This is a genomic window from Variovorax sp. 01T432, from assembly GCF_056398605.1.
In genome coordinates this window covers 1-107,599 of record NZ_JBFTPS010000021.1, presented here as the reverse complement: position 1 = coordinate 107,599, position 107,599 = coordinate 1, and the positions used below count along the sequence as shown (strand labels likewise).

Annotated in this window: 106 protein-coding genes, 5 tRNA genes and 1 pseudogene; 50 read left to right on the top strand and 62 right to left on the bottom strand. The window is 66.1% G+C overall.

Going from position 1 to position 107,599, the window contains the following annotated elements; genetic code table 11:
* Positions 1 to 719 (top strand): transposase (locus AC1DNF_RS17605; RefSeq protein WP_478149893.1); only part of this gene is annotated, 719 nt, incomplete at its 5' end.
* 335 nt (positions 720 to 1,054) lie between these two features.
* Here the strand turns inward: AC1DNF_RS17605 and AC1DNF_RS17600 are convergent.
* The 9 genes from AC1DNF_RS17600 to folC all read right to left on the bottom strand — a co-directional run bounded on the left by AC1DNF_RS17600 (position 1,055) and on the right by folC (position 8,379).
* A tRNA-Asp gene (locus tag AC1DNF_RS17600) sits at positions 1,055 to 1,131 on the bottom strand.
* Between the two features lie 71 nt (positions 1,132 to 1,202).
* Positions 1,203 to 1,278 (bottom strand) — tRNA-Glu (locus AC1DNF_RS17595).
* Between the two features lie 60 nt (positions 1,279 to 1,338).
* Positions 1,339 to 1,414: transfer RNA gene (locus tag AC1DNF_RS17590), tRNA-Ala, on the bottom strand.
* Positions 1,415 to 1,447: 33 nt separating this feature from the next.
* Positions 1,448 to 2,836 carry a glutamate--tRNA ligase gene (gene gltX / locus AC1DNF_RS17585; protein WP_478149892.1) on the bottom strand — a complete coding sequence of 463 codons (1,389 nt, stop codon included), beginning with the start codon at positions 2,834 to 2,836 and terminating at the stop codon, positions 1,448 to 1,450.
* Positions 2,833 to 4,047, bottom strand: a complete 1,215-nt coding sequence (locus AC1DNF_RS17580; RefSeq protein WP_478149898.1) for an O-succinylhomoserine sulfhydrylase — start codon at positions 4,045 to 4,047, stop codon at positions 2,833 to 2,835. Before AC1DNF_RS17580 ends, gltX begins: the two co-directional genes overlap by 4 nt.
* Positions 4,048 to 4,068: 21 nt before the next feature.
* Entirely contained in the window at positions 4,069 to 5,571 is a 1,503-nt protein-coding gene (gene purF, locus AC1DNF_RS17575) for an amidophosphoribosyltransferase (protein ID WP_478149891.1), read from the bottom strand.
* 12 nt (positions 5,572 to 5,583) lie between these two features.
* Entirely contained in the window at positions 5,584 to 6,069 is a 486-nt protein-coding gene (locus tag AC1DNF_RS17570) for a CvpA family protein (RefSeq protein ID WP_478149890.1), read from the bottom strand.
* A gap of 14 nt (positions 6,070 to 6,083) precedes the next feature.
* On the bottom strand, positions 6,084 to 7,022 hold the full coding sequence (locus AC1DNF_RS17565) for an SPOR domain-containing protein (protein WP_478149889.1): 939 nt from the start codon (positions 7,020 to 7,022) through the stop codon (positions 6,084 to 6,086).
* Between the two features lie 61 nt (positions 7,023 to 7,083).
* Positions 7,084 to 8,379 carry a bifunctional tetrahydrofolate synthase/dihydrofolate synthase gene (gene folC / locus AC1DNF_RS17560; RefSeq protein ID WP_478149888.1) on the bottom strand — a complete coding sequence of 432 codons (1,296 nt, stop codon included), beginning with the start codon at positions 8,377 to 8,379 and terminating at the stop codon, positions 7,084 to 7,086.
* 46 nt (positions 8,380 to 8,425) lie between these two features.
* On the opposite strand from folC, the gene AC1DNF_RS17555 reads away from it, so the two are divergent.
* The 4 genes from AC1DNF_RS17555 to argG all read left to right on the top strand — a co-directional run bounded on the left by AC1DNF_RS17555 (position 8,426) and on the right by argG (position 11,217).
* On the top strand, positions 8,426 to 8,779 hold the full coding sequence (locus tag AC1DNF_RS17555) for an ArsC family reductase (RefSeq protein WP_478149887.1): 354 nt from the start codon (positions 8,426 to 8,428) through the stop codon (positions 8,777 to 8,779).
* Between the two features lie 86 nt (positions 8,780 to 8,865).
* Entirely contained in the window at positions 8,866 to 9,402 is a 537-nt protein-coding gene (locus AC1DNF_RS17550) for a hypothetical protein (protein WP_478149886.1), read from the top strand.
* 140 nt (positions 9,403 to 9,542) lie between these two features.
* Positions 9,543 to 9,866, top strand: coding sequence for a pyrimidine/purine nucleoside phosphorylase (ppnP, locus tag AC1DNF_RS17545; protein WP_478149885.1), 324 nt, complete (start codon positions 9,543 to 9,545; stop codon positions 9,864 to 9,866).
* A gap of 16 nt (positions 9,867 to 9,882) precedes the next feature.
* Complete coding sequence (gene argG / locus AC1DNF_RS17540) at positions 9,883 to 11,217, top strand: argininosuccinate synthase (RefSeq protein WP_478149884.1); 1,335 nt, start codon at positions 9,883 to 9,885, stop codon at positions 11,215 to 11,217.
* Positions 11,218 to 11,358: 141 nt separating this feature from the next.
* On the opposite strand, the gene murB is transcribed toward argG, so the two are convergent.
* Complete coding sequence (gene murB / locus AC1DNF_RS17535; RefSeq protein WP_478149883.1) at positions 11,359 to 12,411, bottom strand: UDP-N-acetylmuramate dehydrogenase; 1,053 nt, start codon at positions 12,409 to 12,411, stop codon at positions 11,359 to 11,361.
* A 72-nt stretch (positions 12,412 to 12,483) separates the two neighbouring features.
* Here murB and AC1DNF_RS17530 point away from each other — a divergent pair, with 72 nt between their 5' ends.
* Together AC1DNF_RS17530 and AC1DNF_RS17525 are read left to right on the top strand one after the other, a co-directional pair.
* A complete protein-coding gene (locus AC1DNF_RS17530) occupies positions 12,484 to 12,969 on the top strand; it encodes a YajQ family cyclic di-GMP-binding protein (protein ID WP_478149882.1) in 486 nt (161 codons plus the stop codon).
* Between the two features lie 15 nt (positions 12,970 to 12,984).
* Positions 12,985 to 13,620 (top strand): retropepsin-like aspartic protease family protein, encoded by a 636-nt coding sequence (locus tag AC1DNF_RS17525; RefSeq protein ID WP_478149881.1) that lies wholly within the window; start codon positions 12,985 to 12,987, stop codon positions 13,618 to 13,620.
* Between the two features lie 40 nt (positions 13,621 to 13,660).
* Here the strand turns inward: AC1DNF_RS17525 and AC1DNF_RS17520 are convergent, their stop codons facing one another.
* From AC1DNF_RS17520 to AC1DNF_RS17505, 4 genes are read right to left on the bottom strand one after another with little or no spacing between them, the layout of a single operon-like run.
* Positions 13,661 to 14,014 carry a RidA family protein gene (locus AC1DNF_RS17520; protein WP_478149880.1) on the bottom strand — a complete coding sequence of 118 codons (354 nt, stop codon included), beginning with the start codon at positions 14,012 to 14,014 and terminating at the stop codon, positions 13,661 to 13,663.
* 2 nt (positions 14,015 to 14,016) lie between these two features.
* The gene (plsY, locus tag AC1DNF_RS17515) at positions 14,017 to 14,652 is read right to left on the bottom strand and encodes a glycerol-3-phosphate 1-O-acyltransferase PlsY (RefSeq protein WP_478149879.1); all 636 of its coding nucleotides are present in this window, start codon (positions 14,650 to 14,652) and stop codon (positions 14,017 to 14,019) included.
* 52 nt (positions 14,653 to 14,704) lie between these two features.
* Positions 14,705 to 15,196 carry an aminoacyl-tRNA deacylase gene (locus AC1DNF_RS17510; RefSeq protein ID WP_478149878.1) on the bottom strand — a complete coding sequence of 164 codons (492 nt, stop codon included), beginning with the start codon at positions 15,194 to 15,196 and terminating at the stop codon, positions 14,705 to 14,707.
* 10 nt (positions 15,197 to 15,206) lie between these two features.
* Positions 15,207 to 16,268: an aldo/keto reductase gene (locus AC1DNF_RS17505; protein ID WP_478149877.1), complete on the bottom strand. Its 1,062-nt coding sequence runs from the start codon at positions 16,266 to 16,268 to the stop codon at positions 15,207 to 15,209.
* A gap of 78 nt (positions 16,269 to 16,346) precedes the next feature.
* Between AC1DNF_RS17505 and AC1DNF_RS17500 the strand changes: the two genes are divergently transcribed.
* The 7 genes from AC1DNF_RS17500 to AC1DNF_RS17470 all read left to right on the top strand — a co-directional run bounded on the left by AC1DNF_RS17500 (position 16,347) and on the right by AC1DNF_RS17470 (position 23,491).
* Positions 16,347 to 17,264 carry an alpha/beta fold hydrolase gene (locus tag AC1DNF_RS17500; protein ID WP_478149876.1) on the top strand — a complete coding sequence of 306 codons (918 nt, stop codon included), beginning with the start codon at positions 16,347 to 16,349 and terminating at the stop codon, positions 17,262 to 17,264.
* 52 nt (positions 17,265 to 17,316) lie between these two features.
* Positions 17,317 to 17,832 carry an ABC transporter ATP-binding protein gene (locus tag AC1DNF_RS17495; protein WP_478149875.1) on the top strand — a complete coding sequence of 172 codons (516 nt, stop codon included), beginning with the start codon at positions 17,317 to 17,319 and terminating at the stop codon, positions 17,830 to 17,832.
* Between the two features lie 82 nt (positions 17,833 to 17,914).
* Positions 17,915 to 19,019, top strand: a protein-coding gene (gene prfB / locus AC1DNF_RS17490) for a peptide chain release factor 2 (RefSeq protein WP_478149874.1) whose coding sequence is annotated in 2 segments (ribosomal slippage) — positions 17,915 to 17,995 and positions 17,997 to 19,019 — 1,104 coding nt in all. Because the reading frame shifts where the segments join, the coding sequence is not laid out codon by codon here.
* Complete coding sequence (locus tag AC1DNF_RS17485; protein WP_478149873.1) at positions 19,019 to 19,690, top strand: HAD family hydrolase; 672 nt, start codon at positions 19,019 to 19,021, stop codon at positions 19,688 to 19,690. Before prfB ends, AC1DNF_RS17485 begins: the two co-directional genes overlap by 1 nt.
* Entirely contained in the window at positions 19,677 to 22,373 is a 2,697-nt protein-coding gene (gene pepN / locus AC1DNF_RS17480) for an aminopeptidase N (protein WP_478149872.1), read from the top strand. Before AC1DNF_RS17485 ends, pepN begins: the two co-directional genes overlap by 14 nt.
* 20 nt (positions 22,374 to 22,393) lie before the next feature.
* Positions 22,394 to 23,404 carry a class 1 fructose-bisphosphatase gene (locus tag AC1DNF_RS17475; RefSeq protein ID WP_478149871.1) on the top strand — a complete coding sequence of 337 codons (1,011 nt, stop codon included), beginning with the start codon at positions 22,394 to 22,396 and terminating at the stop codon, positions 23,402 to 23,404.
* An 11-nt stretch (positions 23,405 to 23,415) separates the two neighbouring features.
* Positions 23,416 to 23,491, top strand: a tRNA-Thr gene (locus AC1DNF_RS17470).
* Between the two features lie 137 nt (positions 23,492 to 23,628).
* On the opposite strand, the gene AC1DNF_RS17465 is transcribed toward AC1DNF_RS17470, so the two are convergent.
* From AC1DNF_RS17465 to AC1DNF_RS17430, 8 genes are all read right to left on the bottom strand, one after another.
* Positions 23,629 to 23,934, bottom strand: coding sequence for a hypothetical protein (locus tag AC1DNF_RS17465; protein ID WP_478149870.1), 306 nt, complete (start codon positions 23,932 to 23,934; stop codon positions 23,629 to 23,631).
* Between the two features lie 193 nt (positions 23,935 to 24,127).
* Positions 24,128 to 24,676: a hypothetical protein gene (locus tag AC1DNF_RS17460; RefSeq protein WP_478149869.1), complete on the bottom strand. Its 549-nt coding sequence runs from the start codon at positions 24,674 to 24,676 to the stop codon at positions 24,128 to 24,130.
* Positions 24,677 to 24,880: 204 nt separating this feature from the next.
* The gene (locus tag AC1DNF_RS17455) at positions 24,881 to 25,555 is read right to left on the bottom strand and encodes a hypothetical protein (RefSeq protein ID WP_478149868.1); all 675 of its coding nucleotides are present in this window, start codon (positions 25,553 to 25,555) and stop codon (positions 24,881 to 24,883) included.
* Positions 25,556 to 25,691: 136 nt separating this feature from the next.
* Positions 25,692 to 27,686, bottom strand: coding sequence for an AAA family ATPase (locus AC1DNF_RS17450; RefSeq protein ID WP_478149867.1), 1,995 nt, complete (start codon positions 27,684 to 27,686; stop codon positions 25,692 to 25,694).
* On the bottom strand, positions 27,679 to 28,059 hold the full coding sequence (locus AC1DNF_RS17445; protein WP_478149866.1) for a hypothetical protein: 381 nt from the start codon (positions 28,057 to 28,059) through the stop codon (positions 27,679 to 27,681). The genes AC1DNF_RS17450 and AC1DNF_RS17445 overlap by 8 nt, the downstream gene beginning before the upstream one ends.
* A gap of 82 nt (positions 28,060 to 28,141) precedes the next feature.
* Complete coding sequence (locus AC1DNF_RS17440) at positions 28,142 to 28,360, bottom strand: hypothetical protein (RefSeq protein WP_478149897.1); 219 nt, start codon at positions 28,358 to 28,360, stop codon at positions 28,142 to 28,144.
* A gap of 147 nt (positions 28,361 to 28,507) precedes the next feature.
* Positions 28,508 to 30,016 carry a hypothetical protein gene (locus tag AC1DNF_RS17435; RefSeq protein WP_478149865.1) on the bottom strand — a complete coding sequence of 503 codons (1,509 nt, stop codon included), beginning with the start codon at positions 30,014 to 30,016 and terminating at the stop codon, positions 28,508 to 28,510.
* Between the two features lie 255 nt (positions 30,017 to 30,271).
* Positions 30,272 to 31,585: a tyrosine-type recombinase/integrase gene (locus AC1DNF_RS17430; RefSeq protein ID WP_478149864.1), complete on the bottom strand. Its 1,314-nt coding sequence runs from the start codon at positions 31,583 to 31,585 to the stop codon at positions 30,272 to 30,274.
* Positions 31,586 to 31,682: 97 nt separating this feature from the next.
* Here AC1DNF_RS17430 and AC1DNF_RS17425 point away from each other — a divergent pair.
* Both AC1DNF_RS17425 and AC1DNF_RS17420 read left to right on the top strand, forming a co-directional pair.
* Positions 31,683 to 31,797: transfer RNA gene (locus tag AC1DNF_RS17425), tRNA-Thr, on the top strand.
* Positions 31,798 to 32,403: 606 nt separating this feature from the next.
* The gene (locus AC1DNF_RS17420; protein WP_478149863.1) at positions 32,404 to 32,682 is read left to right on the top strand and encodes a hypothetical protein; all 279 of its coding nucleotides are present in this window, start codon (positions 32,404 to 32,406) and stop codon (positions 32,680 to 32,682) included.
* On the opposite strand, the gene AC1DNF_RS17415 is transcribed toward AC1DNF_RS17420, so the two are convergent.
* The 28 genes from AC1DNF_RS17415 to fliE form a co-directional block, all read right to left on the bottom strand.
* Positions 32,643 to 33,215, bottom strand: coding sequence for a cysteine hydrolase family protein (locus AC1DNF_RS17415; RefSeq protein WP_478149862.1), 573 nt, complete (start codon positions 33,213 to 33,215; stop codon positions 32,643 to 32,645). The two genes, AC1DNF_RS17420 and AC1DNF_RS17415, sit on opposite strands and share 40 nt — an antisense overlap.
* A 14-nt stretch (positions 33,216 to 33,229) precedes the next feature.
* Positions 33,230 to 35,068, bottom strand: coding sequence for an FAD-binding oxidoreductase (locus AC1DNF_RS17410; RefSeq protein WP_478149861.1), 1,839 nt, complete (start codon positions 35,066 to 35,068; stop codon positions 33,230 to 33,232).
* 34 nt (positions 35,069 to 35,102) lie between these two features.
* Positions 35,103 to 36,575 carry an amidase gene (locus tag AC1DNF_RS17405; protein WP_478149860.1) on the bottom strand — a complete coding sequence of 491 codons (1,473 nt, stop codon included), beginning with the start codon at positions 36,573 to 36,575 and terminating at the stop codon, positions 35,103 to 35,105.
* A gap of 70 nt (positions 36,576 to 36,645) precedes the next feature.
* Entirely contained in the window at positions 36,646 to 36,954 is a 309-nt protein-coding gene (locus tag AC1DNF_RS17400; RefSeq protein ID WP_478149859.1) for a hypothetical protein, read from the bottom strand.
* Positions 36,951 to 37,685: an RNA polymerase sigma factor FliA gene (locus AC1DNF_RS17395; RefSeq protein WP_478149858.1), complete on the bottom strand. Its 735-nt coding sequence runs from the start codon at positions 37,683 to 37,685 to the stop codon at positions 36,951 to 36,953. The genes AC1DNF_RS17400 and AC1DNF_RS17395 overlap by 4 nt, the downstream gene beginning before the upstream one ends.
* A gap of 32 nt (positions 37,686 to 37,717) precedes the next feature.
* On the bottom strand, positions 37,718 to 38,572 hold the full coding sequence (locus AC1DNF_RS17390) for a MinD/ParA family ATP-binding protein (protein ID WP_478149857.1): 855 nt from the start codon (positions 38,570 to 38,572) through the stop codon (positions 37,718 to 37,720).
* 21 nt (positions 38,573 to 38,593) lie between these two features.
* Positions 38,594 to 41,158, bottom strand: coding sequence for a flagellar biosynthesis protein FlhF (gene flhF, locus AC1DNF_RS17385; protein ID WP_478149856.1), 2,565 nt, complete (start codon positions 41,156 to 41,158; stop codon positions 38,594 to 38,596).
* Positions 41,155 to 43,260, bottom strand: a complete 2,106-nt coding sequence (flhA, locus tag AC1DNF_RS17380) for a flagellar biosynthesis protein FlhA (RefSeq protein WP_478149855.1) — start codon at positions 43,258 to 43,260, stop codon at positions 41,155 to 41,157. The genes flhF and flhA overlap by 4 nt, the downstream gene beginning before the upstream one ends.
* Positions 43,257 to 44,399 (bottom strand): flagellar biosynthesis protein FlhB, encoded by a 1,143-nt coding sequence (flhB, locus tag AC1DNF_RS17375; protein WP_478149854.1) that lies wholly within the window; start codon positions 44,397 to 44,399, stop codon positions 43,257 to 43,259. The genes flhA and flhB overlap by 4 nt, the downstream gene beginning before the upstream one ends.
* A 428-nt stretch (positions 44,400 to 44,827) precedes the next feature.
* The gene (gene cheZ / locus AC1DNF_RS17370) at positions 44,828 to 45,475 is read right to left on the bottom strand and encodes a protein phosphatase CheZ (protein ID WP_478149853.1); all 648 of its coding nucleotides are present in this window, start codon (positions 45,473 to 45,475) and stop codon (positions 44,828 to 44,830) included.
* A gap of 2 nt (positions 45,476 to 45,477) precedes the next feature.
* On the bottom strand, positions 45,478 to 45,873 hold the full coding sequence (gene cheY / locus AC1DNF_RS17365; RefSeq protein ID WP_478149896.1) for a chemotaxis response regulator CheY: 396 nt from the start codon (positions 45,871 to 45,873) through the stop codon (positions 45,478 to 45,480).
* A gap of 28 nt (positions 45,874 to 45,901) precedes the next feature.
* Positions 45,902 to 46,990 (bottom strand): protein-glutamate methylesterase/protein-glutamine glutaminase, encoded by a 1,089-nt coding sequence (locus AC1DNF_RS17360; RefSeq protein WP_478149852.1) that lies wholly within the window; start codon positions 46,988 to 46,990, stop codon positions 45,902 to 45,904.
* The gene (gene cheD, locus AC1DNF_RS17355; RefSeq protein WP_478149851.1) at positions 46,987 to 47,649 is read right to left on the bottom strand and encodes a chemoreceptor glutamine deamidase CheD; all 663 of its coding nucleotides are present in this window, start codon (positions 47,647 to 47,649) and stop codon (positions 46,987 to 46,989) included. The genes AC1DNF_RS17360 and cheD overlap by 4 nt, the downstream gene beginning before the upstream one ends.
* Positions 47,646 to 48,479, bottom strand: a complete 834-nt coding sequence (locus tag AC1DNF_RS17350; RefSeq protein ID WP_478149850.1) for a CheR family methyltransferase — start codon at positions 48,477 to 48,479, stop codon at positions 47,646 to 47,648. The genes cheD and AC1DNF_RS17350 overlap by 4 nt, the downstream gene beginning before the upstream one ends.
* 103 nt (positions 48,480 to 48,582) lie before the next feature.
* Entirely contained in the window at positions 48,583 to 49,941 is a 1,359-nt protein-coding gene (locus AC1DNF_RS17345) for an EAL and HDOD domain-containing protein (protein ID WP_478149849.1), read from the bottom strand.
* A 39-nt stretch (positions 49,942 to 49,980) separates the two neighbouring features.
* A complete protein-coding gene (gene cheA, locus AC1DNF_RS17340; protein ID WP_478149848.1) occupies positions 49,981 to 52,059 on the bottom strand; it encodes a chemotaxis protein CheA in 2,079 nt (692 codons plus the stop codon).
* Between the two features lie 44 nt (positions 52,060 to 52,103).
* Positions 52,104 to 53,066: a flagellar motor protein MotB gene (gene motB, locus AC1DNF_RS17335; protein ID WP_478149847.1), complete on the bottom strand. Its 963-nt coding sequence runs from the start codon at positions 53,064 to 53,066 to the stop codon at positions 52,104 to 52,106.
* Between the two features lie 18 nt (positions 53,067 to 53,084).
* On the bottom strand, positions 53,085 to 53,945 hold the full coding sequence (motA, locus tag AC1DNF_RS17330; RefSeq protein ID WP_478149846.1) for a flagellar motor stator protein MotA: 861 nt from the start codon (positions 53,943 to 53,945) through the stop codon (positions 53,085 to 53,087).
* 72 nt (positions 53,946 to 54,017) lie between these two features.
* A complete protein-coding gene (gene flhC / locus AC1DNF_RS17325; protein ID WP_478149845.1) occupies positions 54,018 to 54,662 on the bottom strand; it encodes a flagellar transcriptional regulator FlhC in 645 nt (214 codons plus the stop codon).
* A gap of 7 nt (positions 54,663 to 54,669) precedes the next feature.
* Positions 54,670 to 55,032 (bottom strand): flagellar transcriptional regulator FlhD, encoded by a 363-nt coding sequence (flhD, locus tag AC1DNF_RS17320; protein WP_478149844.1) that lies wholly within the window; start codon positions 55,030 to 55,032, stop codon positions 54,670 to 54,672.
* A gap of 306 nt (positions 55,033 to 55,338) precedes the next feature.
* Complete coding sequence (locus AC1DNF_RS17315) at positions 55,339 to 55,635, bottom strand: EscU/YscU/HrcU family type III secretion system export apparatus switch protein (protein ID WP_478149843.1); 297 nt, start codon at positions 55,633 to 55,635, stop codon at positions 55,339 to 55,341.
* On the bottom strand, positions 55,632 to 56,975 hold the full coding sequence (gene fliK / locus AC1DNF_RS17310; protein WP_478149842.1) for a flagellar hook-length control protein FliK: 1,344 nt from the start codon (positions 56,973 to 56,975) through the stop codon (positions 55,632 to 55,634). The genes AC1DNF_RS17315 and fliK overlap by 4 nt, the downstream gene beginning before the upstream one ends.
* Positions 56,976 to 56,991: 16 nt before the next feature.
* Positions 56,992 to 57,354, bottom strand: coding sequence for a flagellar protein FliT (locus AC1DNF_RS17305; protein ID WP_478149895.1), 363 nt, complete (start codon positions 57,352 to 57,354; stop codon positions 56,992 to 56,994).
* Positions 57,354 to 57,773 carry a flagellar export chaperone FliS gene (gene fliS / locus AC1DNF_RS17300; RefSeq protein WP_478149841.1) on the bottom strand — a complete coding sequence of 140 codons (420 nt, stop codon included), beginning with the start codon at positions 57,771 to 57,773 and terminating at the stop codon, positions 57,354 to 57,356. The genes AC1DNF_RS17305 and fliS overlap by 1 nt, the downstream gene beginning before the upstream one ends.
* 20 nt (positions 57,774 to 57,793) lie before the next feature.
* Positions 57,794 to 59,245, bottom strand: a complete 1,452-nt coding sequence (fliD, locus tag AC1DNF_RS17295) for a flagellar filament capping protein FliD (protein ID WP_478149840.1) — start codon at positions 59,243 to 59,245, stop codon at positions 57,794 to 57,796.
* Between the two features lie 49 nt (positions 59,246 to 59,294).
* Complete coding sequence (locus AC1DNF_RS17290) at positions 59,295 to 59,645, bottom strand: flagellar protein FlaG (protein WP_478149839.1); 351 nt, start codon at positions 59,643 to 59,645, stop codon at positions 59,295 to 59,297.
* A gap of 153 nt (positions 59,646 to 59,798) precedes the next feature.
* Positions 59,799 to 61,508, bottom strand: a complete 1,710-nt coding sequence (locus AC1DNF_RS17285; RefSeq protein ID WP_478149838.1) for a flagellin N-terminal helical domain-containing protein — start codon at positions 61,506 to 61,508, stop codon at positions 59,799 to 59,801.
* Positions 61,509 to 61,669: 161 nt separating this feature from the next.
* A complete protein-coding gene (gene fliE, locus AC1DNF_RS17280) occupies positions 61,670 to 61,987 on the bottom strand; it encodes a flagellar hook-basal body complex protein FliE (RefSeq protein ID WP_478149837.1) in 318 nt (105 codons plus the stop codon).
* Between the two features lie 291 nt (positions 61,988 to 62,278).
* Between fliE and fliF the strand changes: the two genes are divergently transcribed.
* The 13 genes from fliF to fliR all read left to right on the top strand — a co-directional run bounded on the left by fliF (position 62,279) and on the right by fliR (position 73,523).
* Positions 62,279 to 63,994 (top strand): flagellar basal-body MS-ring/collar protein FliF, encoded by a 1,716-nt coding sequence (fliF, locus tag AC1DNF_RS17275; RefSeq protein WP_478149836.1) that lies wholly within the window; start codon positions 62,279 to 62,281, stop codon positions 63,992 to 63,994.
* Positions 63,984 to 64,982: a flagellar motor switch protein FliG gene (gene fliG / locus AC1DNF_RS17270; RefSeq protein ID WP_478149835.1), complete on the top strand. Its 999-nt coding sequence runs from the start codon at positions 63,984 to 63,986 to the stop codon at positions 64,980 to 64,982. The genes fliF and fliG overlap by 11 nt, the downstream gene beginning before the upstream one ends.
* Positions 64,969 to 65,751, top strand: a complete 783-nt coding sequence (fliH, locus tag AC1DNF_RS17265) for a flagellar assembly protein FliH (RefSeq protein ID WP_478149834.1) — start codon at positions 64,969 to 64,971, stop codon at positions 65,749 to 65,751. The genes fliG and fliH overlap by 14 nt, the downstream gene beginning before the upstream one ends.
* Positions 65,752 to 65,755: 4 nt before the next feature.
* Entirely contained in the window at positions 65,756 to 67,198 is a 1,443-nt protein-coding gene (gene fliI / locus AC1DNF_RS17260; protein WP_478149833.1) for a flagellar protein export ATPase FliI, read from the top strand.
* A 17-nt stretch (positions 67,199 to 67,215) separates the two neighbouring features.
* A complete protein-coding gene (gene fliJ / locus AC1DNF_RS17255; RefSeq protein ID WP_478149832.1) occupies positions 67,216 to 67,671 on the top strand; it encodes a flagellar export protein FliJ in 456 nt (151 codons plus the stop codon).
* Positions 67,672 to 67,688: 17 nt separating this feature from the next.
* On the top strand, positions 67,689 to 69,107 hold the full coding sequence (locus AC1DNF_RS17250; protein ID WP_478149831.1) for a flagellar hook-length control protein FliK: 1,419 nt from the start codon (positions 67,689 to 67,691) through the stop codon (positions 69,105 to 69,107).
* 136 nt (positions 69,108 to 69,243) lie between these two features.
* The gene (gene fliL, locus AC1DNF_RS17245) at positions 69,244 to 69,741 is read left to right on the top strand and encodes a flagellar basal body-associated protein FliL (RefSeq protein WP_478149830.1); all 498 of its coding nucleotides are present in this window, start codon (positions 69,244 to 69,246) and stop codon (positions 69,739 to 69,741) included.
* A 21-nt stretch (positions 69,742 to 69,762) separates the two neighbouring features.
* Positions 69,763 to 70,764 (top strand): flagellar motor switch protein FliM, encoded by a 1,002-nt coding sequence (gene fliM / locus AC1DNF_RS17240; protein ID WP_478149829.1) that lies wholly within the window; start codon positions 69,763 to 69,765, stop codon positions 70,762 to 70,764.
* The gene (gene fliN / locus AC1DNF_RS17235; RefSeq protein WP_478149828.1) at positions 70,757 to 71,188 is read left to right on the top strand and encodes a flagellar motor switch protein FliN; all 432 of its coding nucleotides are present in this window, start codon (positions 70,757 to 70,759) and stop codon (positions 71,186 to 71,188) included. Before fliM ends, fliN begins: the two co-directional genes overlap by 8 nt.
* Entirely contained in the window at positions 71,185 to 71,688 is a 504-nt protein-coding gene (gene fliO, locus AC1DNF_RS17230) for a flagellar biosynthetic protein FliO (protein WP_478149827.1), read from the top strand. Before fliN ends, fliO begins: the two co-directional genes overlap by 4 nt.
* On the top strand, positions 71,685 to 72,443 hold the full coding sequence (gene fliP, locus AC1DNF_RS17225; protein ID WP_478149826.1) for a flagellar type III secretion system pore protein FliP: 759 nt from the start codon (positions 71,685 to 71,687) through the stop codon (positions 72,441 to 72,443). Before fliO ends, fliP begins: the two co-directional genes overlap by 4 nt.
* A 16-nt stretch (positions 72,444 to 72,459) precedes the next feature.
* The gene (gene fliQ, locus AC1DNF_RS17220; RefSeq protein WP_478149825.1) at positions 72,460 to 72,729 is read left to right on the top strand and encodes a flagellar biosynthesis protein FliQ; all 270 of its coding nucleotides are present in this window, start codon (positions 72,460 to 72,462) and stop codon (positions 72,727 to 72,729) included.
* An 8-nt stretch (positions 72,730 to 72,737) separates the two neighbouring features.
* The gene (gene fliR / locus AC1DNF_RS17215; RefSeq protein WP_478149894.1) at positions 72,738 to 73,523 is read left to right on the top strand and encodes a flagellar biosynthetic protein FliR; all 786 of its coding nucleotides are present in this window, start codon (positions 72,738 to 72,740) and stop codon (positions 73,521 to 73,523) included.
* A gap of 4 nt (positions 73,524 to 73,527) precedes the next feature.
* Here the strand turns inward: fliR and AC1DNF_RS17210 are convergent, their stop codons facing one another.
* Complete coding sequence (locus AC1DNF_RS17210; protein WP_478149824.1) at positions 73,528 to 74,421, bottom strand: LysR family transcriptional regulator; 894 nt, start codon at positions 74,419 to 74,421, stop codon at positions 73,528 to 73,530.
* Between the two features lie 142 nt (positions 74,422 to 74,563).
* On the opposite strand from AC1DNF_RS17210, the gene wrbA reads away from it, so the two are divergent.
* Positions 74,564 to 75,163: an NAD(P)H:quinone oxidoreductase gene (wrbA, locus tag AC1DNF_RS17205; protein WP_478149823.1), complete on the top strand. Its 600-nt coding sequence runs from the start codon at positions 74,564 to 74,566 to the stop codon at positions 75,161 to 75,163.
* Between the two features lie 38 nt (positions 75,164 to 75,201).
* On the opposite strand, the gene AC1DNF_RS17200 is transcribed toward wrbA, so the two are convergent.
* On the bottom strand, positions 75,202 to 75,678 hold the full coding sequence (locus AC1DNF_RS17200; RefSeq protein WP_478149822.1) for a MarR family winged helix-turn-helix transcriptional regulator: 477 nt from the start codon (positions 75,676 to 75,678) through the stop codon (positions 75,202 to 75,204).
* A gap of 122 nt (positions 75,679 to 75,800) precedes the next feature.
* Here AC1DNF_RS17200 and AC1DNF_RS17195 point away from each other — a divergent pair, with 122 nt between their 5' ends.
* The 8 genes from AC1DNF_RS17195 to AC1DNF_RS17160 all read left to right on the top strand — a co-directional run bounded on the left by AC1DNF_RS17195 (position 75,801) and on the right by AC1DNF_RS17160 (position 84,125).
* Positions 75,801 to 76,937, top strand: a complete 1,137-nt coding sequence (locus tag AC1DNF_RS17195) for a substrate-binding domain-containing protein (protein WP_478149821.1) — start codon at positions 75,801 to 75,803, stop codon at positions 76,935 to 76,937.
* Positions 76,938 to 77,115: 178 nt separating this feature from the next.
* Positions 77,116 to 78,633, top strand: coding sequence for an amidase (locus AC1DNF_RS17190; RefSeq protein WP_478149820.1), 1,518 nt, complete (start codon positions 77,116 to 77,118; stop codon positions 78,631 to 78,633).
* 51 nt (positions 78,634 to 78,684) lie between these two features.
* Positions 78,685 to 79,911, top strand: coding sequence for an urea ABC transporter substrate-binding protein (locus AC1DNF_RS17185; protein WP_478149819.1), 1,227 nt, complete (start codon positions 78,685 to 78,687; stop codon positions 79,909 to 79,911).
* A gap of 23 nt (positions 79,912 to 79,934) precedes the next feature.
* On the top strand, positions 79,935 to 80,801 hold the full coding sequence (locus AC1DNF_RS17180) for a branched-chain amino acid ABC transporter permease (RefSeq protein WP_478149818.1): 867 nt from the start codon (positions 79,935 to 79,937) through the stop codon (positions 80,799 to 80,801).
* A complete protein-coding gene (locus tag AC1DNF_RS17175; RefSeq protein ID WP_478149817.1) occupies positions 80,798 to 81,880 on the top strand; it encodes a branched-chain amino acid ABC transporter permease in 1,083 nt (360 codons plus the stop codon). The genes AC1DNF_RS17180 and AC1DNF_RS17175 overlap by 4 nt, the downstream gene beginning before the upstream one ends.
* Positions 81,877 to 82,596 carry an ATP-binding cassette domain-containing protein gene (locus AC1DNF_RS17170; RefSeq protein WP_478149816.1) on the top strand — a complete coding sequence of 240 codons (720 nt, stop codon included), beginning with the start codon at positions 81,877 to 81,879 and terminating at the stop codon, positions 82,594 to 82,596. Before AC1DNF_RS17175 ends, AC1DNF_RS17170 begins: the two co-directional genes overlap by 4 nt.
* Before the next feature lie 16 nt (positions 82,597 to 82,612).
* Complete coding sequence (locus tag AC1DNF_RS17165) at positions 82,613 to 83,317, top strand: ABC transporter ATP-binding protein (protein WP_478149815.1); 705 nt, start codon at positions 82,613 to 82,615, stop codon at positions 83,315 to 83,317.
* Positions 83,318 to 83,360: 43 nt separating this feature from the next.
* Positions 83,361 to 84,125: an SDR family NAD(P)-dependent oxidoreductase gene (locus tag AC1DNF_RS17160; protein ID WP_478149814.1), complete on the top strand. Its 765-nt coding sequence runs from the start codon at positions 83,361 to 83,363 to the stop codon at positions 84,123 to 84,125.
* 22 nt (positions 84,126 to 84,147) lie between these two features.
* Here the strand turns inward: AC1DNF_RS17160 and AC1DNF_RS17155 are convergent, their stop codons facing one another.
* Entirely contained in the window at positions 84,148 to 85,485 is a 1,338-nt protein-coding gene (locus tag AC1DNF_RS17155) for an MFS transporter (protein WP_478149813.1), read from the bottom strand.
* Positions 85,486 to 85,655: 170 nt separating this feature from the next.
* Here AC1DNF_RS17155 and cyoA point away from each other — a divergent pair, with 170 nt between their 5' ends.
* From cyoA to AC1DNF_RS17110, 9 genes and pseudogenes are all read left to right on the top strand, one after another.
* Positions 85,656 to 86,723, top strand: a complete 1,068-nt coding sequence (gene cyoA / locus AC1DNF_RS17150; protein WP_478149812.1) for a ubiquinol oxidase subunit II — start codon at positions 85,656 to 85,658, stop codon at positions 86,721 to 86,723.
* 8 nt (positions 86,724 to 86,731) lie between these two features.
* The gene (gene cyoB / locus AC1DNF_RS17145; RefSeq protein ID WP_478149811.1) at positions 86,732 to 88,735 is read left to right on the top strand and encodes a cytochrome o ubiquinol oxidase subunit I; all 2,004 of its coding nucleotides are present in this window, start codon (positions 86,732 to 86,734) and stop codon (positions 88,733 to 88,735) included.
* Positions 88,728 to 89,372, top strand: coding sequence for a cytochrome o ubiquinol oxidase subunit III (gene cyoC, locus AC1DNF_RS17140; protein ID WP_478149810.1), 645 nt, complete (start codon positions 88,728 to 88,730; stop codon positions 89,370 to 89,372). The genes cyoB and cyoC overlap by 8 nt, the downstream gene beginning before the upstream one ends.
* Positions 89,369 to 89,773 (top strand): cytochrome o ubiquinol oxidase subunit IV, encoded by a 405-nt coding sequence (cyoD, locus tag AC1DNF_RS17135; protein ID WP_478149809.1) that lies wholly within the window; start codon positions 89,369 to 89,371, stop codon positions 89,771 to 89,773. Before cyoC ends, cyoD begins: the two co-directional genes overlap by 4 nt.
* A complete protein-coding gene (locus AC1DNF_RS17130) occupies positions 89,770 to 90,492 on the top strand; it encodes an SURF1 family protein (RefSeq protein WP_478149808.1) in 723 nt (240 codons plus the stop codon). The genes cyoD and AC1DNF_RS17130 overlap by 4 nt, the downstream gene beginning before the upstream one ends.
* Positions 90,461 to 91,786, top strand: coding sequence for an ATP-binding protein (locus AC1DNF_RS17125; protein WP_478149807.1), 1,326 nt, complete (start codon positions 90,461 to 90,463; stop codon positions 91,784 to 91,786). Before AC1DNF_RS17130 ends, AC1DNF_RS17125 begins: the two co-directional genes overlap by 32 nt.
* A complete protein-coding gene (locus tag AC1DNF_RS17120) occupies positions 91,776 to 92,312 on the top strand; it encodes a response regulator transcription factor (protein ID WP_478149806.1) in 537 nt (178 codons plus the stop codon). The genes AC1DNF_RS17125 and AC1DNF_RS17120 overlap by 11 nt, the downstream gene beginning before the upstream one ends.
* A 191-nt stretch (positions 92,313 to 92,503) precedes the next feature.
* Positions 92,504 to 94,246, top strand: coding sequence for a ShlB/FhaC/HecB family hemolysin secretion/activation protein (locus tag AC1DNF_RS17115; protein WP_478149805.1), 1,743 nt, complete (start codon positions 92,504 to 92,506; stop codon positions 94,244 to 94,246).
* 20 nt (positions 94,247 to 94,266) lie between these two features.
* A pseudogene (locus tag AC1DNF_RS17110) lies at positions 94,267 to 94,785 on the top strand (two-partner secretion domain-containing protein); the annotation flags it as partial.
* A 530-nt stretch (positions 94,786 to 95,315) separates the two neighbouring features.
* Here AC1DNF_RS17110 and AC1DNF_RS17105 read toward each other — a convergent pair.
* From AC1DNF_RS17105 to AC1DNF_RS17065, 9 genes are read right to left on the bottom strand one after another with little or no spacing between them, the layout of a single operon-like run.
* Positions 95,316 to 96,341, bottom strand: coding sequence for a uroporphyrinogen decarboxylase family protein (locus AC1DNF_RS17105; protein WP_478149804.1), 1,026 nt, complete (start codon positions 96,339 to 96,341; stop codon positions 95,316 to 95,318).
* Between the two features lie 46 nt (positions 96,342 to 96,387).
* Positions 96,388 to 97,092, bottom strand: coding sequence for an ABC transporter ATP-binding protein (locus AC1DNF_RS17100; protein WP_478149803.1), 705 nt, complete (start codon positions 97,090 to 97,092; stop codon positions 96,388 to 96,390).
* Positions 97,085 to 98,836 carry a branched-chain amino acid ABC transporter ATP-binding protein/permease gene (locus AC1DNF_RS17095; RefSeq protein ID WP_478149802.1) on the bottom strand — a complete coding sequence of 584 codons (1,752 nt, stop codon included), beginning with the start codon at positions 98,834 to 98,836 and terminating at the stop codon, positions 97,085 to 97,087. Before AC1DNF_RS17095 ends, AC1DNF_RS17100 begins: the two co-directional genes overlap by 8 nt.
* 2 nt (positions 98,837 to 98,838) lie before the next feature.
* Positions 98,839 to 99,705 carry a branched-chain amino acid ABC transporter permease gene (locus AC1DNF_RS17090; protein WP_478149801.1) on the bottom strand — a complete coding sequence of 289 codons (867 nt, stop codon included), beginning with the start codon at positions 99,703 to 99,705 and terminating at the stop codon, positions 98,839 to 98,841.
* A gap of 1 nt (position 99,706) precedes the next feature.
* Entirely contained in the window at positions 99,707 to 100,924 is a 1,218-nt protein-coding gene (locus AC1DNF_RS17085; protein ID WP_478149800.1) for an amino acid ABC transporter substrate-binding protein, read from the bottom strand.
* A gap of 50 nt (positions 100,925 to 100,974) precedes the next feature.
* The gene (locus tag AC1DNF_RS17080; RefSeq protein WP_478149799.1) at positions 100,975 to 101,964 is read right to left on the bottom strand and encodes a Bug family tripartite tricarboxylate transporter substrate binding protein; all 990 of its coding nucleotides are present in this window, start codon (positions 101,962 to 101,964) and stop codon (positions 100,975 to 100,977) included.
* 31 nt (positions 101,965 to 101,995) lie between these two features.
* Complete coding sequence (locus tag AC1DNF_RS17075) at positions 101,996 to 103,138, bottom strand: CaiB/BaiF CoA transferase family protein (RefSeq protein WP_478149798.1); 1,143 nt, start codon at positions 103,136 to 103,138, stop codon at positions 101,996 to 101,998.
* Positions 103,135 to 103,944, bottom strand: coding sequence for a citryl-CoA lyase (locus AC1DNF_RS17070; RefSeq protein ID WP_478149797.1), 810 nt, complete (start codon positions 103,942 to 103,944; stop codon positions 103,135 to 103,137). Before AC1DNF_RS17070 ends, AC1DNF_RS17075 begins: the two co-directional genes overlap by 4 nt.
* Before the next feature lie 31 nt (positions 103,945 to 103,975).
* Complete coding sequence (locus tag AC1DNF_RS17065; protein WP_478149796.1) at positions 103,976 to 104,863, bottom strand: dioxygenase family protein; 888 nt, start codon at positions 104,861 to 104,863, stop codon at positions 103,976 to 103,978.
* A gap of 136 nt (positions 104,864 to 104,999) precedes the next feature.
* Here AC1DNF_RS17065 and AC1DNF_RS17060 point away from each other — a divergent pair, with 136 nt between their 5' ends.
* The 3 genes from AC1DNF_RS17060 to AC1DNF_RS17050 all read left to right on the top strand — a co-directional run bounded on the left by AC1DNF_RS17060 (position 105,000) and on the right by AC1DNF_RS17050 (position 107,448).
* Positions 105,000 to 105,908, top strand: coding sequence for a LysR substrate-binding domain-containing protein (locus AC1DNF_RS17060; protein WP_478149795.1), 909 nt, complete (start codon positions 105,000 to 105,002; stop codon positions 105,906 to 105,908).
* Between the two features lie 401 nt (positions 105,909 to 106,309).
* A complete protein-coding gene (locus AC1DNF_RS17055; protein ID WP_477925125.1) occupies positions 106,310 to 106,609 on the top strand; it encodes a hypothetical protein in 300 nt (99 codons plus the stop codon).
* A 188-nt stretch (positions 106,610 to 106,797) separates the two neighbouring features.
* The gene (locus AC1DNF_RS17050) at positions 106,798 to 107,448 is read left to right on the top strand and encodes a BON domain-containing protein (RefSeq protein ID WP_478149794.1); all 651 of its coding nucleotides are present in this window, start codon (positions 106,798 to 106,800) and stop codon (positions 107,446 to 107,448) included.
* Positions 107,449 to 107,599 lie beyond the last annotated feature (151 nt).

Below are 107,599 nucleotides of genomic sequence, written 5' to 3'. Positions count from 1 at the left end.
CGCGCGAAGACGCAGTCCACAGCCGCATGCAAGCCCGCCATCAGCTCAAGGGCTTCCTGCTGCGCCACGACGTGCGCTACAAGGGCAAGACCTCGTGGTGCGGTGCTTACTACCGCTGGCTGGCGACGCTGAACTTCGGCGCTGGCGCCGCCCAGACGGCGTTCACCGAATACTGGCAAGCCGTAACGGCGGCAGATGATCGCGTCGATCGGCTGACAAAGGCGTTGCAGGCCTCGATCACTGGCTGGCGCTTCGAGCCGGTGGTCGGTGCGTTGCAGGCACTGCGTGGTGTCGCCGCGATCACGGCGATTGGCCTGGTGGCCGAGATCGGCGATCTCGGGCGCTTTGCACATCCGCGCAAGCTCATGGGCTATCTGGGACTGGTTCCATCCGAGCATTCCAGCGGCGAGCGCACGAGCCGAGGCAGCATCACCAAGACAGGCAACGCGCATGCACGCCGACTGTTGACCGAGGCCGCCTGGAATTACCGCTTCAAGGCGCGCATAGGACAAAGGGCGCAGGTTCGACAGCAAGAGTTGTCCGAGCCGATACGAAGGATGGCCTGGACGGCGCAGCTGCGGCTGACGCAGCGGTTTGCAGCCCTGAATGCGCGTGGCCTGCAAGCCAACAAGGCCTGCGTCGCGGTCGCGAGGGAATTGGCCGGCTTTGTCTGGGCCATCGGTATGCAGGCGCAGCGCGAGAAAGTCGAGCCAATCTGATAGCGAAGGAAGCCCTCGGGATCGATCTGGTGATGCGGCACGAGCAACGAAAGGGCAACCCTCGAGCCTGTTACCAGGGCACCGCAAGGATGATCCCCGGCCTTAGAGCGAGGCAGGCCCACGACGAATCGATGAAGTGCAGGTAACCAATCCGCGGATATGAGCTTGATTCATCGTCGCTGCAACGCTCGAGTCGCATCACCCGATCAATCCCAAATACACCTACACCCCCCAAAACCTGCAGTAGCTATTGACAGTGGCGACCATATGAGCAGGTAGCCAGAAATGGAAAAAGCCGTTGCATGTCAAAGACATGCAACGGCTTTTCTCTTTCTTGGCGGAGYGGACGGGACTCGAACCCGCGACCYCCGGCGTGACAGGCCGGTATTCTAACCAACTGAACTACCACTCCTGGTAGACAACGTTCGCTCCAAGTGGAGCCAAGTGCTGCGACTTGTGCCCGCTTCACCAAGCGGTGAAAACTGGCGACCCTACGGGGATTCGAACCCCGGTAGCCACCGTGAAAGGGTGGTGTCCTAGGCCTCTAGACGATAGGGTCAAAACCTTAGGAACTGCGTTGCGATCAACGCTTGTTCTTCTCTCTCTCTCGACGCCCTGATGGTGGAGGTAAGCGGGATCGAACCGCTGACCTCTTGCATGCCATGCAAGCGCTCTCCCAGCTGAGCTATACCCCCTTGGGTGTCGAGCCTCAAATTATAGCCTGATTCTCAAGCCGCTTTCAATCGCTGGAGCACAGTTTCGCGAGAAAACAGCGCGAGCACCGCGTCGAGGGACGGCGTCTGTGCAGTTCCCATCACAAGCACGCGCACCGCCATTGCGAGCGCGGGCATTTTAAGACCGTGCGCAGTCAACACTTCCTTGATGACAGCGGAGATCGAAGCCTTGTCCCAGGCAGCAGTCGCCAGCTTGTCGGCCAGCGTTTCGAGCGCGGGTCGCACCGCATCGGTCACATGCTGCGCCCGGTCGGCTTGGCTGGCAGAGACATCGGCGTAGAACGCCGCGGCCCATCCGGCCAATGCGACAGTCGTGTCGCAGCGGTCCTTGAACAGTCCGCAGATCGCCGCGAGACGCTCGTCGGCGACGATGTCGCGCTTGCGCAGTTGCTCGGCGACGAGCAGCGCCAACGCATCGTCGGCCATGGCCTTGAGATGCTGCGCGTTGACCCAGCGCAACTTGGCCTCGTCGAACTGCGCGGCACTGCGACCCAGGTGATCGAGGTTGAACCACTGGATGAACTGCGCGCGCGTGAAGATCTCGTCATCGCCATGGCTCCAGCCGAGCCGCGCGAGATAGTTGACCATGGCATCGGGCAGGAAGCCCTCGTCGCGAAACTGAGTGACAGGCTTCGCGCCCGTTCGCTTGCTCAACTTCTCGCCCTGTTCGTTGAGGACGGTGGGCAAGTGCGCATAGACCGGCGGTTCCTTGCCGAGCGCGCGAAAGATGTTGATCTGGCGCGGCGTGTTGTTGACATGGTCATCACCGCGGATCACATGCGTGATGTTCATGTCGATGTCGTCGACGACGACGCAGAAGTTGTAGGTGGGCGTGCCGTCCGGCCTCGCGATCACGAGGTCGTCGAGTTCATCGTTGCCGATCTCGATGCGCCCCTTGACCTTGTCGTCCCACGCCACGACGCCGCCTTGCGGATTGCGAAAGCGCAGAACAGGCTGAACACCTTCGGGCACCGGCGGCAGGATCTTGCCAGGCTCCGGACGCCAGGTGCCGTCGTAGCGCGGCTTTTCCTTGGCCGCCATCTGCTTCTCGCGCAGGGCATCGAGTTCGGCCACACTCATGTAGCAGGCATAGACCCGCTCCGAGGCCTGCAATTCGGCCAGCACCGCCTTGTAGCGGTCCATGCGCTGCATCTGGTAGTAGGGGCCTTCGTCATGGTCGAGGCCGAGCCACTCCATGCCTTCGAGAATCACGTCGACGGCCTCCTGCGACGAACGCTCGACGTCGGTGTCCTCGATGCGCAGGATGAAGTCGCCCCCGGTCGAGCGTGCGAACGCCCATGGGTAAAGCGCGGAGCGAATATTGCCGAGATGGATGAATCCGGTCGGCGAAGGAGCGAAGCGGGTACGTGTCTTTTGCGTCATGCGAGGGTGCCGAGACCGCGAAGCAGGTCGGTCTTGATGTCTTCGATATGGTCCAGCCCGACTGCAATGCGGATCAGGCCCTGCCCGATGCCGGCCGCCTGCCTTTGCGCTTCGCTCAGGCGTCCATGCGAAGTCGTGGCCGGATGGGTGATGGTTGTCTTGGTGTCGCCGAGATTGGCCGTGATGCTGAGCACGCGCGTGCTGTCGATCACATGGAATGCGTTGGCGCGCGCCGCCTCAGGGCCGTCGCCGCGCACGTCGAAGGACAGCACCGCGCCGCCCAGCCCCGATTGCTGCCGCATCGCGAGCTCATGCTGCGGATGCGATGCGAGGCCGGGGTAGTAGACGCGCGTGATGCCCGGCTGGGCTTCAAGCCACTGCGCGAGCGCCAGCGCGTTGGCACATTGCGCCTGCATGCGAATGCCCAGCGTTTCGAGCCCCTTGAGAACCACCCAGGCGTTGAACGGCGACAGGGCCATACCCGCTGTGCGCACCACCGTGCCGAACACGTCGTCGATCAGGCGCGAGGGTCCGCAGATGGCGCCGGCCAAGACGCGGCCTTGACCGTCGAGGTACTTCGTGCCCGAGTGGATCACCAGATCGGCGCCGAATTCGGTCGGGCGCTGCAGCGCGGGCGAGCAGAAGCAGTTGTCGACCGCCAAGAGCGCGCCGGCGTCGTGCGCCAGGTCGGCCAGCGCGCGGATGTCGCACACATCGGTCAACGGATTGGTCGGCGTCTCAGCGAACAGGAGTTTGGTGGTCGGCCGGATGGCCGCTTTCCACTCCGCGACATCGGTCTGGGAGACGAAGCTCGTCTCAACGCCGAACTTGCCGAAATCACGGCCGATCAGGTTGAGCGTCGATCCGAACACCGAACGCGAACAAACGACGTGGTCGCCCGCCTTCAACAGGCCCATGCACATCATGAGGATGGCGCCCATTCCGCTGGAAGCGCCGATGGCGGCTTCGGTGCCTTCGAGCGCCGCCAGTCGGCGCTCGAAACTGGTCACCGTGGGATTCGAAGTGCGGGTGTAGGTGTAGCCTTCTTCGGTCCCGGCAAAGCGGCGGGCGGAAGTCTCGGCGTCGGGCTGCACGAAGCTGCTCGTGAGAAAAAGCGCTTCGGAGTTCTCGCCATATTGGCTGCGCTCGAGCGCGGTGCGCACCGCGAGCGTGTCGCGGTGCAGGCCGGGGGGCAGGGATCGATCGGTCACGTCGTCTTTCAGCTCAGTCAACTATTCGCTCATGTTGGGTAGCGCGAGGCGCGAAGAATCTTCTTCTGTTTCCTCGATGCGGGGACGGGCGCCATTCATGCGCGATATGGCCTCGGTGTCGATGTCGCCGGTCACGTAGATGCCATCGAAGCACGAGGCGTCGAAGCCGTCGAGCTTCGGATTGAGAGAACCAATCGCGCGCTTCATCGCATCGACGTCCTGGTAGATCAGGGCATCGCAGCCGATCAGTTGACGGATCTCTTCGATGGTGCGGTTGTGCGCGACCAACTCGTCCTTGGTCGGCATGTCGATGCCGTAGACGTTCGGGTAGCGCACCGGCGGCGCGGCGCTGGCGAGGTACACCTTGCGGGCACCCGCGTCGCGCGCCATCTGGACGATCTCGCGGCTCGTGGTTCCGCGCACGATCGAGTCGTCGACCAGGAGCACATTGCGGCCCTTGAACTCGCTGGCGATCACGTTGAGCTTCTGGCGCACCGACTTCTTGCGCACGCCCTGCCCCGGCATGATGAAGGTGCGGCCCACATAGCGGTTCTTCACGAAGCCTTCGCGGTAGGGAATGCCCAGCAGATGCGCCAGCTGCGTCGCGCTGGGCCGGCTCGACTCGGGAATGGGAATGATGACGTCGATGTCGCTCGGCGGCACGGTCGACACCACGCGCTTGGCCAATGTCTCGCCCAGGTTCATGCGCGCCTGGTAGACAGAGATGCCGTCGAGCACCGAGTCGGGCCGCGCGAGGTAGACGAACTCGAAGATGCAGGGATTGAGCGTCGCCGATTCTGCGCATTGCTCGATATTCACCTCTCCCTGCAGGTCGACGAACACCGCTTCGCCCGGGCCGACATAGCGCTCGAAGACATGCCCGGAACCTTCGAGCGCAACCGTTTCGCTGGCAACCATGACGGTGCCGTCGGCGCCACGCCCCATCGCGAGCGGCCGGATGCCGAAAGGATCGCGGAACGCAAGCAGGCCATGACCCGCGATGAGCGCCACCACGGCATAGGAGCCACGCAGCCGGCGATGCACGTTGCGCACCGCTTCGAACACGGTCGCGGAGTTCAGCATGCCACCGCGCGTCGAACGCTCGAGTTCGTGCGCGAGCACGTTGAGCAGCACTTCCGAGTCGCTCTCCGTGTTGGTATGACGGTGGTCGGTGGAAAACAACTCGGCCCGCAATGCGTGCGCGTTGGTGAGGTTGCCGTTGTGCACCAGCACGATGCCGAAGGGCGCGTTTACGTAGAAGGGCTGCGCTTCTTCCTCGCTGTAGGCATTGCCGGCGGTCGGATAGCGCACCTGGCCCAGCCCGACGTTGCCGGGTAGCGCCCGCATGTTGCGCGTGCGAAACACGTCGCGCACCATACCCTTGGCCTTGTGCATGAAGAATTTGCGCTCGAGCAGCGTGACGATGCCTGCCGCGTCTTGGCCGCGATGCTGCAGCAGCAGCAAGGCGTCATAGAGCAGTTGATTGACGGGAGCGCTGCTGACAACGCCGACGATTCCACACATGAAACGATCCTCTCAGGGCAGGTAGCTTGCCAACTTTTCAGGCAGCGCGGGTTTCAGGCCCTGCAATGCCGCATCGAGAACAATGGCGCTTCGCGATTCGTGCCACCAGGCACTGTCGCTCAACGCCAGCAAATGAACAACAACTGCCAGGGCGAGCAGCGCGACCGCGCCGCGCGCCACACCGAAGGCCCCGCCGAGGATGCGGTCCACGGGGCGCAGACCGACCACGGTGATCAGCTTGCGAATGAGTGCCGCCACCAACCCTACACCGAAAGCCACCCCAACGAATACCAGGACGAAACCCGCCGCATAACGCCAAGTGGCGCCGGGTTCGCCGAACGGCAGCCACGCGCCGACGTCGTCGGCAAACCACTGCGCGCAAATGAAGGCCGCAACCCAGCCCCCCAGCGATACCACTTCAAATACAAGTCCACGCACCAGGCCGATCAGTGCCGAGAGCAGCAGCAACGCGACAGCGACCCAGTCGAGCAGGTTCACTTCGGCCGGCCAGCCTACAAACTGAGGACAGAGGCCGGCAAAGACAAGCCCTTGACCTTGCCGGCCGCACGGTCGGCCTCGGCCCGCGATGCGAAGGGGCCGATGCGCACGCGCGTGCGTTCACCGTCGGCCGTCTTCGCGACATGCGTGTATGTCTTCAGACCTGCCTTCTCCAACTTCTGGCGCACTTCCTTCGCCTTGTCCGGATCCGCGAACGCGCCGACCTGGACGACGAAGCGGCCGCTCTCCTCGGCCGCAGTCGCAGGCTTGGCGGCGACCGCCGCGGCCATCTTTCCCTCGAGCAATGCGCGCGCGCGGCCACCGTCGTCGGCGGGCGCCGGCTTGGCAGGGGTCGGCTTGGGTTCGGGCTTCGGTTCAGGCTTCGCCTCGACCCGGGCTTCCGGCTTGTGCCTGGGCTCGGGCTTGACCTCGGGCTTCGGCTCCGGCTTGGGCTGCGCCTTCGCCTCGCGCACAGGTTCGGGCTTGGCTTCGACCGCCGGCGCGGCTGGGACGGGCTTGCCGGATGGAATCTCGCTGCCGTCCGCTGCCTCGGTGATCATGCCGCCACTCGACGCCGCGTTCGTTCCGCCATTGGCACTGGCTGCGGACGGGCGCGGCGGAGTCGGCTGGGTCGGCGGGGTCGGCGGGGTCGGCGGGGTCGGCGTTCCTGGAGAATTTTGCGACGCCGGGGGTGCCGCAGGCAATGTCAGCGGCTTGGCCTTGGTGCGGTCCGGAATCTCGATCGGGATGTCGACCGCGACGGGACGGGGCTGGGTATCGAACAGCAAGGGGAAGCCGATCACGCCGACCAGCACCAGCACAGCAGCTCCGATGAGCCGGTGACGAGCGCGCCGGCGCATCGCCTCGACACTCTCCGCCGGCGCTGCGGCGACGCTGGTGTTGCGTCCTTCGTTGCCCTGCGAACCACGTGTGCGGAACTTGAAGAACGCCATGAAATTCGTTTTCCCTGATGGAGTGCAGCGTGAGTTGATAAGGCGCCGGAAATCAGGCTTCTCAGGAGCCGGGCGTCAGATGCCTGGCATGCAGGCGGGGTGTTCCGTGTTCGAGCACGCCACCCACCGTGAAGAACGATCCGAAGACGACGATTCTATCAGCGGGGGCCGCCCGATCGATGGCCGCCTGGAGCGCCTCCATCGGCGCCGCATGCACGCTGCCCGATGCGTCGGCGCGCGTGTTCTGCGCCTGCCAGCGGGCCAGGAGCTCGTCGGCCCGCGCAGCGCGCGCAGTCGGAAGATCGGTGAAGTACCAGCGATCGATGAGCGGCCCGATGCGCGCGAACATGGGGGCGAGGTCCTTGTCGGCCATCACACCGAACACCGCGTGGGTGGTCGGGTAGAAGCCCATCGCATCGAGGTTCTCGGCCAGCGCGGCGACTGCGTGTGGATTGTGTGCCACGTCCAGCACCAGCGCGGGCTCGCCCGGAATGATCTGGAACCGGCCGGGCAGTTCGACCATGGCCAGTCCGGTGCGCACAGCCTGGGCGGTGATCGGCAGTTTCTGCCGCAGCGATTCGAGCGCAGCCAGCACACCCGCCGCGTTGATCAACTGGTTGGCGCCGCGCAGCGCCGGGTAGGCCAGCCCGCTGTAGCGACGGCCCCGGCCGCTCCAGCCCCATTGCTGCTTGTCTCCCGACACGTTGAAATCGCGTCCGACGCGCCAGAGATCCGCGCCGATGGCGTTCGCATGGTCGATCACGCTTTGCGGGGGCACGGGGTCGCTGACGATCGCGGGCCGGCCGGCGCGCATGATGCCGGCCTTTTCGAAGCCGATGCTCTCGCGATCGGGCCCGAGGAACTCCATGTGGTCGAGGTCGATGCTGGTGATCACTGCGCAATCGGCGTCGATGAGGTTGACCGCGTCCAGCCGGCCGCCCAGGCCGACCTCGAGGATCGCGACGTCCGGCTTGTTCGCCACCATGCACAGCAGGATGGCGAGGGTGGTGAACTCGAAATAGGTCAGCGCCACATCGCCGCGGCCGCGCTCCACCGCTTCGAAGTACGCCGCCAGGTCGGCCCCGTCCACGGCCTCTCCCGACAGCCGCAGCCGCTCCTCGAAGCGCACGAGATGGGGCGAGGTGAACACGGCGGTGCGGTAGCCGGCGTGCGAGAGGATCGCTTCGAGCATCGCGCAGGTCGAGCCCTTGCCGTTGGTGCCGGCGACCGTGATCACGGGGCAGTCGAAGGCGAGACCGAGTCGAGCGGCGACCGCGCGGACGCGGTCGAGACCGAGCTCGATGTTCTTGGGATGCAGCCGCTCGGCGTGCGCGAGCCAGTCGTCAAGGGTTTTCATGGAGCGCCGAATTGTCGCCGACGCGCGCCCCGGGCATCATCGCGCCATGACAATCCTCTACGGCATCCCCAATTGCGACACGGTCAAACGGGCCAGGACATGGCTCGACGAGCATGGCGTCGCCTACCGGTTCCATGATTTCAAAAAGGAAGGCGTTCCAGAAGCCGAACTTGACCAATGGCTGCGCGCGCCGGGCTGGGAAGCACTGGTCAACCGTCGGGGCACCACATGGCGGCGCCTGGACGATGCGACCCGCGCGGCCGTCGTCGATGCGCCCTCGGCCCGAGCCGCCCTGCTGGCCAACCCGAGCCTGATCAAGCGGCCCGTCGTCAACTGGGGTCCCGGTTCGGCCGTTACCGCCGGGTTCGACGCGGCCGAATGGAAAGGCCGGTTTACGTAAACCATTGAACCAGCGCGGCCCCGGGACATCCAATCGAGTTCCACGGGCAGCGCCCTTTCCCGCCTTGCCCCCTCAGGAGCTTTGACATGAATACCAAGTTCGTTCGCAAAATCACCGCCCTCTCGGTGCTGGCGGGACTCGCCGGCGGCGTCACGATGGCCCAGGCCGAGCAGGTGCAAGCCCGCGTCATTTCGGCCACCCCCGTGACCGAACCGGGAGGCCGGACCAGCTACAACGTGACCTACGAATACAACGGGCAGCGCTATTCCACGCGCACCGACTCCCGCCCCGGGTCGACGATCTTCGTGGATGTAGGCGCATACGGCGTCGCAACCTCGCCCGTCGCGCCGCAAGCTCAGCTCCATCCCGGCCCCGCCGACGGCCAGCCCGACTGGAACAATGTCATCCCCGAGCCGGGCGTCGTGGTCGGGACCGGCGCGCCCGCGCCGGCCCCCGTCTACGCTCCCCAGTACGTCCAGCCGGCGCCCGTCTACTACCCGGCGCCGGTCTATGTGCAGCCGGCATATGGCTACGCTTATCCGGCGCCGTACGTGTACCCGCCGGTCGGTCTGTCGCTGAACTTCGGCTACTCGCGGGGCTGGCACGGCGGTCGTTGGCGCTGATGCGCTGAGTCCGTGGCCGCCCGGTTCGCGGCCAGCCTAAAATCACGGGCTTTCCCCAACCCGTGCACGGAAGCGCCTCGAAAGCCTGGCAAGAGCGCGCTTGCGAAGCCGAACGCGTGGGTGCCAGGCGCCCGCTTCAAATGACCACAACCGAATTCCTCTCCAGCGCCGCGGTCTCGACCAAGGCCAACGTCTATTTCGACGGCAAGTGCGTAAGCCACAGCCTGACGCTCGCCGATGGTACGAAGAAGTCGGTCGGCGTGATCCTGCCGTCCACCCTCAGCTTCAATACCGGCGCGCCGGAAATCATGGAAGGCACCGCGGGCCGCTGCGAATACCTGCTTGCGGGCGGCACCGAATGGGTGAGCGCCGGCCCGGGCGAGAAATTCAGCGTGCCGGGCAACTCCAGCTTCCAGATCCGCGTGAGCGGCGAGCCTTACAGCTACATCTGCCACTTCGGCTGAACCGGGATTCCAAGCCATGTCCACCATTCTCCAGAACGTTCCCGCCGGCCAGAAGGTCGGCATCGCCTTCTCGGGCGGCCTCGACACCAGCGCCGCGTTGCACTGGATGCGCAACAAGGGCGCCATCCCCTACGCCTATACCGCCAACCTGGGCCAGCCGGACGAACCCGACTACGACGAGATCCCGCGCAAGGCGATGCTCTACGGCGCCGAGAAGGCCCGCCTGATCGACTGCCGCACACAACTCGCGGCCGAAGGTCTCGCCGCATTGCAGGCAGGCGCCTTCCACGTCACCACGGCCGGCGTGACCTACTTCAACACGACGCCCCTCGGGCGCGCGGTCACCGGCACCATGCTGGTTTCGGCGATGAAGGAGGACGACGTCCACATCTGGGGCGACGGCAGCACCTACAAGGGCAACGACATCGAGCGCTTCTACCGCTACGGGCTGCTCACCAACCCCGCGCTGAAGATCTACAAGCCCTGGCTCGACCAGACCTTCATCGATGAGTTGGGCGGCCGGGCTGAAATGTCCGAATTCATGCAGAAGGCCGGCTTCGCCTACAAGATGTCATCGGAAAAGGCCTACTCGACGGACTCCAACATGCTGGGCGCCACCCATGAGGCGAAGGACCTGGAGCACCTCGACAGCGGCATGAAGATCGTCCAGCCCATCATGGGCGTGGCGTTCTGGAAGGACGAGGTCCAGGTCAAGCGCGAAGAGGTAACGGTGCGCTTCCTCGAAGGCCGGCCCGTCGCCATCAATGGCGTCGAGTACGCGAGCCTCGTGGACCTGCTGCTCGAGGCCAACCGCATCGGCGGCCGCCACGGCCTCGGCATGAGCGACCAGATCGAGAACCGCATCATCGAAGCCAAGAGCCGCGGCATCTATGAAGCCCCAGGCCTGGCACTGCTCTTCATCGCCTACGAGCGGCTGGTTACCGGCATCCATAACGAGGACACGATCGAGCAATACCGCGACAGCGGCCGCCGCCTTGGCCGCCTGCTGTACCAGGGCCGCTGGTTCGATCCCCAGGCCATCATGCTGCGAGAGACGGCGCAGCGCTGGGTCGCCCGCGCCATCACCGGGGAGGTGACGATGGAACTGCGCCGCGGCAACGACTATTCGATCCTGAACACCGTCTCGCCGAACCTCACCTACAAGCCCGAGCGGCTGACGATGGAAAAAGGCGAATCGAGCTTCTCGCCGGCCGACCGCATCGGCCAACTCACGATGCGCAACCTGGACATCATCGACACGCGAGACAAGCTGGCGATCTACACGCAGACGGGTCTGCTGTCGTCGACGCAGGGCGCCTCGCTGCCCCAGTTGAAGAACGACGAGAAGTAGGCTCACCCCCAGGCTGCGCGCACTTCGTGTCGTTTCGCCTTCCCCCTTTCAGGGGGCAACACCGGCGGCCCGGCGGAGCCGGTTCCGCGGTGTTTCTGGGCTTACGCCCAGGCTCGACCCCAGGGGTCGGGGCGCTTCTCGTCAGACGACGACAGGTTCGGGTTCGAGGCGGATGCCGAAACGCTCGTACACGCTGGTCTGGATGGCCCCGGCAAGGGTCATGACCTCGCCGCCGGTCACCGGATGGGCCACCCCACCCCGGTTCACCAGCACCAGCGCCTGCCTCTCATAGACACCCGCATTGCCGACCGACTTGCCCTTCCAGCCGCAGGCGTCGATCAGCCAGCCGGCCGCCAGCTTGATGCTGCCGTCAGCCATCGGGTAATGCACGATCTTCGGATCGCGCGCGATGATGTCCGCGCACTGTTCCGCCGTCACCGTGGGATTCTTGAAGAAGCTGCCGGCATTGCCCAGCACGCGCCAATCGGGCAGCTTGGCGCGGCGAATGGCACAGATCCAATCGAAGATGTCGGTCGCGCTCGGCGTGAAATTGCCGGTTTCGGCCATCTTCCGCTCCAGATCCACGTAGCCGAGCACCGGCTTCCAGGGCTTGGGCAACCGAAACCGCACCCGCGTGATCAAGGCCCGGCCCGCCAGCCCGAAATCGTTGCCGCCGCTGGCCAGATGCTTGAACACCGAATCGCGATACCCGAATGCGCATTGCGCGGCGTCGAGCGAGAAAGTACGGCCGGTTTCAAGGTCGATGGCGTCCAGCCCCTCGAAACGGTCCTGCAATTCGACGCCGTAAGCGCCGATGTTCTGCACCGGCGAGCCACCCACCGTCCCGGGAATCAGCGCCAGGTTCTCCAGACCGGGAAAGCCCTGCTCCAGCGTCCAGCGCACGGTGTCGTGCCAGATTTCACCGGCGCCGGCCTCCACGATCCAGGCGCGAGGCGTCTCGTCCAGGCGCCTGAGGCCCTTGATCTCGACCTTCAGCACCAGTGGCTTGACGTCGCCCGTCAGCACGATGTTGCTGCCGCCGCCAAGCACGAACTTGGGCGCGGCGCGCCACTGCGCGTCGGCCAGCAACTCGGTCACGTCGGCCTCTTCGGTGATGCGCGCCAGATGCTGCGCGCGCGCGACGATGCCAAAGCTGTTGTGCTGCTGCAGCGGTACGTTGTGCTCCACGATCATGGGAGAATTGTCGCATTCGCCCGTGGCGCAGCACAGCGCGCAGGCCTTCCAATTTGTTGCGCCGGAGCTCTCATGCCGTCTTTCGACACCGTTTGTGAACCCAACCTGCCCGAGGTCAAGAACGCGGTCGAAAACACCGCCAAGGAAATCGGCACGCGCTTCGACTTCAAGGGCACCGCGGCCGCCGTCGAGCTCAAGGACAAGGAAATCACCATGATCGGTGACGCCGAGTTCCAGCTGGTGCAGGTCGAGGACATCCTGCGCGCCAAGCTCACCAAGCGCGGCGTCGACGTGCGCTTCCTCGACAAGGGCGACGTGCAGAAGATCGGCGGCGACAAGGTCAAGCAGGTCATCAAGGTCAAGAGCGGCATCGAAACCGAGACCTCCAAGAAGATCCAGCGCCTGATCAAGGACAGCAAGCTCAAGGTGCAGGCGGCCATCCAGGGCGACGCGGTACGCGTGACCGGCGCCAAGCGGGACGACCTGCAGGCTGCCATGGCCCTCATCAAGAAGGACGTGCCGGACATGCCGCTCACCTTCAACAACTTCCGCGACTAAAGCCGAGGCCTCGGCATGAAGGCCCTTCTTCCGCTGCTGCTGGCCGCAAGCTGCGCTTTCGCGCACGCCCAGTCGGTCATGCTGACCGGCACCATCGGCAGCCGCGCCATCCTGATCGTGAACGGCAGCGCGCCGAAGACGGTGACGGTCGGCGAAAGCTTCCAGGGCGTCAGGCTGGTCTCGCTTCAGGGCGAGCAGGCCACCGTCGAGGCGGGGGGCAAACGCATCGCACTGCGCATGGACACGCCGGTGAGCATCGGTGGCGGCGGGCCGGGCGGCGGCGGCACCCGCATCGTGCTGCCGGTTTCGAGCGGCGGCCACTTCATGACGCAAGGTGCCATCAACGGCCGCACGGTCAGCTTCATGCTCGACACGGGCGCCACCAGCGTTGCGATGTCCGCAGCCGATGCGCAGCGCATCGGACTCGATTTCAGCAAGGGGCAGCCGGTGCGCATGAGCACGGCCAACGGCGTCGCCATGGGCTATCGCGTCAACCTCAACTCCGTGCGCGTCGGCGATGTCGAGGTCTATGACGTCGAGGCCATCGTCTCGCAGCAGGCCATGCCCTACGTCCTGCTCGGCAACAGCTTCATCAATCGCTTCTCGATGCGGCGCGACTCGGACCAGATGGTTCTCGAGAAGCGCTACTAGAAACAGCAACGCCACCGGCCCGGCCGGCGCCGGCCGCCACTCAGGCCACGGCGGCGGTCACGACGATCTCGATCTTGTAACTCTGCTTGGCCATCGCGGCCTGCACTGTCGCGCGCGGGGGCGTGTGGCCGGCGGGAATCCACGCGTCCCAGACCTCGTTCATCATGACGATGTCCGTGATGTCGGACAGGAAGATCTGCGTCATCAGGATGCGCGACTTGTCGCTGCCGGCTTCCGCCAGCAGGCGGTCGACCATGGCCAGCACCTGCGCCGTCTGGCCGCGGATGTCCTGCGAGGTGTCGTCGGGCACCTGGCCCGCGAGGTAGACAGTGCCGTTGTGGACGGCCGTTTCGCTCAGGCGCGGGCCCACATGAAAGCGTTGGATGGTTGCCATGGTCATTCCTTCCTCTTCGAGCCAAGTTTCGATTCCGTGCCGGCCGCGAGCCGGCGGATGTTTTCGCGGTGTCGCCAGATCAGCAGCAGGCTGATCGTGATCAGCGCCAGCAGCACCGTGCGATGCAGCGGCCAGGCGATGCCCCCGCCGAGCAGGTAATAGGCGGGCGCGAAGAAGGCCGCCACGATCGAGGCGAGCGAGGAGTAGCGGAAGAAGAGGGCAATGATCAGCCAGGTGGTGCCGGTGGCAAGACCCAGGAGCAGATCGATGCCCAGCAGCGCGCCGGCCGCCGTTGCGACCCCCTTGCCACCCTGAAAACCGAAGAACACCGGATAGAGGTGACCGAGAAAGGCAGCCAGCCCCGTGAGCGCCGCGACCCCCGGCCCCATGTCGAAGCGCTCGCCCAACTGCCGGATCAGGAACACCGGCAAAAAGCCCTTGAGCGCGTCGAGCAGCAGCGTCGCTAGCGCGGCCCCCTTGTTGCCCGAGCGCAGCACGTTGGTGGCGCCCGGATTCTTGCTGCCGTAGCTGCGGGGGTCGGCCATGCCGAGCGACCTGCTGACGATCACCGCGAAGGACAGCGACCCGAGCAGGTAGGACAGAACGATCGCGATGAACGAGGGAAGATGAAAACTCACGGTGTCTCCGGGCCGGCAAACCCGGCGGCATGCCTCCGGTCGAGGCAGCCGGCTATTCTGCCAGCGCGCAATGCACGGGCCTGGCGCCGAGCAGGCGCACGCAGACCTGCGGGTCGATGCCCACCAGGAAGCCCTTGCGGCCGCCGTTGATTGCGATTCTCGGCAATTCGAGAATGGTCGCCTCCACATAGACGGGCATCGCCCGCCGCGTCCCGAAGGGGGAGGTGCCGCCGACCAGGTAGCCGCTGTGCCGGTTGGCGACCTCCGGCTTGCAGGGCTCGACCGACTTGGCGCCGATCTGCCGCGCGAGGTTCTTGGTCGACACCGTGCGGTTGCCGTGCATCAGCACGATCAGCGGCTTGGCATCCTGGTCCTGCATCACGAGCGTCTTGACCACCGTGTAGGGGTCCATGCCCAGCATCTCGGCGCCGCGTTGCGCGCCACCGTGCTCCTGGTACTCGTAGGGGTGCTCGGTGAAGGCGACGCCATTGGCCCGCAACAACTGGGTTGCGGGCGTTTCGCTGATGTGCGTCTTCTTCGCCATGCGCCCTTGCTCAGGCGGCGGGGTCGCGGATTTCCCAGCGGATCTGGTCGATTTCCGCCAGCACTTCAGGCGACAGCGTGGTACCCCAGGCGTCGAGATCCTCATCCAGCTGCGCGACCGAAGTCACGCCGATGATGGTGCTCGCCACCTGCCACTTCGTGTAGCAGAACGCGAGCGCGAGCCTGACCGGCGTCATGCCGTTGTCACGCGCGAGCTGGTTGTAGCGGCGCGCGGCCTTCAGCGCATCGGGGCGGCCCCAGCGCTGCTTGCGCACCGACTCGTAGCTCGAGATGCGCGCCCCCTTGGGCGCATCGGGGCCCTCGGTGCCGCCAAGGTCGTATTTGCCGGTGAGCAGGCCGAAGGCGAGCGGCGAATAGGCCAGCAGCGAGACGCCCAGGCGGTGCATCGTCTCGTCCAGGCCGTTCTCCAGCGCGCGGCTCACCAGGCAATAGACGTTCTGCACCGTCGCCACGCGCGGCAGGCCATGCTGCTCGGCCAGGCGCACGAACTCGTGCACTCCGTAGGGCGTTTCGTTCGAAAGACCGATGGCGCGCACCTTGCCCGCCTTCACGAGCTTGCCCAGGGCCTCGAGCTGGTCGTGGATGGGCGTGGTCGACGTTTCCCTGGCCGGGTTGTAATAGATCTGGCCGAATGCCGGCGTATGGCGCTCTGGCCAGTGGATCTGGTAGAGGTCGATCACATCCGTGCGCAGACGCTTCAGGCTGGCCTCGCAGGAAGCAATGATGTCGGCGGCGGTCATGCCCGTGCCTTCGCGCACCCAGGGCGTGGCCCGTGTCGGTCCGGCCACCTTGGTCGCCAGCACGATCTTCTGCCGCATCCCCGGGTTCTTGCTGAACCAGTTGCCAATGATGCTTTCGGTGGCGCCGTAGGTTTCCTTGCGGGTCGGCACCGCGTACATCTCGGCGGTGTCGATGAAGTCGACGCCCCGCTCGAGCGAGCGCTCGAGGATGGCGTGGGCGGTGGGCTCATTCACCTGCTCACCGAAGGTCATGGTGCCGAGACAGATCGGTGTGACGTGGAGGTCGCTTTGACCGAGTTGAACTTTTTTCATATGCGAAATGCTACCGCGCCCTTGCGTGTCCTGCAGCGGACTGCGTCGCGCCGGGCAGCCTCCGTATCATCGCGATCGATGTACCAAGCCCTCCGCCCTTCCCGCAGCGAATTCGTGCCCGTTCGCAATCTCAGCTATCACGTCCGCCTCTGGGGCGAGCCCTCGCCTGCACGAGCGCCGCTGGTCCTGCTGCACGGCTGGATGGACGTCGCCGCGTCCTGGCAATTCGTGGTCGATGCCCTGGCCGACGCGCGCTGGGTCGTCGCGCCCGACTGGCGCGGCTTTGGCCTGACCGAAGGCGGCGCCGTCGACAACTACTGGATGCCCGACTACCTGGCCGACCTCGAATGGCTGCTGGACCACTATGCCGGCGATACACCGGTCGACCTCGTGGGCCACAGCATGGGCGGCAACGTCGCGATGCAATACGCGGGCGTGCGGCCGCAGCGCATCCGCCGGCTGGTGAACCTCGAAGGCTTCGGCATGCCGCCGATTCCGGCGGAGGAGGCCCCCAGGCGCTTCGGCAAATGGATCGACGAACTCAAGCGCCTGCATCGCGGCGAGATGGGACTGGCCAGCTACCCGGGACCCGACGGCGTCGCCCGCCGCCTCATGAAGACCAATCCGCGCCTCACGCAGGACAAGGCCGACTGGCTCGCCAGCCACTGGTCCGCCGCGAGGCCCCAGCCCGATGGCACCGAGCGCTGGGACATCCTTGGCGATCCGGCACACAAGATCATCAATGCCAACATCTTCCGCGTCGACGAGATGCTCGCGCTCTACGCCCGCATCGCCGCGCCGCTGCTGGCCGTCGAGGCGTCGGACGACAGCTTCGGCCGATGGTGGAAGGACCGCTACACGCTGGACGACTACCACGAGCGCCTCAAGTCCGTGCCCGATGTCCGCATCGCGCGCGTCGAGGATGCCGGCCATATGCTGCACCACGACCAGCCAGAGCGGGTGGCCGGGCTGATCGAGGGCTTTCTCGCCACCTGAAGGGTGGGGTCCTTGATAATCCGGGCACAAATAACAGTGTCAGGGAATTCCAATGCCGAAACTACGTGCCCTCTTGCGCGGCGCGGCGCTCATGGTTGGCGCCCACTGCGGGTTTGCTTCATCGCTGTGCCACGCGCATGGCGCCGTCGAGACGACCACCGCAGCGGAGCCCTCGTGGCAGCTCGTGGCCTCGCCTTACACCTACCACCGCGGACACAGCGCAGAACATCGCGATGTCGTGCTGCTGGGCATCGAGCGCGTCCAGCCCGACGACTCCCTGTGGGGCGCGGCGATCTTCAGGAACTCGTTCGGACAGCCCTCGGGCTACGCCTACTTCGGCCAGCAATGGGATGACCTGTTCGGCGTGCCCTCGCTCTACGGCAAGGTCACCTTCGGCATCATCTATGGCTACAAGGGCAAGTTCAAGGACAAGGTGCCCTTCAACCATGGCGGCTTTGCCCCCGTCATCATTCCCGGAATCGGCTACCGCCTGACACCGAAGGACTCGCTCCAGGTCGTCGCCCTCGGCATCAATGGCCTGCTCTTTGCATACATCCGCAAGCTCTGAGCGCCGGCAATCCGCTCGCGTGAGAAAATCGCGGATTGCCACCCGGCTGGTTCCGGGCCCACACCACATCGCAGGACTCCCCATGGACGCAGAACAAATCAACCAAATCGGCGCATCGCTCGCGGACCTGAGCGCGCGCACAGTCGATTTACGGAGGTATCTTTGACTACGATGCCAAAGCCGAACGTCTGAGGACGGTCAACGCATCGCTCGAAGATCCCAAGGTCTGGAACGACCCCAAGAAGGCTCAGGAACTCGGCCGCGAGAAGAAGTCGCTCGACGACGTGGTCGTCACGCTCGACCGCCTCACCAGCGGGCTCTCCGACAACACCGAGCTCTTCGAGATGTCGAAGGAAGACGGCGACATGGACGGTCTCCAGTCCATCGCCGATGACGCCGCCAAGCTTGAAGCCGACATCAAGCAGCTCGAGTTCCGCCGGATGTTCAACAACCCGGCCGACCCGCTGAACGCCTTCGTCGACATCCAGGCCGGCGCCGGCGGCACCGAGGCCTGCGACTGGGCCAGCATGCTGCTGCGCCAGTACCTGAAGTACGCCGAACGCAAGGGCTTCAAGACGCAGATCGAGGACGAGACGCCGGGCGATACCGCCGGCATCAAGGGCGCGACCATCAAGGTCGAGGGCGACTACGCCTTCGGACTGCTGCGCACCGAGACCGGTGTGCACCGGCTCGTGCGCAAGTCGCCTTTCGACTCCTCGGGCGGGCGCCACACCAGCTTCGCCAGCATCTTCGTGTATCCGGAGATCGATGACTCGATCGAGATCGACATCAACCCCTCCGACGTGCGCGTCGACACCTTCCGCGCCAGCGGCGCCGGCGGCCAGCACATCAACAAGACCGACTCGGCCGTGCGGCTCACGCACATCCCGACCGGCATCGTCGTGCAGTGCCAGGACGGCCGAAGCCAGCACAGCAACCGCGACGTCGCCTGGAAGCGCCTGCGCTCGCGCCTGTACGACCACGAAATGCGCAAGCGCCAGGAAGAGCAGCAGAAGCTGGAAGACAGCAAGACCGACGTCGGCTGGGGCCACCAGATCCGCAGCTACGTGCTGGACAACAGCCGCATCAAGGACCTGCGCACCAACGTCGAAGTCTCCGCCACCCAGAAGGTGCTGGACGGCGACCTCGACGTCTTCATTGAAGCTTCTTTGAAGCAAGGCGTCTGATGGGGGTGGACGCGCTGATCTTCGACATGGACGGCACCATGGTCGAATCCATGCCCTGGCACGCCAAGGCATGGGTCGAATACGCGCGCCGCCGCGGCATGACTGTCGACGTGCCCGATCTCATGCGCCGCACCACCGGCCGTACCGCCTACGAATGCGCCTGCGAGCTGATGGGCCGCGAGGTGAGCGAGGCCGAGAGCGCCGAGATCACGCACGAGAAGGAATCCATCTACCGCGAGCTCTTCGGTGCCGAGTTCCGCGAGGTCGCGGGCTTTCGCGGCTTTGCCAGGGCGGCGGTCGCGCGCGGCCTGAAGATCGCGATCGGAACGGCCGGCGACCGGCACAACATCGCGTTCACTCTGTCGCTGCTCCGGCTCGACCCGGCGCCGCTCGCCATCGTCGGCGGCGACGAAGGCCTGCCGGGCAAGCCGCAGCCGGCCATCTTTCTCGAAGCCGCCCGCCGCATCGGCGTGTCACCCGCGCGCTGTATCGTCTTCGAAGACGCGCCTTTCGGCATCGAGGCCGCCCGTCGAGGCGGCATGCGCGCCGTGGCCGTCTGCAGCAGCCATAGCGCGACCGAACTCGCAGGGCCGCACGTGATCGCGGCCGTGCGCGACTACGAAGAACTCACAAGATCAAACTTTCTGGAGACCCTCGATGCTGTTGCGTGATGCCCAAGGCCAACCCATCGCGATCCGTCGCGAGGACTACAGTGCGCCCGCCTACTGGATCGACACCGTCGACCTGACTTTCGACCTCGACCCCGCCAAGACGCGCGTGCTCAACCGCATGCGCCTGCGCCGCAATCCCGACACCGCCGTCGAGCCCCTGCGCCTGGACGGCGACGAACTCAACCTCGCGCGCGTGCTGGTCGACGGCCAGGGCGCGTCCTTCCGCATGGAAGGCGACCAGCTCGTGATCGACAACCTGCCCGACGCCTTCGAGCTGGAAATCTTCACCACCTGCTGCCCCGTGAAGAACACCAAGCTCATGGGCCTGTTCGTGAGCGAGGACACCTTCTTCACGCAGTGCGAAGCCGAAGGCTTCCGCCGCATCACCTACTTCCTCGACCGACCCGACGTGATGGCCAGCTACACGGTCACGCTGCGCGCCGACAAGGCCGCCTACCCCGTGCTGCTGTCGAACGGCAACCTCGTCGAGCAGGGCGCGCTGCCCGAGGGGCGTCACTTCGCGAAATGGGTCGACCCCTTCAAGAAGCCCTGCTATCTCTTCGCGCTGGTCGCCGGCAAGCTGGTGGCGCGCGAACAGCACATCAAGGCGCGCAACGGCAAGGAGCATCTGCTGCAGGTCTTTGTGCGCGCCGGCGACCTCGACAAGACCGAGCACGCCATGAACTCGCTCGTGTACTCCGTGCTGTGGGACGAGGCGCGCTTCGGCCTGCCGCTGGACCTCGACCGCTTCATGATCGTCGCCACCAGCGACTTCAACATGGGCGCCATGGAGAACAAGGGCCTGAACATCTTCAACACGAAGTACGTTCTGGCCAACCAGGCAACCGCCACCGACGCCGACTACAGCAACATCGAAAGCGTGGTCGGCCACGAGTACTTCCACAACTGGAGCGGCGACCGCGTCACCTGCCGCGACTGGTTCCAGCTCTCGCTGAAGGAAGGCCTCACCGTCTTCCGCGACCAGGAGTTCAGCCAGGACCTGTGCGCCGACGCCTCGGCGCGCGCCGTCAAGCGCATCGAGGACGTGCGCGTGCTGCGCACCGCCCAGTTCCCCGAGGACGCTGGCCCGATGGCGCATCCGGTGCGGCCCGACAGCTACATCGAGATCAGCAACTTCTACACCGTCACCATCTACGAGAAGGGTGCCGAGGTCGTGCGCATGATGCAGACGCTGGTCGGTCGCAAGGGCTTCGAGCGCGGCATCTCGCTGTACTTCGAGCGCCACGACGGCCAGGCCGTGACCTGCGACGACTTCGCGCAAGCCATTGCCGACGCCAACCCCGATTCGGACCTCGCGCGGCTGCTGCCGCAGTTCAAGCGCTGGTACTCGCAGGCCGGTACGCCCCGCCTCGCGGCCCAGGGCGCGTACGACGCGGCCTCGCGCAGCTACACGCTGAGCTTCGTGCAGAGCTGCCCGCCGACGCCGGGCCAGCCGATGAAAGAGCCCTTCGTGATTCCGGTCAACATCGGACTGCTGAGCGCCGACGGCCGCGAACTGCCGCTGCAGCTCGAAGGCGAAGGCGGCGAGATGCTGGGCACGCGGACGATCGTCCTTACTCGCGCGGACGAACATGTCACCTTCGTCAACCTGGACGCCGAGCCGGTACCCTCGATCCTGCGCGGCTTCAGCGCGCCCGTGATCCTCGACTACGAGTACAGCGACGCCCAGTTGCTCACCCTGCTGGCGAACGACCCCGACCCCTTCAATCGCTGGGAAGCCGGCCAGCGCCTGGCGTTGCGCGCAGCAACCCATGCCATCGACACAACGGCCGTGGGCGCGAGCGAGGCACCGCTGAACGATGCCTACCTCGACGCGATGCGCAGCGTGCTGCGCGACCCGAAGCTCGATGCCGCGTTCAAGGAGCTGGTGCTCACGCTCCCTTCGGAGACCTACATCTCCGAGCAGCTGGATATCGTCGACCCGCAACGCGTGCACCTCGTGCGTGAAGCCATGCGCGCGCAACTGGCCACCACCCTCTTCGCCGACTGGGAACGCGCCTACGAGGAGAACCAGGAAACCGGCGCCTACAAGCCCGACCCCGTCTCCTCGGGCCGCCGCGCGCTGTCGGGCATCGCCCTCACCCACTTGTGCATCGCCGCGCGTGCCAGCGGCGACACCGTGTGGCCCGGCAAGACGCTGCAGCGCTTCAAGGACGCGGGCAACATGACCGACCGCTTCAACGCCCTCAACGCGTTGGTCTCCTCCGGCCACGCGCTGGCGGCGCAGGCGCTGGCGCGCTTCCACGCGCTCTTCAAGGACGAGGCCCTGGTCATCGACAAGTGGTTCTCCCTCCAGGCCGGCGCGCCCGACCGCGGCGGCGACATCCTGCCGCTGGTCAAGCAGTTGATGAAGCACCCGGACTTCTCTATCAAGAATCCGAACCGCGCGCGCAGCGTGATCTTCAGTTACTGCAACGCCAACCCCGGCGCCTTCCACCGCCCCGACGCGGCGGGCTACGTGTTCTGGAGCGACCGCGTGATCGAACTCGACGCCATCAACCCGCAGGTCGCCGCCCGCCTCGCGCGCGCGCTCGACCGCTGGAGCAAGCTGGCCGAGCCCTACCGCAGCGCAGCGCGCGAGGCCATTGCGCGCGTGGCGGCCAGGCCCGACCTCAGCAAGGACACGCAGGAGGTCGTGAACCGCGCCCTCGCCGGCAACTGACGACCAAACCCAGGAAGCCCATGGCTCAACACAAGATTTCCCTGACCCGCTATCTCGTCGAGCAACAGCGCGCCGACGGCCTCATTCCCGGCCAGCTGCGCCTCTTGCTCGAAGTGGTCGCCCGCGCGTGCAAAACCATCAGCCAGGCCGTCAACAAGGGCGCGCTGGGTGGCGTGCTCGGCACGGCCGAGAGCGAGAACGTGCAGGGTGAGATCCAGAAGAAGCTGGACATCATTGCCAACGAAGTGCTGATCGAGGCCAACGAATGGGGCGGCCACCTGGCGGCCATGGCCAGCGAGGAGATGGACAGCATCCACGTGGTGCCCAACCGCTACCCGCAGGGCGAGTACCTGCTGCTGTTCGACCCGCTGGACGGCTCGAGCAACATCGACGTGAACGTGAGCATCGGCACCATCTTCAGCGTGCTGAAGAAACCCGACGGCGCGCCCGGCGTGCAGGAGGCGGATTTTCTGCAGCCGGGCACGAAGCAGGTGGCAGCGGGCTACTGCATCTACGGCCCGCAGACCACGCTGGTGCTGACCGTGGGCAACGGCGTCGCGATGTTCACGCTCGACCGCGAGCAGGGCTCCTTCATGCTGACGCAGGAGGACATCCAGATCCCGGCGGACACCAAGGAGTTCGCGGTGAACATGAGCAACATGCGCCACTGGGATGACCCGGTGAAGCGCTACATCGACGAGTGCCTGGCCGGCAAGGACGGCCCGCGCGGCAAGGACTTCAACATGCGCTGGATTGCCAGCATGGTGGCCGACGTGCACCGCATCCTGATGCGCGGCGGCGTCTTCATGTACCCGTGGGACAAGCGCGAGCCCGAGAAGGCCGGCAAGCTGCGGCTGATGTACGAGGCCAATCCGATGAGCTGGCTGGTCGAACAGGCCGGCGGTGCGGCGACCAACGGGCGAAAACGCATCCTGGACCTGCCACCGAGCAAGCTGCATGAACGCGTGGCTGTTGTGTTGGGGTCAAAGAATGAGGTCGAGCGGCTGACGGGGTATCACGAGGCGCTATAATCGCGGGCTTAGCCGGTGTAGCTCAGTCGGTAGAGCAGCTCATTCGTAATGAGAAGGTCGGGTGTTCGATTCATCTCTCCGGCACCAATCGCAGTAAGGGAAGCCTGCTATCGAAAAGATAGCGGGCTTTTCTCTTTCTGGCGGCCTGTAGGCAATCTGTAGGCAACTTGCCCGAATTGCTCGGGGATGCGAGCGGCTGCGGTGGGCACAGCTCGGCACGGGCGCTAGCGTTCGTCGGATGTGTATCCTTTGCGCTCTCGGTCTCGTGCCACACTTCGTTTGGCTCGTTCGGCCAGCGTCCAATCTCTCGGGAAAATCACGGCAGCACCAATGGCAACGACTGCCAGGGCATACAGGGCGAGGACGAGCCCCAACTCATACTTCAGACCAGCGGCCAACCCAGCAAGTAGCAACGCGAAGACTACCCAGCGTCGGGCAGCCCATCCAGCCAAAATCAGCAATCCAACGGACCAGATTGCAAGCACCAAACCGAAGGCCCAGAGAACGACCGTCACGACGAATTCAGTCATTGCCCATCCCACATAGTTCACGGCCCATGAAGGTACAGGGGTTCGGCTCGTGGCGCTACTTCAACAACAAACCCGGCGCTGTGGCCTGGGCTCGTTTGGTGATTTGATTCTCACGCGGGATTTTTTCTCTGCGTGAGATACCGTGCGGTGTCCTGCGGCCGGGCGTTGCAGGCATTTAGCCCCCCCCCCGGGTCTACCACGCTGTGGCGAGTGGCCTCGCTGCCTCGTGCACCGCCGTCGCGTTTCGCTGCTCAATGAGCGCGGCGATTGACTTCCGGGCAGTCTTCGCCTCGCCCGGGTAGCGGCCCGTCAACAGCAGGCATGCAAAGGAGAAGCCTACGCTCCCAAGCCAGAAGAAGACAGAGACGGCGAGCACTGACCACATATACACCGCGTTCTCAGCGCCGCTCGCGTACATCGACCACCCCACCCCTACGACTATCCCGACTTGCAGCAGAGTGCTCAACCACCCCCACGCAGTCCGCAGGGCTCCGCACAGGTCGGAGAATCTGTTTCGTAGTAGCTCGCCGCTGAAACGCTGCGACGCGTATTGAAGGAATCTTGGAATCAGGTTGTCGTCGTTCTCCAGAGAAGCAAGGGGAACGCCTAATGCAATGGACGCGTCTTGTAGGCGGCGCTTCTGGACACGTCCTTGTTCCCAGCCTCCTATGAACAGGACCAGAATCCCGAAGGCGAAGGAGGCAACGAGTGCTCCGACGACATGAATGATTGCGACTGCCATGCACCACCCTCCGCCGCTGTCCTGCGGCTGAGCCATCATAAGTTGTAGAGAACGGGACAGAACTGGCGGCCCCCTGTTATTTGCTGTTCTCAAACTAAAGCCTCCACGGTCTCACGTTGCTCTCGAAGCGCGCGGGACAGCTCGCGCAATATCACGCGATGCCCGCCCGTCCAACCATTGCGGGACGCGGTCGCTTTGCCTTCTTCAGTGCGCGGCCCTGTGGCGTGCTTCCACGGGCTCCAACGCGCTATAAGCTCTCCCTGTCGTTGTCGTTGCTCCGGGGTCCAGTTGCGTGCGGCCATCAGTTGCATCCTCTAAAAGTTCGGTCGGCGTGATTTGCTTTTCTCGTGCGGGCGCGCGCGCCTGCGCGGAGCGTTCCCCATCGCTAGACGGCATACCGTTGTTCACTTGCTGCGGCCCGTTGCTGATGTTGGCCTGTCGAGCGAACACCACGGGAGGGCTTTTCATCTCTGCCAATGTCTCGATGGTGGAGCGGCATTGGCTCTGCGCCTTCATCGCCAGTCGAAGATAAGTTTCTGTCGCCCCAAGATGCTCGCCCATGTTCAACATAGCGCGGCGGGCAAGCTCGGTATAGATGGCATTCAGCGATGCAACGTGTGCGGCTAGCAGCGCCTCGGCCTCGCGCATGTCGCCTCGATTCACAGCCTCGCCCTTGCCCTTCAGCACCGCCATGCAGTCGGTGAGCGAAAGCTCGCCTATGCCCACACGACTGAAGTTCACCAGCGTCAACGCATTGCCAGCCAGCCCATGCGCGGCAAGTTCTGCACACTGCCTATCTGCTGTCTTGCCCGGCTCAGTCGCCACCTCTAGGCGGCGGGTCTTGTCCGCAATGGGTGCATTCGGGGCTTTCTTTGTCATGGTGTCGGACCTCTCTCGATGCAGTAAACCAGCGCCCCGGAAACACAACCCCGAAAACCTCCCCCCTTATAGGGGGGGCGGGGAATTTCGGGCCTGGGAATCTCCGAGAACGGTGAAAACGGGGAATTTCGGGGCGTCACACTTGCCATAGCCAGCCCTCGGCGCAGCCCAGCACACCACGGGCCACTAGCCCCGTAATGGCATCTCGGGCGCGTTCGGTCTTCCTATCTGGTGCCACCAGCAGCGCGGATGCCGCGAACAACACGGCGGCCTCAATCTCGACGCAAGGGGCAAGCGGCGGGGCTCCCGGCTTGCTCGTCTCGCCTTCTTTCTTGAACATGGCACGCAGCGCAGTAAGCACAATCTTTTGATTGCCTCCCTGGGGCAACTTCACGGCACGCACATCTTGGGCGGCGGTGTCGCGCTCCACCACACAGGATGTCAACGCGTCGCCGTGAGCATCAATGCCGAGCGTTTCAATCCGCAGCTTGAACGGGTGCGCGTCGCCGTCTTGCCCGTCTTTGGACTTCGCAACCTTCCATTCCCTGCGGTCGCCATCGCGTGACACCTCCACGGCGGCATCCATTGCAGCAAATAGGGAACTGTGCCCACGAAGTCCTCGCGTCGAGTCCTTACCCGTGTGATGCACGAGCACCACCAGCCCCCCGGTCATCGATTGCAGGCGCTTCGCGGCCTCCAGAATCTCGCCCATGTCGCGAGAACTGTTTTCGTCTGCGGTCGGTGCGGCGCGGTTCAACGTGTCCACGAACACCGCAGCACCAGCGGGCACCACAGCGGCCAGGTCATGCACGTCTTGAGGTTCGGTCAGCTTGAACGGTTGCAGCATCATTCGCAGGTCAGCAGGCAACGCACGGCCCCGGCTCGCCTCCCATGCCTGGGCGCGCAGCTTGAACCCCGCTTCACCCTCCAGCGCGGCATAGACCACGGACGCGCCTTCCACGCGGCAGTCAAACCAGCGGGAGCCCTCGGCAATCGCGCAGGCCATGTCGAAGCCGAGGAATGATTTACCCGATGCGCTCGGGCCATACAGCGCGGCGAGCCCCACCGCAGGCAGGACACCACGCACCCGCCATGCGAGCGGAGGCAAGTCGTGCAGGTCGTCGCCGGTCAGTAGCTTGTATCGGGGCTCGGGCGGCGCGGGCGCTCGCGCACGCTCCAGCAGGTCGGCCAGCATGTCGCCTCCTTCGCGCAGCGCGTAGTCGCTCACGTCGCTGTTATGCGGCCAGCCGTCGGGCATGTTCACCACAGCCGCGCGCACTTCGCGGGCGATGGTTTCGGCTTCCTGCTCCTTCCCCACATCCGGCAGCAACACCAGCCGGGCGGATGTGTCGCGTTGACGAAGCTCGGTAGCGACGGCACGCACGCGGCCCCAGCCGAAGCACACCACAGCGGCACAGCCTGTCGCCTTCCATGCCGCCCACGCTTGCCCGATGCCCTCGCAAACGAACACCACGCCACCGGGCACAAGCTCGCCCACGGTGAAGGAGCCTTCAACACTGGCACCCGGTAGATTCAACTTTCCCGGCTTGCCTTGGGCCTTCAATCGTTCGGCCACTGCGGGCGGCGCGATGAATTGCAGGCTCGATGCCGTGCCATCGGCGCGGAGTACCGGCACCACCAGCGCACCGGCCATTGACTCGCCAGCGATGCGCAGAGCGTCGCCATCGGGCAGCACTCGCAAGCAATGGAGCGGAACTCCTGCGGCGTGCTTCTGCTCGATGTAGGGATGCGCGATGGTCGCGGGCGTACAGCGGTTCCACACTTCGCCAGGGCTCATGCCTAGGGCTGGCTTGCGCGGCGGCTCTGCGGCCTTTCTGGGGGGCTGCGGTGGCCTTTGCTGGTCAGAAATGCCCCAGCCTCCAAGCTCTGCGGCCATCTTGAACAAGGTTCCGGCGCCAATACCTTTGCCCGGCTTGAAACTGCGCCAAGTGTCGCGGACGTCGCGTTCGTTGTAGCTGTCCCCCTGCGCGCTCCAGTCGTTGAACGTGTCGAAGTCGAGCCCGGCAGCATTGGCGGCCATGCCAGCGCGCACCCATTCATCACGGGGCAGGTCGGGCGGGATAGCGTGCAGCGCATCGCGTGCGCGGTCGGAAGTGTGCCCGTTAAGCATCCAAGCCCCGCTGTCCTGCGTTGGCACGTCGCGCCAGCCAGCGGCGAATCTTTCGGCGGTCGGCAGCGGTGAAGTGATAAATGCCGCGCTTGACCTCGAACCCGTCGCGGTCGATGCACGGCGCCTTGTCGCACGGGGCATCCAGCCCACGGCGGCGCAGTTCGGCCACAAGCTCCGGCCCGTTGCTGCACCCGGCGATATGGTCGAGGCTTTCGCGGGTCCGAGGACTGACGCGCAGCGCATGGATAGCGCGAAGATGGCGTGGATTGTCAGTGCCTAAAAATTCAGCAGGTCGTTTAGAATCGCGATGTCGTTCGTGATTTCCAAAAGCCCCTTGCGCCTCGATGAAGACTGGTGCGGGGGCTTTCCTCATTTCACACCCCTCCAGCGTTGCAACCACTGGGAGGGCATGGTGCACCAAAGGCGCAGCAACAGGCGATTGACTGCGGCCGACATCACGCCACCCCCAAAACGCGGCGCAGTTCGGCGACGGGCCACGCAAGGCGGCCATTGATGCGGATAGGACGGAGGGGGCCATTCTCGAGGCAGGCCCAGCCGCGCATAGTCTGCGGTCGGCGGTTTAGGTAGTAGGCAGCGGCGGCTGTTTCCACCGCTGGGCGGGTGACAGATTCCAGTGACGGGAACGGTTGTTGCGGGGCATGTGCCTCGCGCATCGCTTGGATGCCTGAAATGGTTGGTGGTTGCATACTGAAAAACCTTCTGCCTCGCGGCGTATTGCTGAAGGTTTCTCAGTATTCGGACGTTGCTAAAAAGTGGAACGTTCGCGGGCCATAGCGGGCCTTGTCGGTACTTGGCGGGCCTTACCGGGCCAGTCGCTGACCCAATGATTTTCTTTTGAAGATGTCAGCGCTCCCCTTGTTCAGGTACTGCAAACCGTCCTCCGTTGTCCCGATTAATGGGGGGTGCTTCCTTTCAGCTAGCACCAGCAAAGCGCCCCAGACCTCGGCAGTGTCTTGCGGGTTGCGGCATTGCTTTTGTGCAAACTCAATAACGGGCGTTAAGGTGTCGCGACGTTCTTTGGTCGAGTGAATGACACGGGACACGCTCTCAGCGACCACGGGCGCGGCCTGGCGCCCGGGCGGTTTATCGTCAGAAAGCAATTGCTGACCGGTTGACGTGCCACTATCGCCGGGCACCCGCATCGCATCAAGCTCCTTCGATTTCTTCCGGTCATGCTCCGCTTTCGCGGCCAACGCCATGGGGTCCACGAGCGCTCGCATTGCGCCGGGTATTTGCCACCCGCAGTCGAGGGCGAATTTCGCCACATCGGAAAGACGGACTTTTGCGCGTGCGTCTTCTCGAACACCGGTGTAAAGCTCCAGCGGTTCTATCGGCCCTTTGGTGCTGACGTTTGCTTGCGCCACTCTTAGCCGTTCTGCAAAGTCCGCTGGAAACCCATACGGTGCGCCCCGCTTAGATTGGAGCCAGAGCGCCATGTCGTGCCGCTCGTCGTCCGGCTCAATGTCATACGTTAGGCAAACAGCTTCCCATAGCGCGCATGAAGGGATGTTCTTCCATACCTGCCACTCGGCCAGTTGAGCCGAGCGCGAAGGGGGATGTTGAATGCCACGGACTGAACCAATCGGCTCGGGCGCATTGCTCGCCGTCGGCAAGTGTGGGGCAGCCTGCACCACCCATCGATGTCGCTCGTCCTCCCTCTCACGCTGCCATTTGTTGAAATCAGCAGGGCAAAGATGCCAATTGATGTGATGCACGGTGCCAGGGTGTGGAATCTTGTTGCCGTACTTGTCGCGCACTCGCAGCACGTCTTGGCGGATTGCCACAGCAAGGCTATCAATGAACGCGTGCAACTGCTCCCGGCTCCATCCTCCTTCCTGCTCCCCTATCTGCCATGCAGCAGTGCAGTACGGAACGCAATCAAGCTCGTTTTGCGGCCGGGTATTGTTGGCGCTCTCAGCCACCATGCGCGCGGGAGTTGCTGTGTTCTGTTGCCGTGCTGGCTCCGGGTTCGGGGCGAGGGTTTCGAAGGGAAAGCGCAGCCTATCAATACCGGCTTTGCACTCGCTGTAGAGGTGCGTGGCTATCTCGCTGCATTTCCAGGCCATGCCACGGGCGGCCACAAATCTATCGGCATCGACTATTGACAAGCCCCAATCCCAGCCTTCGGGCACGTTGTGCAAAGCAAGCAAGGTGAAGGGGTCGCGGGCTTGAATTTCACCGGCAGCGGCGGCATTGCGAAGTTCTGCGGCCCATCCTTCGGCAAGGCCGCATTCCTGTTCGCTGGAAGGTGAATCGCTCCAATCATCCAAGGCAAAGAAAATGATTGAAACGCAATCCAGCGCAGTCATTACGCCTCGTTCGGTTACGCGCTCAATCCAGCGTTCCGGCCCAGTGCTGGAGGCCTCTACGGCTCTTATTCCATCGGCTGTATGCCATTCCTGTGACCGACACTCGCTGCCCTCCAGATGGTGCAGCACTCGCTCAAATAATTCGGACATAGCACCCTTCAAAGTGCGACCTCATAAGGGGCCCCAGCCTGTCGGTGAAGGTGTCCGACTTTTCGCCAGCGGTAATTAAGCGCGGGCTAGGCTGGGGCAAAAATATCAGTTCACGGCACGCAGCTTACCGGGCTCCGCTTCGGCCACGAACTGCACACCGGCCAACCCCAAGATGTGGGCTTCTATCTGCTCCAGATACGGGCGCAGCGCGTCAATGCTTCGTGGACGGTAGCCCTCTGCGGTCGCACTTGGCTTGTGCCCCATCACTTGGGCAATGGCTCCGGCAGGCGCCCCAGCAGCCTCCCCAAGCAGCGAAAACGAACGGCGGAGACCGTGGATAGTCAGGCCCTCGACTGCAGCGCTTCGCAGGGCGTTGGCGTGGCTTGCGCGGGTGTCGGAAATGCGTCCTGCTTTCCCCGTGCTGGCGAAAACAAAACCGTTGGTGCGCGGCAGGGTCGCCAGCAGTTGCGCCAAGTACGGAGTGAGGGGAATGGTCCGGGTCGCGTCTACCTTGTCGGCGATGGTGAGCTTGCGCCATTGAAAATCCACGTTCGCCCATCTGAGCGCGGCCAATTCCTCGCGGCGGGCACCGGTCAATAGCAGGGCGCGCAGGTAAGCCGATGCAGTGCGGTTGCTCAGTTGCTCAACACCGCCCCACCAACCCAGCACCTGCGCAGCCTCCAACGCGTCAGTGCGGCGCGTATTGCTCGGCAGGTTCTCCAAGATGGCGGCGGCCTTGCCCGCGTCGCGGTCAGTCTGCCCTCGATATTCGGGCCGGGCAGCGCACCAGCGAAGGAACCCTCGGAACATCATCAACGCGCGGGCGGCTTGGTGCTTGCCTGCAATGGCTTCACGGTCGTACCAAATCTTTAGGCTGTCCTCGTTCACTGCGGCCAGCGGCAGCGCCAGCAACGGATAGAGCGGCCCCGGTCGAGTCAGCCCCTCCCCTCGTTTCTTCTTCACGCCACCAGCGGCGGACATCGCCTTCAGGTCTAACAAGTAGCGCGGCTTCCACGCGTCGCGGCGCTTGGGCCTGCCCTGCTCCAGATACAGCGGCCACACTTCCTCAACCGTCAGGGACTTAGCTGCGGCGGAGGCGGCAAGGGCGGCCTTGTCGGTTGCTCTTTGGCGTTCCACCTCGCGGGGGTCGGTGCCACTGTCCACCAGCATTTTTAGGCGCTTCGCCTCGCCTCGCGCCTTTTCGATGGGCCAGTCTGCGGCGGTGCCGATGTTGATGCGGACGGTTGCCCGGTGAAGGCGAGATTCAAAGACGTAAGTCTTCCGCCCTGTTGGCGTTACGCGCAGCGCCAGCGCGGGGGCCTCACTGTCCCAAAGGAAGGCCTGGGACTTGTCGCGGGGGCAGGTAAACGACTCAGCCCGGCCAGCGGTCAGGCGAACCCTGCTTTTCTGTACATTCATGGCGCAACCCCGAATCTGTAGGCAATCTGTAGGCAAATAAGGCGAATCCCGCCCTGCTTCAATCAACGCTTAGCCTGTTTGCCCATCCAGCATAACCGCCGTAAGTTGTTGATTTTTATCGATTGTATCTACAGCACTCAACACATGGGAATATATCTATCCCATCATTCGTAATGAGAAGGTCGGGTGTTCGATTCATCTCTCCGGCACCAATTGCAGTAGAAAAAGCCCGTCATCCAAAAGATGACGGGCTTTTTGCTTTTGCGGGCCGTGTAGCGAATGTAGTCGGTCCGGGGCCCCAACGGGCTAGCGAACTGTGCGAGCAGTCCAGCGCCGCAGTCCGGCTGTGGTCGGATCCGCGCCCCGAGGCGCGGCGCTATTCGGTGGTGGGCTCTTTCGCTTCGACAATGCGCTCGCGCACCCATCGCGGGCCGCCGAGCCGACGCAGCTTTTCCCTCTGCGGCGCACTCATCTTGATCGTCACTGGAACTGTGATCTCGCCGGCCTCCAGGCGCTTCCTGCCCGCACCAGGCCGGGCGCCTCCCATTCGTTTTTTTGCTTCCATAAGCAAAATCCTAGGGCGCATTTCTCCAGGGCCAAAGCCCTCAATTGTCGCGAATTCTCGCTATGCAGCGAGAATGCAACGAGCCGGGCGGATGCATTCGGAAGCATTCCAAAGACGTGCTAATCACCGGTCGAGGTTTGGCGTGCAGCTGACATCGGCGAGCGAAACCGGGCGCGACCCGTACTTAGAATGCCGAACGGAACAGATGCGTCGACTCACGGCGCGTTGAATACGGAACGCATTCATTCGGCATATGAGCACTGTTGTCTATCGAGGAACGAAATACAACTACGGCCAATCCGCTCTCATGAGTGAGGGCGATGGCCCGTTTCCCTACGTCGTCGTCATGCCCTACGTGGGCTTGAAGGAACTCAAGCGCGACCTGAAGCGATGGGCCGGGCCATGGAGCGTGCACAGCGCCTGGGCCCTGGACAAGGCCGACCTCGATGCCTACCTGATGGTCAGCTTCCAGGACAAAGCCGATCAGGTCCGCTACGAGCGCGAACTCGCGGGGACCGAGACGCCGACCTGAACGAAGCGCACCTCGTCGGCGGCGATGGCGCGGACCCTCGGGCCGAAGCTGCCGATGTTCGTGAGCGTTTCGTTGTGATGCCGAATCACCTGGATCGGCGACAGATGCCGATTGCCTTCGGTGGTGTGCGCATCTTCCACCAGCACCACGGGGTATCCGAGCGCCAGCGCCCTGCGGGTGGTGGTGTCCACGCAGAACTCCGTGTGCATCCCGCAGATCACGAGATCCGTCACACGATGCGACTTCAAGATCTGCTCCAGCTCCGTGCGATGGAAAGCGTCGGCGGTGGTCTTGCGCAGGCGCAAGTCAGCGTCCTCCACATGAAGACCTCGGGCCAGCTGCCATGCATCGGTCCCGAACTCCAGAAAGTCGGAACTCGACTCGTGCTGGATGAAGATCACCGGAGTGCCCGCCCCGCGCGCCTGGGCTGAGACCTGGTTGATGCGGGCAATGACCCCTGCCAGGTCGAAGGGATGGTGCTCGCCTTCGCACAGGCCCTGCTGGACGTCGATGACGAGAAGTGCTGTCTTCATGATGCTTTCCAGCCTCAAGCGGGCCTTGTGAATCCGTCGGCGCTCCAGTGCTCGCTGCCCACGCCGTGATGAACGAAGAACAGGCCCTCAGGGTCGTACTGCTCTTTCACTGCGAGCAGCCTCGCATAGTTGGAGCCCCAGAAGGATCGCTGCCAGTCGGCCTCGAAGAAATTGCTTTCAGACACGTAGGAGCCTGCGTCCGGAATCAGCTTGCGCAGCGCGTCCATGGCGCTGCCGACGGCTCGCGCATGCTGGCGAGCCAACGGCGCATCGGGCTCGTGGCCGGGAACGCCCGGATAGGCCGGCGGCCCCTCCGCGCCGCTGATGGCCAGCGCGAAGGCGTCCAGCACCGCGGGGTTCGTGGCTGTGTCCTTGGCCGCCGCGATCGCTTCGTCCGAAGCCCCCGCCAGGCCCTTGTTGACGTGCAGGGACAGGCCCCAATGGCGGCTCGCCGCGAACAAGGCATCGCAGAGAGCCTCCCGCCGGTCCTGGCGCAGCAGCGCAGCGGGAAGCCAGGTCGACTGGTAGCCGTGCAGGACCTGCCCCGCCTGGCCCTGGTCGCCGGCCCAGAACACATTGCCCTCGGCCGCGCCCGGCCGGTCGTCGGCCTGCATGATGCCCAGCAGCTTCTTGAGAAAGGAAGGTGCCCAGAAGCGCCGGGCTGAGAGCGCCACGATGCCCCATGGCGCCAGTTCGAGCTTGTAGTCCTGCGGGGCGTCGGCAATGGCATCCAGGAAGGGTTGCCAGACCATGCGCGCCTGGCGCCGGCCGAGCCCCTGGAACACCATGTTGACCCTGACGACGTTGTCCGGCCGAAAGCGGATCAGTTCGCCCCAGTGCGGATTCAGCAGCTTCTCACTGTAGAAGCCGACGATCTGGCCGATCAGCCGGCGAAACGCCGCTGCCGACGAGGCCTGGATGCTCATCGTGACCGCGCCGAATTCATCAGGGAGATCGTGAACCCGCAAGGTGAGCCGGGTGACGATGCCCAGGCTTCCGCCGCCGCCGCCCTTGAGGCCCCAGAACAGCTCCGGATTCGTGCAGGCATTGGCGATTCTGGCGACCCCGTCGGCAGTGACGACCTCGGCCTGCAGCAGGCTCGCCGCGGCCAATCCGTAGGCCTTGGAGAAGCTCCCGAAGCCCCCGCTCTGGATGAGGCCCGCGACCCCGACCGTCATGCAGCCGCCGCCCTGGACGTAGCCTCCCGCCTGGGTGGTGACGGCGTCGTAGACCTGTGACCAGATCGCGCCGGCTTCGACGGTCACCGCGCGCTGCGGCTCGGCGCGTCCCTCGCACCCTTGCGCGACGAATGCATCGTGCAGCGTGATGGCGGTCATCTTTCGCGTCCAGACCAGCAGCGAATCCGGCGCGTTGGATGTGCCCTGGTAGCTGTGCCCTCCCCCTTTGATCACCAGGCGCAGCCGGTGCTCGCGCGCGAAGTCGACGGCCGCGATCACGTCCTCGGTGCTGCGCGCGGCGACCGCATAGACGCTCGGCATCGAGGTCCATGCGTCGACCCAGCCCAGCGTCTGCGTCAGAGCGACCTCGTCGCCCAGGAAGTAGGGATTCTTGAGCGCCTTGAACAAGGCCGTGCAAGCCGGGCCGCCCGGCGCATCCTGGCACCGGGTCAACGGCGATTCCACCTTGATCAGCTGCCCCTTGAGGCTGTCGCCCAGCGCCTTCCATTGCGCCTCGGACGGCCACGAGGCGTCGCCCGGACGCACGCGCGGCTGGGGGCCAGGCGCCGCCAGGGCGCGCGAAGGCACGAGCAACCATGACAAGAGGCCGGACAGGAGCGGAGTGGCCGCGGCCATGCGCAGCAGGCGTCTTCTGTTCTCTTTGATGCTCTTCATGGATGGCAGCCGGACAGAAGAACGACCCTCGCGCTCAATCGAGCGGTGGCGGCTCGAAGCCCCCGAACTCGCGCTCGACGAGCTCGGCGAAACGGAGGGTGGTGCGGTCCTCGTACATCGCGCCCACGGCCTGCACGCCGATCGGCAGGCCCTCATCGGACCGGCCGATGGGCATGGCGGTGGCAGGCAGGCCCGGGGCCGTCGCCATGCCCGGCCACACCAGCTGATCGCCGTAGCCGTGCGGCGTGCCGTCGATCAGGATGCGGCGGGCGCCGAGGTCAGGGTCATGGTCGTGCGGGAAGGCCGGCGTGGGCATCACCGGAGCCACGACCACGTCGAAGCTGGCGAACAGTTGCCGCCAGCGGTCCCGCAGCCGCACCCGGGCCGTGTCCGCCGCCAGCCAATCGCGGTGGCTCAGCACGGCGCCGCGCGCGCGTTCGGCCTCGAGGCTCAGGTCGCCAGCCTCGAAGCCCGCCGCGCGGGCGCGGGCGGCCTCGAACATGGCCGGCGGCCAGGTGGCCGAGAGAAAGGAGAAGAGCAGGCGGGCGAAGAGCCGCGCGCCGTCTCCGAGGTCCGGCAGCAGCGGACTCGCGCGCGAGACCTTGGCGCCGGCCTTGATGAGCCGGTTCGCGAAGCGATCGATGGCGGCGCGCACGCGGGTGTCGCTCGGCATCAGCGGATGCGTATCGAGCACGAGCACGCGAAAGCTCGGCAGGTCCTCATGGCGCGGCTTGGGCAGCGCGAGCCGGTAGGCGGCGCCCAGCGTGCGCGGGTCCGGGTCGGCCAGCAGGTCGAGCATGAGCGCCAGGTCGGTCGCGCTGCGCGCCATGGGCCCGATCACCGCCAGGTCGCGCTCCATCGGCAGGGCCGGCGCCGGCGGCGGCGTGTGGCCGCGAGACGGCAGCAGCCCGAAGGTCGGCTTGTGCGCAAGGACGCCGCAAAAGTGCGCAGGCGCCCGCAGCGAACCGCCGAGGTCGGACCCGATCGAGAGCGGGCCATACCCTGCCGCGAGCGCGGCGGCCGAGCCGCCGGACGAGCCTCCCGGCGTGCGCCCGAGATCCCAGGGATTGCGGGTCGTGCCGTAGATCTCGTTGTAGCTCTGGAGGTCGCCCAGCGCGAAGGGCACGTTGGTCTTGCCGAGGACCACGGCGCCGGCGGCCTTCAGGCGGGCGACTGCGACGGCATCCTCGGCGGGCATGAAGTCCCTGTAGTGCGGCATGCCCCAGGTCGTCGGCAGGCCAGCCACGTTGAACGACTCCTTGACGGTGATCGGGATGCCGAGCAGCGGCCGGACTTCGCCGCGCGCGCGGGCCGCGTCGGCCGCGCGCGCCGCGACCATGGCCCGTTCGAAATCCCGCACGCAGACGGCGTTGATCTTCGCGTCGTGGCGCTCGATGCGCGCAATCGCGGACTGCGCGAGCTCGACGGCGGAGAACTTGCGGGCGGCCAATGCGTCCGCGAGTTCGCTCGCCGTCATGTAGGCCGGGTCAACGGGCTTCGAGGTCATGGCTGCGGAATCTATCCTACTCAGTGACTCCCAGTGTCCATGATGCGCTCGGGCGCCCGGCCGTGGAGCCTCAGCAGCCGCCGTAGTCTCTTTGACCGCTGGCCGTGATCGTGTAGGTATCTCCGCCCGGGGCGACGTGGCAGAGAGGCGGGCTCTGCCGCGGCATGAAGCGCCGGGGCGCCGCCGGCGGGTGCGCGGAAGGGGCTGCCGGAACGCCCTGCGCCGAAGGCAGGTCATTCGCGGCGCGCAGGCATTGCAGGCGCCTGGAGGAAGGCTCCATCGCACTGCAGGCCTCCAGGAGGACGGGCGGCAGCTGGGCCGCCGCCGAGGCGCAAAAGGCACACAGCATCGCCGGCGCCAAGAGCGGCAGCGGCCTCACGCCAGCAGATCCTTCAGGCTCGCGCGCAGCCGGCTGATCGCCTGGCTATGCAGCTGGCACACGCGCGACTGGCTGACCTCCAGGATCGCGCCGATCTCGCGCAGGTTCAGCTCTTCCTCGTAGTAGAGATTGAGCAACAGCTGGTCGCGCTCCGGCAGCGCCGAGATCGCATCGATGAGCTCGTGGCGAAAGCCGCTTTCCAGCAGTTGGGCCAGGGGGTCGTCGCTGCTGCGGTCCTTGCGCGCGCCCTGCGCGTGCAGGTCGAGAAAGGGATTCTCCGCCTCGCCCTTCGAGAAGTCCTCGACGTAGAGAAGCTGGCAGCCCTGGATCTCCTGCAGCAGAGACTGGTAGGCCTCCAGCTCCATCTTCAGTTCCTTGGCGATCTCCCCCTCCGTCGGCGGCCGCCCGAGCCGGTGCTCGAGCGCCTGGATGGCTTTCTCGACGCCGCGCGCCGACTGGCGCAATCCCCTGGAGCCCCAGTCGCTGGCGCGCAGCTCGTCGAGCATGGCGCCGCGGATGCGCTGGCTGACGAAGGTCTCGAACTGCGCGCCGCGGTTGTCCTGGTAGCGGTTGGAGGCGTCGAGCAGGCCGAGCATGCCGGCCTGGATCAGGTCGTCGAGCTCGACGCTCGCCGGCAGCTTGGCGATCATCTGGAGCGCGATGCGGCGCACCATGGGTTGGTGCTGCGCGAGCAGATGGGACTTTTCAATGGTTCCCTGTGCGGTGTACACGGCCGTCCTTTTCCGTTGAATCGATGCCGCGCTCAGGCGGCGGCTGTGCTCAGCCCCTGCGCCGTGCGGGCAGAGGGCTGGGCCAGAGTGTTCGGGGTGGCGCGCGCGCCGGGCGGCTGCGCGCGCCATGGCCACTTGCCGATGTCGGCGGCAATGCGGCGGAAATCCACCGCGGCGGGGCTTGCCGGGAACGCCTCGACCATCGTCTGGCGCAAACGCCGCGCGTCTTCCATGTGCGCGTCGTAGCGCACCCAGCCCGCGGGCTCCAGCGACACCGCCAGGTAGCGGCTGCCGGTGTTGGCGAGGTTGGTCATGATCTGGTGGGCGGCCTCGGGGCTGGCCACGCCGTTGACGAGAAAGCGAAGCTGCCTCAGCGCATGCGCGTAGTGCAGCCGCTTGATGCCCGCGTAGGCCGAGGTGATGGATGACGGATGCGGCTGCAGCACGAGCACCAGTTCGTCGGCCAGCCGGGCGAGCGGCGACAAGCGGCCCTCGCTGTCGAAGACGGTGTCGATCAGGACCACGCCGCCTTGCAGCAGCGCGCGCGGGTCCGCGTCCTTCTGTTCCCCAGGCGGCGCCGACAGCACGCCGACGCCGCAGCCGGTCTGCGCGGCGGCTTGCCGGCAGCTCAGGCGGCCGCCGGCGACATCGCCCAGCGTGCCGGCCGGATCGATGGCCCATGCCCCGCAGATGGACTCCGACGTCGGGCAGTGCTCGTCCAGCAGCAGCACGTCCTTGCCCTGTTGCACCAGGGCGGCGCCCAGGTTCATGGTTGCCGTGGTCGCACCCATGCCACGCCCCATGCCCGCGATGGCGATGACGCGCGTCGGCGTATGGGCCAGCAGCCGCCGCAGTCCATCGGCTTGATCGGTAACCAGCTTGCTCATTCGTGTGCCCTCCTCAAGTCCTCAACCCTGCGGTTCCAGCAGCGCGGGCGCCCGGGTGGGCGCGGTGGACTCGGTGCCCAGCGCTTCGAGAAGCAGGAAGAGCTTGCTCACGCCAACGAACAGCGCATTGCCGGTCAGCGGCCGGCTGGAACGCACAGGGCGCCCGGTGAGCTGGTTGAGCAGCGCGCGCGTGCGGTCGGCCCACTCGCCCTTCGCGTGCAGCAGCCGCCAGACGGTGGTGGTCACCTGGCCGGCGATCAGCAGGCGCTTCATCATGTTCGGGTCGCCCAGCTCGCCCAGGCCGCCGACGAGCTGCAGGCCCTGGCGCATCAGGCGGAAGCAGGGGTCCGCCTCGCCGGCCCAGGCCAGCCACTGCGCCAGTTGGCGCGCCGTGACTTCCATGCCGACATTGGAGAGCGAATAGCTCTGCGCCACGATCTTCTGGCTGCGCGCATCGAGCACGCGCGTCACGACGCAACGCAGCGGGGGGACTTCGCCCGGCTCGGCTCCGGCGGCCGCCCCGGCGCGCAGCGTCACATGCGCATGCGCGTCGCACTGCATCGCCAGCTTGCCGCGGAAATTCATCGGCCGAGCTTCCGTGAAGTCGAGTTCCAGGCGCGCCAGCGTGGTGGCGGCGCCGGAGCGGACGTCGAACACGGCGGTGGAACCCGCCGCACGCGCCAGCCACTTCTGGCCCTGGGCCTGCCACTGCGCCATGAAGTCGGCGCCCGGCAGCTTCGTCATCACATGCACCAGCGGCTTGTCGAAATCCTGCTGCCGCAGCCACTGGACCTGCCGCATGCCGGGCTTGCGCCGGGCCGTGGGCATGCCGTGGGTAGCGGCGGTGGAAAGCCACTGGTTGGGCGCGGCCAGCGGCAGGCCGCTGCGGTCGGACAGCAGCAGGCTGCTCTGGCATTCGTAGGCGTCCCCGCCCTCGGCCGAGCGAATGCCGACCTGCCCGCTCAGGGCGAGCACGTGGGTATCGCAGGCGGCGGCGATTTCGCCCTGGGCGTGGACCATCAGGTCCTGCAGCACGGCCTTCTGGCCGATCTCGTCGTCGGCGGCGCCGCGCCACAGCTGGCGCGAGCGATCGAAGCCGATCCCCGCGCCGGCGAGCGCGCCGGCGGCGGTGGCCAGCTCCTGCGCGTCGTGCGCCATCGCGCGGATCAGGTTGCTGTATTGCACGCGCAGGCGGTCCGCCTCGGCTTGCGCCTGAACGACCTGCGCGGAGGGAGCGCCGCCCGCGGGCTCGTCCTGCATCTCGACCTCGGAGGGCACGAACAGGGGGTTGTGGCGGCGCGGCTGGAAGACGCTGTCGACCAGTTGCGCGCGGTCGGCCGGCATCAGGTTCTCGGGCACCTTCTGGCCGCTGGACACGTAGTGCACCGGCAGGCGATGGCGGATCACGGTGTCGATGAGCGCGCCGGGATGCGTGGCTTCGTCGACCTTGGTGAAGATGCAGCCCGCGAGTTCGCTGCCGCCGTTGCCGTTGCGGTAGGCATGCACGACTTCATTGAGCGTGTCGCCGTGGCTGCTTGCATTGAGCAGCAGCAGCCGCTTGACGGGGCGATGGCTGCTGCACAGCATCGCGATCTGGTCGGAGACGGCGCGGTCGCGCTGGCTCATGCCCACGGTATCGATGAGCACCATGTGCTTGTCGCGCAGGTCCTGCAGCACCAGGTGCAGGTCGGCCGCATCCTTCACGGCGTAGACCGGCACGTTGAGGATCTGGCCGTAGATGCGCAGCTGTTCGTAGGCACCGATGCGGTAGCTGTCGGTGGTGACCAGCGCCAGCTTGTCGGCGCCGAAGCGCATCACGCAGCGCGCGGCCAGCTTGGCGGTGGTGGTGGTCTTGCCGACGCCGGTCGGGCCCATCAGCGCATAGACGCCGCCTTGCGTGAGCAGCGCGTCCTCGTCCTCATGCACGGGCACCGCGCGAATCAGTTCGGCGCGGGCAAAGGCCATGCCCTGCGCGTAGCTCTGGCCGGTGGGCAGCTTCTCCAGCATCGCCTTGGACAGGCGAGCGCTGAAGCCGGCCCCCAGCAGCGTGCGCAGCAGGCGCCCGCGCACCGGGTCCTGGCGCTGCTTGTCGTTCCACACCACGCTGGCGAGCTGCTCTTCGAGCATGCCGCGCATGGAGTGGAGTTCGTTGAGCACGGTGTCGGCAGGCGCGGCCGGCGCCGCCGGCGCGGCGGGCACGGCCGGGCTGCTCGGCGCCGGCGTGGCTTGCGGCTCCCGCATCACGACCGGCGCGACGACGGGCGCGGCAACCACCACGGGTGCCATCGCCGGTGCAATCACGGGTGCGATCACGGGTGCGAACGCGGAGATGGGCGCGGTGGGCGCCGTGGGCGCGGGGGCAGGCCGTGCCACGGAAGCCACGGGCGCTGCGGGCGCCGCGTGCTCCAGCGCCTCGTGCACATCGCCTTCGGCCATGGCGACGATCTCCACGCCTTCGGGGCAGGCGCGGTTGGTCAGCACGATGGCCTCCGCGCCCAATGCCTCGCGAACGAGGCGAAGTGCTTCGCGGCTGGTGGCCGCGACGAATCTGCGCGCGGCGCTGCGCATGCTGGTGGGGGTGTTCAAACTCTTCCTCCGATGGTGGCGGTGATCTTGATGTGACGGGAGTCAGGGATCTCCGCATGGGAGAGCACCTTGAGTTGCGGCAGGCTGCGGCGCAGGAAGCGCGAAAGCAGCACACGCAGCGCATGCTGGACGACCAGCACGGGCGCCAGGCCCAGCTGCTCCTGGCGGGCGATGGCGGCCTGCGCCTGGCGCAGCAGGTTGTCGGCGATGCCCGGCTCGATGCCGCTGCTGTTGTTGAGGGCCTGCTGCAGCACGCCGTCGAGCGAGCCGTCCAGGCCGATGACCTGCAGTTCGGTGTCGCCCGGGAACAGCTGCTGGACGATGGCGCGGCCGAGGGCCAGGCGCGTCAGGGTGGTCAGTTCCGTCGGGTCCTTGACGGTCGGCGCGTTCTCGGCCATCACGTCGAGGATGGTGCGCATGTCGCGGATCGGCACCTCTTCCTCCAGCAGGTTCTGCAGCACCTTGTGAAGCGTGCTGAGGGTGATGATCTTCGGTACCAGGTCCTCCGTCAGCTTCGGCGCGGTCTTGGCGATCTGGTCGAGGAGGTGCTGCACCTCCTGGCGGCCGAGCAGTTCGGCGGAGTGGGTCTGGATCAGGTGGTTCAGGTGCGTCGCCATCACGGTGCAGGCATCGACCACCGTGTAGCCGTAGATCTGCGCCTGTTGCCGCAGGCTGCTGTCGATCCAGATCGCGGGCAGGCCGAAGGCCGGATCGCGCGTCTCGGTGCCGGGCAGCGTGCCCGTGACCTGGCCGGGATTGATCGCCATCCACTGGTTCGGGAAGGCCTCTCCGCGGCCGATCTCCACGCCTTTCAGGCTGATGATGTAGGTGTTGGGCTTGATCTCCAGGTTGTCCCGGATATGCACCACCGGCACCAGGAACCCGATGTCCTGCGCGATCTTCTTGCGGATGCTCTTGATGCGGCCGAGCAGTTCGCCCTGCTGCGCCTGGTCCACCAGCGGAATCAACCGGTAGCCGACTTCCATGCCCAGCGGATCGACCAGCGCGATGTCGTCCCAGGTGGCCTCGGCAGCGTCGCTCTGCGGCGTCGCACCCGCCTGCGCCGCGGCCGCGGCGGCGGCGGCCTGCTCGGCGGCGACCCTCGGCTTGCCCATGACCAGGCGGCGCCCGAACCAGACCAGGGCCCCGGCGATCAGCAGGAACGCCAGATTGGGCATGCCGGGGATCATGCCCATCAGGCCGATGATGCCGGCCGTCAGGAAGAGCACCTGCGGGTTGGAGAAGAGCTGGCCCGTCAACTGGCTGCCGACGTCCTCGTCGGTGGTCACGCGCGAGACGATCACGCCCGCGGCGGTCGAGATGACCAGCGCCGGGATCTGCGCCACCAGGCCGTCGCCGATGGCCAGCAGCGTGTAGGTCGTCGCGGCGGTGGAGAAGTCCAGCCCGTGCTGGGCCATGCCGACCACCAGGCCGCCGATGATGTTGATGACCATGATCAGCAGGCCCGCGACCGCATCGCCGCGCACGAACTTGCTGGCACCGTCCATGGAGCCGTAGAAGTCGGCTTCCTGCGCGACTTCGGTGCGGCGCTTGCGCGCGATGTCCTCGCCGATGAGCCCCGCGTTCAGGTCGGCGTCGATCGCCATCTGCTTGCCGGGCATGGCGTCGAGCATGAAGCGCGCGCCGACCTCGGCGATGCGGCCCGCGCCCTTGGTGATGACCATGAAGTTGATCAGGACCAGGATGATGAACACCATCACGCCGACGGCGAAGTTGCCGCCGACCAGGAAGTGGCCGAAGGCCTCGATCACCTTGCCCGCGGCATCCGGGCCGGTGTGGCCGTTCATCAGCACCACGCGGGTGGAGGCCACGTTGAGCGACAGGCGCAGCAGCGTGGAGAACAGCAGCACCGCCGGGAAGGCCGCGAAATCCAGCGCCTTCATCGTGTACATGCTGACCAGCAGCACCATCACGGAGATGGCGATGTTGAAGGTGAAGAGCAGGTCCAGCAGGAAGGGCGGCAGCGGCAGCACCATCATGCCCAGGATCAGCACGATCAGGATCGGACCCGCCAGGCCCTTGAACTGGGTGCCGGAGAACAGTTGCGTCGGCAGACGCAGCAAGCTTGCCATCGGGTTCATGCGGCCTTCACGGAATATTCGAGTTCTTGGGGAATGGGGAGATCGCTCGGCGTGCGCGGCGCCTCGCCGCCTTCGCTCTTCCAGCGCTTGAGCTGGTAGACCCAGGCCAGCACTTCGGCCACCGCCGTGTAGAGGCCGGCGGGAATTTCACTGCCGAGCCGGGTGTGCTTGAAAAGCGCGCGGGTGAGCGGTGGCGCCTCGAGAATGGGCACGCCGTTCTGTTCGGCGAGTTCGCGGATGCGCTGGGCGATCAGGTCGCTGCCCTTGGCCACGACGCGCGGCGCGCGCATGTCGCTGTCGATGTATTTCAGCGCGACCGCGAAGTGGGTCGGGTTGGTGACCACGATGTCGGCCTTGGGAACGTCGGCCATCATGCGGCGGCGCGCCATCTGCTGCTGCTGGCGGCGGATCTTGGCCTTGATGTGCGGGTCGCCCTCGCTCTCCTTGTGCTCCTGGCGCAGGTCCTCGCGCGACATGCGCAGCTTGCGGTAGTAGGCCCAGAGCTGGTAAGGCACGTCGATGAGGGCCACCAGCAGTAGCGCGACGGCGATCAGCACGCACCAGCGCGCCACCAGCATGACGGTCTGCGGCAGCGCCGAGCTCGGAGGCTGTGCCATCAGCGAGACGACCTGCTCGATGTTGCCCATGATCACCATGTAGGCCACGCCGCCGATCAGCAGGGACTTGGCCAGCGCCTTGGTCAGCTCGACCAGGGACTGCGTCGAGAACATGCGGGCGATGCCGGTCAGGGGATTGAGCTTGCCGAAATTGGGCGCGATGGATTTCGCGGAGAAGAGCCAGCCACCCAGAATGAGGGGCGCGGCCACCGCTGCCACGATCATCATTGCGAAGAAGGGTGCGAGGGAGACAAGCGTGTCCATCGCCATCATGGCGGTCTGGGCCAGCATGTGGTGCGGGTCGAAGGCCGAGGCCCGGTCGAAGCGCAGGCCGCGGCGCAGCATCGCATTGGCGCTGTTGCCGAGCGAGCCGCCCGTCAGCCACAGGCCGGTGGCGGCCGTGCCCAGCATGACGAAGGTGGTCAGTTCGCGTGACCGGACGACGTTGCCTTCCTCGCGCGCCTTTTCCAGGCGCCGCGGGGAGGCAGGTTCCGTTTTTTCGAGATCGCTTTCCTCAGCCATTCATGCTCCGGAGAACAGCGGCGAAGGTCGCTGCTCGTGGCTGATTATTGGATTCAGTCCTCCGGAACAATCCCTGGATCAGGGGCGCTAAACCACTCCTGATCGGGCATTTGCACTCCCCCGGTCTTCGCGCAGGAAGCGCTACCTCGGCATGGCGTGCGGCGCCTGCGGCGTTGGCGTTGGAGGCATCACCGGCCCTGTGGGCGGGGTGAGCACGGGCTTCGGGATGGCAGGCGCAGGATTCGTCACGCGCGCTACGATCTGGCCCGCGAGATGGCGGCTAACTTCCGCACCTGCGAATGCGGCGCCGCCTCAGCGAGCAGCGGCCTCGCCTCGGGTGAAGACAGATAGGCAGGCATGGGGTCAGCGTCGCGCGGTTTCGCGGCGTCCCTGCAGGACGCCGCGGCGCGCTGGCCGACTTGACAGGGCTAGAAGCCCAGGCTGGCCAGCAGGTCGTCCACTTGCGATTGGTCGGTCACCGCGTCAGGATTGCCGGGGGTGATCTGCGGACCGTTCTGCAGGCTGGAGACCGGAGCGATCTCCGGGCGCCTTTCGACGGGCGAGTTGTCGATGAGAACCTGGAGCAGTTGCGTCTCCACGTCATTGACCACTTCCATCATCTTCTTGATCACCTGACCCGTCAGATCCTGGAAGTCCTGCGCCATCAGGATCTCCATCAACTGCGCGTTGATGTCGCTCGCCTTGCGCGGCACGTCCTGCAGGTAGCCGCGCGTATCGCGCACGAGTTCGCGCGCGTCGTTCAGCTCGATCGGGCTGTCGAACCACTCGTCCCAACGCTTGTTGAGCGCCTTGGCGTCCGACGCCAGCCCTTCCTGCAGCGGCTGCGCGAGATCGATCGCGTTGAGCGCGCGGTGCGCGGCCCGCTCCGTCATGGTGGCGACATAGCTCAGACGGTCACGCGCATCGGGGATGGACTGCGCGGCCTTCTCCAGTTGCTTGTCCAGACCCAGTTCGCGCAATCCTTCGCGCAACTGGCGCGTCAGCTGCCCGATGCGCCCTAGCAGTTGCTCGGCGGTGTTCCCTTGCTCAAGGGCTTCTAACGCTGGTTTGGACATTTTCAGGCCGCCTCTTTGTTGAGCTTCTCGAAAATCTTGGTGATCTTTTCCTCCAGCGTCGCTGCGGTGAAGGGCTTGACCACGTAACCGTTCGCCCCGGCCTGCGCCGCGGCGACGATGTTCTCCTTCTTCGCCTCCGCGGTGACCATCAGCACCGGCAGCTTGCACAGCTCGGGGTCGGCGCGGATGGTCTGCAGCATGGTGAGGCCGTCCATGTTGGGCATGTTCCAGTCCGACACCACGAAGCCGAAGTTGCCGCCCTTGAGTTTCTCGATGCCGGCGGCGCCGTCCTCGGCCTCGTCCACGTTGAGGAACTCGAGCTCCTTCAACAGGTTGCGCACGATTCGGCGCATGGTCGGGAAGTCATCCACAACCAAAATTCTGATGCTCTTGTCGATCACGATTACGTCACTCCACTAGTTCGTTTCAAACCCGATTTGCCCGCTCGCCGAAGGTGCGCAGATGCGCGAGTACCCGACGGCTCATCTCTCCCAGGGGCGCGACCTCGTCGGCGGCGCCCAGTGCGATCGCTTCCTTCGGCATGCCGAAGACCACGCAGCTGGCCTCGTCCTGCGCCAGCGTGTGGGCGCCCGCCTGCTTCATGCGAAGCAGGCCCTCGGCCCCGTCCTTGCCCATGCCGGTAAGGATGACGCCGATGGCGTTCTTGCCCGCATGCCTGGCCACCGAATCGAAGAGGACGTCGATGGAAGGACGATGCCGGTTCACCGGCGGCTCCTGGTCGAGATGGGCCACGTAGTTGGCGCCGCTGCGGCCGAGCGACAGATGGAACCCGCCCGGCGCGATGTAGGCATAGCCCGGCAGCACGCGCTCGCCATGCTCGGCCTCCTTGACGTTGATGCGGCACAGGCCGTCCAGCCGCTGCGCGAAGGAGCGGGTGAAGCCGCTGGGCATATGCTGCGTGATCAGGACCGCCGGGCTGTCCGGCGGCAGCGGCGTGATCACCTCGCGGATGGCCTCGGTTCCGCCGGTGGAGGCGCCGATGATGATCAGCTTCTCGGTACTCAGCAGCGGGCTGCGCAGCAGGGCCTCCTGCGGGGCGTCCGGCGCCGAGCGAGCCGCGCCGCCGTGGCGCGATGGCTGAAGCCGGGCGCAGGCGGCCGCGCGGATCTTGCCGGCGATCAGCTCGGTGTAGTTGAGCAGGCCGTCGCGCACGCCGAGCCGCGGCTTGGTGACGAAGTCGATGGCGCCGAGCTCCAGCGCGCGCAGCGCGATCTCGGAGCCCCGCTCGGTCAGCGACGACACCATGACCACGGGCATCGGCCGCAGGCGCATGAGCTTCTCGAGGAACTCCAGACCGTCCATGCGCGGCATTTCCACGTCCAGCGTCAGGACGTCCGGGTTCGTCACCTTGATGAGGTCGCGCGCCACCAACGGATCGGCGGCGGTGCCGACGACCATCATGTCGGGCTGGCTGTTGATGATTTCGGTCATCACGCTGCGTATCAACGCCGAGTCGTCGACGCAGAGCACCTTGATTTTCTTTTGCGAGCTCACCAGATTCCTTTGTTTCTTGCCGCCGACGCCGTTTCGAGGGCGAGAGCGTTGCCTCTTTCCTGGTCGAGGGGTGCACGCCGGCCCGAGAGCCTGCGCAGCAGCTCACCCTCCTCGCGCTGGATCAGCTGGACGTCGGTCTGGCCGCGCAGCTTGCGCACCACGGCCTTGCCGGTGGAGGGCATGAAGCACACGCGCCGCGCATGCTGGCCACGCAGATCCTGCGCGGCGACCTCGATGCGTTCGGCGCGCAGATAGCGCAGGACGAAGTCGGCGTTGCGGTCGCCGATATTGAGCGTGGTCATGTTGGCCAGCACCGCGCCGCCGCCGAAGACCTTGGCCTGCAGCTTCTCGCGGCGCGCGCCCGAGCGGATGAGTTCGCGGATCAGAACATCCATGGCATAGGCTCCGTAGCGCATGGATTCGGTCGGGTCGCGCGCGCTGGTGCCGTCTTCCGGCAGCATGAAATGATTCATGCCCGCCACGCCGTTCTCGACGTCGAGGATGCAGGCCGACACGCATGAGCCGAGCACCGTGCTCAGCACGATGTCGGTGGTGGTGACGTAATACTCCGAGGGCAGCAGCTTGACCGCCATCGCGCCGACGTCGCGGTCGTAGTAGTGGTGGGTGGCGACCGAACCCGGCTCGGCGGCGGATTTCATGAGGCACCCGTGCCGCGCACGCGCGACACTTCATACACCGTGTGACCGAGCGGCTTGAAGATCGGGTTGACGAGCGAGGCGTTCTCGGAATGACCGGCGAACAGCAGGCCCTTCGGCTTGAGCAGCAGCGCAAAGCGGTCGAGGATCTTCTTCTGCGTCGGCTTGTCGAAGTAGATCATCACATTGCGGCAGAAGATCGCGTCCACCGGCTCCTTCACCGACCAGGAGAGGTCGAGCAGGTTGAGCCTGGAGAACTTCACCAGCGCGGCGACCTCAGGGCGGATGCGCACCTTGCCCGCATTCGAGCCCGTGCCCTTGCTGAAGAAGCGCTTGAGCCGTTCGCCCGAAAGGCGCGCCACCTGCTCGTTCGTGAACACGCCGGCCGACGCCTTCGCCAGCACGGCGGTGTCGATGTCGGTGGCGATGATGCGCGCCGAGCTTGCGCGATCTCCCAGCGCCTCGAAGAGCGTGATGGCCAGCGAGTACGGTTCCTCGCCGGTCGAGGCCGCCGCGCACCAGATGGTGATCGGCTGCGGGAACTTGCGCACATGCTCGGCCAGCACCGGAAAATGGTGGGCCTCGCGGAAGAAGGAGGTCAGGTTGGTCGTCAGCGAATTGATGAAGGCCTGCCACTCGTCTCCGTCCTGGGTGGACTCCAGCATCGCCAGGTAGGTCGAGAACTCGGGCAGTCCCAGTTCGCGCAGCCGGCGCGACAGACGGCTGTACACCATCTGGCGCTTCTGCTCACCCAGCGAGATGCCGGCGCGTCGATGGATCAGGGTGCGGACTTTCGAGAAGTCGCTGTCGGTGAAGGTGAACTCGGTACTCACGGCCGGTGTCGTTGGATGGCTTTCAATGTACATAGCAAGCTCCCGGCGCAATGCCCCGATCAGGGCGATTAAAGTCTTCTAGCTTGCGAGACATGGTCAATACTCAATACGCCACTTCGGCGGGACTCACGTCCTGCGCCCATGCGAGGGCCGACAGGTGCGCGGCATTGACCTGCGCCGCGTTCATGAACAGGGATTCGCAAAGGCGCGCCGCGGCGACACCGTCGACTTCGCAGGCTTCGGCCAGCGCGAGGAAGGGCCCGTAGACGCCACCGCGCGACAGGATCGCCTGCTGCACCGATTCGGCCAGCTGCACCTTGCCCAGCACTTCTTCCATGCTGACGCCCAGCAACTGGTCGATCAGCGAGAACATGCCGACGACGAACAGGTTGTCGGCATCGCTGTGCGGCAGCATGCCCAGCCCCATCAGCTCGACGAAGCGGCCGCGCAGGATCGCCTTCTTGGTCATGAAGGGCGAGATGGCCTTGTTGCTCGTGGCCAGCAGCAGCGAGAGCCAGCGGAACAGCGGCGCGTAGCCGAGCATCGAGACGGCGTGCCGCAGCGAGTGGATCTCGACCCCCGCGCCGATGGTGGGCGAATTGATATGGTGCAGCAGCCGGTACGTGAGGGCCGCGTCATGCTTCAGGGCAGCCTCGATCGAGCGCACGTCCTCGTTGCGCTGGATCATCTGCATCAGGCGGACGATCAGCATGGATTCCGGCTGCAGGGTGGCCGCGGCGGTCTTGACCGGGACGCCGGTAAGCTTGCCGTCGAAGAAGACATCGACGCGGCGCGCGGCGCAGGCGTCGAAGTCCTTCCAGCTGTCCATGCGCGTGGCGATGGGCTGGATGGCGGGCGCGCCCGGCGGCTGCTGGCGACGGATGCCGGCGACGAACTCCGGCTTGCCGACGCCGACATCGACGTGGGTGATGATGGCGCTGATCTCCGGGTCTTCCGGCAGCGATTCGGCGCCGCACAGCATGAAGCCGAAGCCCTGCTCGCGCAGGAACAGCAGCATCGGACGCGTGTCCTCGGCCATGAAGGCATCCAGCCCCATGCACAGGACCACGTTGCGCGGCGGCAGGGATTGCAGCTCGGGGAGGAACAGGGATTCGACGGTCACGTCGAAGAACAGGACCAGGCCGCCAAGACGCCAACCCTTGGGCGGGTTGAGATGCTTGGCAACGCAGTTGACGAGGGCGTGAACCCGGGCGCTCGCATCGGCTGGCGCGGCGGTATCGCCCGCGGCGGCCGCGTGCCACGCCATCCTGTATCCCTTGACGCGCTTCTGCGCGTCGAGCTGCAAGGCATAGGTCACGAAGCCGCCCGGGTCTTCGCGCACCCCGGGCGCGGCGTGCAGTTCCGGCGCCGCCGCCGCGTGAGGCGGGGCGCCCGGTTCGACGGGCTTGTCCTTGTCTGTGGCGCCTTTCGAGTCGGCGCGCCGGAAGAAATCAAACCGCATTGCTATGTCTCCGTCGGGGATCTTCCATGTCTTCTCGGCTCAGGCGGCGACGGCATCCATCCTCGAGGCGCCGGCCAGCGCCACGGCGCTCGCGGCCTGGGCCCGCTGGATCCGCGGCATCGCGCCGACGTCGATGATGAAGGCGACACTGCCGTCGCCAAGGATCGTCGCGGCCGAAATGCCGGGGACCTTGCGATAGTTGGTCTCGAGGTTCTTCACGACCACCTGGTGCTGGCCGAGGAGTTCGTCGACCATGAGCGCGAAGCGCGTGTCGTCGGCCTGGACGATGACCAGGATGCCCTGCGTGGGGTCGGTCTGGGCCCCGGCCACGTCGAAGACGCGGTGCAGTTCGATCAGGGGCAGGTATTCGCCGCGCACCTTGATCACATGCCCGTCGCTGGTGATCGAATGCAGATGTTCGGACAGCGGCTGCAAGGACTCGATCACGTAGCTCAACGGCAGGATGTAGGCCTCGTTGCCGACCTTGACGGACATGCCGTTGAGGATGGCGAGCGTCAGAGGCAGCACGATGCGCGTGGTCGTTCCCTGGCCGCCGCGCGAGCTGATCTCGACGTGGCCGCCCATTTCCTGGATGTTGCGCTTGACCACGTCCATGCCGACGCCGCGGCCGGAGATGTCGGTGATCTGCTCGGCGGTGGAGAAGCCCGGCGCGAAGATCAACTGCCAGACTTCGTCGTCGGGCATGCTCTCGTTCACGGGCAGGCCCTGCTGCATGGCCTTGGCGAGGATCTTCTCGCGGTTGAGGCCGGCGCCGTCGTCGCTGACTTCGATGACGATGTTGCCGCCATGGTGCTGCGCCGACAGCAGAAGCTGGCCGCAGGCGTCCTTGCCTTTGGCCACGCGCACGTCGGCCGTCTCGATGCCGTGGTCGAGGCTGTTGCGCACCAGGTGCGTGAGCGGGTCCACGATGCGCTCGATCAGGCCCTTGTCGAGTTCGGTCTCCTTGCCGAAGGTGTCGAGGCGGACCTGCTTGCCGAGCTTCGCGCTGACGTCGCGGATCACGCGCGGGAAGCGGCTGAACACGTAGTCCATGGGCATCATGCGGATGGACATCACCGATTCCTGCATGTCGCGGGCATTGCGCTCCAGGTGGCCGAGGCCGCTGAGGAATCGTTCATAGACCACCGGGTCCAGCATCGTCGCCGCCTGCGTGAGCATCGACTGGGTGATGACCAGTTCGCCCACCAGGTTGATCAGCTGGTCGACCTTCTCGACGTCGACGCGGATCGAGCTCGATTCCTTCGCGGCGGGCGCGCCGGCCGCGGCAGACGCAGGGGCCGCGGCAGCGGCAGCGGCTGGCGCCGCCGGCTGCGGCTTCGCGACGGCTTCGGCCGGCGCGGGCGCGGCCACGACGACCGCGGGAGCGGGCTGCGGTTGCGCGCCGGCCGCAGGCTCGCGCGAGATGTCGATCTGCGACTCGTCGATCACGAAGCAGCACACGGCGATGATGTCGTCGGGATCGCAGGTCGTCTCCAGCATCACGGTGAGCTGGTCGCTGGTGCGGGTCCTGGAGAGCAGCTTGCCGAGGTTGCCGAGTTCGCCGGCAAGCAGTTCGCACTCGCTGTCCGACAGGCGCGCGAAGCGGATCCGCAGCACACCGTCGCCCGATGGCGCGGCGACGGCGGGCGCGCTTGCCGCCGTCGCCACGACGGCGGGTGCCGGTGCCGGTGCCGGTGCGAGTGCAGGCGCGGCTGCCGCCGGGCCCGCCTCGTCGTTCTCGAGCGCCAGTTGTTGGAGTACCGCGCAGATGTGCGCGACCATCTCAGGCTCGGGTTCGTTGCCAGCCTGGTAAGCAGTGATTTGTTCTTGCAAGGCGTCCTTCGTTTCTAGAAAGGCATCGATCATCGGACCGCTCAATTGCAGTTGGCCGTGGCGGGCCCGATCCAAAAGGGTTTCAAGAAGATGGGTGGTGCTCGTCAGGCCGGTGAAGCCGAAAGTCGCGGCGCCGCCCTTGATCGAATGCGCGGCACGAAAAATGGCATTGAGCTGCTCGCTGTCCGGCGAGTCGACATTGAGCTCGAGGAGCAATTGCTCCATTTCCGCGAGAAGCTCTATGGCTTCGACAAAGAATGCTTGTGTAAATTGACTCAGATCCATCTCGTTGCTCCGGTGCCGGCGGTTTTCTTGTCGCTGGTAATTGGTTATCGGCTCGGCGCCGGCGCTTTGAAGTCCGTGAGCTTCACACTGTTGTAACTTGTCGATTCGGCGGGATTGGCGGCGCTCCCCGCCGTGGCCGCCTTCAGGTCGCCCGTCTTCATCGATGCGACGTCGCCCTCGTTCTCGCGCTCGATGCTGTCCTGGGTGCGGCGGTTGAGCACGATGATGCTGATGCGGCGATTGATCGGATTGCGCGGGTGGGCCTTGTCCAGGTGCATGCTGTCGGCCAGGCCGACGATGCGAAGCACCTTGTTTTCCGCCATCCCGCCCGTGACCAGCTCGCGTCGCGATGCGTTCGCGCGGTCGGCCGACAGCTCCCAGTTGCCATAGGACTTGTCGCCGCTCGTGTAGACGATCGCATCGGTGTGCCCCGACAGCGTGATCTTGTTGGGCAGGTCGTTGAGCGCCGGCCCCAGTTCGCGCAGGATGGCGCGCATGTGCGGCACCACCCTCGCGCTGGCGAGGTCGAACATCGGCCGGTTCTCGCTGTCGACGATCTGCAGGCGCAAGCCTTCGCTCGTGATGTCGATGAGGATCTGCGAGCGGAACTGCCTGAAGGCCGGGCTGTTCTCGATGATCGCGTCGAGCCTCTTCTTCATCGTGGCGAGGCGGGTGGCGTCCAGTTCATCCTCGCTCGGCGCCGGCGGGGCCGACTGGACCTCGCCGTCGGTGTGCGTGGGGTCGTCGCCGCCGCCCGGAATCACGCTGCTGCTCGTGCTGGACTTCTCGCCGCCGGCCAGCGCCACCTTCAGCGGCATGCGGAAGTGCTCGGCGATCCCCTCGCGCTGCTTGGGCGTGGAAATCGACAGCAGCCACATGACGAGAAAGAACGCCATCATGGCGGTCATGAAGTCGGCGTAGGCGATCTTCCAGCCCCCGCCGTGATGGCCCCCGCCGCCCGCGGCCGCGACCCGCTTGACGATGATCTGCTGCTTGTCTGCGCTCATGATCGGCTCGCGTCGAGATCAGCGTGCCTTGACTTCCCGAACGTGGTTGTCCAGTTCGGTGAAGGAAGGCCGCTCGGTCGAGAACAGCACCTTGCGGCCGAATTCCACGGCCAGCTGAGGTGCGTATCCGTTCAGGCTCGCGAGCAGCGTCACCTTCGCGCACTGGTAGACCTTCATGGCCTCCTCCACCTTCTGCTCAACCAGCGTGGCGAGCGGCGACACGAAGCCGTAAGCCAGCAGCACGCCGAGGAAGGTGCCGACCATGGCGTGTGCGATCAGCGCGCCCATTTCGGAAGGCGGCAGGTCGGCCGAAGCGAGCGCATGGACCACGCCCATCACGGCGGCCACGATGCCCAGCGCGGGCAGCGCGTCGGCGACCCGCGAGAGGCTGTGCGCGGGCACTTCCGCTTCGTGGCGGATGGTTTCGATCTCGTGGTCCATCAGGGCCTCGATCTCGAAGGCATCGGTATTGCCGCTGATGACGAGCCGGAGGTAGTCGCAGAGAAACTCCATCAGCTCGTGGTCGGACATGATGCCGGGGTAGCGGTTGAAGATCTCGCTTTGCGACGGGTCTTCGACGTCGCTTTCGAGCTTCATCATGCCGTCCTTGCGGGCCTTGGCCAGCAGTTCATAGAGCAGCGCGAGCAGGTCCATGTAGAGCTGGCGGTTGTGCTTGGAGGAGCGCAGCAGCAGCGGCAGCTCCTTCATGGTCGCCTTGATCGTCTTGCCGTTGTTGCCCGCGACGAAGGCACCCAGCGCGGAGCCCCCGATCATCAACAATTCAACCGGCTGAAAGAGCACACCGAAATGCCCGCCCATGAGTGCATAGCCGCCGAAGACAGCGCCGATGACCACCAGATAACCAACCAGAACAAGCACGACCGTCCCCTTTTGCCCTCAGGCGTGAAATCAAAACCCTTGTCCTTCTATCGGCAGGCAAGGGGCGTTTCTTTAGGGGGTCGAATCAGAATTCAATGTCGGCTGCGCGGGAAGAGCCGCGCTTTCGAGCGGCAGAGCGATGTCCTGGCGCGCTGGGGCGCCCTGCGGCACGCGCTCTTCGACGCGCTCATCGGTGCGCTTGGCGCCGCGCGCCTTGCCGGCCCGCGACGGCGGACGGCACAGCACGCATACATAGCCGCTCTTGTTGTCGTGCGCGTGGGCGACGAACTGGCCACGGCAACGGCTGCAGGTGCTGAGTTGCAGCATGTCGCTGTCGAAGAAGCGCACCATCGTGTAGGCGCGCGTGAAGTCCAGAATGACTTCGCCGCCGTGGGCCTCGATCTGCTCGACGTACAGGCGGTAACTCTTGATCAATGCCTGGAGTTGGCCTTCGTTGGCCTGGTCCAGCATGAATCGATATATGTTGTAGAACATCGACGAATGGATATTCGCCAGCCATGTCATGTACCAATCCGTTGAAAACGGCAATAAACCCTTCGGCGGTGAAACGCCCTTGAGTTCCTTGTACAGCCGAATCAGACGTTCCCGGCTCAATTCGACTTCTGCCTCGAGGAATTGAAGACGCGCCCCCAGATCAATCAGTTCGATAGCCAATTGGACCTGGCGAACTTCGCCAAGAACGCTTTTCTGGCTCATGTCCGGCTCACGCGGCGGCGCTCGGGCGCATCTGCATCTGGCGAGCGGCCATCAGAATCGACATGTGGGCCTGCTGCAGCGAGGAATCCTTTCCCGCATCCTTTCCATCTCCGACCACCGCGAACATGGGATGATCGTCGAGCCTGAAGCTGCACAGCAGGAGGTTCGATGCCGCCAGCTTCACGATCTGCGTGAGAGACATGTTCGCGAGCAGGTCGGCCAATTCCCGTCCCACGCCCAGCCGGAACATGGCCGCCGCCCGGTCCTGTTTGACAAGCTTTTGCGCAAGCAGCATATAGGCGAGGTTGATGTCGCCGATTTCCTTGGAAATCTCGCCATTAGCTGCGACTTTTTCATTGTCCTGGTCCACTCTGCACTCCAATCAATCGAAGGCTCAGTTTAAACACAAAATTTAACATCTTTAACATTCACTCTCTGGCTATTGCCGAAAGTGAGACTTATCTGACAGGGCCGACAGCAAAAACCTGACATCGAACGGTCGTAATCAGAGGAGATGTAGGTAGAATTCATTCACCTGCAACTCGCGCTCCAGCCGGTTAAATCTTGATAAGAAAGTACTACTTTTTTCAAGCTAGCTAGAAAGCATTAACAACAATTACACGGATTGAAAAAGTGGAATTATTTCCACGAAACAAAAAGTATCAATTAATTTCAATTAGCCATTCGAATCGATTCGAATGGCTTCGGCCTCTTCTTCCAACCGGTGAATCCACGACATCACTTCGGCCACGGCGAGGTAGAGCTGCGGCGGGATTTGCTGATCGAGGTCCACCTGCATCAGGAGCTTGACGAGATCCGCCGAGGCGTGGACGTAAAGGCCGTTCGCGCGTGCTTCCCGCATGATCGATTCGGCGACGACGCCGTAGCCCTTGGCCACGATCACGGGCGCCTTGCTCTTGTCGGCATAGGAAAGGGCGACCGCGCTGTTGCGCTCCTCCAGCGGACTGCTCATGTCGCAGCCCTCGCGCTGACCTGCAGTTCCTGCAGGCGCAGTCCGGCGGCCTCGAGGCGGTGCGAAAGCGCGCCGCCGTCCGCCCGCAAGCGTGCGACGGTGCTGGCTTCGCTGGCCGAGAGATGGGCCTGAACCACGGGGCCGGTGAGGTTCAGCCGCAAGTCGACGTTGCCCAGGAGGGGCAGGCTCAAAGAGACGGTTGTCGACCAGCGCCTGGGAGTGTCTTCATCCGGCGCACCACCGTGTCCGCGGTCCTCGCGCTCCTCTTCGATGGACCAATCCATCGGCACACCGGGCCAGGCCTGCCCGCTCCAGCGAAACTGGGAGGTCGCCAGCAGATCGAGTTGCTGGTGTACCAGCGCGACGGCTTGCGGATGGATCACGTCCGCCGCGGCAGCAGCCGGCTGCGCACTCGATGCTGCGACAGCGCCGACGTGTCGGGCTTCGTCCGCGCGATGGACCGGCAGCGAATCCGCGGCGCTTTTGGACGAGGCGGCATCGGTCGCGTGATAGACCGCATTCAGGCGCGCCGCGTCGACGCGTGGATCGGAACCTGCGGCGGGCGTCCCGACTTGCGGCGACGGTGCTGACGCAGCCTTGTCGGCGGCATCCGCGCCGGCACCCGCGAGGTGCGCGCCAGGCGGCGGGCTCAACGGCGGCGACGCCGGCTCGTCGAGCGCGCTCTCCGCCTGGAGCGGCGCCGCATTCTGCATCGCGAGGACGGGAAGCACTTCCTTCAAGGCGACGGGCGCGAAAGTGCCGGTCGGCCCGACCTGGACCTGGCCTGTCTGCACGGCTTGCGCGACTTCGGCCACCGAAGCGCCACGGGGGATCTGGCTCTGCGCCGCGGCAGGCGGCGACCAGCGCGCCTGCGGCTCCTGGCTCAGTTGCGCCAGGGTGCGCGAACCGGTGGCGAAGGCGAGAAGATGCGACTCGTAGAACAGCCCGCTGTCGGACACGGTTTGCGCCAGCGTGTTGGCAAGCGCCGCGCTCGATGCAGCCTCGCGCGTGGGCCACACGGGCGCGGCACCCTGCACGGGACCGGGATCGGCACCGAGATCGGCCAGCACCGCGCCGATGACGCGCGCAGCGATGGACAGCTGGATGCCGGACGACGCAAGCGCGCCACCCGAGAGCTGCGGCGCGGCCGGAGTCGCCACCGGAATCTCGCGGTCGAGCGCGGCATTGGAGGGCAGCCGGACGTCGTTGCTGACGCCCTCGATGCCGATCACCGGCCCGGGCGCGCCGATCGCGGCTTCGCCCTTGATACCAAGTACGTCGAGCCGCGGCGCCAGCCTGGCGGCCAGCAGTGCATCGATCAGTCCGGTGAGTCCGCTCATCGCTTGCGCGTCTTTCTCAGTGCGGTCGCCCGTAGGCCTTGCGCAGGCTGACGTGCTGGTGCAGCGAGCCCATCTTGCCCAGCAATTCCTCGAGCTGCGGCTTGATCAGCCCGGACACTTCAGCCTGGTCGATGCGGATGCGCTCGATCAGGCGCAGCGCCTCGGTGAGTTGCGCCGGATCCAACAACGCCAGCGGCTCGATCGTCTTCAATCTCTGGACGACAGCCGAACACTGGGCTTCCAGCGCGGGCAGTTGCCCCCACTCCTTGGCCCGGGCCAGCTCCACCATCCGCGAAACGCTGGAGGCAAGCTGCCCATAGCAATGAACCACTTCACTCCTGGCGGCCATGTCGTCCTGCTCTTCTTTCTTGTCGCTCATCACTTGCGACCACGGTCATCGATCTCGCGCCACGCCGAAGCCACGTTCTCCAGCAGCCTGTCGACTTCGTCCAGCGCCAGCGGGTCGTTGTGCAGGTTGGCGTAGAGAAGCCGCCGCATCATGTAGTCGTACAGCCCCGCCAGGTTGCCCACCAATTCGGCGCCGGCCGGGCCGGCCGCTTCGGCATCGAGACTCGCCTTCAGACCGTTGTCGACAATGTCGATGGCCCTGGATATCGCATTCCCCTTGGCCACGATGTCGCCCGCGACCATGTGATGCCGGGCCATGCCGATGGCCATCTTCGCGCCGTCGAACAACATGGTGATGAGCTGGTGCGGCGACGCGCTCATGGCGCCGCTTTCGACGCCGACGCGCGCATAGGCACTGGCGCCTGTCCGAAGGGTGTGCGGTGTGTACATCAGATGCTCCGGGCCGATGCCTATTTGCTGGTGCCGTTCATGGCACTGAACTGCTGCGTGAGATAGGTCATCGTCGAGTTCATGTTGTTGATCAGCAAGTCCAGTTGCGTGAACTGGGCCTTGTAGCGCGCGACGGTGGAATCCACGTGGGCCTGCATCGCGGTGTACTGGTCGCTGAGATCCTTGAGGGTGGTGTTGACGCCGTCCTGCGCCGCCTTCAAGGCGCCGCCGTCGCCGGTGGCGTTGGTGACCAGCGCACTCAACTGCTTGCCGTAGCCCGTGGTGCTGCCGGCCGCGCTGGCGAACAGGTTGGCAACACCGCCCAGATTGTTGCCAAGCGCAGCTTGCAGCTTGGTCGAGTCGATGGCCAGGGTGCCATCGGTCTGGAAGGAAACGCCGATGTCCGACAGCATCGTGAAGCCACCGGGAGCGGCAGCCGTCTGCGGGGTGGTGAGCGTCTGCCGGATGCCGTTCTGCAGGTTGCGCAGCGTCGCATCGCCAAGCAGCGGTCCGCCGACCTTGGAGGCCGCGTCGTAGGCGGTCAGGCCTTTGGCGGTGGACTGAAGGCTGTTGTACGCCTTCACGAAAGCACTGATTGCCGAACTCGCGGCCGAACTGTCGATGGTCGTCGTCACGGTGGTCGCACCGGTGCCGGCGAGTGTCAGCGTCGTCCCCTGGATCGCCTCCTTGACGGTGTTGCTGGTGCTCTTGACCGCAATGCCGTTGACGGTGAGCTTGGCGTCCTGCGCCACCACGGTCTGCTGCAGGTTCTGCGTGCCGGCCGGATCGTTGCCCAGGAGGTTCTGCAGCGCGGCATCGCCGGTCACGGCGATGCGCATGCTCGACACCTCACCGGTCTGCGTGGACGTCAGCACGAGGCGGCTGGGCGTTCCGCTGCCGTCGTTGACGATGGTCGCGGATACGCCCGCGTTGGCCGCATTGATGGCGTCGCGGATACCCCCCAGCGAGTTGTTGCCGGAGTTGATGGTGATGGGAACGGCGGTGCGGGTGGTGTCCGCCGCAAAGCTGGCGCCGGTGTATTGACCGGTGGCGGGGTCCAGCGTGCCGCCGGAGACCGTGCCGAAGTCGATGGTGACGACGCCGCTGCCGATCGACGAGGTCGTATCGACCTGGCCTTTCGTCACGAGCGACTGCGACTGGGCAAGCTGGCTGACGTTGATCGCGAAGGTGCCCGCGGTCGAGGTCGTGCTGGCTGTGGCGGACAGCACGCTCGACGCACTCGTCGAGGCGCTCACCGTCTTGAACAGCGCGGGGTCGGACAACTTGTTCGCTGCCGTCTGAAGGTTGCTGAGCGAGCTCTGGATCTGGCCATAGGCCGACAACTTGGTCGAGAAGCTCTGCTGGCGGTTCTGCAGATCCGCAAGCGGCTGGCTCTCGGCGGTCTGGAGTTGGGTAAGCAAGGTCGACAGATCAAGGTTGGAGCCGACGCCCAAGCTGCTAATCCCGGTCATGGTGATGCTTTCTATTCAATTCAAAATCAATTCAACGAAGGACGCGGGCTCAAGCCCCGTGGCTGACCAGGAGCCCGGGCAGCTTGCCCTCCAGCACCTTGGCGATCCGGACGACCTCCTCGGACGGAATCTGGCGAATGACCTCCCCGCTGCTCTTGTCGACCACCTTGACGATGACCTTGTCGATGTCCTTGTCGATCTCGAAGCGCACGTCGACGGAGCGCAGCGCCATGGAAGCATTCGCTTCGTGCACTGCCTTCTCGAGCTGCGCCGGCGTCGTGTCCGGAGCACCGGCTTCCCCGGCGGCTGCGGCGGCAGCGGCACTGCCGGCCGGCGTGCCGGCGAGCAGTTGCATCCATGGACTATCGGCTGCGGAAGCGAGGGGCAGTTGGATTGACATGATTTCCGTTTTCCTGGGGGGGCCGCTTTCCTCTGCGGCCTTGCCATCGATAGCAAAGCCGCAGGGAAAAGCGCAGGCGTCTGTGGCTTTCGCCCCGGCGCCCGCGCACCTTCTTGCCCCTCCCTTTCACGAGGGGCTTGATGCATCTACCGATTAACGCAGGAGCGAGAGCACGCCTTGCGTGGTTTGGTTGGCCTGGGCCAGCACCGAGTTGCCAGCCTGTTGCAGGATCTGCGCGCGGGTCATGTTCGACACTTCCGTTGCGTAGTCAGCGTCCTGAATGCGCGAACGCGAGGAGGACAGGTTGGTGATGGTGGTGCCGAGGTTGGCGATGGTCGAGTCGAAACGGTTCTGCACGGCGCCGAGCGAAGAGCGCAGCTTGTCGACCATCGACAGGGCCGCGTCCAGGGTCTTCAGCGGGTCGGCGGTAGCCGTTGCATTGCTGTGATCCTTCATCGTGAACTTGCCGGGGTTGGCCGAATCGTTGTAGACCTGATTGGCCGAGCCGTCCGTCACGGTGCCGTTCGCATGCACGAAGAGGTTTTCTTGCGTGCTGGTGGTGAGAGCGCCGTTCATGTCGACGTTCACTTGCGTAGCGCCTTGCGTCACGACGCCGGTGGTGGCTGCGACGTCGTATTGAGCAGCACCGCCCGCGCCGTCCACGTCCACGGTGATCGCATTGCCGCCAGCATTGCTGGTGGCGACTTGCGTTGCCAGTGCGGCAGCCGAGATGTGCAGGTTCGTTGCGCTGGCCGTTGCCGTGCCGGCGACGTACGTGTAGGTCGGAGCCGATGCGCCCGAACCGACGCTGATCGTGCCGCCAGCGCCGCCGGCCGCACCCAGGCTTGCCAGCAAGTCGCCAGCGCCGCCGGCGCCCTTCACGTCCGCCTGCGTCAGCGTGCCGGCGTTGTCGTTCTCGGTCAGGTTGCCCGTCGTGTCGAGGAAGAGCTTGTTGCCCGTGGTCGCCGAGGTCAGCATGCCGTTGCTGTCGATCTTTGCGGAGACAGCCTGGTTGTTGCCGATCTTGATCGTCACCGCGGTCGAACCGCCGGCGGCCGGCACCAGGTCGGTCGAAACCTTGGCGGCAGTGCGCGCGGTGTCGGCGAAGGTGTAGTCGGTGCCGGTGCTGGTGTATGCAGCGACGGTCGCGGTGCCCGCATCGACCACCGTGCCGCCCGTGGCAACCTTGCCCAGCACGCCGGCGAGCGATGCATTGTCCGCCGCGCCGTAGGCCTTTGCGTATGCCGTGGTGCCGTTGGTGGTCGCGCCAGCAACGTAGCCGCCTGCCAACAGGTCGTTGGTGCTGGCGGCGGTGTTTGCCGTGCCAGTGCCGTCGACGTTGAAGCCGGCCAGGCTGAGCGTCTTGGAGCTGATTTCCGAGAGGTTGATCGAGATGGTTTCGCCGTCGTTCGCACCGACTTGCACCGTCAGGGGCTTGGCGCCGGAGGCGAGCACCTTCACGCCGTTGAAGTCGGTCTGTCCGGAGATGCGGTCGATTTCAGCCAGGCGCTGCGTGATTTCGTCCTGGATCGAGGTCAGGTCGTCCTTGGAGTTGGAGCCGTTGGCCGCTTGCACCGTCAGTTCACGCACGCGCTGCAGGTTGTTCGTCACTTCGGTCAACGCGCCTTCCGTCGTTTGCGCGAGGGAGATGCCGTCGTTGGCGTTGCGCTGGGCTTGCGTCAGGCCGTTGATGTTGGCCGTGAAGCGGTTGGCAATCGCCTGACCGGCGGCGTCGTCCTTGGCGCTGTTGATGCGCAGGCCGGAAGACAACCGTTGAATCGCGGTGTTCAGGGATGCTTGCGACTTGTTCAGGTTGTTCTGCGTGAGCAGAGAGAGGCTGTTTGTATTGATGACCGATGTCATTTCGACTCCTGTTGAGAAAGGTTGTGGACTTCCGGCCTCAGGCCGTAACGCTGGACCTGGGGATCAAGCCATCGTTGGATTAGTTATCGGCGGTACTTTCCAAAGCTTTAGGGCGGCCTCTGAAAAAGTTACGCCTCCGATACCCCACAACCCCCGAACGCTCACGCAGGCAAATTCATTACTTCCTGATAGGCGCTGACCAGGCGATTGCGCACCTGCAGGCCGGTCTGGAAGGCGACGTTGGCCTTCTGCAGATCGACCATGACGTCATTGAGCGCCACGCCGGGCTTGCCCAGTTCGAAGGACTCCGCCTGGGCGTAGGCGCCCTGCTGCGCCCCGCTGATGCTGTTGAGCGAGCGCTTGAGCTCGGCCGCGAAGCCGCCGCTCTCGACGGGCTCGCTGGACGCCGGGGAAATGCCGGTATTCAATGCGGTGACACGCATCTGCTGCAAAACGGATTCGATGGCGGCAATAGACATGACTGTCTCTTCCTATGTGTGAACTTTCAGCTTGATATGGAAGCGCCCAGGCACTTCCGCGTCCTTTCAGCGTAGCCGAGGACCGCAAGAACACATGCGGCCAACTGACGGCAAAAACCCCGGCTGTTCGACCAATCGAATTCGGGACGGCTGCTGACAATCCATTTCGAAACGTAACGCCCGCTGACGACATCACCGGCAATCCGGCATGACACCTCAACATCGACGACTCCCTTTCCTCACCATGACCCTGGACCGCTGCGGCCCGACGGCCGTGACCGGGGCTCTCGCATGAGTGCGGCCGCATCCGCGGGCACTCTGCCGACGCCGCCCGGTCTTCCACCGCTCCTGGAACGCATGCGTGCCCAGCCGAAGCTGCCGATGATCATCGGCGCGGCAGCGCTGGTGGCCGCGGCCGCCGCTTTCATGCTCTGGAGCCGCGCTCCCGACTACAAGGTGCTCTACACCAATGTGTCGGACCGCGACGGCGGGGCGATCATCGCGTCGCTCCAGCAGATGAACGTGCCCTACAAGTTCGCCGAAGGTGGCGGCTCCATCCTGGTCGCCGGCGACAAGGTTCCGGAGATCCGCCTCAAGCTGGCGGCGCAGGGCCTGCCCAAGGCCGGCGGCGTGGGCTTCGAACTGATGGATAACCAGAAGTTCGGCACCAGCCAGTTCGCCGAACAGGTGAACTACCAGCGCGCGCTCGAAGGCGAGCTGGCGCGCTCGATCGAGTCGATCGGCACGGTCGAATCGGCGCGCGTCCATCTGGCGCTGCCGAAGCAGACGCTCTTCGTGCGGGACCAGAAGAAGCCCTCTGCCTCGGTGGTGCTGACGCTGCAGCGCGGCCGCAGCATCGACGAAGGCCAGGTCAGCGCGATCGTGCACATGATCTCCAGCAGCGTGCCGGACCTGGAAGCCAACAGCGTGACGGTGGTCGACCAGCGCGGCAATCTGCTGTCGGCGGCCAAGACCTCCGCGCGCGGGCTGGACGTGAGCCAACTCAAGTACGCGCAGGAGATCGAGCAGGGCTACATCCGGCGCATCGAGGCAATCCTGCAGCCGATCGTCGGCGCCAGCAATGTGCGGGCGCAGGTGGTGGCCGACATCGACTTCTCCGTGGTCGAGAACACCGACGAGCGCTATCAGCCCAACCAGAATCCCGGCAGCGCCGCGATCCGCAGCCAGCAGTCGAGCGAGTCGACGCAGCATGGCGGCACGCCGGCGGGCGGCATCCCGGGCGCGTTGTCGAATCAGCCGCCGATCAACCCGACCGCGCCCATCACGGCGCCCCGCGCGCCAGGTGCGCCGGGAGCACCGGCGGCCCCGGCGGCCCCGGGGGCTGCCGCCACGACGGCGACCACGGCGCCGACCGGTCCCGGCAGCGCACGCAAGGACACGACCACCAACTACGAACTCGACCGCACGATCCGTCACGTGCAGCAGAGCGCCGGCGGCATCAAGCGCCTGTCCGTCGCGGTGGTGGTGAACAATCGCGACGTCACCGACGGCGCAGGCAAGACGAGCACCCGCGCGCTGACGCCGGCCGAGCTCGAACAGATCCGCAACCTGTCGAAGGAAGCCATGGGCTTCAGCCAGGAGCGCGGCGACTCGCTCAACGTGGTCAACAGCGAGTTCGCCCGTGAAAGCGACGGTCCGGCGCCCGAAGTACCCTACTGGCGCGACCCGCAGAACATCGACCTCGCCAAGACCATCGGCCAGTACCTGCTGATCGCGGCGCTCGCACTCTTCGCCTGGTTCGCCGTGCTTCGGCCCGTGTTGCGCAAGCACCTGGCCCCGCCCGCCCCGCCGGCACCTCCGGTGAGCGAGGAACCGGTGGTGTCCAGCGCGCCGCCGGCGGAGACGATCTCGCCCGAAGAAGCCCTGCGCCAGCGCGAGGCGAACCGCCACCGGGCGGACATGGAATACGCCCAGCACCTCGCCGACCAGGACCCCAAGCTGGTCGCCACCTTGATCCAGCACTGGATGAGCTCCCATGACCAATGAACTTGGAACCCGCAAGAGCGCCATCCTCCTGATGGCGCTGGGTGAAGACCGCGCTGCCGCGGCGCTGAACAATCTGGCAACGCCCGAGGTGCAGACGCTGGGCCTGTCGATGGCCAAGCTGACCTCGGTGTCCAAGGAAGAGCTCGCGAACGTGTTGCGCGAGTTCCGCGAGGAAACCGAGCAGTTGTCGGCCCTGCACCTGGGCTCGAGCACCTACATCCGCGCGGTGCTCAAGAAGGCGCTCGGCGACGACCGGGCGACCCATCTGCTGGAAGACATCCTGCAGCCGGAAGAACCGCACGGCGGCATCGAGCGGCTCAACGAACTCGAGGCCGGCGAAGTGGCCGAGCTCATCCGCGACGAACATCCGCAGATCCTCGCCACACTGCTCATTCACCTGGACCGGATGAAGGCCTCCGAGGTGCTCGAGAAGCTGGCGCCGCGCCTGCGCCATGACGTCATCATGCGCATCGCCACTTTCGGCGGCGTGCAGCCCTCGGCGCTCAACGAGCTGACCGATGTGCTGACCGAGATGCTGTCGGGCCAGGGCCTCAAGCGCAGCCGACTGGGTGGCGTGAGAACGGCAGCGGAGATCGTCAACCTGATGAGCAGCACGCAGGAAGAGGAAGCGATCGCCCATGTGCGGGAACACGACGACGCGCTCGCCCAGCGCATCGTCGACGAGATGTTCGTGTTCGAGAACCTGCTGGGGCTCGAAGACCGCAGCATCCAGCGCCTGCTCAAGGACATCGAATCCGACTCGCTCATCATCGCGCTCAAGGGCTCGCCGCAGGAACTGCGCGACAAGTTCCTCAACAACATGTCGCAGCGCGCGGCCGAGACGCTTCGCGAGGACATGGAGCTGCGCGGCCCGGTGCGGGTCTCGCAGGTCGAGACCGAGCAGAAGGCCATCCTGCAGGTCGCTCGCCGCCTTGCCGAGGCCGGCGAAATCGTGATCTCGGCGCCGGGCACCGATGACTTCGTCTAACGCCCCCGCTCCCGCCGGTTCGCGCGCCAGCCTGGCCGCGCTCTACACGGCCACGCGCGCGGCCGCCGCGCCCGCGCCCAAGCCTACGCTCTCCGCCTGGGAGCGCTGGGAGATGGCAACGCTCACCGATGACGCGAAGGTGCCGAGCGCGGCGCTGCGCAAGGCCCTCGAACGCGCCGCTGCGGCGCCGCCGCCGCCCACGCCCGCGATCGACAAGGCAGAGCTTGCGCGCCTGCGCCAGGAGGCGCGCGCGGCCGGCGAAGCACAGGGTCGCAGCGAAGGATGGGCGCGGGGCCATGCCGAGGGCCATACCGAAGGCCTGGCCGCCGGCCTCGCGGCCGCCAGCGTTCATGCGGAGCATCTGCTCGCGCTCGCCGCCACCTTGCCGGCCGCGCTTCGCCGTGCCGAAGCCGAGCTGGCCGACACCATCCTGACGCTCGCGCTCGACGTGGCCCGCCAGGTGGTGCACCGCACCTTGCGCGCCGAGCCGGAGTGGGTTCTTCCGCTGGTGCGCGATTTCCTCAACGCCGAGCCCGCGCTGCAGGGCGAGCCGCGCCTGCTGCTGCATCCCGACGACGTGGCGCTGGTGCAGAACAGCCTGGGCAACGAACTCCAGATCGCCGGTTGGCAGGTGCGCGCCGACGACACCCTGGCTCGCGGCGGCTGCCGCGTCCAGTCCGCCAGCGGCGAGATGGACGGAAGCCTCGAGACACGCTGGAAGAGCGTCACCGCGGCGCTGCGTCGCGACGCCGACGCACAGGGAATCTGAACCGATGCCGATCCAAGCCACGCACCAGCCCGCCACGGCGCAGGCCGATGCTCCCAATCCCCATCTGCAGTCCTGGCTCGGCACGCTCGCCAAGGCGCGCGTCGATGTCAACTGCTGCCCGACCACCGCCACTTCGGGCCGTCTGACGCGTGCGGTCGGGCTGGTGCTCGAAGCGGTCGGGCTCCAGTTGCCCGTCGGCAGCGACTGCCTGATCGAATTGCCCCCGGGCTATCCGCAGCGTCACGCCGAAGCCGAAGTCGTCGGCTTCGCCGGCGACCGGCTCTTCCTGATGTCGCAGACCGAGGTGGCGGGCCTGCTGCCCGGCGCGAAGGTCTTTGCGCGGCCGGGCACGCCGGAACCGGGCATGCCCGGCGACACCCACACCAAGCGGCTGCCGGTGGGCCTGGGCATGCTGGGCCGCGTGGTCGATGCCGCGGGGCGGCCGCTCGACGGGCTGGGCCCGCTGGACTTTACCCGCAAGGTTCCCCTGTCTTCGCCGCCGATCAATCCGCTGTCGCGCGCGCCCATCGATTCGGTGCTCGACGTCGGCGTGCGCGCCATCAACGGCATGCTCACGGTCGGGCGCGGCCAGCGCATGGGGCTGTTCGCCGGTTCCGGCGTGGGCAAGAGCGTGCTGCTGGGCATGATGGCGCGCTACACGAGCGCCGAGGTGATCGTCGTGGGACTGATCGGCGAGCGCGGCCGCGAGGTCAAGGATTTCATCGAGAACACGCTGGGCGAGGAAGGCCTGGCGCGCGCAGTGGTGGTGGCCGCCCCCGCCGACAATTCGCCGCTGCTGCGGCTGCAGGGCGCGGCCTATGCCACCTGCCTGGCCGAGCACTTCCGCGATCTGGGCAAGGATGTGCTGCTCATCATGGATTCGCTCACCCGCTATGCGATGGCGCAGCGCGAGATCGCACTGGCGGTGGGCGAGCCGCCCGCCACCAAGGGCTATCCGCCTTCGGTGTTCGCGCGGCTGCCGGCGCTGGTCGAGCGGGCCGGCAACGGCGCGCGCGACGCGCAGGGCCGCGGCGGCTCGATCACGGCCTTCTACACCGTGCTCTCGGAGGGCGACGACCAGCAGGACCCAATCGCGGATTCGGCGCGCGCGATCCTGGACGGCCACGTGGTGCTGTCGCGCTCGCTCGCCGAAGCGGGCCACTACCCGGCGATCGACATCGAGGCTTCGATCAGCCGCGCCATGACCTCGCTGATCACGCCGACGCAATTCGACACCGTGCGGCGCTTCAAGCAGATGCTGTCGCGCTACCAGCGCAACCGCGACCTGATCAGTGTCGGCGCCTATGCGCCGGGTCACGACCAGCAGTTGGACCAGGCGATCGCGATGTATCCCAGGATCGAGAGCTTCCTGCAGCAGTCGATGCACGAACGCTCCGACTACGCCGCATCGACCTTGCAGATGCGCAGCCTCTTCGAATCGAAATGATGGATTGAAGGAGCCCCATGTCCCAGAAGCTTCCCCTCGACATGCTGACCGACCTGGCCCGCAACAAGACTGACGAATCCGCGCGGCGCCTGGGCGCGCTGCAGACGGCCGTGATCAGCGCCAGCCAGAAGCTGGAGCTGCTGCTGCAGTACCGCCAGGACTACCACAACCAGCTCGACGCGCTGATGCGTGAAGGGCTCGCCTCGTCGCGCTGGGCCAACTACCGGAACTTCCTGGGCACGCTGGATGCCGCCATCGACCAGCAGCGCGCCATCGCCGCCCAGGCCGAGAGCCGGCTCGACCATGGACGCACGGACTGGCGGCAGCAGAAGCGCCGCCTCAATTCCTTCGACACGCTCGCCGAACGCGCGCGCCAGCAGGAAATGCTGGCGCAGGCCAAACGCGAGCAACGCGACAGCGACGAACGATCGGCCCGGAAGTTCATCGACCGCGGCTCCAATCCCACGCATTGAAAACCCCAGGAACCGATATGCCTTCCCTGATCATGCCCCCCGTCAGTCCGAATGCTTCGGGTCTGCCGGTATCGAATTCCGCTTCGCGCGGCCGCGCCGGCGAGCAGCCGGAGGGCCGCAGCTTCGGCGCGGCCCTGGACCGCTCGCGGGCGGCCGCCGACCAGACGCCGGAGGATACGAATGCCGCCGTGGTCGAACGGCTGATCGCCCGCAAGATGCTGCCCGCCGACGAAAAGAAGGACGATCCTCCGGCCGACCTGGTGAACATGGCCCTGCTTGCCGCCGCCCAGATGCCGGTCGATGCGGCCGCGGCGGCTGCCCGCACGACGGCACAGGCCGCGGGCACGGCTGCCGATGGCGCCGCCGCACCCGTGGCGAATGCGAACACGGCCATCGCGCAGGCCGGGTCGCCGGCCGATGCGGTGGCCGGGGCACTGCCTGGCGCCGGCCTCGACACTGGATCCGACGCGGAGGCGGCCAAGGCGCCCCTCACGGCCGAGGAAATCGTCAAGGCGGCGACGGCGCTCGCGGCCAAGGCCGCCGCGCCGGCCGACGCACAGGCAGGGGCGCCCCAGACCACGCCGCCCGCGGCCACGGGCAAGACCGAAGCCGGCGCGCAAGCGTCGGCGATCGGCGCCGCCTTGCAGCCGCCGGCAGCCGCCATCCCTGGTGCCGCGAGTGCGGCGGGTGTGTCGGCCGCGGCCGGCGCCGCGGGCAGCGCGGACCGCACGGCCTCGGCCGCGCGCGACGGCGCGCCTGCGGCGAAGGATGGGCAGAAGGCCAAGGACGCCGCCACCAAGGCGACGGACGCCACCAGCGAGCTCACGGTCGCACGGGCAGCGAACACGAACTCCGCCGGCGGCCAGGACCCGGCCCCCACCACAAGCCCGTTGGCGGCAACGGCGACGCCGCAGATCATGGCAAGCGCCACGGACAAGCCCGCCGCCGCGGGGGAACGCGCACCGGTCCTGTCGGTGGCCCCGCCCGTGGGCAGCGACGAATGGGGCCCGGCGATCGGCCAGCAGATGCTGCGCATGACGGCCGGCGGCCACCAGGTGGCCGAACTCAATCTCAACCCGGCCGGCCTCGGCCCGCTCAAGGTGACGCTGTCGATCGGCGACAACCAGGCGCAGGCGATGTTCGTGTCGGCCCATGAAAGCGTGCGCAAGGCCGTCGAGGCCGCGCTGCCGCAGCTACGCACGACGCTGGCCGAACAGGGCATCAGCCTGGGCCAGACCTCGGTAGGCGCGGAGACGCGCCAGCCCGCCGGGCAGGGCAATGCCTTCGCCCAGCAGAACCCGTCGAGGCAGCAGTCGGGCTCCTCCGGCTACCCAGGCTCGGGCGGTTTCGAGGCGTCCGCGATCGCGGACGCCATGCCCGCCGCACGCGCCGCCATCCTGCGCAATGCGGGCTCGGGCGTCGACACCTTCGCCTGATCGCCCCCGCCACCCCAGCCCTCCCCGGCCGCGCGGCAATGATCGGATCTGAAGCGCTTTTCCACGCTTGATCAGCCGTTCGTTTGCCGGGGAGTTCGCAAAGAATAGACCCGAACAAAAGCTACATCGCTCCATCATGGCCACCAGTCCTCCCGTCGCTATCCCCGTCCCCGCCGCCCCGGCGCCCCGCTCGTCGAAGCTGCTCATCGCGATCCTGGTCGCGGTCGGCGTGCTCGCCGCCGGCGCGGCCGCCTACTTCCTGCTGGGCCCCAGGCTGCACGCGAGCAGCGCGGAAGCACCCAAGCAGGCACCGGCCGAGAAGCCGATCTTCGTGACGCTGGAGCCCCTGACGGTCAATCTCCAGGCGGAGGGCCGCCCACGCTTCCTGCACATCGGCATCTCGCTGAAGGTGCGCGACGAGAAGGCGAAGGCGCAGATCACCGAATCCATGCCCGAGCTGCGCAGCCGGGTTCTGATGCTGCTGTCGAACCGGCTGCCCGAGTCGCTGGTGACGACCGAAGACAAGACCAAGCTGGCCGAGGAAATCCTCGCCACGCTCGACAAGCCCCTGAGCGCCGACCAGCCCGCGCAAGGCATCACCAGCGTTTCATTCAACACCTTCGTGGTGCAGTGATCCCCTCCAGGCACGCGATCCATGGCCTATGAACAGGTTCTTTCCCAGGACGAGGTCGACGCGCTATTGCAGGGCGTCACCGGCGGCAGCGTCGACCAGACGAGCACTCCGGCACCGCCGAAGGATGGGCTTCCGGCCTACGACCTCGGCGCGCCCGACCGCGTGGTGCGCAGCCGCATGCACACGCTGGAGGTCATCAACGACCGCTTCGCGCGGGGACTGCGCGGCTCGCTGCTGAACTTCATGCGCCGCAGCCCGGACATCTCGGTCGGGCCGATCCAGATCCAGCAGTACAGCGAGTTCGTGCGCCACCTTCCGGTGCCGGCGAACATCAACATGATGCACATGAAGCCGCTGCGGGGAACCGCGCTCTTCGTGTTCGACCCGAAGCTGGTGTTCCTGGTGGTGGACAACCTCTTCGGCAGCGACGGCCGCTACCACGTGCGCGTCGAAGGGCGCGATTTCACCCGCACCGAGCAGCGCATCATCAAGCGCCTGCTGGACCTATCCCTCCAGTGCTACGGGGATGCATGGCAGCCGGTGTTTCCGCTGGCCTTCGACTATGTGCGCGCCGAGATGCACGGCAAGCTCGCCAACATCGTCGCGCCCAACGAGGTGGTGATCAACACCACGCTGCAGATCGAGTTCGGCCCCGTGGGCGGCTTCCTGCACGTGTGCATCCCCTACTCGATGATCGAGCCGATCCGCGACCTGCTGTCCAACCCGATCCAGGACGAGATCGAGGTCGACAAGCGCTGGGTCACGCAGATGTCCAGGCAGATGCAGAGCGCCGACGTCGAGCTCGTCGCGGATTTCGTGAAGATGGACTCGACCATCGGTGAAGTCCTCAAGCTCCAGGTCGGCGACGTGCTGCCGATCGAGTTGCCGACGACGGTCACGGCCAAGGTCGACGGCATTCCCGTGATGGAGTGCGGATTCGGCACCTCGAACGACCGCTACGCCCTGCGCGTGCTACAGATGATCACCCACCAAGACAGCGATTTGAAGAACGACCATGACTGACAACACCTCTTCCGGCAGCGACATGGACGACTGGGCCAGCGCCCTGGCGGAACAGACCTCGGCCGCCGCCCCGGCGCCCGCCCCCGTGGCGGCGCCCGCGAGCGCCCAGGTCTTCCAGCAGATCCCCGAGCCCGCGCCATCCGCCGGCGGCATGCCGTCCGTGGACATCGCGCGGGTGCTCGACGTGCCGGTGCAATTGACCGCCGAGATCGGCCGCACCCGCATCACCATCAAGAGCCTGCTGCAACTGTCGCAAGGCTCCGTGGTGGAACTCGACGGATTGGCCGGCCAGCCGCTGGATGTGCTGATCAACGGCTACCTGATCGCGCAGGGCGAAGTGGTGGTGGTGAATGACAAGTACGGCATTCGCCTGACCGACATCATCACGCCCTCCGAGCGCATGCAGAAGCTCAGCCGGGCATGACGATCCGCCGCCGGCCGAGCGCCGCCTTCCTGCTGGCGAACGTGGGCGCGCTCTGCGCCCGCGCAGCCCATGCCGCATTGCCCACGGTGCCCACGCCGGTGCACGAGCAGGCGCCCGCCGCGGGCGTCTCGGGACTGATGCAGGCGGGCTTCGGCATGCTGGTCGTGCTGGGGCTGATCTTCCTCTGCGCGTGGCTGGTACGGCGCTTCGGCCTGCAGCGCTTCGGCGGCGGGCAGGTCGTCAAGGTGGTATCGAGTTCCATGGTCGGCCAGCGCGAACGCGTGGTCGTGGTGGAAGTGGGCGCCACCTGGCTGGTGCTGGGCGTCACCGCCAGCCAGGTCAACACCCTGCACACCTTGCCGGCGCAGGCCGTTCCCGAATCGTCGGCGACGGCCTCCTCCATGCCCGACTCGCCCCTGCGCAAACCCATCGACCTGTTCGCGCAGAAGCTGCGCGAATCGCTCACGGGCAAGACACGCCCCACCGGCCCCAACGCATGATGCACCTCCTCGTTCGTCGATGCCTGCGCGGGGCGGTCCTTGTGCTGGCCGCCGCATTGCCCCTGGCGGCCTGGAGCCAGGGCCTGCCCGGCCTCACCAGCACGCCCGGCCCCGGCGGCAGCCAGACCTGGTCGCTCAGCGTCCAGACCATGGTGCTGCTGACCTCGCTGTCCTTCCTGCCCGCGCTGCTGCTGTCGATGACCAGCTTCACGCGCATCCTGATCGTGCTGGGCCTGATGCGCACGGCTATCGGCACGCAGTCATCGCCGCCCAACCAGGTGCTGGTGGGGCTGTCGCTCTTCCTGACCTTCTTCGTGATGTCGCCCGTGCTCGACAAGGCCTACAGCGAGGCCTACAAGCCCTTCTCTGAGAACAAGATCAGCGCCGAAAAGGCGCTCGATCTCGGCATCGCGCCCTTCAAGACCTTCATGCTCAAGCAGACGCGCGAGAGCGACCTCGCGCTGTTCGCGAAGCTGGCCAAGGTGCCCGACATGCAGGGGCCGGAAGACGTGCCGCTGCGCATCCTGCTGCCTTCCTTCGTGATCAGCGAGCTCAAGACGGCGTTCCAGATCGGCTTCACCATCTTCATTCCGTTCCTGATCATCGACCTGGTGGTGGCGAGCGTGCTGATGTCCATGGGCATGATGATGGTGCCGCCGGCCACCATCGCCCTGCCCTTCAAGCTGATGCTCTTCGTGCTGGCCGACGGCTGGCAGTTGCTGATCGGCGCGCTGGCCCAGAGCTTCTACCAATAGCTTGCGGAGAATCCGAATGACCCCCGAAACCGTCATGACCATGGGCTACCGGGCCATCGAGATTTCGCTGCTGCTGGGCGCGCCCCTGCTGCTGGTGGCGCTGATCATCGGCCTGGTCATCAGCATCTTCCAGGCGGCCACGCAGATCAACGAAGCCACGCTGTCCTTCATTCCCAAGCTGCTGGCGGTGGCCGCGACGCTGGTGATCGCCGGGCCGTGGATGCTCGAACGCATGCTCGACTACATGCGAACACTGTTCGCGAGCATTCCGACACTCGTGTCGTGACGCCTTCGATCCTTTCCGTCACCTCGGCGGAACTGAACGCGTGGACGGTGGCCTTCCTGTGGCCCTTCATCCGAATGCTGGCGCTCATCAGCACCTCGCCGATCTTCGGCGAGATGTGGGTGCCGCGGCGGCTGAAGGTCGGCATGGCGGCGATCCTCGCCATCGTTCTCGCGCCGACGCTGGGCCCGATGCCCGCCGTGCCGATCGTGTCCGGCGCCGGCGTGTGGATCATCGCCCAGCAGTTTGTCATCGGCGCCGCGATGGGCTTCTCCATGCGCATCGTGTTCGCCGCCGTCGGGGCCGCGGGCGAATACATCGGCCTGCAGATGGGCCTGTCTTTCGCGTCCTTCTACGACCCGATGAGCCGCGGCTCGACCGTGGTGGTCGGAAGCCTGCTGAACATGCTGGCCATGCTGATCTTCCTGGCGGTGGACGGCCATCTGATGCTGATCACCGCGCTGGCGGAAAGCTTCCACACGCTGCCGATCGCCGACGCGCCGCTGGCGGCCAATGGCTGGATGTTCCTGGTGCTCGGCGCCGGCGATATCTTCTCGAGCGGGCTGATGCTGGCGCTGCCGCTGGTGACGGCGCTGCTGACGCTGAACCTCGCGATGGGCATCCTGAACCGCGCTTCGCCGCAATTCAGCATCTTCGCGGTGGGTTTTCCGCTCACCCTGCTGGCGGGCATCGGCATGCTGCAACTCCTGATGCCCAATCTCGCCGCGTTCCTGGAGCCTCGCTTCGCCGCGGGTCTTGCGTCGCTGGCGCAGCTCACGCAGGCGCTTCGGCCCTGATCCGCTACGCGCCCTCCTTGAGCCGGTCGAGAAACCAGCGCCCCGCCGGACCCGGCGGCAGGTCCTTGCGGTAGGCCGCATACATCGCGATCTGCTGGATCTTCGCCTGGAAGCTTTCAAGTTCGATGACCACCAGTTCCCCCGAGGCCACGTCATCCCGAACCATCGCGCAAGGCATGTGGCCCCACCCGAAGCCGGCGCGCAGGAAGGCGTGCTTGGCGCCGAGGTCGGCCAGGCGCCAGGTGAGCGGGGAATGGACGCCGAAGGTCTTGCCCTCGCTGAGCGTCGAGCGATCGGTCAGTACGAGCTGCACGTGCCTTTCGAGTTCGCGCAGGCGGATCACGCGCTTCAGCCTGGCCAATGGATGCCCGGGCGCGACGACCGTGAGCATGTGCACGTCGAGCAAGGGCTCGGCATCCACGCCGTCGGGCACGATCGGCAGCGAGCCGATGATCCCGAGGCGGCAAACCCCGTCGAGCACGGGCTGGATCACCGCGCCCAGGGCCTCGACGTACAGCCGCAGGGGCGTATGGGGGAAGGCTTCGCGGAACGAACCGATCGCGGCCGTGAGCGAATCCATCGGATACATCACGTCCACCACCACCGACAGCTCCGGCTCCAACCCTTCGGCGATGGTGCGCGCCTTGGCCTTGAAGTCGTCCATGCCGCCGACGACCGCGCGCGCCTGCGCGAGGAGTACGCGGCCCTCCTCGGTCAGTTGCGGATAGCGGGCCATTCGATCGAACAGCCGCACCTCGATCTGCGCCTCGAGATTGGCCAGCGTCTGGCTCACGACCGATTGCGCACGCCGCAACTTCCGGCCCGCAGCAGAGAAGCTGCCCTCGTCCGCGGCGGCGATGAAGGTGCGCAGTTGATCCATGGATACGCCGTCGAGCATTGGTCTATCTATCTTTTCTGACGATGGATTGCATCGAAAGATATAGGCTTCCACGATGAATGTCCAGCTCCTAAGCTGGCGGCGATGCCCGGTCTTCCGTCGGCATTCGCTCTTCCTTCATTGTTTCTGCCTGGAAATCCTCATGACCAAAGTCCTCGTTCTCTACTACTCCTCCTACGGCCACATCGAGAAGCTGGCCGAAGCCGTCGCCGAAGGCGCGCGCAGCGCCGGCGCACAGGTCGACATCAAGCGCGTGCCGGAAACCGTGCCCACGGAAGTCGCGAAGGCTTCCCACTTCAAGCTCGACCAGGCGGCGCCCGTCGCGACGATCGGCGACCTCGAGCACTACGACGCCATCATCGTGGGCACCGGCACGCGCTTCGGCCGCATGTCCTCGCAGATGGCATCCTTCCTCGACCAGGCCGGCGGGCTGTGGATGCGCGGCGCACTCAACGGCAAGGTCGGCGGCGCTTTCAGTTCGTCTGCCACACAGCATGGCGGGCAGGAAACGACGCTGTTCTCGATCATCACGAACCTGCTGCACTTCGGCATGACGATCGTCGGCCTGCCGTACAGCCACCAGGGCCAGATGAGCGTCGATGAAATCGTGGGCGGTGCGCCCTACGGCGCCACCACCGTGGCCGGCGGCGACGGCTCGCGCCAGCCGACGGCGATCGACCTCGCAGGCGCTCGCCACCAGGGCGAACTCGTGGCGAAGACCGCCGCCAAGATCTTCGGCTGATCCTCCTGCGCCCCCTTCGCGAGAGCCTGATCCCTCGATCAGTGCGTCTCGCACTCCTCGATGAGCTTCTCGAGCAGACGCTTGAGCTGGCTCGTCTTGCGGGGGCCGAGCGCCTCCTCGATCACATCGTGGTGCGCATCCACGCTCTTCTTCAGGCGTGACACCGTCTCCAGGCCCAGATCGCTGATATAGACCAGCACCTTGCGGCTGTCCTTGGCATCGGCCGCCCGCTGCACCAGGCCGCGGCTCACCAGCTTGTCGATGTTCTTGGTCAGGGCGGGGTGGTTGAGGAGGACCTTCTCGGCCAGATCGCCCATCGGGTGCCCCTGTTCGTCAGCGAGCACCTGCAGGATGCGCCAGTGCTCCTCGGTCACCTCCTCGTCGGCGATGGACTGCGCCAGGCCGATCCGCATGCGCCGGTTGGCCGAGGCCAGAAGATAGGCCAGGTATTGCGAGATGTCTTGCTCGGGCGTGGCAGGCATGGAAATCTTGGAAGACGCGACTGGTGTCTTCATGGGTTGTACTGGGGAAGGAGTTTACGCATGATCCTTTTCCTTGGAAAGGATTGGCGCGCTTTTTGCGATAGCTCTCGTCGCCACGCCGTCTTGGTGCATTCGCATTCGCCCCGGAGCTTTCGATGCTGTCATACCCTGGATCGCTCGCCCGCCGCGCGCCCGACACACCGCCGGGCGCCGCGCTGCAATTTCCGCTTCGGCCCAGGCTTGCGCGCCGGGAGCTGAATGTCGCACTGTGCGTGCCGCTGGGAGGCACGGCAGGAATCTGGGGGCCCTCGGCGCTGGCATGCGCCAAGCTGGCGCTGGCCGAGCTGAACCACGACGCCGGCATCGCCGGGCAGTCGGGTCGGCTCCTCACGGTCAACGCATCCGACGACGCGCCGGACATCGAGGCGACTCTGATCGAGCTGGTCGACGCGGGCGACATCGACGCCATCATCGGCATGCACACCAGCGCAGTGCGGCAGCGCATCCTGCGCGCGGTCGGCGGGCAGATTCCCATCATCTATACCCCGCTCTACGAGGGCGGGGAATCCACGCCGGGCGTGTTCGCGATCGGCGAGACGACCGCGCGGCAGCTGCATCCGGCGATCCAGTGGCTCGGCCAGCGCAAGCATCCGCGACGCTGGTTCGCCATCGGCAACGACTATGTGTGGCCCCACGTGTCCCACCGGCTGGCGCGCGGCTACATCGCCGAGGCGGGCGCGGAACTCGTCGGCGAGCGCTACGTGCCCTTCGGCACCACTGACTACTCGGAAGCGCTCGACGAACTGCGCCACAGCAGGGCCGACGCGGTGCTGCTCTCGCTGGTCGGGCAGGACGCCGTGGACTTCAACCGCGCCTTCGGGCGGGCGGGCCTCTCGCGCTCGATGCTTCGGCTGTCGTGCGCCATCGGCGAGAACGAATTGCTGGGCATCGGCGCCGAGAACGCCGAGGATCTTTACGTGGCCTGCGGCTACTTCGCGACGCTCGAAACCGATGCCAACCTCGCGTTCAAGGAGCGCTACCGGGCGCACTTCGGCGAGCGCGCGCCGACGCTCAACACCTTCGGCCAATCGACCTACGAGGGGCTACATTTTCTCGCGGCGTTGTTCGGCGCGGGCCCGCGCGCGTCGAGCCGCACCGAGCTCCTGGGCGAAGCGCCGATGGCCTACCGCAGCGCGCGGGACGCCGCCTATGAAGGCGGCGGCGTGAGCCGCACGCCGATCTATCTCGCGCGCGCCGAAGGCAATGCCTTCCGCGTGCTCACGAGGCTGTGATTCCGCTTGCGGGTGTCGCCTTCCGCCAGTCTTTTTTATTTTCCAAGGAAAACAAAATGCTTGACTTGGAAAATATCGACCACCAAAATGCGAGCGCGATGAGCTTGTAGCGCCGACCGGTTCAGGGTCCGCGACCAGAGCCCATCGCGACCTCAACAAAACCGCGGAGTCACAAGCCATGGCCATCAAACGCCCCACCCTCGACCAGCTGCAGGACGTCGCCCTCAGCCTGGGCATCCATCTGTCGGAAGAACAGGCCAACGTCTACAACACGCTGCTGCAGCCCAACTTCGACGCCTACGACGCCGTCGATGCGATGCCCGACTACGTGCCTGCTGTCAGCTACGCGCGCACGCCCGGCTACCGTCCCTCGGGCGAAGAGAACAAGTACGGCGCCTGGTATGTCAAGACCACGATCAAGGGCAAGCCCGAAGGCCTGCTCGCCGGCAAGACTGTCGTGCTGAAGGACAACGTGTGCCTGGCCGGCGTGCCGATGATGAATGGGGCCTCGACCATGGAAGGCTACGTGCCCAACGTCGACGCCACCATCGTCACTCGCCTGCTCGACGCCGGCGCCACCGTGGTCGGCAAGGCGGTGTGCGAGTACTTCTGCTTCTCGGGCGGCTCGCACACCAGCGCATCCGGCCCGGTGCACAACCCGCATCGCCATGGCTACTCTGCGGGCGGATCCTCCTCCGGCAGCGCGGCGCTGGTGGCGGCGGGCGAGGTCGACCTCGCGATCGGCGGCGACCAGGGAGGCTCGATCCGCATGCCCTCCTCCTACTGCGGTATCTACGGCATGAAGGCCACGCATGGACTGGTGCCCTACACGGGCGTGATGCCGATCGAACTCACCATCGACCATACAGGTCCGATGACCGGCAACGTCACCGACAACGCGCTGATGCTGGAAGTGCTTGCCGGCCCGGACGGGCTCGATCCGCGCCAGCACGCGGGCCAGACCGCCAAGCCCTACAGCCAGTTGATGAAGGACGGCGTGCGCGGCCTGAGGATCGGCATCGTCAAGGAAGGCTTCGGCTGGCCGCAATCGGATCCAGCCGTCGACGCCAAGGTGCGCAAGGCCGCGGAAATCTTCACGCGGCTCGGCGCGACCGTGGGCGAGGTGTCGGTGCCGATGCATGCGGTCGGCCCCGCCATCTGGCTGCCGATCGCCGCCGAAGGCGCGACGCAGCAGATGATGAAGGACAACGGACACGGTTTCAACTGGAAAGGCCTGTACGTCACCGGCATGGTCGACTTCCACGCCGGCTGGAAGCAGCGGGCCGACGAACTCTCCGAGACGCTCAAGCTCACGATGGTGCTTGGCGAGTACTTCATCAAACACTACCGGGGCCATTACTACGCGAAGGCGCAGAACCTCGCCCGGCAGCTGACGGCCGCCTACGACAGCGCGCTCTGCGACTTCGACGTGCTGCTGATGCCCACGCTGCCTCTGACGGCCACGCCGATTCCGAAGCCCGGCGCGCCGGTGGAAGAAGTGATCACACGCGCCTTCGAGATGCTGCCCAACACCTGTCCCTTCGACGTCACAGGCCACCCATCGATGAGCATTCCCTGCGGTCTCGTCGACGGACTGCCGGTCGGGATGATGCTGACAGGCAGGTTCTACGACGAAGCCACCATCTACCGCGCCGCCTATGCCTTCGAGCAGGCCGGCGACTGGAAGTCGATCTGACCGTCTGTCCGACGGTGATCAAGCCCCATTCACATCAAGAGGAGTTCTTCCATGGATCGTCGTTCCTTCATCAAGGCTTCCGGTGCCACACTGGCCGGCACCGCCGCCCCCCTGTTCCCGCTCGCGGCCCTGGCCGCCGATGAGATGATCATCGGCAGCATCCACGACCTCTCCGGAGGACTGGACATCTACGGCAAGCCGATGGCGGACTGCATGACGCTCGCCGTCGAAGAGCAGAACGCGGCCGGCGGACTGCTGGGCAAGCAGCTCAAGCTCGCCACCTACGACCCGCAATCCAACATGCAGCTCTATGCGCAATTCGCGCAGCAGGCGGCGCTGAAGGACAAGGCCGCGGTGGTTATGGGCGGCATCACCTCCGCCTCGCGCGAAGTGATCCGCCCGGTGCTCGACCGCAACCGCACGCTCTACTTCTACAACACGCAGTACGAAGGCGGCGTGTGCGACCGCAATACCTTCTGTACCGGCGTGACGCCCGCGCAGACCGTCGCCAAGCTGATCCCCTACGCGATGAAGAAGTGGGGCAAGAAGGTGTATGTGATCGCGGCCGACTACAACTACGGCCAGATCACCTCCCAGTGGGTGAAGAAGTTCGTGCAGGACAACGGCGGCTCCGTCGCATCGATCGACTTCTTCCCGCTGGACGTCACCAACTTCGGCCCGACCATCTCCAAGATCGAAGCCGCCAAGCCCGACATGATCGTCTCGGCGCTGGTCGGCGGCGCGCACATCTCCTTCTATCGCCAGTGGGCCGCGGCCGGCCTGACAAAGAAGATCCCGCTGGCCTCCACCACCTTCGCGGGCGGCAATGAGCACATCGTTCTGTCGCCGGCCGAGACGGATGGCTTCCTGGTCTCATACAACTACTTCCAGAACCTGGATACGCCCGAGAACAAGGCCTTCAAGGAACGCTTCTACAAGCGCTTCGGCAAGGACTATCCCAACATCACGGAACTCGCCATGGGCACCTACCAGGGCTTCAAGCTCTGGGCCGAGGGTGTGAAGAAGGCCAAGTCACTGGACCGCATGAAGGTGACCGAAGCACTCGAATCGGGCATCAGCATCAACGGACCGAGCGGCAAGGTGACGGTGGATGCCGAGACCCACCACTGCGTGCTGAACGTGAGCATTGCCGAGGTGAAGGACAAGCAGCTCAACATCGTCGAGACCTTCCAGCAGCAGAAGCCCACGGACACCAGCGCCGTGTGCAACCTGATCAAGAACCCGAAAGACAACCAGCAGTACGTCATCAAGGCCTGAATCCGCATCTGCCGAAGCCCCCCATGGATCTCGCCCTCATCGTCATCATCCAGGTTCTCTATGCCGTGGCCAGCCTGGTCATTCTCTCGGCCGGGCTGGCCGTGATCTTCGGGATGATGAAAGTCATCAATCTCGCCCACGGCGAATTCATGATGCTCGGCGCCTACGCCGTCATCGGCGCGTTGAAGCTGGGCGTGAATCTGTGGGTCGCGATCTTCATCGTCGCGCCGATCGCGGTGGGACTGATCGGCATCGTGCTGGAGCGGCTGATCATCCGGCGCCTCTACGGCCGAATGGTCGACACCATGCTCGCGACCTGGGGACTGTCGCTGCTGCTGGTCGGCATCGTCACCTCCATCGCGGGCAACACGACGGCGGGCGTCTCGGCGCCGCTGGGCAGCTTCTCCATCGGCGCCTACTCGGTCAGCAGCTACACGCTGGTGATCATCGCGGTCGCCGTGGCGCTGGCGCTGGCGATCCGCTGGGTGCTGATGCGTACGCAACTCGGCCTCATCGCGCGCGGCACCATGCAGAACCCCGACATGGCCAATGCGCTGGGCATCAGCCCGGGCCTGGTGTATTCCGTCACCTTCGCGGTCGGGGCGGCGCTGTCGGGGCTGGCCGGGGGTCTGCTCGCGCCGCTGACGGGTGTGGTGCCCACGATGGGTGCCGCCTTCGTCGCCAAGGCCTTCATCACCGTGATCGGCGGCGGCCCGGCCATCCTTGCCGGCCTGGTCGGCGCGTCCTCGCTCTTCGGCGCCATCAATCAACTGGCCACCTTCGTCACCACGCCGGTGTTCGGCGAGGTCGCACTGCTGCTGGCCGCCATCGTCATGCTTCGCCTGCTGCCGCAAGGCATCACCGGACGCTTCTTCAAGGGATCCCTGTGAACCGATTCGCCAAGTCATGGATGAGCTGCGCGCTCAGCATGGTCATCGGCATCGCGCTGATGCTGGGCCTGCCCGGCGTGATGGACGACTACACGCTCATCCAGGTCACGATCTACGCCGTGATGTCGATCCTCGGCGTGAGCCTGGGCTTCATCTGGGGCTTCGGCGGCATCCTGTGCTTCGGCCAGGCCGCCTTCTTCGGGCTCGGCTCGTACACCTACGCGCTCGCGGTGATGAACACCGGCGACAGCACCCTGCCCTTCATCCTCGCCATCGTGGTGCCCGCGCTCTTCGCGGCCCTGCTGGGCTACGTGATCTTCTACGGCCGGCTCTCGGACGTGTACATGGGCGTGATCACGCTCACGGTGACGCTGATCCTCTTCAACCTCATCAACTCGACGGCCGGGCCGGAGTGGCGAATCGGCAAGGCGCCTCTCGGCGGATTCAACGGCATCCCCGGCATCCCGACGCTCAACGTGCCGGGGCAGCCGGACAACGTGTTGACGCCGAAGGACCTGTTCTACGTGACCTTCGTCTGCCTGCTGGGAATCTATCTCGGCCTGCGCGTGCTGATCAGTTCGAAGATCGGCCGCGTCATCGTGGCGGCCAAGGAGAACGAGCAGCGCGTGCTGCTGCTGGGCTACGACGCGCGCGCCTACAAGCTGTTCTGCTTCACGCTCGGCGGCGCCATCGCGGGGCTGGCGGGATGCCTGTTCGCCAACTGGGGCGCCTTCACGAGTCCGACGATCTTCGGGCTCGCGCAATCGGCGCAGATCATCATCTGGGTCATCGTGGGCGGGCTGGGCACGCTGGTCGGCCCGGTGGTCGGCTGTGTCGCCATCCAGTGGCTGACGACCCAGATCGGCACGCAGCAGGTCTTCAACTCCAACCTCGTGCTCGGCGCGATCCTGGTGGTGTTCGTCCTGATGGTCCCGCGCGGCATCGTGCCGAGCCTGGGCATCGCGCTCGAATCGCTGTGGCGGCGGCTGCGCCGGCCGCAGCCCGCCACGCCCGCCGCGGCGCCTTCGGCCCCGAAGGAACACCCGCACGCCATGCCGGCCACGGAGCAGCCCACATGACGACGCCGCTGATCGAGACTCGCGACCTCAACGTGCGCTTCGGCGGCGTGCATGCCACGCGGGACGTGAACTTCACGCTTGCCGAAGCGGAACTGCGCTGCGTGATCGGCCCCAACGGCGCCGGCAAGAGCACCTTCTTCAAGCTGTTGACGGGCCAGGTCAAGCCCACCTCCGGCCAGATACTGTTTCGCGGCAAGGACATATCGAACATGCAGCCGCACGAGCCGGGCCGCCTGGGCATCGGCATCAAGACACAGGTGCCCAGCCTCTTCAATGGGCTGAGCGTCTGGGAGAACATCTGGCTGTCCGCGCGGCGCCTCAACAGCACGGCGGGCGCCAACCGCATCACGAGCGAGACGCTGGAGCGCGTGGGCATGACGGCCTACCGCGACGTCACTGCCGGGCTGCTCGCCCACGGCCTGCGGCAGTGGGTGGAGATCGGCGTCGTGATTGCCGCCGACCCGCCGCTGATCCTGCTGGACGAGCCGGCGGCCGGCATGAGCGACGCCGAGGTGGCGCGCACGGCCGAACTCATCCTCGAAATCAACCGCCAGCATGCGCTGGTGGTGGTGGAACACGACATGAACTTCATCCGCATGATCGCCAAGACAGTGACCGTGCTGCACCAGGGCGCGGTGATCAAGGAGGACACGCCGGACCGCATCATGAGCGACCCGCTGATCCAGCAGATCTACCTCGGCAAGAAGCCGCACTGAGCCGGAGCCTGATCACATGCTGGAAGTTTCGGGCCTGCACGCCGGCTACGGGGCCATCCCCGTGCTGCACGACATCTCGCTGAAGATCGCCGCGGGCGAATCGGTGGGCATCCTCGGCCACAACGGCATGGGGAAGACGACCATGCTGCGCACGCTGATCGGCGTGCTGCGCGCCAGCGCCGGCACGGTGCGCTTCAATGGCACGGACATCACGCGCCAGGCGCCGCATTCCCGCGCCAAGCTGGGCATGGCCTATGTACCGCAGGGGCGGGAGATATTCCCGACCTTGAGCGCGATGGACAACCTGCGCATGGGCCTGGTGAAGACCGGCGAACGCGACCTGCACACGATCGAGCAGCTGCTGGAGGACTTCCCGCGCATCAAGCCGCTGCTCGACCGGCCCGGCGGCTCGCTCTCCGGCGGGGAGCAGCAGCTCCTGGCGCTCGCCAGGGCGCTGGCCGGCAAGCCCACGCTGCTGCTGCTCGACGAACCGACCGAAGGCATCCAGCCTTCCATCATCGAAGAGATCGCCGAGACACTGGCCTCATTGCGCGGTCGCATGAAGCTCACTATCGTTCTTGTGGAGCAGAACCTGGAGTTCATCGCCGCCGTTTCCGAGCGCGTGCTGGTGATCAAGCGCGGCCAGATCGGCGGCGAGATACCGCGCGAGCACCTGGGCGATTTCGAGATCATGAGCCAGTACACGGGCGTCCACGGGTGAGCGCGGCCTGCCCCCTCCCCAACCACAACGCGAAGGAAGAAAAATGGATCTCGCACTGAAAGGACTCAACGCCCTGGTGACCGGTGGAACCAAGGGCATCGGTCGGGCCATCGCCCAGACGCTTGCCGCCGAAGGCGCCAATGTGGCGCTGTGCGCGCGCAACGCGGACGAAGTGGCTGTCGTGGCGACGGAGCTGGCGGGACGCTATGGCGTCAAGGTCTTCGGCACCGCCGTCGACGTGGCCGACGGGCCGGCCCTGAAAGCCTGGGTGACGGAAGCCGACACCGCGATGGGCGGCATCGACATCGTGGTCGCCAACGTGAGCGCCCTGGCGATCTCGAACGACGAGACGGGCTGGCAGCGCGGCTTCGAGGTCGACATGATGGGCACGGTGCGGCTGGTAGACGCCGCGATGCCGAGCCTGGAGCGCAGCGCCCATGCCGCGATCGTCACCATCTCCAGCGTTTCGGGCCGCGAGATCGACTTCGCCGCCGGGCCGTATGGCGCCTTCAAGGCGGCGATCGTCCACTACACGCAGGGTCTGGCCTACCACCTTGCCGGCAAGCGCATCCGGGCCAACAGCGTGTCTCCCGGCAACACCTACTTCCCCGGCGGCGTATGGAACCAGATCGAGCACGGCAACCCCGAGCTCTACAGGCAGGCGCTGGCGATGAACCCGACCGGCCGCATGGGAACGCCGCAGGAGATGGCCAACGCGGTCGCCTTCCTGGCGAGCCCGGCGGCCAGCTTCATCACGGGGACCAACCTGGTGGTGGACGGCGCGTTGACGAAGGGCGTGCAGCTGTAGCGAAGGGCCGGGCGGCCCGGCATCACTCCCGGACTTCCAGCGCCCGATTGACCTGCAGCGCCACCAGCGTGCAAGCCGCGCCGGAAAGCAGATACACACTGAGGTAGGCGAGCCCGAAATGCGCCGACAGCCCGAGCGCCACCAGCGGCGCGAAGGCGGCCCCGATGAGCCATGCCAGGTCCGAGGTGAGCGCGGCGCCGGTATAGCGGTACTTCGCCTCGAAATTGGAACTCACAGCGCCCGCCGCCTGGCCGTAGGACAGGCCGAGCAGCGCGAAACCCAGCAGGATGAACACATCTTCCCCGACCGTCCCGGCGCCCAGGAGCGTGGGCGCGAAGCCGCTGAAGACGGCGATCAGCACGGCCAGCGTGCCCAGCGTCGTGCGCCGCCCCGCCCGGTCCGCGATCCATCCCGAGGCGATCACACCCGGAATGGCGATCGCCGCGCCGATGATCTGCACGACCAGCACGTCGTTGACCGGCTGCGTCGAATTCAGCGTGATCCACGACAGCGGAAACACGGTGACCAGATGGAACAGCGCGTAGCTCGCCAACGCCGCGAAGGCGCCGATCAGCAGGTTGGCGCCCCGCGCATGCACGAGTTCCTTCAACTTGACCGGGTGGAGTTCGCGCTCCTGCAGAAGGCGCTCGTACTCGTCGGTCACCACCAGCCGCAGCCGTGCGAAGAGCGCCACCACGTTGATCGCGAAGGCCACGTAGAAGGGATAGCGCCAGCCGAAGTCGAGGAACTCCTCGGACGACAGGTTCGAGTTCAGGAACAGGAACAAGCCGCTGGCGATGATGAAGCCGATCGGCGCGCCGAGCTGAGGAATCATCGCGTACCAGCCGCGCCGATGTTCTGGTGCGTTCAGCGCCAGCAGCGAGGGCAGGCCGTCCCACGAGCCGCCGAGCGCAACGCCCTGCAGGAAGCGAAAAACCGACAGCAACACGATGGACGCAAACCCCAGGCTGGCGTAACCTGGAAGGAAGGCCATGCCCACCGTGGAGAAACCGAGCAGGAACAATGCCGCGGTCAGCTTGGCGCCCCGCCCCCAGCGCTCCTGGATCGCCATGAAGGCCAGCGTGCCGAGGGGCCGGGCAATGAATGCGAACGAGAAGATGACGAATGCGTAGAGGGTGCCTTCCAGCTTTTCCTCGAACGGGAAGAACACGGCGGGAAACACCAGCACCGAGGCGATGCCGTAGACGAAGAAGTCGAAGTACTCCGACGCCCGGCCGATGATCACGCCGACGGCGATCTCGCTCGGAGCAATGGCATGGTCGGCCGCGACCTGCCTGGCGTCACGCTCCAGGGTGCGCGTCGAGGGCTCGTGGGATTCGTGACTGACGCTGGAAATCATGCTTGACTTGCTAGTGGCTTAAGTGTTGTTTCAGACAGACACATTAGGGTCTCACCCCTTGCGAAATACCGCAATAGACCGCAGTGGGACAAAACGTCCAATCCCATCCGACCAACGATCGTCGTAGATTCTGCTCGTTCCTGAACACGCTCTCCAATATTTCGCACGGCATGCCTCCCCTTAAGCACCTTCGGCTCCTTCGCGGACTGCTCCTGCCCCTGGCCTTCAGCTTGCTGGCGGGGTGCAAGGCCGTCGTGATGAGCCCCTCCGGCGATGTGGCCGCCCAGCAACGGGACCTGATCCTGATCTCCACCGTCCTGATGCTGCTGATCATCGTGCCGGTGATCGCGCTGACCTTCATCTTCGCCTGGCGCTACCGCCAGTCGAACGCCGAGGCCGAGTACGCTCCGGATTGGGACCATTCCACCCAGCTCGAACTGGTGATCTGGGCCGCGCCGCTGCTGATCGTCATCGCCCTGGGCGCCCTGACCTGGATCAGCACCCACACGCTCGACCCCTACCGCCCGCTCGCGCGGCTGGATGCCGGACGCCCGGTGCCGGCGGACGTGAAGCCGCTGGTCGTCGAAGTGGTCGCGCTCGACTGGAAATGGCTGTTCCTGTACCCCGAGCAGGGCATCGCCATGGTCAATGAAATGGCCGCGCCGGTGGATCGCCCGATCACCTTCAAGATCACGGCGTCGTCGGTGATGAATTCCTTCTACATCCCCGCCCTCGCGGGCCAGGTCTATGCCATGCCGGGCATGGAAACCAAGCTGCACGCGGTCATCAACGCGCCGGGCGAGTTCGACGGGTTCTCGGCCAACTACAGCGGCGCGGGCTTCTCCGGCATGCGCTTCAAGTTCCATGGCCTGAGCGCCGGCGACTTCGACAAGTGGGTGCAGACGGCCCGCAGCGGCGGCGGCGAACTCAGCCGCGCCGGCTACCTCCAGCTCGAACGCCCGAGCGAGCGCGAGCCGGTGCGCCGCTATGCCGGCGTTGCCTCCGGCCTGTACGACGCCATCCTCAACCGCTGCGTCGAGGCCAACAAGATGTGCCTGAAGGACATGATGGCCATCGATGCCGGCGGCGGCCTGGGCAAGCCGGGCAGCTACAACCTCGCCTCGCTCGACCCGGCAACCCGCACCCGCCTGAACCTGGACGGCCAGCCGGCCAGGATGTACGTCGGCGCCATGTGCACCGTGAACGACCCGCCGATTTCCCTTTCGCGCCCGCAATAACTCTCCCGATGTTCGACCACCTCGACCTCACGAAGCTCATCTTCGGCCGCCTCACCTGGGAGGCGATTCCGTTCCATGAGCCCATCCTTCTCTGGACCTTCATCTTCGTCGCCCTCGGCGGCGTGGCGATGCTGGGCGCATTGACCTATTTCCGGCTCTGGGGCTATCTCTGGCGCGAGTGGTTCACCAGCATCGACCACAAGAAGATCGGCATCATGTACGTCATCCTCGGGCTGGTGATGCTGCTGCGCGGCTTCTCCGACGCGATCATGATGCGTCTGCAGCAGGCGGTCGCCTTCGGCAACGTCGAGGGCTACCTGCCGCCACACCACTACGACCAGATCTTCACCGCGCATGGCGTGATCATGATCTTCTTCGTCGCGATGCCGCTGGTCACCGGGCTCATGAATTTCGCCGTGCCGCTGCAGATCGGCGCGCGCGACGTCGCCTTTCCCTTCCTCAACAACTTCAGCTTCTGGATGACGGCCATGGGCGCCGGGCTGACGATGACCTCGCTCTTCGTCGGCGAGTTCGCGCGCACCGGCTGGCTGGCCTATCCGCCGCTCTCTGGCATCGCCTACAGTCCGGACGTCGGGGTCGACTACTACATATGGTCCCTGCAGATCGCGGGGGTGGGCACCTTGCTGTCGGGCATCAACCTCATCGCCACGATCGTGAAGATGCGCGCGCCCGGCATGGGCCTGATGAAGATGCCCATCTTCACCTGGACCGCGCTGTGCACCAACGTGCTCATCGTCGCCGCCTTCCCGGTGCTCACGGCCGTGCTCGCGCTGCTGTCGCTGGACCGCTACGCCGGTACCAACTTCTTCTCGAACGACTTCGGCGGCAACGCCATGATGTACGTCAACCTGATCTGGATCTGGGGCCATCCGGAGGTCTACATCCTGATCCTGCCGGTGTTCGGCGTGTTCTCCGAGGTCGTCTCCACCTTCTCCGGCAAGCGGCTCTTCGGCTACGCCTCCATGGTGTATGCCACGGTGGTGATCACCATCCTGTCCTATCTCGTGTGGCTGCATCACTTCTTCACGATGGGCTCGGGCGCCAGCGTCAACTCCTTCTTCGGCATCACGACGATGATCATCTCGATCCCGACGGGGGCGAAGATCTTCAACTGGCTGTTCACCATGTATCGCGGCCGCATCCGCTTCGAAGTGCCGATGCTGTGGACGATCGGCTTCATGGTCACCTTCGTGATCGGCGGCATGACGGGCGTGCTGCTGGCGGTGCCGCCGGCGGACTTTGTGCTGCACAACAGCCTGTTCCTGATCGCGCACTTCCACAACGTGATCATCGGCGGCGTGGTGTTCGGCCTGTTCGCCGGCATCACGTACTGGTTCCCCAAGGCCTTCGGCTACAAGCTCGATCCCTTCTGGGGCAAGTGCTCCTTCTGGTTCTGGCTGGTCGGCTTCTACTTCGCCTTCATGCCGCTCTATGTGCTGGGCCTGATGGGCGTCACGCGCCGGCTGAGCCATTTCGAGGACCCGTCGCTGCAGATCTGGTTCATCCTCGCGGCCTTCGGCGCCTTCCTGATCGCGCTGGGCATCGCCTCCTTCATCATCCAGCTGGTGGTCAGCTACCGGCGGCGTGAGTCCCTGCGCGACACCACGGGCGACCCGTGGCACGGCCGCACCCTCGAATGGTCGACCTCCTCGCCGCCGCCCGCCTACAACTTCGCCTTCACGCCGCTGGTGCATGACAGCGACGCCTGGTGGGACATGAAGAAGCGCGGCTACGAGCGTCCGCTCGCGGGCTTCATTCCGATCCACATGCCCAAGAACACGGGCGCGGGCTTCATCCTGGCGGTGCTCAGCGCGGCCTGCGGATTCGCGCTCATCTGGCACATGTGGCCGCTGGCCATCCTCGCATTCCTCCTGCTGGTGGCCGCCACGATCGGCCACACCTTCAACTACAAGCGCGACTACCACGTCCCCGTGGAGGATGTCGTGCGCATCGAAGGCGAACGCACACGCCTGCTGGCCAGCCATGTCTGAGATCACCCTCTCCTCCCCCACCGCCGGCGCGATGAACGTGCCCGAGAAGCTGCGCTTCCACGTGCCCGACGAGCACCACCCGGAGAACGGGACGCTGCTCGGTTTCTGGCTCTACCTGATGAGCGACTGCCTCGTCTTCGCGTGCCTGTTCGCGATGTATGCCGTGCTGGGCCGCAGCTACGCGGCCGGCCCGTCGGGCGCCGACCTGTTCGACCTGCCCCTGGTGGCGCTCAACACCTCGCTGCTTCTGCTGTCGTCCATCACCTATGGCTTCGCCATGCTGGAGATGCAGAAGAACCGGATGCGCGCGACGCTGGCATGGCTCTTCGTGACCGGCCTGCTCGGCGCCGGCTTCATCGGCCTGGAACTGCACGAGTTCGTGCAGCTCATCCAGGACGGCGCGGGCCCGCAGCGCAGCGCCTTCCTGTCGTCCTTCTTCACGCTGGTCGGCACGCACGGGCTGCACGTGACCTTCGGCATCGTCTGGCTGGTCACGCTGATGGTGCAGGTCTCGCGCAAGGGGCTGATCCCCGAGAACCGGCGGCGCCTGATGTGCCTCTCCATGTTCTGGCACTTCCTGGACGTGGTCTGGATCGGCGTCTTCACCTTCGTCTACCTGATGGGAGTTCTGCCATGAGCGCGCACATCGACAGTCACGCTTCTCACGATGCCCACGACGCGCACGGCCACGGCCATGACGACGGCACGCCCCACAGCACCTTCAAGGGCTACGCGACGGGCTTCGTGCTGTCCGTCATCCTCACGGCCATTCCCTTCTGGCTGGTCATGGGCAAGGTGTTCGACAAGTCCAGCGTCACGGCGATGGTCATCCTGGGCTTCGCGGCCGTGCAGATCATCGTTCACATGATCTACTTCTTGCACATGAACACCCGGTCCGAGGGCGGTTGGTCGCTGCTCGCGCTGGTCTTCACGATCGTGCTCGTCGTGATCACGCTGAGCGGCTCGCTGTGGGTGATGTACCACCTCAACCACAACATGATGCCGGCGACCATGCAAGACATGAAGAACATGCCTTGAGGCTCGCATGGGCGTTCTGCGCGGCACTGGCCTTCGCGGGCTTCGTCGCCCTCGGTACCTGGCAGCTGGAGCGCAGGGCCTGGAAGCTGGATCTCATCGAGCGTGTCGAGCAGCGCGTGCACGCACCGGCCGCCGACGCGCCCGGCCCCGGACAATGGCCGCGGCTGAGTGCCGCCGCTGACGAATATCGTCACGTGCGTCTGGCCGGAACATTCCTCCACGATCGCGAAACCCTGGTGCAGGCCTCGACCGAACTCGGCGCCGGGTTCTGGGTGCTGACGCCGCTGCGGATGGCGGACGGCCATGTGGTGCTGGTCAATCGCGGCTTCGTCCCGCCCGAGGCGCGCGAGCGCCAGGCCCGCGGCACAGGCGAGCCCTCTGGAGAATCCACCGTCACCGGCCTGCTGCGCATGAGCGAGCCGGGCGGCGGCTTCCTGCGCAGGAATGATGCCTCCGGCAACCGCTGGTATTCACGTGACGTGCAGGCGATCGCCAGCGCGCGCGGCCTCAGCGGCGCCGCGCCCTTCTTCGTCGATGCCGACGCCGCCCAGCCGCGTGGCTGGCCCGCCGGCGGCCTGACCGTGATCGCCTTCCACAACAACCATCTGGTCTACGCGCTCACCTGGTATGCGCTGGCGCTGATGGCCGCCGGTGCCGCCTGGCGCGTTGGGCGCGAAAATCGCCCGGATGAACGAAGCGAAGATGCCCGCCCGGGCTGAAGCCGTCGCCAGCCTGGACGACGCCACCGGCCTCAAGAACATGCAGCAGCTGATCCAGCTGCGCTGGATCGCCGTCGTCGGGCAGATCGTCACGATCGAAGTCGTGCACTACGGCTTCCAGATCCCGCTGCCGCTGGAGCACATGCTGGCGGTGCTGGGTTTCCTCGCCGCATTCAACCTCATGAGCCAGTTGCGCTGGCGCGGGCACCGCGAGGTGACGAACGGCGAACTCTTCGTGGCGCTGCTGGTCGACGTGGCCACGCTCACGGCGCAGCTCTACCTCAGCGGCGGCGCGACGAATCCCTTCGTCTTCCTGTACCTGCTGCAGGTCATCCTTGCCGCGGTGCTGCTCGAGGCGTGGTCCATTCAGGTCATGGTCGCCATCACCACCGCCTGCTTCGCCGGCCTGGCGCTCTACGCCAAGCCCCTCGCGCTTCTGCCGGACCACGACCGCGGCCTGGCCAGCCCGTACATCCAGGGCATGCTGGTGTGCTTCGCGCTCAACGCGGCGCTGCTGGTGATCTTCATCACCCGCATCAGCCGCAATCTTCGCCAGCGCGATGCGCGCCTCGCGGACCTGCGCCAGCGCGCGGCCGAGCACGAGCACATCGTGCGCATGGGCCTGCTCGCCTCGGGCGCGGCGCACGAACTCGGCACGCCACTGGCGACGCTGGCGGTGATCCTCGGCGATTGGCGGCGCATGCCCACATTCACGCGCGACCCCGAGCTGCTGCAGGAGGTCGCGGAGATGCAGGCGCAGGTGCAGCGCTGCAAGACCACGGTGAGCGGCATCCTGCTCTCGGCCGGCGAGGCCCGGGGCGAGTCGTCCGTGAAGACGACGATCCGCACCTTCATGGATGCCCTGGCCGAGGAATGGCGCGCCACCCGCCCCGCCACCACCTTCATCTACGAGAACCGCTTCGGCCAGGACCTGGCGATGGTGTCGGATTCGGCCGTGAAGCAGATGATCTGCAACGTGCTCGACAATGCGCTCGAAGCCTCCCCGCATTGGCTGAGCCTCGAGGTGGCGCGCGACAAGGAAGCGATGACGCTGACGGTGACCGATACCGGCACCGGCTTCGCGCCCGCCATGCTGGCCCAGCTCGGCAAGCCCTACCAATCGAGCAAGGGACGCCCTGGCGCCGGCCTCGGCCTGTTCCTGGTCGTCAACGTGGCGCGAACGCTCGGCGGCAGCGTCGCGGCGCGCAACCGCCCCGAGGGCGGCGCGATCGTGACCATCACCCTGCCGCTCGCGGCCATCACCTTGAAGGAAGAAGAAGGACATGGAAGCTGAACGCCTTCTGCTGATCGTCGAGGACGACGCCGCCTTCGCACGGACCCTGGGCCGCTCCTTCGAACGGCGCGGCTACACGGTCCTCCTGGCCAGGAGCCTGGACGAAGTCACGGTGCTGCTGGAGAGGTATTCGCCGGGCTTTGCCGTCGTCGACCTCAAGCTGAGCGGCGAGGCTTCCGGCCTGGCCTGCGTGCAGACGCTGAACACGCACGACCCCGAGATGCTGATTGTCGTGTTGACGGGCTTTGCCAGCATCGCCACGGCCGTCGAGGCCATCAAGCTCGGCGCCTGCCACTACCTCGCCAAGCCCTCCAACACCGACGACATCGAGGCCGCCTTCGGCCGCGCCGAGGGAAGCACCGAGGTGGAGCTGACCAACCGCTCCAGTTCGATCAAGACGCTCGAATGGGAGCGCATCCACGAGACGCTCGCGGAGACCGGCTTCAACATTTCCGAGACCGCGCGGCGGCTCGGAATGCACCGGCGTACGCTGGCGCGCAAGCTCGGGAAACAGCAGGTCAAGTAGTCTTCGTGAAGAAGCGCGCGGAACTATTTTGCACGGACGCACGCTGAAACAACCCTTCGACCTCCGCCGTCAGAATTGAGCACATTTGAACCTTTGAGGTAGCCACAGAATTCGCGCCCTGTACCAACGTATGAGGGCATCGGATGCGGTTCTTGGGAGTGGCGGGGCACAGGGCCCTTCGGCAGGCACGCATGCGCGAGCGCGCCTGCTTCAGGGGCGGCATCCTGGCGGCGGCCGCGCTCATCGCGGCGGCGTCTTCCCAAGCGAAGACCCCGGAACCGCCCTTGGCTCGCGAGCCCTTCATCGAGGGGCTCCGGCTGCAGGAACGCGAACGCGCGCTGCGGGATCGGAACGAAGGTCCCGTCGACGATTTCCTGCCGCGCGAGACACCCAGGAAGGCCGAGCGCCTGCCCTCGGGCGAAGCCCCCTGTTTCCGCATCGATACCCTGCGTCTCGAAGGCGAACGGGCGGAAGACTTCCAGTGGCTGCTCTCGTCGGCAGCGGGGCCGGATGACGACGACAGCCCCCTCGGCCACTGCCTGGGCACTGAGGGCCTCGACATCCTGCTTTCGCGCCTGCAGCAGGCGCTGATCGCGCGGGGGTGGGCCACCACCCGCGTGCTGGCCGGACCCCAGGACCTGAGCGGCGGCGTGCTCAGCCTCACGCTGGTTCCGGGGCGCATCGCAGCCATCCGACTTGCCGATGGCTCCAGCGCGCACGCCACGCTGCGCAACGCGATCCCCGCCAGGCCCGGCGACCTGCTCAACCTGCGTGACATCGAGCAAGGCCTGGAGAACCTGAAGCGCGTGCCGACCGCGGAGGCCGACATCAAGATCGAGCCTTCCCGCGCGGCGAACGCCGCGCCCGCCGACAGCGACCTCGTCGTCACCTACACGCAGGCACGGCGGCTGCGCGCCTCCCTGAGTGCGGACGACGGTGGAACCCAGGCCACCGGCCGCCACCAAGGCGGCATCACGCTCTCCGGCGACAACCTGCTGGGGCTCAACGACCTGTTCTACGTCAGCGCCAACCACAGCATCGACGGCCAGCGTTTCATCAGCGCGCCGACGCAGGGCACCGAGGGTCAGGTGATGCACTACTCGGTGCCCCATGGCTATTGGCTGCTGAGCGCGACCGCGTCGAGCAGCCGCTACCACCAGACCGTCGCCGGATTCAGCCAGGACTATGTCTACGCCGGGGAGACCCACAACGCCGAGGTGAAGCTCTCGCGCCTGGTCTACCGCGACCAGCGCCGCAAGACCACGTTGAGCGTGCGCGGCTTTCGAAGCGAGTCGCGCAACTTCATCGACGACACGGAGATCGACGTGCAGCACCGCATCGTCGGCGGATGGGAGCTCGGTCTGACTTACCGCGAGTTCTTCGGCGAAGCCACGCTGGATGCCAATCTCGCCTACCGCCGTGGCACTGGCGCTTTCGGCGCCATCCGCGCACCGGAAGAGGAGTTCGGCGAAGGCACTTCGCGCCTGCGCCTCCTCACGGCGGACCTGGCCCTGAACCTGCCCTTCAAGCTCGGCGAGGAAAAGCTGCGCTACAGCGGCCATTGGCGCGCGCAGTGGAACCGCACCGCGCTCACGCCGCAAGACCGCTTCGGCATCGGCGGGCGCTACACGGTGCGCGGCTTCGATGGCGAGTCCAGCCTCCTTGACGATCGCGGCTGGCTGGTTCGCAACGACATCGGCTGGACGCTGGGCGAAAGCGGCGCGGAGCTCTATGCCGGCGTCGACTACGGCGAGGTCGGCGGGCCGTCCACACAGGACTTGCTCGGCCGGCATCTGGCGGGCGGGGTGATCGGCCTGCGCGGCGCCATCAGGGGCCTGAACTACGACGTCTTCATCGGGGCCCCGATCAGCAGGCCCGAAGGATTTCGCACGGCCGGCGTCAGCGCCGGCTTCACCCTCAATTACAGCTTCTGAATGTCAGGGAGAGACCGAGCATGAACAAGAACCTTCACCGGGTCGTCTTCAACGCCGCGCGCGGGCTGCGCATGGCGGTGCAGGAAACGGCCATGAGCATGGGCAAGGCGACCGGCGCGACGTCCGGACTGGTAGGGACCGCGCTTGCGAGCTTGCTGGTCTCCACGGCGGCTCACGGCCAGATCGTCGCCGCGCCGAACGCGCCGGGCAGCCAGCGCCCCACAGTGCTGATGGCGCCCAACGGCGTTCCGCTCGTGAACATCCAGACGCCCTCCGCCGCTGGTGTTTCGCGCAACGTCTACAACCGCTTCGACGTCCAGCGCAACGGCGTCATTCTCAACAACAGCCGCACGAATGTTCAGACGCAGCTCGGGGGCTTCGTCCAGGGCAATCCGTGGCTGGCCCGCGGGCCCGCGCGCGTCATCCTCAACGAGATCAACTCGGGCAACCCGACGCAGCTGCGCGGCGCCATCGAGGTCGGCGGCCAAAGGGCCGAGGTCGTCGTTGCCAACCCGGCGGGCATCGCCGTGGACGGCGGCTACAGCCTCGACGGCATGGCCAAGCTGCTGATCAAAGAGGCCAAGGCGCTGCTGGACATCGGCGATGCGGCTGGCGCCGCAGCGAAGGTGGCGGATGCGCAAAGCGCCGCAAATCGAGCACTCCACGAGACTTACAAAGATCACATGCGAGCCGCGATGGAGAAGCCCGTCGTCTCCGACAATAAGCTCGCTGCCATGATTGACGAACTGTTTCGACCGAACGCTAAAGTAGGCAACGGCAGCACTGCGGCGGCCCTGCGATACGAGTTGGCGACAGGTCAGCCGGTGCAGGGAAGCATCCTGGCACCTGACGCGTCTGCGGTGACGCTCACTCTGCTGATCTGAACTCGTTCTTGGACAGGCACCATGCGCGCGAGGTACTGGACAACTTTCGCGCGGCCCACCCGGATCGCGCCGCCGAGGTGAATGCGGCCATCAAGCGCCTGGCGCTTGACGATGCCTGAGCCCGATCTGGAGACCCCGGAGCAGACACGGACGAATGTTGCGGTTGCGCGAGACCAACTCCCCCTTCAGCCCCCATACTCCCGCCGCAACACCTTCGCAGCCCCCACCATCGCCTTCAGCTTCCCGACCGCCACATCCCGCGCCAGGTACTTCATCCCGCAGTCCGGCGCGAGGATCACGTTCTCCGGCTTCACGTAGGGCAGCGCATGCCGAATGCGCTCCACGATCGTGTCCACCGACTCCACCGCCGGGTCCGACAGGTCGATGCACCCCACCATCACCCGCTTGCCGTCCAGCGCCTGCAGTGCCGAGCAATCCAGATGCGATTGCGCGGTCTCGACCGATACCTGCCGGCAGCTGCATTGCGCCAGCTCGGGCAGGAACGAATAGCCCGTCGGCCGCTCGTGGATGATCGCCGCGTAGCCGAAGCAGATATGCACGGCCGTCGTGCCCATGACGCCCTCCAGCGCGCGGTTGAGCGCCTTCAGCCCGTATTGGCGCGCCTTCTCGGGCCGCGCCTGCATGTAGGGTTCGTCGATCTGCACCACGTCCGCGCCCGCGGCGAAGAGGTCGCGGATCTCGGCATTCACCGCTTCGGCATAGTCCATGGCCGCCTCCTCCTCGCTCCCGTAGAAGTCGTTCTGCGCCTGCTGCAGCATCGTGAAGGGCCCGGGCACGGTGATCTTCACCTGCCGGTCGGTGTGCGCGCGCAGGAACCTCAAGTCCTCCACCTCCACCGCGTGGCGCCGACGGATCCTGCCGACGATGCGCGGCACCGGGTTGGGGTGGCCCGAGCGGTCCAGCGCGCTGCCCGGGTGGTCGAGGTCGACGCCATCCAGCGCCGTCGCGAAGCGGTTCGAATAGCTCTCGCGCCGGATCTCCCCATCGCTCACGATGTCCAGCCCCGCCTCCTCCTGCGCGCGGATCGCGATCAGCGTTGCGTCGTTCTGCGCCTCCTCCAGGTACTGCGGCGGAATGCGCCACAGCTCGCGCGCCCGCACCCGCGGCGGAAAGCGCCCGGCGAGCTTGGCCCGGTCGATCAGCCAATCCGGCTGCGGGAAACTGCCGACGATGGTGGTGGGAAACAGCATGGTTCTCTCCTGATCGCGAGGTTGAAGAAATGAGGAAGGAAGCGGCTCAGACTCCGAGGTAGGCCCGCTGGATCTCGGGCCGCGCCAGCAGCTCCCGCGGCTCGCCTTCGGCCACGACGCGCCCCTCTTCCAGCACATAGGCGCGCTGCGAAACCTCCATCGCCATCACGACGTTCTGCTCGACCAGCAGCACCGACACGCCCGCGGCGTTGATGCGGCGGATCGCGGCGAACATGTCGTGCACGATGAGCGGCGAAAGCCCGAGCGATGGTTCGTCCAGCAGCAGCAGCTTCGGCCGCGCCATCAGCGCCCGGGCGATGGCCACCATCTGCTGCTGCCCGCCCGAGAGTTCGCCCGCCGGGCTCGCGAGCTTGTCGCGGATCACCGGAAACAGCGCGATCACCTGCTCCAGCGTCTCGCGCCGCCGGGCCTTCGCCTGCGGCAGATAGCTGCCGAGCTCCAGGTTCTCCAGCACGCTCATGCCGGTGAAGAGCCGCCGGCCCTCGGGCACCAGCGCGATGCCGACTTCGCAGAAGCGGTGCGACGGCAGCTGCGTGATGTCGCGGCCCTCGAATGCGATGCTTCCCGCCCGCGCGCGCAGGATGCCCGCGACGGTGTTGATCAGCGTCGTCTTGCCGGCGCCGTTCGGCCCGACCACGCACAGCAACTCGCCCGCCCGGACATCGAGCGACACGCCCCACAACGCCGGCGCGGCGCCGTACGCCACCTCCAGATCCCGCACTTCAAGCATGCGCCTTCCCCAGGTAAGCCGTCATCACTTCGGGCCGTTGCATCACATCGGTGGCGGCCCCCTCGGCCAGCAGCTCGCCGTAGTTGAAGACCACGATCCGGTCCGTCAGCGCCATCACCGCGCGCATCACATGCTCGACGAAGACGATGCTCGAGCCCTGGTCTCGGATGCGCCGTATCAGGGCCACCGCATCGTCGATCTCGCTCGGCGTCAGCCCGCACAGAACCTCGTCGAGCAGCACCAGCCGCGGGCGCGAGGCCAGCGCGCGGGCGAGTTCGAGGAACTTGCGCTGGTGCAGGTTCAGGTCGTCCGGCCGCGCATTCGCCTTGTCCTGCAGCCCGGTGAATTCGAGCCAGGTCATGGCCTGCTTGTTGGCCGCCGCCGGGTCGCGGATCGCGCCGCCGAACATGGTCGCGATCGCGACGTTCTCCAGCACGCTCAGGTGCGCGAAGGGCCGCGGGATCTGGTACGTGCGGGCAATGCCGCTGCCCGCGATGCTGTGGGCGGGCAGCCCGTTCAGGCAGCGCCCCTCGAAGTGGATCGAGCCGGCCGTCGGTGCGAAGTGTCCGCTGACGACGTTGATGAAGGTCGACTTGCCCGAGCCGTTCGGCCCCAGCAGGCCGAGGATCTCGCCGCGCCGCACCTCCACGTCCACCCCCGCGAGCGCGCGCACGCCCTTGAAGGACTTGCTGAGGCCTTGCACGCGCAGCAGCACCTCGCCCTGCCCCGCGCGGCTCCTGGCGCAGGGCACGGGTGCCGCGATCGGCGCCGGAACATGCTGGTGCGCGGCGGGCACCGCCGCCGCCGGCGCGCGCTTCCACAGGCGGCGCAAGCGCTCCAGGATGCCGTCCGGCATGAACAGGATCGCCGCGATCAGGATCACGCCGACCATCGCCTTGCCCGCCACCGCGTGGTCGGCGGCCGTGAAGCTGTAGAGCAGCCCCGTGATCGCGACCGCGCCGATGGCCGGCCCGGCCCAGTGGCGCGTGCCGCCGAGCACGCTCATCAGCACCACCGTCAGCGGCACCGCGATGGTGAAGACCTCCCCGGCCGTCACGTAGGAAAGGAAGAGCGCATGGATGCCGCCCGCCACGCCGGCCAGCGCGCAGGAAATGGCCAGCGCCATCAGCTTGTAGCGGTAGGTCGGCACGCCCATCACCTCGGCCGCGTCCTCGTCGTCGTGGATCGCGAACAGCCCCGCGCCGAACTTCGACACCTGGATGCCCCAGGCGATCAGCAGCGTGCCCACCGCCGCCGCGAGCGCGAGCAGGTAGAAGGTCGACGAAGGCGTCGGCCCGATCTTCGGCACCGCCACCGCGGCGAGCGAGACACCGTTGCCGCCGTCCAGCGGCGTGTTGACGACGATGGTGCCGATGACGAAGGTGATCGCCAGCGTGAGCAGCGCGAAGAGTTCGCCGCGCACGCCCTTGACGCGGAACACGACCGCGCCGAGCGCCACGCCCAGCACCGCCGCGACCAGCGCCGCCGCGGGCAGGGTCCAGAGAAAGGGCCAGTCGTAGCGCGACATCAGGTTGGCGCTTGTATAGATGCCGGCGCCGAAGAAGGCACCGTGGCCGAAGGAGAAATAGCCGGAGTAGCCCGACAGGATGTTCCACGAGGTGGCCAGCACGATCCAGTGCAGCATCAGGTAGAGCAGCGAGTCGTAGAAAGCCGGCAGGCCCAGTTGGGGCACCAGGGCCAGGGCCGCGCCGGCCAGGAGAATGGCGATCGGGGTGCGTTTCATCGTCACGAAGTCTTTCCGGGCCGCAGCACCAGGATCAGGATCAGCAGGGTGAAGGAGACGATGGGCGCCCACGAGGGCGCGGTCACCGCCATCGTGATGGCCTCGCTCACACCGATCAGCGTGCCGGCGACGAGCGGCCCCAGGGCGCTGCCCAGGCCGCCGAGCATCACGGCCGCGAACACCACGCCGATCCACCCGTACATCTGCGAGGGCGCGAGCGTGAAGCTCAGGGCCAGGCAGACGCCGGCCACGCTGGCCAGCGCCGCGCAACTGCCTGCGAGCACCAGGCCCAGCGCCTTCTGGTTCACGCCGAAGGCGGCGGCCACCGGCGCATCCTGCGCGGCGGCGCGCATCGCCTTGCCGAGGTCGGTGAAGCGCAGCACGGCCCAGACCGCGAACGACAGCGCGATCGCCAGCAGCAGCGTGATGAACTCCGGGATCGGCACGAACAGCTCGCCGATCTTGAACTTCTGGTCCGCGTAGCTCGACTCCAGCTTGCGGAAGTCGGCGGTCCAGATCGCCTGGATCACGCTCTCCGCGATGCCGGTGAGGCCGAAGGTCAGCAGCAGCGAGTTGAAGGGCGTGACCGCGAAGCGTACCATCACCCAGTGCAGCCCCGCGCCGAGCGCGAAGAAGAGCGGCACGATGACGACCAGGGTCAGCAGCGGGTCCATGCCCATCGTCGCCATCTGGTAGCAGAGGTATGCCGCCAGGAAGGCGAACGCGAAGTGCGCGAGGTTGATCAGTCGCAGCAGGCCCCAGCTCAGGCTGAGGCCCAGGCCCATCAGCCCGTAGAGCGCGCCGACGAAGATGCCGGAGAGGATGGACTGGGAAAGCAGCGACAGGCTGGGCAGCGTGAAGCCCGACATGTCAGGGTGTGAGCAGCTTGGCGCCGCCCGAAGTCACTTCCTTGGGCCACACCACGACCCACTTGCCGTCCTGGATCTGCTTGATGCGCATCAGGTCGTCGCCGAAGTTGCCCACGCCGTCGAAGCGCAGCTTGCCCTGCACGGTGTCGACCTTGTGCGTCTTCAGGTAGGTGCCGATGGCCTTGTCGTCCAGGCTCCTGGTGTTGACCACGCCGGCCTCGAGGATCTGCCACGCGGTGTACGAGGCCGCGGCCTGGGTCTCGACCGAGGTGTCGGTGAAGCCGGCCTTGGCGGCGCGCTCGCGATAGATCTTCACGAACTCGGCGGCGCCGAAGTTGGAGGTGAAGGGCGGCTGGTCCTCGAAGATGGTGGCCGAGAGCGCGTTCTTCGCCTCCGGCAGCGCCAGCAGCGGACCGGGCGCGGGGTAGAGGTAGAAGTGCTCCGGCGGCAGGTAGTCGATCTTCTTCATCGCGTCCAGCAGCAGGTTGCCTTCCAGGCCGATGGCGCCGACCCAGACGAAGTCGGGCTTGGCATCCTTGATGCGGTTGGCGATGGGGCCGAAGTCGCGGTTGCCGAAGTCCCATTCGAGGAACAGCACCTCGGTGAGGCCGCGCTTCTTGATCACCTCGCGCGCGCCCGCGCTCATGAACTGGATCGAGGGAAACTTGCTCGTCACCACCGCCACCGTCTTCGGCGGCTTGGCCGAGGCGGCGAGCGCGTCGAAGAGCGTGTTGGGCACGGTGGTCGCCGGGTCCGAGCCGATCGACCAGGCCGGGAACTGCATGTCGTACTTGGCCAGCGACGGAATGCCCAGCGTGTGGTGCACCAGCACCTTGTTGTAGCGCTGCGCCACGCCCATGGCGGAGAGGATCGCCCCTGTCGCGTAGGGCCCCATCAGCAGATCGACCTTGTCGGCGGTGACGAGCTGCTCGTAGAGCGTGCGCGCCAGGTCGGGCTTGGACTGGTCGTCCTTCACCACCCATTCGACCGGCCGGCCGAGCAGGCCGCCGCGCTTGTTGAGCTGCTCGATGTAGATGTCGCCGACCAGCTTGTGGATCTGCGCCGTGGCCGAGAGCGGCCCCGTCAGCGCGAGCGTGCTGCCGATGCGGATCGGCGCGCCCGAGGGGGCCGGCTGCGCCAGGGCGATGCCCGCCGTGCCCAGCGCGATGGCGGCAATGGCGGTGCGCCGGCCGATGCCCGAAAGGTTCTGCGTCTTCATGGTCTTGTCTCCTGTTGGTCTTGTACGAAAGCGAAAACGAAAAAAGGCGCTCAATCCACTCTTGCGCCCGAGCGCTTCACCAGGCCGGCCCACTTGCCCAGCTCCTCCTTGTTGAAGGGCTGCAACTCCTCGGGCCGCATCACGCGCGCCTCGACGCCCTGGTCGCGCAGGCGCGCCATCACCTCGGGCTGGGCCAGCGCCGCGGCGCTCGCCGTGCGCAGCTGGGCCAGCGTCGCCGCCGGCGTTGCGGCGGGCGCGTAGACCATGAACCAGGCCACCAGGTCGAAATCGGCGATGCCCTGCTCCATCAGCGTCGGCACCTCGCTCGCCGCGGCGCTGCGCACCTCGCCGCTGGCACCCAGCGCGCGCAGCTTGCCGGCCTTGATCTGCGGCATCACGGCGGCCGGGTGATAGAACATGAAGTCCACCTGCGAGGACATCACGCCCGTCATCGCGACCGCGCCTTCCTTGTAGGGCACGTGGATCATCTTCCCGCCCAGGCGCTGCGCGAGCAGCTCGCCGGCCAGGTGGCCGGAAGTGCCGTTGCCCGCCGAGGCGAAGGTGACGCCGGCCGGCCGCGCGGCCGCCTGCTGGAGATCCTTCAATGTCCTGAGCGGCGAGTCGGCCGCGACGACCAGCAGCGTCGGCGTGTAACCGACGAAGGCGACAGGCACGAAGTCGCGCAGCGGGTCATAGGGCAGTTTGGCGAAGAGCGAGGCGTTGATGGCATGCGTGCCGACCGTGCCCATCACCAGCGTTCGTCCATCGGGGGCCGCCTTGGCGACCAGGTCGGTGCCGGTCGAGCCGCCCGCGCCCGCGCGGTTGTCGACGATCACCGGCACCTGCAGGTTCTTGCCCAGCGCCTCGCCGAAGACGCGACCGACGGTGTCGGTCGTGGTGCCCGCGCCGAAGGGCACGATCAGCCTGATCGGGCCACGCTCCTGCGCATGCGCCGCGCCGGCCAGCATCAGCGCGCCCGTCAAGAGCGCCGCCATGAAGGGCCGGCGCCCCTGGGTCGACTGCATCGTTTTGAAGCTCATGTCCTGTCTCCGTTCTCTTTCTCTGCTGCCGCTAGTTCTTTTTGCGCCGCAACTCGGCGCGGATCTCGTCGCTGTGCTCGCCCAGCGTCGGCGGCGGGCGCACGTCGAGCGCACGCTCGCCATCGAAGCTCACCGGCGAACGCACCGTGCGAAACAGGCCCATCTCCGGGTGCATGGCCGAGGTCATGAGCTGCAGGTGCTTCGCCTGCGGGTCCTCCAGCGCCTCGCTGGTGTCGTACATCGGCGCGTTCGGCACGTCCTCGCGCTGCAGGCGCCGGCACCATTCGTCGCGCGGCTGCGTGAGAAAGCGCTCGCCCAGCAGCTGGATCAGCGTCTCCTGGTTCGCGATGCGCGCCTCGCGCGTCGCGAAGCGCTCATCCTCGAAGATGCGCGGCTGCTCGATGGCGACGGCCAGGCCGCGCCAGAACTTCTCCGGCGAAGACATGTGCAGGGCGATCCACTTGTCGTCGGCGCAGCGCAGCACGTAGGACTGCGAGACGCTCGGGCGGCTGTAGGGGCCCATCACCTCGTCCACCTGGAAGAAGTGCGTGAAGGCGTCGAGGTTGAAGTGCGTCATCGCCTCCAGCATCGACACTTCGACCTTGCGGCCGACGCCCGTGCGGCTGCGCTCGAACAGCGCGCCCAGCACGCCGTAGGCGGCATAGAAGCCGGTGAGCGAATCCGCGATGGCCGGGCCGACGACGCGCGGGTTCGCGGGGTTGACCAGCAGGTTCAGGAAGCCGCTCGCGGCCTGGGCCACGGTGTCGTAGGCCGGCCGGTTGGCGGCCGGGCCGGTGGCGCCGAAGCCGCTGATCGAACAGTAGATGAGCTTCGGGTTCAGCGCCCGCAGGCGTTCGGCGCCGACGCCGAGCTTTTCCGCCACGCCGGGCCGGAAGTTCTGGATGTAGACGTCGGCATCGGCGATCAGCGCGTCCAGCACCTCGCGGTCGTCCGTGCTCTTCGTGTCCAGCGTGATGCTGCGCTTGTTCCGGTTGTAGGTCTGGTAGTGCGGGCTGTAGAGGCCGTTCTTGAAGGCGCGAAAAGGGTCGCCCGTCTTGGGCACTTCGACCTTGATCACGTCGGCGCCCAGGTCGCCTAGCAGCATGCCCGCCGCCGGGCCCGTGATGAAGGTGCCCTGCTCGATGACCTTCAAGCCCTGCAGCACCTGGATCATGCGTCGTGCTTTCCGAAGTGGGCCGGCAGTTCGCCGCCGTACTCCATCTCGCGCGTCGCCTGGTAGGACAGCGCGAAGCCGATGGGCTGCTGCATCTCCTCGTACATGTGGGCGATCAGGCCCGCAGTGCGCGCGAGGATCGGCACGCCCTTGAGCGCCTCCACCGGGAACCCCGCGCCCAGCAGCACCGCCGGGATCGCGCCGGAGACATTGAGCTTGAGCGGCTTGTTCAGCACCTCGGGCATCAGCGCTTCCACCGCCTCGGCGATCTCGACGAAATGCAGGCTGGTGCCCGCCGCCCTGGCAGCGTCGAACAACGCACCGACGCGCGCGTCGCGCTCCTTGTGCAGCGGATGGCCGTAACCGGGGATGGAGCGGCCGGCGGCGCGCCAGGCCTTCATCACCGCCAGCGCCGCGACATCGATCGCCGTGCCGGCGCGCACCTGCTCGTCGATTTCGCTGTACATGCGCCCGGCCGACTCGGACGAGCCGAGCACCACCGAACCGCAGCCGAGGATGCCCGCCGCCACCGCGCCCTGCATGGCATCCGGCGCGGCCGCGAAGGTCATGCGCGCGGCCTGCACGCTGGGCACCAGGCCATGCTCGGCGATGGCCACCAGCGTGGCGTTGAGCACCGCGGATTCACCGGCGCTCGGGCGCTTGCCCGTCAGCAGCAGGAAGAAGTGGTCGACGAACGAGATCTTGCCGATCAGGTCGCGCGAGAGGTCCTCCCCGCGGATGACGATGGTGTGGGCGTCCGAGGTGCTGATGGACGTGCGTGGGAGGGTGGCCTTGCCGATCTTCATGAGATTCCTTGAAAGTGGTTGCGGTGTCGCTTCATGCCCGCTCGGGCGCCAGGCGGAAGTCGTAGCTCGCGGAGTGGTAAGGCGTGCGCATCTCGCGGCCGTCGACGGCCTTGCCCGGCGGATGCAATTCGAAGTCGACGACCAGGCTGTCGCGCTTGCCGAAGACGGCGTCGTTGTCGATGTAGGGGCTGCCGCCGACGAACAGGTGCGTCGTCAGCATCACGTGACCGGGCGCCGAGACCTGCATGTGGATGTGGCCCGGGCGGAAGATGCTGCGGCCGGTCGCCCGCATCATGTCCCCCACCGGCCCGTCATTGGGGATCGGGTAATAGGAGGGGCGGATCGACCAGAACCAGTAGCGTCCCTGCGCATCGGTGTGGAAGCGGCCGCGCGCCCGCATGGTGGGCTCGGCGCTCAGTTGGAGGTCGTACTTGCCCTCGCCGTCGCCCGACCACACGTCGAGCAGCGCGCCGGCGAGCGGCTTGCCGTCGACGTCGGTCACGCGGCCCATGTACAGGGCGGGCTCGCCGGGAACGCCTTCGCCGATGTCGGCGCCCAGTGCCATCTCCGGCGCGTCCGGCCAGTAGAACGGACCTTCGACCGTCGCCTCGGTCGCTTCGGTCGCGCCCTTGAGGTCGCCGGTGGCGCGCGCCTGGGCGAGCGCCACGACCATCATCGACAGACCGAGCGTGTCGGACAGCAGGATGAATTCGCGCCGCTTCTCGCTGTCGATCCGGCCGATCGCCTCGATGAAGTTCATGCCGGCGAGCCACTCCTGCGGCGTCAGGTCGACCTCGCGGGCGAAGGCATGGATGTGCCTGACCAGCGCCGTCATGAGCTGGCGCAACCTCGGCTCGGGCGTGGCGGCGAAGGCGTCGAGGACGTCCTTGGTGATTGCATCCTGGTTGTATTCGGACATGGCTTTCGTCTCCTGCTGTTCGCCGATGGGGGCACCGACGTTGATGGAGCTGGACGATAGGCCGCGGCGCGCCCACCGACAAATGATGAATTTCCATGGATATCATCGATGCCATCGATCATTCCTGGGGGTTTTCATGGAGATGAGGCATCTTCGCTACTTCGTTGCGCTGGCCGATTGCCTGAGCTTCACGCGCGCGGCCGAGCGCGTGCACGTGACCCAGTCGACGCTCTCGCACCAGATCAAGCAGCTGGAGGACGAGATCGGCCAGCCGCTCTTCGAGCGCATCGGCAAGAAGGTGGTCACCACCGAAGCCGGCGAGCTGCTGCGCGGCTACGCGGCGCGCGCGCTGCGGGAGGTCGACCAGGGCATCGCGCTGCTCAAGCCCGGCAACAGCAGCCTGAGCGGCACGGTACGTGTCGGCGCGACGCACACCTTCAACATCGGACTGATCCCGGAATGCGTGGCGCTGTTGCTGGCGCGCCATCCCAACGTGCGCATCAGCGTCGAGGAGCAGTCGGCCGAAGTGATCGGCGCGCGCCTGAAGGCCGGCGAGCTGGACCTCGGCATCGCCTACCGGCCCAACGATCCGGGCGACCTGTGGTTCGAGCCGCTCTACAACGAGGAGATGGTGCTGGTGGTGTCGCAGAGCCATCCGCTGGCGCAACGCAAGCGCATCCGCATGGTCGAGCTGCACCGGCAGGAACTGGTGCTGATGTCCTCCTACTTCTCCACCCGCACGATGCTGGAGGAGTGCTTTCGCGCGAGCGGCGCCGAGCCGACGGTCGTGGCCGAGATGTCGACCGTCGCGCCGATGCTGGCGCTGGTCGCGCGCACGAAGATCGGCTCGATCGTCGCGATCAACGCGGTGCCGGAAGCGATGGCCGGACTGAAGGTGATTCCGCTGGAGGACCCGACGCCGATCCGCACGCCCGGCATCCTGTGGCGCCTGGGGCAGGCCAAGCCGGCGCTGGCGCAATCCTTCGCGGTCATCCTGCGCAAGACCGCGCTCGGAAACAGCCTTCGGCACGAGGGGCCGGGCTGAGAGGCCTTGGCTCGCCGCGGGGATAGCAATCCCGGCGCCCGTTCCCGAAATATCATCCCGCCGCGACCGCATGTCCGGCGAGTCGCGATATTCAGGGAGGACATCCGGGTTGGGCGACAACGGAAAGTGTTGATGACCTATGTCCAGTCGACACGTCCGCGCGTTAGCTACGTGGACCGTGATCGCCATGCTCGTCGCGCTGGGCATCATCGAGCCATCCAAATGGTTCTCCAGTCTTGCTGCGCATCCAAGGCGCCATCGCCTTGTTCGGCGCCCCAGCGTGCATGGCGCACGCCGGGTGATGCGCAATCCTTGACTTAACGCAATACCCTCCTGCTCGCCAGATGCGACGCTCCGCACATCGTGGGATGCCAAGGGCTTTCGGCCTGAAGGAGGTGAGGATGAACAACGACGCGTCTTTCTGGTCTTTCTGTTTTGCCAGGGCAAGCGTTCTGTTTGCCATTTATCCGCGAGGAACCCAGGGCCATCGCGTCGTCGCGGAGATTTCGGAAGATGCGCTGCGCAACGTGTTCGGAGCGCAAGGAGGCGGTGACAGCCTGTTGAATGCCTGTCGGCACCACTTCGATCTGATCGAGGAGGCGGCCCTGCAGAGGCATCGGCACGAATCCGGCAGGCCCGTCACGCTGGAAGCCAGGGACTTCGCCTTTCCAACCAGCTTCGCGACTGATTCCATCTTCTAGGACGAAAGCGAGCGATTCGCCAGATCTCGAGTGCGCCCATGGCGCACTTTGTTGCGCGGGATCAATGGCGCGCGGCCGTGTCCGTCGCACCATTGCATTCGGGCTGGCCCAGCAGCCCGCAGGTCTTGCCGCCGGGGCCGCCGGCCGACGCGGCAACAATCACAGATCCATGCACGAAAGGCCGCATGATGAAAACCGATTCGCAGTTGAAGAAGGACGTGACCACCGAACTCCAGTGGGACCCATCGATCAACGAAGCCAACGTCGGCGTCGCCGTCAAGGACGGTGTCGTCACGCTCACGGGGCACCTGGATACCTACAGAGAGAAGTTCGCCATCGAGCGGGCGGTGCAGCGCGTGCAGGGGGTCAGGGCCCTGGCCGTCGAGCTGGACGTCAAGCTGTCGCCGACGCACAAGCGCAGCGACTCGGAAATCGCGGCCGCCGCGGAATCCTCGCTCAAGTGGCACACGCAGGTACCCGATGAGAAACTTCAGCTTCGCGTCGAGAAGGGCTGGATCACGCTCAAGGGCGAAGTGGAGTGGGACTTCCAGCGCACCGCCGCCATGGACGCCGTGCGTTCGCTGACCGGCGTCGTGGGAGTGACGAACAACATCACCCTGAAGACGCATGTCTCTCCGTCCAACGTCCTCACGCGCATCCGCGAGGCGCTCGAACGCCAGGCCGATCACGAGGCCAAGAACATCGAAGTCGTGATCAGCGGCGGGACCGCGACGCTGCGCGGCACCGTTCACTCCTGGGCAGAACGGGCGGCGGCGCAGGGCGCGGCATGGTCCGCGCCGGGGATCTCGAGCRTGATCAACGAGATCAAGGTCGTCTAGTCAGAATGGCTTGAGCCGTTGAAGCGGCCCGTCTCCGGGACTACCGTGGATTGCGCACCGTGGGTGCGCCGAGCCACAACGCTGCACCCCGAAGGGCGGACAGCGTGTCAACGAGCAAGGAGACGGGCCATGAGTCAATCTACCATCTACC

Coding starts and splice junctions, on each gene's coding strand:
- AC1DNF_RS17095 (WP_478149802.1), bottom strand. CDS start 98,836: ATGAAACGCACCCCGATCGCCATTCTCCTGGCCGGCGCGGCCCTGGCC.
- AC1DNF_RS17195 (WP_478149821.1), top strand. CDS start 75,801: ATGCTGTCATACCCTGGATCGCTCGCCCGCCGCGCGCCCGACACACCG.
- wrbA (WP_478149823.1), top strand. CDS start 74,564: ATGACCAAAGTCCTCGTTCTCTACTACTCCTCCTACGGCCACATCGAG.
- AC1DNF_RS17190 (WP_478149820.1), top strand. CDS start 77,116: ATGGCCATCAAACGCCCCACCCTCGACCAGCTGCAGGACGTCGCCCTC.
- fliE (WP_478149837.1), bottom strand. CDS start 61,987: ATGTCTATTGCCGCCATCGAATCCGTTTTGCAGCAGATGCGTGTCACC.
- AC1DNF_RS17465 (WP_478149870.1), bottom strand. CDS start 23,934: ATGACTGAATTCGTCGTGACGGTCGTTCTCTGGGCCTTCGGTTTGGTG.
- AC1DNF_RS17440 (WP_478149897.1), bottom strand. CDS start 28,360: ATGCGCGAGGCACATGCCCCGCAACAACCGTTCCCGTCACTGGAATCT.
- AC1DNF_RS17170 (WP_478149816.1), top strand. CDS start 81,877: ATGACGACGCCGCTGATCGAGACTCGCGACCTCAACGTGCGCTTCGGC.
- AC1DNF_RS17290 (WP_478149839.1), bottom strand. CDS start 59,645: ATGTCAATCCAACTGCCCCTCGCTTCCGCAGCCGATAGTCCATGGATG.
- AC1DNF_RS17500 (WP_478149876.1), top strand. CDS start 16,347: ATGTACCAAGCCCTCCGCCCTTCCCGCAGCGAATTCGTGCCCGTTCGC.
- ppnP (WP_478149885.1), top strand. CDS start 9,543: ATGACCACAACCGAATTCCTCTCCAGCGCCGCGGTCTCGACCAAGGCC.
- AC1DNF_RS17305 (WP_478149895.1), bottom strand. CDS start 57,354: ATGAGCGACAAGAAAGAAGAGCAGGACGACATGGCCGCCAGGAGTGAA.
- murB (WP_478149883.1), bottom strand. CDS start 12,411: ATGATCGTGGAGCACAACGTACCGCTGCAGCAGCACAACAGCTTTGGC.
- flhA (WP_478149855.1), bottom strand. CDS start 43,260: ATGAACCCGATGGCAAGCTTGCTGCGTCTGCCGACGCAACTGTTCTCC.
- AC1DNF_RS17520 (WP_478149880.1), bottom strand. CDS start 14,014: ATGGCAACCATCCAACGCTTTCATGTGGGCCCGCGCCTGAGCGAAACG.
- AC1DNF_RS17430 (WP_478149864.1), bottom strand. CDS start 31,585: ATGAATGTACAGAAAAGCAGGGTTCGCCTGACCGCTGGCCGGGCTGAG.
- AC1DNF_RS17165 (WP_478149815.1), top strand. CDS start 82,613: ATGCTGGAAGTTTCGGGCCTGCACGCCGGCTACGGGGCCATCCCCGTG.
- AC1DNF_RS17070 (WP_478149797.1), bottom strand. CDS start 103,944: ATGAAGATCGGCAAGGCCACCCTCCCACGCACGTCCATCAGCACCTCG.
- AC1DNF_RS17390 (WP_478149857.1), bottom strand. CDS start 38,572: ATGAGCAAGCTGGTTACCGATCAAGCCGATGGACTGCGGCGGCTGCTG.
- cyoB (WP_478149811.1), top strand. CDS start 86,732: ATGTTCGACCACCTCGACCTCACGAAGCTCATCTTCGGCCGCCTCACC.
- AC1DNF_RS17115 (WP_478149805.1), top strand. CDS start 92,504: ATGCGCGAGCGCGCCTGCTTCAGGGGCGGCATCCTGGCGGCGGCCGCG.
- AC1DNF_RS17155 (WP_478149813.1), bottom strand. CDS start 85,485: ATGATTTCCAGCGTCAGTCACGAATCCCACGAGCCCTCGACGCGCACC.
- AC1DNF_RS17505 (WP_478149877.1), bottom strand. CDS start 16,268: ATGAAAAAAGTTCAACTCGGTCAAAGCGACCTCCACGTCACACCGATC.
- AC1DNF_RS17120 (WP_478149806.1), top strand. CDS start 91,776: ATGGAAGCTGAACGCCTTCTGCTGATCGTCGAGGACGACGCCGCCTTC.
- AC1DNF_RS17075 (WP_478149798.1), bottom strand. CDS start 103,138: ATGATCCAGGTGCTGCAGGGCTTGAAGGTCATCGAGCAGGGCACCTTC.
- AC1DNF_RS17460 (WP_478149869.1), bottom strand. CDS start 24,676: ATGGCAGTCGCAATCATTCATGTCGTCGGAGCACTCGTTGCCTCCTTC.
- purF (WP_478149891.1), bottom strand. CDS start 5,571: ATGTGTGGAATCGTCGGCGTTGTCAGCAGCGCTCCCGTCAATCAACTG.
- argG (WP_478149884.1), top strand. CDS start 9,883: ATGTCCACCATTCTCCAGAACGTTCCCGCCGGCCAGAAGGTCGGCATC.
- fliL (WP_478149830.1), top strand. CDS start 69,244: ATGGCCACCAGTCCTCCCGTCGCTATCCCCGTCCCCGCCGCCCCGGCG.
- AC1DNF_RS17100 (WP_478149803.1), bottom strand. CDS start 97,092: ATGCTTGAAGTGCGGGATCTGGAGGTGGCGTACGGCGCCGCGCCGGCG.
- fliD (WP_478149840.1), bottom strand. CDS start 59,245: ATGACCGGGATTAGCAGCTTGGGCGTCGGCTCCAACCTTGATCTGTCG.
- AC1DNF_RS17565 (WP_478149889.1), bottom strand. CDS start 7,022: ATGGCGTTCTTCAAGTTCCGCACACGTGGTTCGCAGGGCAACGAAGGA.
- cyoC (WP_478149810.1), top strand. CDS start 88,728: ATGTCTGAGATCACCCTCTCCTCCCCCACCGCCGGCGCGATGAACGTG.
- fliM (WP_478149829.1), top strand. CDS start 69,763: ATGGCCTATGAACAGGTTCTTTCCCAGGACGAGGTCGACGCGCTATTG.
- fliP (WP_478149826.1), top strand. CDS start 71,685: ATGATGCACCTCCTCGTTCGTCGATGCCTGCGCGGGGCGGTCCTTGTG.
- fliF (WP_478149836.1), top strand. CDS start 62,279: ATGAGTGCGGCCGCATCCGCGGGCACTCTGCCGACGCCGCCCGGTCTT.
- folC (WP_478149888.1), bottom strand. CDS start 8,379: ATGAAAACCCTTGACGACTGGCTCGCGCACGCCGAGCGGCTGCATCCC.
- AC1DNF_RS17085 (WP_478149800.1), bottom strand. CDS start 100,924: ATGAAGACGCAGAACCTTTCGGGCATCGGCCGGCGCACCGCCATTGCC.
- cheZ (WP_478149853.1), bottom strand. CDS start 45,475: ATGTCCAAACCAGCGTTAGAAGCCCTTGAGCAAGGGAACACCGCCGAG.
- AC1DNF_RS17485 (WP_478149873.1), top strand. CDS start 19,019: ATGGGGGTGGACGCGCTGATCTTCGACATGGACGGCACCATGGTCGAA.
- AC1DNF_RS17555 (WP_478149887.1), top strand. CDS start 8,426: ATGACAATCCTCTACGGCATCCCCAATTGCGACACGGTCAAACGGGCC.
- AC1DNF_RS17410 (WP_478149861.1), bottom strand. CDS start 35,068: ATGAAGAGCATCAAAGAGAACAGAAGACGCCTGCTGCGCATGGCCGCG.
- AC1DNF_RS17210 (WP_478149824.1), bottom strand. CDS start 74,421: ATGCTCGACGGCGTATCCATGGATCAACTGCGCACCTTCATCGCCGCC.
- AC1DNF_RS17475 (WP_478149871.1), top strand. CDS start 22,394: ATGGCTCAACACAAGATTTCCCTGACCCGCTATCTCGTCGAGCAACAG.
- AC1DNF_RS17200 (WP_478149822.1), bottom strand. CDS start 75,678: ATGAAGACACCAGTCGCGTCTTCCAAGATTTCCATGCCTGCCACGCCC.
- AC1DNF_RS17455 (WP_478149868.1), bottom strand. CDS start 25,555: ATGACAAAGAAAGCCCCGAATGCACCCATTGCGGACAAGACCCGCCGC.
- AC1DNF_RS17090 (WP_478149801.1), bottom strand. CDS start 99,705: ATGTCGGGCTTCACGCTGCCCAGCCTGTCGCTGCTTTCCCAGTCCATC.
- flhC (WP_478149845.1), bottom strand. CDS start 54,662: ATGAGCCAGAAAAGCGTTCTTGGCGAAGTTCGCCAGGTCCAATTGGCT.
- AC1DNF_RS17510 (WP_478149878.1), bottom strand. CDS start 15,196: ATGGCGAAGAAGACGCACATCAGCGAAACGCCCGCAACCCAGTTGTTG.
- fliG (WP_478149835.1), top strand. CDS start 63,984: ATGACCAATGAACTTGGAACCCGCAAGAGCGCCATCCTCCTGATGGCG.
- flhB (WP_478149854.1), bottom strand. CDS start 44,399: ATGGCTGAGGAAAGCGATCTCGAAAAAACGGAACCTGCCTCCCCGCGG.
- AC1DNF_RS17435 (WP_478149865.1), bottom strand. CDS start 30,016: ATGACTGCGCTGGATTGCGTTTCAATCATTTTCTTTGCCTTGGATGAT.
- fliQ (WP_478149825.1), top strand. CDS start 72,460: ATGACCCCCGAAACCGTCATGACCATGGGCTACCGGGCCATCGAGATT.
- AC1DNF_RS17065 (WP_478149796.1), bottom strand. CDS start 104,863: ATGTCCGAATACAACCAGGATGCAATCACCAAGGACGTCCTCGACGCC.
- pepN (WP_478149872.1), top strand. CDS start 19,677: ATGCTGTTGCGTGATGCCCAAGGCCAACCCATCGCGATCCGTCGCGAG.
- cheA (WP_478149848.1), bottom strand. CDS start 52,059: ATGGATCTGAGTCAATTTACACAAGCATTCTTTGTCGAAGCCATAGAG.
- AC1DNF_RS17445 (WP_478149866.1), bottom strand. CDS start 28,059: ATGAGGAAAGCCCCCGCACCAGTCTTCATCGAGGCGCAAGGGGCTTTT.
- AC1DNF_RS17525 (WP_478149881.1), top strand. CDS start 12,985: ATGAAGGCCCTTCTTCCGCTGCTGCTGGCCGCAAGCTGCGCTTTCGCG.
- AC1DNF_RS17550 (WP_478149886.1), top strand. CDS start 8,866: ATGAATACCAAGTTCGTTCGCAAAATCACCGCCCTCTCGGTGCTGGCG.
- motB (WP_478149847.1), bottom strand. CDS start 53,066: ATGAGCGCAGACAAGCAGCAGATCATCGTCAAGCGGGTCGCGGCCGCG.
- AC1DNF_RS17060 (WP_478149795.1), top strand. CDS start 105,000: ATGGAGATGAGGCATCTTCGCTACTTCGTTGCGCTGGCCGATTGCCTG.
- AC1DNF_RS17420 (WP_478149863.1), top strand. CDS start 32,404: ATGAGCACTGTTGTCTATCGAGGAACGAAATACAACTACGGCCAATCC.
- fliS (WP_478149841.1), bottom strand. CDS start 57,773: ATGTACACACCGCACACCCTTCGGACAGGCGCCAGTGCCTATGCGCGC.
- fliJ (WP_478149832.1), top strand. CDS start 67,216: ATGTCCCAGAAGCTTCCCCTCGACATGCTGACCGACCTGGCCCGCAAC.
- fliI (WP_478149833.1), top strand. CDS start 65,756: ATGCCGATCCAAGCCACGCACCAGCCCGCCACGGCGCAGGCCGATGCT.
- AC1DNF_RS17055 (WP_477925125.1), top strand. CDS start 106,310: ATGAACAACGACGCGTCTTTCTGGTCTTTCTGTTTTGCCAGGGCAAGC.
- AC1DNF_RS17105 (WP_478149804.1), bottom strand. CDS start 96,341: ATGCTGTTTCCCACCACCATCGTCGGCAGTTTCCCGCAGCCGGATTGG.
- AC1DNF_RS17450 (WP_478149867.1), bottom strand. CDS start 27,686: ATGCTTAACGGGCACACTTCCGACCGCGCACGCGATGCGCTGCACGCT.
- fliN (WP_478149828.1), top strand. CDS start 70,757: ATGACTGACAACACCTCTTCCGGCAGCGACATGGACGACTGGGCCAGC.
- fliH (WP_478149834.1), top strand. CDS start 64,969: ATGACTTCGTCTAACGCCCCCGCTCCCGCCGGTTCGCGCGCCAGCCTG.
- AC1DNF_RS17405 (WP_478149860.1), bottom strand. CDS start 36,575: ATGACCTCGAAGCCCGTTGACCCGGCCTACATGACGGCGAGCGAACTC.
- AC1DNF_RS17250 (WP_478149831.1), top strand. CDS start 67,689: ATGCCTTCCCTGATCATGCCCCCCGTCAGTCCGAATGCTTCGGGTCTG.
- AC1DNF_RS17160 (WP_478149814.1), top strand. CDS start 83,361: ATGGATCTCGCACTGAAAGGACTCAACGCCCTGGTGACCGGTGGAACC.
- cyoD (WP_478149809.1), top strand. CDS start 89,369: ATGAGCGCGCACATCGACAGTCACGCTTCTCACGATGCCCACGACGCG.
- cheD (WP_478149851.1), bottom strand. CDS start 47,649: ATGAAATCCGCCGCCGAGCCGGGTTCGGTCGCCACCCACCACTACTAC.
- fliO (WP_478149827.1), top strand. CDS start 71,185: ATGACGATCCGCCGCCGGCCGAGCGCCGCCTTCCTGCTGGCGAACGTG.
- fliK (WP_478149842.1), bottom strand. CDS start 56,975: ATGAGCGGACTCACCGGACTGATCGATGCACTGCTGGCCGCCAGGCTG.
- AC1DNF_RS17530 (WP_478149882.1), top strand. CDS start 12,484: ATGCCGTCTTTCGACACCGTTTGTGAACCCAACCTGCCCGAGGTCAAG.
- AC1DNF_RS17285 (WP_478149838.1), bottom strand. CDS start 61,508: ATGACATCGGTCATCAATACAAACAGCCTCTCTCTGCTCACGCAGAAC.
- cyoA (WP_478149812.1), top strand. CDS start 85,656: ATGCCTCCCCTTAAGCACCTTCGGCTCCTTCGCGGACTGCTCCTGCCC.
- AC1DNF_RS17185 (WP_478149819.1), top strand. CDS start 78,685: ATGGATCGTCGTTCCTTCATCAAGGCTTCCGGTGCCACACTGGCCGGC.
- AC1DNF_RS17125 (WP_478149807.1), top strand. CDS start 90,461: ATGAACGAAGCGAAGATGCCCGCCCGGGCTGAAGCCGTCGCCAGCCTG.
- AC1DNF_RS17495 (WP_478149875.1), top strand. CDS start 17,317: ATGCCGAAACTACGTGCCCTCTTGCGCGGCGCGGCGCTCATGGTTGGC.
- AC1DNF_RS17415 (WP_478149862.1), bottom strand. CDS start 33,215: ATGAAGACAGCACTTCTCGTCATCGACGTCCAGCAGGGCCTGTGCGAA.
- AC1DNF_RS17080 (WP_478149799.1), bottom strand. CDS start 101,964: ATGAGCTTCAAAACGATGCAGTCGACCCAGGGGCGCCGGCCCTTCATG.
- AC1DNF_RS17315 (WP_478149843.1), bottom strand. CDS start 55,635: ATGAGCAGTCCGCTGGAGGAGCGCAACAGCGCGGTCGCCCTTTCCTAT.
- AC1DNF_RS17345 (WP_478149849.1), bottom strand. CDS start 49,941: ATGCGGTTTGATTTCTTCCGGCGCGCCGACTCGAAAGGCGCCACAGAC.
- AC1DNF_RS17180 (WP_478149818.1), top strand. CDS start 79,935: ATGGATCTCGCCCTCATCGTCATCATCCAGGTTCTCTATGCCGTGGCC.
- gltX (WP_478149892.1), bottom strand. CDS start 2,836: ATGACGCAAAAGACACGTACCCGCTTCGCTCCTTCGCCGACCGGATTC.